The sequence below is a fragment of the Rhodoplanes sp. SY1 genome (assembly GCF_046000175.1).
Lineage (GTDB): Bacteria > Pseudomonadota > Alphaproteobacteria > Rhizobiales > Xanthobacteraceae > Rhodoplanes.
Window position 1 is genome coordinate 1 of sequence record NZ_JBEOMB010000047.1, and the last position, 103,486, is coordinate 103,486.

General features: G+C 70.5%; 93 protein-coding genes, 2 tRNA genes and 1 pseudogene. 40 read left to right on the top strand and 56 right to left on the bottom strand.

Features of this window, described 5'->3' with window-relative positions; genetic code table 11:
• The first annotated feature begins 79 nt into the window (after positions 1-79).
• Complete coding sequence (gene hisA / locus ABTU92_RS13130; RefSeq protein WP_408091281.1) at positions 80-820, top strand: 1-(5-phosphoribosyl)-5-[(5-phosphoribosylamino)methylideneamino]imidazole-4-carboxamide isomerase; 741 nt, start codon at positions 80-82, stop codon at positions 818-820.
• A 224-nt stretch (positions 821-1,044) separates the two neighbouring features.
• On the opposite strand, the gene ABTU92_RS13135 is transcribed toward hisA, so the two are convergent.
• Positions 1,045-1,788 (bottom strand): DUF3800 domain-containing protein, encoded by a 744-nt coding sequence (locus ABTU92_RS13135; protein ID WP_408091283.1) that lies wholly within the window; start codon positions 1,786-1,788, stop codon positions 1,045-1,047.
• 30 nt (positions 1,789-1,818) lie between these two features.
• On the opposite strand from ABTU92_RS13135, the gene hisF reads away from it, so the two are divergent.
• Genes hisF through coaA form a run of 3 tightly spaced genes read left to right on the top strand, consistent with a single transcriptional unit; the run spans position 1,819 to position 3,945 of the window.
• Positions 1,819-2,610, top strand: coding sequence for an imidazole glycerol phosphate synthase subunit HisF (gene hisF, locus ABTU92_RS13140; RefSeq protein ID WP_408091285.1), 792 nt, complete (start codon positions 1,819-1,821; stop codon positions 2,608-2,610).
• Positions 2,611-2,651: 41 nt separating this feature from the next.
• A complete protein-coding gene (locus tag ABTU92_RS13145; RefSeq protein ID WP_408091287.1) occupies positions 2,652-2,975 on the top strand; it encodes a phosphoribosyl-ATP diphosphatase in 324 nt (107 codons plus the stop codon).
• Between the two features lie 4 nt (positions 2,976-2,979).
• A complete protein-coding gene (gene coaA / locus ABTU92_RS13150) occupies positions 2,980-3,945 on the top strand; it encodes a type I pantothenate kinase (RefSeq protein WP_408091289.1) in 966 nt (321 codons plus the stop codon).
• A gap of 145 nt (positions 3,946-4,090) precedes the next feature.
• Here the strand turns inward: coaA and ABTU92_RS13155 are convergent, their stop codons facing one another.
• The 11 genes from ABTU92_RS13155 to ABTU92_RS13205 all read right to left on the bottom strand — a co-directional run bounded on the left by ABTU92_RS13155 (position 4,091) and on the right by ABTU92_RS13205 (position 18,956).
• Positions 4,091-5,035, bottom strand: coding sequence for a GNAT family N-acetyltransferase (locus ABTU92_RS13155; RefSeq protein WP_408091291.1), 945 nt, complete (start codon positions 5,033-5,035; stop codon positions 4,091-4,093).
• 241 nt (positions 5,036-5,276) lie between these two features.
• A complete protein-coding gene (locus ABTU92_RS13160; RefSeq protein WP_408091293.1) occupies positions 5,277-7,148 on the bottom strand; it encodes an ATP-binding protein in 1,872 nt (623 codons plus the stop codon).
• Between the two features lie 179 nt (positions 7,149-7,327).
• Positions 7,328-10,063 carry an ATP-binding protein gene (locus ABTU92_RS13165; RefSeq protein WP_408091295.1) on the bottom strand — a complete coding sequence of 912 codons (2,736 nt, stop codon included), beginning with the start codon at positions 10,061-10,063 and terminating at the stop codon, positions 7,328-7,330.
• Entirely contained in the window at positions 10,060-10,539 is a 480-nt protein-coding gene (locus ABTU92_RS13170) for a response regulator (RefSeq protein ID WP_170145722.1), read from the bottom strand. Before ABTU92_RS13170 ends, ABTU92_RS13165 begins: the two co-directional genes overlap by 4 nt.
• Positions 10,540-10,784: 245 nt before the next feature.
• Positions 10,785-12,323, bottom strand: a complete 1,539-nt coding sequence (locus ABTU92_RS13175; RefSeq protein WP_408091297.1) for a YifB family Mg chelatase-like AAA ATPase — start codon at positions 12,321-12,323, stop codon at positions 10,785-10,787.
• Positions 12,324-12,417: 94 nt separating this feature from the next.
• Positions 12,418-12,543, bottom strand: coding sequence for a hypothetical protein (locus ABTU92_RS13180; RefSeq protein ID WP_274611490.1), 126 nt, complete (start codon positions 12,541-12,543; stop codon positions 12,418-12,420).
• A gap of 320 nt (positions 12,544-12,863) precedes the next feature.
• Positions 12,864-14,321: a glycogen synthase GlgA gene (gene glgA, locus ABTU92_RS13185; RefSeq protein WP_408091436.1), complete on the bottom strand. Its 1,458-nt coding sequence runs from the start codon at positions 14,319-14,321 to the stop codon at positions 12,864-12,866.
• Complete coding sequence (gene glgC / locus ABTU92_RS13190; RefSeq protein ID WP_408091438.1) at positions 14,321-15,538, bottom strand: glucose-1-phosphate adenylyltransferase; 1,218 nt, start codon at positions 15,536-15,538, stop codon at positions 14,321-14,323. Before glgC ends, glgA begins: the two co-directional genes overlap by 1 nt.
• Before the next feature lie 180 nt (positions 15,539-15,718).
• Positions 15,719-17,419 carry an alpha-glucan family phosphorylase gene (glgP, locus tag ABTU92_RS13195; RefSeq protein ID WP_408091299.1) on the bottom strand — a complete coding sequence of 567 codons (1,701 nt, stop codon included), beginning with the start codon at positions 17,417-17,419 and terminating at the stop codon, positions 15,719-15,721.
• Positions 17,420-17,887: 468 nt separating this feature from the next.
• The gene (locus tag ABTU92_RS13200) at positions 17,888-18,250 is read right to left on the bottom strand and encodes a septal ring lytic transglycosylase RlpA family protein (RefSeq protein ID WP_408091301.1); all 363 of its coding nucleotides are present in this window, start codon (positions 18,248-18,250) and stop codon (positions 17,888-17,890) included.
• Positions 18,251-18,569: 319 nt separating this feature from the next.
• Positions 18,570-18,956, bottom strand: a complete 387-nt coding sequence (locus tag ABTU92_RS13205) for a cytochrome c family protein (protein ID WP_111359406.1) — start codon at positions 18,954-18,956, stop codon at positions 18,570-18,572.
• A 228-nt stretch (positions 18,957-19,184) separates the two neighbouring features.
• Here ABTU92_RS13205 and ABTU92_RS13210 point away from each other — a divergent pair, with 228 nt between their 5' ends.
• On the top strand, positions 19,185-20,372 hold the full coding sequence (locus ABTU92_RS13210) for an NnrS family protein (protein WP_408091303.1): 1,188 nt from the start codon (positions 19,185-19,187) through the stop codon (positions 20,370-20,372).
• On the opposite strand, the gene ABTU92_RS13215 is transcribed toward ABTU92_RS13210, so the two are convergent.
• Complete coding sequence (locus tag ABTU92_RS13215) at positions 20,373-21,704, bottom strand: glycosyltransferase (RefSeq protein WP_408091305.1); 1,332 nt, start codon at positions 21,702-21,704, stop codon at positions 20,373-20,375. It lies immediately after the preceding gene.
• Between the two features lie 365 nt (positions 21,705-22,069).
• Here ABTU92_RS13215 and ABTU92_RS13220 point away from each other — a divergent pair, with 365 nt between their 5' ends.
• The 7 genes from ABTU92_RS13220 (at position 22,070) to ABTU92_RS13250 (ending at position 28,681) form a co-directional block, all read left to right on the top strand.
• Positions 22,070-22,630: a F0F1 ATP synthase subunit delta gene (locus tag ABTU92_RS13220; protein ID WP_408091307.1), complete on the top strand. Its 561-nt coding sequence runs from the start codon at positions 22,070-22,072 to the stop codon at positions 22,628-22,630.
• Positions 22,630-24,159: a F0F1 ATP synthase subunit alpha gene (gene atpA, locus ABTU92_RS13225; protein ID WP_378478923.1), complete on the top strand. Its 1,530-nt coding sequence runs from the start codon at positions 22,630-22,632 to the stop codon at positions 24,157-24,159. Before ABTU92_RS13220 ends, atpA begins: the two co-directional genes overlap by 1 nt.
• A 133-nt stretch (positions 24,160-24,292) precedes the next feature.
• Positions 24,293-25,168, top strand: a complete 876-nt coding sequence (locus ABTU92_RS13230; protein WP_408091310.1) for a F0F1 ATP synthase subunit gamma — start codon at positions 24,293-24,295, stop codon at positions 25,166-25,168.
• 43 nt (positions 25,169-25,211) lie between these two features.
• The gene (locus tag ABTU92_RS13235; protein ID WP_408091312.1) at positions 25,212-25,616 is read left to right on the top strand and encodes an organic hydroperoxide resistance protein; all 405 of its coding nucleotides are present in this window, start codon (positions 25,212-25,214) and stop codon (positions 25,614-25,616) included.
• Between the two features lie 61 nt (positions 25,617-25,677).
• A complete protein-coding gene (gene atpD, locus ABTU92_RS13240; protein ID WP_408091314.1) occupies positions 25,678-27,123 on the top strand; it encodes a F0F1 ATP synthase subunit beta in 1,446 nt (481 codons plus the stop codon).
• A gap of 126 nt (positions 27,124-27,249) precedes the next feature.
• On the top strand, positions 27,250-27,648 hold the full coding sequence (locus ABTU92_RS13245) for a F0F1 ATP synthase subunit epsilon (RefSeq protein WP_408091316.1): 399 nt from the start codon (positions 27,250-27,252) through the stop codon (positions 27,646-27,648).
• Between the two features lie 133 nt (positions 27,649-27,781).
• Positions 27,782-28,681, top strand: coding sequence for a radical SAM protein (locus ABTU92_RS13250; protein ID WP_408091318.1), 900 nt, complete (start codon positions 27,782-27,784; stop codon positions 28,679-28,681).
• Positions 28,682-28,873: 192 nt separating this feature from the next.
• Here ABTU92_RS13250 and ABTU92_RS13255 read toward each other — a convergent pair whose 3' ends face one another.
• From ABTU92_RS13255 to ABTU92_RS13265, 3 genes are all read right to left on the bottom strand, one after another.
• Positions 28,874-29,617 carry a TSUP family transporter gene (locus ABTU92_RS13255; RefSeq protein WP_408091320.1) on the bottom strand — a complete coding sequence of 248 codons (744 nt, stop codon included), beginning with the start codon at positions 29,615-29,617 and terminating at the stop codon, positions 28,874-28,876.
• Between the two features lie 156 nt (positions 29,618-29,773).
• Positions 29,774-31,414, bottom strand: a complete 1,641-nt coding sequence (locus tag ABTU92_RS13260) for a lysine--tRNA ligase (protein ID WP_408091322.1) — start codon at positions 31,412-31,414, stop codon at positions 29,774-29,776.
• Positions 31,415-31,573: 159 nt separating this feature from the next.
• Entirely contained in the window at positions 31,574-32,434 is an 861-nt protein-coding gene (locus ABTU92_RS13265; RefSeq protein ID WP_408091324.1) for a transporter substrate-binding domain-containing protein, read from the bottom strand.
• Positions 32,435-32,654: 220 nt separating this feature from the next.
• On the opposite strand from ABTU92_RS13265, the gene ABTU92_RS13270 reads away from it, so the two are divergent.
• Positions 32,655-34,781, top strand: a complete 2,127-nt coding sequence (locus tag ABTU92_RS13270; RefSeq protein ID WP_408091326.1) for a glycosyltransferase — start codon at positions 32,655-32,657, stop codon at positions 34,779-34,781.
• On the opposite strand, the gene ABTU92_RS13275 is transcribed toward ABTU92_RS13270, so the two are convergent.
• The 3 genes from ABTU92_RS13275 to ABTU92_RS13285 all read right to left on the bottom strand — a co-directional run bounded on the left by ABTU92_RS13275 (position 34,673) and on the right by ABTU92_RS13285 (position 37,968).
• Entirely contained in the window at positions 34,673-35,185 is a 513-nt protein-coding gene (locus tag ABTU92_RS13275) for a hypothetical protein (protein ID WP_408091328.1), read from the bottom strand. The two genes, ABTU92_RS13270 and ABTU92_RS13275, sit on opposite strands and share 109 nt — an antisense overlap.
• Positions 35,186-35,332: 147 nt before the next feature.
• The gene (rlmN, locus tag ABTU92_RS13280) at positions 35,333-36,550 is read right to left on the bottom strand and encodes a 23S rRNA (adenine(2503)-C(2))-methyltransferase RlmN (protein ID WP_408091330.1); all 1,218 of its coding nucleotides are present in this window, start codon (positions 36,548-36,550) and stop codon (positions 35,333-35,335) included.
• Positions 36,551-36,741: 191 nt separating this feature from the next.
• The gene (locus ABTU92_RS13285; protein ID WP_408091332.1) at positions 36,742-37,968 is read right to left on the bottom strand and encodes a penicillin-binding protein activator; all 1,227 of its coding nucleotides are present in this window, start codon (positions 37,966-37,968) and stop codon (positions 36,742-36,744) included.
• Positions 37,969-38,150: 182 nt separating this feature from the next.
• On the opposite strand from ABTU92_RS13285, the gene rsmI reads away from it, so the two are divergent.
• Both rsmI and ABTU92_RS13295 read left to right on the top strand, forming a co-directional pair.
• A complete protein-coding gene (gene rsmI, locus ABTU92_RS13290; protein ID WP_408091334.1) occupies positions 38,151-39,146 on the top strand; it encodes a 16S rRNA (cytidine(1402)-2'-O)-methyltransferase in 996 nt (331 codons plus the stop codon).
• 193 nt (positions 39,147-39,339) lie between these two features.
• Complete coding sequence (locus tag ABTU92_RS13295; protein WP_408091440.1) at positions 39,340-39,756, top strand: YraN family protein; 417 nt, start codon at positions 39,340-39,342, stop codon at positions 39,754-39,756.
• 130 nt (positions 39,757-39,886) lie between these two features.
• Here the strand turns inward: ABTU92_RS13295 and ABTU92_RS13300 are convergent, their stop codons facing one another.
• Both ABTU92_RS13300 and ABTU92_RS13305 read right to left on the bottom strand, forming a co-directional pair.
• Positions 39,887-40,180: a hypothetical protein gene (locus ABTU92_RS13300; protein WP_408091448.1), complete on the bottom strand. Its 294-nt coding sequence runs from the start codon at positions 40,178-40,180 to the stop codon at positions 39,887-39,889.
• Positions 40,181-40,883: 703 nt separating this feature from the next.
• Positions 40,884-41,459 (bottom strand): annotated as a pseudogene (locus ABTU92_RS13305) (methyl-accepting chemotaxis protein); the annotation flags it as partial.
• Positions 41,460-41,690: 231 nt separating this feature from the next.
• Here ABTU92_RS13305 and gshB point away from each other — a divergent pair.
• Positions 41,691-42,635, top strand: coding sequence for a glutathione synthase (gene gshB / locus ABTU92_RS13310; protein WP_408091336.1), 945 nt, complete (start codon positions 41,691-41,693; stop codon positions 42,633-42,635).
• A gap of 177 nt (positions 42,636-42,812) precedes the next feature.
• Here gshB and ABTU92_RS13315 read toward each other — a convergent pair whose 3' ends face one another.
• From ABTU92_RS13315 to ABTU92_RS13325, 3 genes are all read right to left on the bottom strand, one after another.
• Positions 42,813-42,995, bottom strand: coding sequence for a hypothetical protein (locus ABTU92_RS13315; RefSeq protein ID WP_408091338.1), 183 nt, complete (start codon positions 42,993-42,995; stop codon positions 42,813-42,815).
• A gap of 138 nt (positions 42,996-43,133) precedes the next feature.
• Positions 43,134-44,141 carry a c-type cytochrome gene (locus ABTU92_RS13320; RefSeq protein WP_408091340.1) on the bottom strand — a complete coding sequence of 336 codons (1,008 nt, stop codon included), beginning with the start codon at positions 44,139-44,141 and terminating at the stop codon, positions 43,134-43,136.
• Between the two features lie 213 nt (positions 44,142-44,354).
• On the bottom strand, positions 44,355-45,971 hold the full coding sequence (locus tag ABTU92_RS13325) for a Na+/H+ antiporter (protein ID WP_408091342.1): 1,617 nt from the start codon (positions 45,969-45,971) through the stop codon (positions 44,355-44,357).
• A gap of 217 nt (positions 45,972-46,188) precedes the next feature.
• On the opposite strand from ABTU92_RS13325, the gene ABTU92_RS13330 reads away from it, so the two are divergent.
• Positions 46,189-46,905, top strand: a complete 717-nt coding sequence (locus ABTU92_RS13330) for a transglycosylase domain-containing protein (RefSeq protein ID WP_408091344.1) — start codon at positions 46,189-46,191, stop codon at positions 46,903-46,905.
• Between the two features lie 200 nt (positions 46,906-47,105).
• Here the strand turns inward: ABTU92_RS13330 and ABTU92_RS13335 are convergent, their stop codons facing one another.
• Complete coding sequence (locus ABTU92_RS13335) at positions 47,106-47,789, bottom strand: TetR/AcrR family transcriptional regulator (RefSeq protein ID WP_408091346.1); 684 nt, start codon at positions 47,787-47,789, stop codon at positions 47,106-47,108.
• Between the two features lie 171 nt (positions 47,790-47,960).
• On the opposite strand from ABTU92_RS13335, the gene ABTU92_RS13340 reads away from it, so the two are divergent.
• The 5 genes from ABTU92_RS13340 to ABTU92_RS13360 all read left to right on the top strand — a co-directional run bounded on the left by ABTU92_RS13340 (position 47,961) and on the right by ABTU92_RS13360 (position 51,879).
• Positions 47,961-48,752, top strand: a complete 792-nt coding sequence (locus ABTU92_RS13340) for a cyclase family protein (RefSeq protein ID WP_408091348.1) — start codon at positions 47,961-47,963, stop codon at positions 48,750-48,752.
• Between the two features lie 86 nt (positions 48,753-48,838).
• Positions 48,839-49,822, top strand: a complete 984-nt coding sequence (locus tag ABTU92_RS13345; protein WP_408091350.1) for a tripartite tricarboxylate transporter substrate binding protein — start codon at positions 48,839-48,841, stop codon at positions 49,820-49,822.
• Positions 49,823-49,825: 3 nt separating this feature from the next.
• A complete protein-coding gene (locus ABTU92_RS13350; RefSeq protein ID WP_408091352.1) occupies positions 49,826-50,773 on the top strand; it encodes a 3-keto-5-aminohexanoate cleavage protein in 948 nt (315 codons plus the stop codon).
• A gap of 310 nt (positions 50,774-51,083) precedes the next feature.
• The gene (rpmF, locus tag ABTU92_RS13355; RefSeq protein WP_111359959.1) at positions 51,084-51,269 is read left to right on the top strand and encodes a 50S ribosomal protein L32; all 186 of its coding nucleotides are present in this window, start codon (positions 51,084-51,086) and stop codon (positions 51,267-51,269) included.
• Between the two features lie 199 nt (positions 51,270-51,468).
• Positions 51,469-51,879: a hypothetical protein gene (locus ABTU92_RS13360; RefSeq protein WP_408091355.1), complete on the top strand. Its 411-nt coding sequence runs from the start codon at positions 51,469-51,471 to the stop codon at positions 51,877-51,879.
• Positions 51,880-51,886: 7 nt separating this feature from the next.
• Here the strand turns inward: ABTU92_RS13360 and ABTU92_RS13365 are convergent, their stop codons facing one another.
• Positions 51,887-52,222 carry a SemiSWEET family sugar transporter gene (locus ABTU92_RS13365; RefSeq protein ID WP_408091357.1) on the bottom strand — a complete coding sequence of 112 codons (336 nt, stop codon included), beginning with the start codon at positions 52,220-52,222 and terminating at the stop codon, positions 51,887-51,889.
• 102 nt (positions 52,223-52,324) lie between these two features.
• On the opposite strand from ABTU92_RS13365, the gene ABTU92_RS13370 reads away from it, so the two are divergent.
• Complete coding sequence (locus ABTU92_RS13370; protein WP_408091359.1) at positions 52,325-52,837, top strand: nucleoside 2-deoxyribosyltransferase; 513 nt, start codon at positions 52,325-52,327, stop codon at positions 52,835-52,837.
• Positions 52,838-53,052: 215 nt separating this feature from the next.
• Here the strand turns inward: ABTU92_RS13370 and ABTU92_RS13375 are convergent, their stop codons facing one another.
• The 4 genes from ABTU92_RS13375 to tesB form a co-directional block, all read right to left on the bottom strand.
• The gene (locus ABTU92_RS13375) at positions 53,053-54,498 is read right to left on the bottom strand and encodes an ammonium transporter (protein ID WP_111359963.1); all 1,446 of its coding nucleotides are present in this window, start codon (positions 54,496-54,498) and stop codon (positions 53,053-53,055) included.
• Between the two features lie 28 nt (positions 54,499-54,526).
• Complete coding sequence (locus ABTU92_RS13380) at positions 54,527-54,865, bottom strand: P-II family nitrogen regulator (RefSeq protein WP_111359962.1); 339 nt, start codon at positions 54,863-54,865, stop codon at positions 54,527-54,529.
• Between the two features lie 572 nt (positions 54,866-55,437).
• Positions 55,438-55,776 (bottom strand): P-II family nitrogen regulator, encoded by a 339-nt coding sequence (locus tag ABTU92_RS13385; RefSeq protein WP_408091361.1) that lies wholly within the window; start codon positions 55,774-55,776, stop codon positions 55,438-55,440.
• Between the two features lie 213 nt (positions 55,777-55,989).
• Positions 55,990-56,859, bottom strand: coding sequence for an acyl-CoA thioesterase II (tesB, locus tag ABTU92_RS13390; RefSeq protein WP_408091363.1), 870 nt, complete (start codon positions 56,857-56,859; stop codon positions 55,990-55,992).
• A gap of 296 nt (positions 56,860-57,155) precedes the next feature.
• Between tesB and ABTU92_RS13395 the strand changes: the two genes are divergently transcribed.
• The gene (locus ABTU92_RS13395) at positions 57,156-58,376 is read left to right on the top strand and encodes a ubiquinone biosynthesis hydroxylase (RefSeq protein ID WP_408091365.1); all 1,221 of its coding nucleotides are present in this window, start codon (positions 57,156-57,158) and stop codon (positions 58,374-58,376) included.
• A gap of 139 nt (positions 58,377-58,515) precedes the next feature.
• Here the strand turns inward: ABTU92_RS13395 and ABTU92_RS13400 are convergent, their stop codons facing one another.
• The 5 genes from ABTU92_RS13400 to ABTU92_RS13420 form a co-directional block, all read right to left on the bottom strand.
• Positions 58,516-59,142 (bottom strand): glutathione S-transferase family protein, encoded by a 627-nt coding sequence (locus ABTU92_RS13400; protein ID WP_408091367.1) that lies wholly within the window; start codon positions 59,140-59,142, stop codon positions 58,516-58,518.
• Between the two features lie 93 nt (positions 59,143-59,235).
• Positions 59,236-59,436, bottom strand: coding sequence for a Trm112 family protein (locus ABTU92_RS13405; RefSeq protein WP_408091369.1), 201 nt, complete (start codon positions 59,434-59,436; stop codon positions 59,236-59,238).
• Positions 59,437-59,587: 151 nt separating this feature from the next.
• Positions 59,588-60,262, bottom strand: a complete 675-nt coding sequence (locus tag ABTU92_RS13410) for an LON peptidase substrate-binding domain-containing protein (RefSeq protein WP_408091371.1) — start codon at positions 60,260-60,262, stop codon at positions 59,588-59,590.
• A 62-nt stretch (positions 60,263-60,324) separates the two neighbouring features.
• Entirely contained in the window at positions 60,325-61,248 is a 924-nt protein-coding gene (locus ABTU92_RS13415) for a tetratricopeptide repeat protein (protein WP_408091373.1), read from the bottom strand.
• A gap of 114 nt (positions 61,249-61,362) precedes the next feature.
• Positions 61,363-61,905, bottom strand: coding sequence for a prolyl-tRNA synthetase associated domain-containing protein (locus tag ABTU92_RS13420; RefSeq protein ID WP_408091375.1), 543 nt, complete (start codon positions 61,903-61,905; stop codon positions 61,363-61,365).
• A gap of 192 nt (positions 61,906-62,097) precedes the next feature.
• Here ABTU92_RS13420 and ABTU92_RS13425 point away from each other — a divergent pair.
• A tRNA-Gly gene (locus tag ABTU92_RS13425) sits at positions 62,098-62,172 on the top strand.
• 450 nt (positions 62,173-62,622) lie between these two features.
• On the opposite strand, the gene ggt is transcribed toward ABTU92_RS13425, so the two are convergent.
• Positions 62,623-64,353, bottom strand: coding sequence for a gamma-glutamyltransferase (gene ggt, locus ABTU92_RS13430; protein ID WP_408091377.1), 1,731 nt, complete (start codon positions 64,351-64,353; stop codon positions 62,623-62,625).
• 251 nt (positions 64,354-64,604) lie between these two features.
• On the opposite strand from ggt, the gene ABTU92_RS13435 reads away from it, so the two are divergent.
• The gene (locus ABTU92_RS13435) at positions 64,605-69,494 is read left to right on the top strand and encodes an NAD-glutamate dehydrogenase (protein ID WP_408091379.1); all 4,890 of its coding nucleotides are present in this window, start codon (positions 64,605-64,607) and stop codon (positions 69,492-69,494) included.
• A gap of 214 nt (positions 69,495-69,708) precedes the next feature.
• Here ABTU92_RS13435 and ABTU92_RS13440 read toward each other — a convergent pair whose 3' ends face one another.
• Complete coding sequence (locus ABTU92_RS13440; RefSeq protein WP_408091381.1) at positions 69,709-70,914, bottom strand: PAS-domain containing protein; 1,206 nt, start codon at positions 70,912-70,914, stop codon at positions 69,709-69,711.
• A gap of 220 nt (positions 70,915-71,134) precedes the next feature.
• On the opposite strand from ABTU92_RS13440, the gene ABTU92_RS13445 reads away from it, so the two are divergent.
• A complete protein-coding gene (locus tag ABTU92_RS13445) occupies positions 71,135-71,485 on the top strand; it encodes a hypothetical protein (RefSeq protein WP_408091383.1) in 351 nt (116 codons plus the stop codon).
• Here the strand turns inward: ABTU92_RS13445 and ABTU92_RS13450 are convergent.
• The 9 genes from ABTU92_RS13450 to ABTU92_RS13490 all read right to left on the bottom strand — a co-directional run bounded on the left by ABTU92_RS13450 (position 71,430) and on the right by ABTU92_RS13490 (position 80,780).
• Positions 71,430-71,933, bottom strand: coding sequence for an RNA pyrophosphohydrolase (locus ABTU92_RS13450; protein WP_408091384.1), 504 nt, complete (start codon positions 71,931-71,933; stop codon positions 71,430-71,432). The genes ABTU92_RS13445 and ABTU92_RS13450 overlap by 56 nt on opposite strands.
• Positions 71,934-72,110: 177 nt before the next feature.
• Positions 72,111-73,073, bottom strand: a complete 963-nt coding sequence (locus ABTU92_RS13455) for a tripartite tricarboxylate transporter substrate-binding protein (protein ID WP_408091386.1) — start codon at positions 73,071-73,073, stop codon at positions 72,111-72,113.
• 139 nt (positions 73,074-73,212) lie between these two features.
• The gene (locus ABTU92_RS13460) at positions 73,213-74,535 is read right to left on the bottom strand and encodes a divergent polysaccharide deacetylase family protein (RefSeq protein ID WP_408091388.1); all 1,323 of its coding nucleotides are present in this window, start codon (positions 74,533-74,535) and stop codon (positions 73,213-73,215) included.
• A gap of 224 nt (positions 74,536-74,759) precedes the next feature.
• A complete protein-coding gene (locus tag ABTU92_RS13465; protein WP_408091390.1) occupies positions 74,760-76,109 on the bottom strand; it encodes a S41 family peptidase in 1,350 nt (449 codons plus the stop codon).
• A complete protein-coding gene (locus tag ABTU92_RS13470) occupies positions 76,106-77,434 on the bottom strand; it encodes a murein hydrolase activator EnvC family protein (RefSeq protein WP_408091392.1) in 1,329 nt (442 codons plus the stop codon). Before ABTU92_RS13470 ends, ABTU92_RS13465 begins: the two co-directional genes overlap by 4 nt.
• Before the next feature lie 156 nt (positions 77,435-77,590).
• Positions 77,591-78,073 (bottom strand): 23S rRNA (pseudouridine(1915)-N(3))-methyltransferase RlmH, encoded by a 483-nt coding sequence (gene rlmH / locus ABTU92_RS13475; protein ID WP_408091394.1) that lies wholly within the window; start codon positions 78,071-78,073, stop codon positions 77,591-77,593.
• A 16-nt stretch (positions 78,074-78,089) separates the two neighbouring features.
• Positions 78,090-78,389, bottom strand: a complete 300-nt coding sequence (gene rsfS / locus ABTU92_RS13480; protein WP_408091442.1) for a ribosome silencing factor — start codon at positions 78,387-78,389, stop codon at positions 78,090-78,092.
• 290 nt (positions 78,390-78,679) lie between these two features.
• Positions 78,680-79,477 carry a nicotinate-nucleotide adenylyltransferase gene (locus tag ABTU92_RS13485; RefSeq protein ID WP_408091396.1) on the bottom strand — a complete coding sequence of 266 codons (798 nt, stop codon included), beginning with the start codon at positions 79,475-79,477 and terminating at the stop codon, positions 78,680-78,682.
• A gap of 61 nt (positions 79,478-79,538) precedes the next feature.
• Complete coding sequence (locus ABTU92_RS13490) at positions 79,539-80,780, bottom strand: glutamate-5-semialdehyde dehydrogenase (protein ID WP_408091444.1); 1,242 nt, start codon at positions 80,778-80,780, stop codon at positions 79,539-79,541.
• Positions 80,781-81,111: 331 nt separating this feature from the next.
• On the opposite strand from ABTU92_RS13490, the gene ABTU92_RS13495 reads away from it, so the two are divergent.
• Positions 81,112-81,342: a hypothetical protein gene (locus ABTU92_RS13495; protein WP_408091398.1), complete on the top strand. Its 231-nt coding sequence runs from the start codon at positions 81,112-81,114 to the stop codon at positions 81,340-81,342.
• Positions 81,343-81,455: 113 nt separating this feature from the next.
• Positions 81,456-82,490: a hypothetical protein gene (locus ABTU92_RS13500; protein ID WP_408091400.1), complete on the top strand. Its 1,035-nt coding sequence runs from the start codon at positions 81,456-81,458 to the stop codon at positions 82,488-82,490.
• 75 nt (positions 82,491-82,565) lie between these two features.
• Here ABTU92_RS13500 and grpE read toward each other — a convergent pair whose 3' ends face one another.
• The gene (gene grpE / locus ABTU92_RS13505) at positions 82,566-83,321 is read right to left on the bottom strand and encodes a nucleotide exchange factor GrpE (RefSeq protein WP_408091402.1); all 756 of its coding nucleotides are present in this window, start codon (positions 83,319-83,321) and stop codon (positions 82,566-82,568) included.
• A 125-nt stretch (positions 83,322-83,446) separates the two neighbouring features.
• On the bottom strand, positions 83,447-84,520 hold the full coding sequence (hrcA, locus tag ABTU92_RS13510; RefSeq protein WP_408091404.1) for a heat-inducible transcriptional repressor HrcA: 1,074 nt from the start codon (positions 84,518-84,520) through the stop codon (positions 83,447-83,449).
• 261 nt (positions 84,521-84,781) lie between these two features.
• On the opposite strand from hrcA, the gene rph reads away from it, so the two are divergent.
• From rph to ABTU92_RS13550, 8 genes are all read left to right on the top strand, one after another.
• The gene (rph, locus tag ABTU92_RS13515) at positions 84,782-85,495 is read left to right on the top strand and encodes a ribonuclease PH (protein WP_408091406.1); all 714 of its coding nucleotides are present in this window, start codon (positions 84,782-84,784) and stop codon (positions 85,493-85,495) included.
• A gap of 154 nt (positions 85,496-85,649) precedes the next feature.
• The gene (rdgB, locus tag ABTU92_RS13520; protein WP_408091408.1) at positions 85,650-86,297 is read left to right on the top strand and encodes an RdgB/HAM1 family non-canonical purine NTP pyrophosphatase; all 648 of its coding nucleotides are present in this window, start codon (positions 85,650-85,652) and stop codon (positions 86,295-86,297) included.
• Between the two features lie 4 nt (positions 86,298-86,301).
• Positions 86,302-87,489: a radical SAM family heme chaperone HemW gene (hemW, locus tag ABTU92_RS13525; RefSeq protein WP_408091446.1), complete on the top strand. Its 1,188-nt coding sequence runs from the start codon at positions 86,302-86,304 to the stop codon at positions 87,487-87,489.
• Between the two features lie 173 nt (positions 87,490-87,662).
• Complete coding sequence (locus ABTU92_RS13530; RefSeq protein WP_408091410.1) at positions 87,663-88,892, top strand: aminotransferase class I/II-fold pyridoxal phosphate-dependent enzyme; 1,230 nt, start codon at positions 87,663-87,665, stop codon at positions 88,890-88,892.
• Between the two features lie 62 nt (positions 88,893-88,954).
• Positions 88,955-91,489: a DNA translocase FtsK gene (locus tag ABTU92_RS13535; RefSeq protein WP_408091412.1), complete on the top strand. Its 2,535-nt coding sequence runs from the start codon at positions 88,955-88,957 to the stop codon at positions 91,487-91,489.
• A gap of 213 nt (positions 91,490-91,702) precedes the next feature.
• Entirely contained in the window at positions 91,703-92,494 is a 792-nt protein-coding gene (locus tag ABTU92_RS13540) for an outer-membrane lipoprotein carrier protein LolA (RefSeq protein WP_408091414.1), read from the top strand.
• A 125-nt stretch (positions 92,495-92,619) separates the two neighbouring features.
• Positions 92,620-93,657, top strand: a complete 1,038-nt coding sequence (locus ABTU92_RS13545; protein ID WP_408091416.1) for an alpha/beta fold hydrolase — start codon at positions 92,620-92,622, stop codon at positions 93,655-93,657.
• An 85-nt stretch (positions 93,658-93,742) separates the two neighbouring features.
• Positions 93,743-94,558: an exodeoxyribonuclease III gene (locus ABTU92_RS13550; RefSeq protein WP_408091418.1), complete on the top strand. Its 816-nt coding sequence runs from the start codon at positions 93,743-93,745 to the stop codon at positions 94,556-94,558.
• A gap of 225 nt (positions 94,559-94,783) precedes the next feature.
• Here the strand turns inward: ABTU92_RS13550 and ABTU92_RS13555 are convergent, their stop codons facing one another.
• Positions 94,784-95,239 (bottom strand): Crp/Fnr family transcriptional regulator, encoded by a 456-nt coding sequence (locus tag ABTU92_RS13555; RefSeq protein WP_408091420.1) that lies wholly within the window; start codon positions 95,237-95,239, stop codon positions 94,784-94,786.
• A gap of 254 nt (positions 95,240-95,493) precedes the next feature.
• Positions 95,494-96,180, bottom strand: coding sequence for a response regulator transcription factor (locus tag ABTU92_RS13560; protein ID WP_111358883.1), 687 nt, complete (start codon positions 96,178-96,180; stop codon positions 95,494-95,496).
• Positions 96,181-96,324: 144 nt separating this feature from the next.
• Here ABTU92_RS13560 and ABTU92_RS13565 point away from each other — a divergent pair, with 144 nt between their 5' ends.
• A complete protein-coding gene (locus ABTU92_RS13565; protein ID WP_408091422.1) occupies positions 96,325-96,879 on the top strand; it encodes a L,D-transpeptidase in 555 nt (184 codons plus the stop codon).
• A gap of 197 nt (positions 96,880-97,076) precedes the next feature.
• Here ABTU92_RS13565 and obgE read toward each other — a convergent pair whose 3' ends face one another.
• The 6 genes from obgE to rplU form a co-directional block, all read right to left on the bottom strand.
• Positions 97,077-98,117, bottom strand: a complete 1,041-nt coding sequence (gene obgE, locus ABTU92_RS13570; protein WP_408091424.1) for a GTPase ObgE — start codon at positions 98,115-98,117, stop codon at positions 97,077-97,079.
• Between the two features lie 7 nt (positions 98,118-98,124).
• Positions 98,125-98,565, bottom strand: coding sequence for a type II toxin-antitoxin system VapC family toxin (locus tag ABTU92_RS13575; protein ID WP_408091426.1), 441 nt, complete (start codon positions 98,563-98,565; stop codon positions 98,125-98,127).
• Positions 98,562-98,888, bottom strand: a complete 327-nt coding sequence (locus ABTU92_RS13580; RefSeq protein ID WP_408091428.1) for a type II toxin-antitoxin system Phd/YefM family antitoxin — start codon at positions 98,886-98,888, stop codon at positions 98,562-98,564. The genes ABTU92_RS13575 and ABTU92_RS13580 overlap by 4 nt, the downstream gene beginning before the upstream one ends.
• Positions 98,889-98,892: 4 nt before the next feature.
• Positions 98,893-99,507 carry a GNAT family N-acetyltransferase gene (locus tag ABTU92_RS13585; protein WP_408091430.1) on the bottom strand — a complete coding sequence of 205 codons (615 nt, stop codon included), beginning with the start codon at positions 99,505-99,507 and terminating at the stop codon, positions 98,893-98,895.
• Between the two features lie 154 nt (positions 99,508-99,661).
• Complete coding sequence (gene rpmA, locus ABTU92_RS13590; RefSeq protein ID WP_378477765.1) at positions 99,662-99,937, bottom strand: 50S ribosomal protein L27; 276 nt, start codon at positions 99,935-99,937, stop codon at positions 99,662-99,664.
• A gap of 100 nt (positions 99,938-100,037) precedes the next feature.
• Positions 100,038-100,370, bottom strand: a complete 333-nt coding sequence (gene rplU, locus ABTU92_RS13595) for a 50S ribosomal protein L21 (RefSeq protein WP_408091432.1) — start codon at positions 100,368-100,370, stop codon at positions 100,038-100,040.
• A 381-nt stretch (positions 100,371-100,751) separates the two neighbouring features.
• Here rplU and ABTU92_RS13600 point away from each other — a divergent pair.
• Positions 100,752-100,841: transfer RNA gene (locus ABTU92_RS13600), tRNA-Ser, on the top strand.
• Positions 100,842-100,921: 80 nt separating this feature from the next.
• Complete coding sequence (locus ABTU92_RS13605; RefSeq protein ID WP_408091434.1) at positions 100,922-103,300, top strand: glycosyltransferase; 2,379 nt, start codon at positions 100,922-100,924, stop codon at positions 103,298-103,300.
• Positions 103,301-103,486: the final 186 nt, after the last annotated feature.

Sequence of the window (103,486 nt, forward strand, 5' to 3'; positions counted from 1 at the left end):
CCGACGTCCGCGCTGATCGCGCGAACGTCGACCTCTCCCCGCGCGCGGGGAGAGGTGAAGACCGCAGCGGAGTCCGCCCGTGATCCTGTTTCCCGCCATCGATTTGAAGGACGGCCTCGCCGTGCGCCTGGAGCAGGGCGACATGGCGCGCGCCACCATCTTCAACCGCGATCCCGCCGAGCAGGCGCGCCAGTTCGAGGAGATCGGGTTCCCGTATCTGCACATTGTCGATCTCGACGGCGCCTTCGCGGGCAAGCCCGTGAACGCCGCGGCGGTCGAGCGGATCCTCGAGCTGGTGTCGATCCCGGTGCAGCTCGGCGGCGGCATCCGCAATCTCGCGACCGTCGAGGGCTGGCTGGAGAAGGGCATCACCCGGGTGATCATCGGCACCGCGGCGGTGCGCGACCCCGAGCTGGTGAAGACCGCGGCCAGGGCGTTCCCGGGCCGTGTCGCGGTCGGGCTCGATGCGCGCGGCGGCCGCGTCGCGGTCGAGGGCTGGGCCGAGGTTTCGGACCTGCCGGCGCTCGATCTCGCCCGTCGCTTCGAGGACGCCGGCGTCGCGGCAATCGTCTACACCGAGATCAGCCGCGACGGCATGCTGACCGGCCTCGATCTCGACGGCACCATCGCGCTCGCCGAGGCGATCTCGATTCCGGTCATCGCCTCGGGCGGCCTCGCCTCGATCGGCGACATCGAGAAGCTGATCGAGCCGCGCGCAAAAAAGCTCGCCGGCGCGATCGCCGGCCGCGCCCTCTACGACGGCCGCCTCGACGCCCGCAAGGCGCTGGCGCTTTTGAAGAGCGCGGGGGCGGTGTCGTGACTCCGGGGCGGATCGGCGATAGCTCCGAAGCGTTCTCGCGTGCGGGACGCAAGCGATTGATTCTGAACAAGGTTCGTGATGCCGCCATTGATTCGAGCGGGAACCTCGCTTATATTCGAAGCAAATGGATTGGGGGTTCCCGGTCGGCGCTTGGCCTCGGAGTGATCCGGGGCCATTCGCTTTTCGAGCGCCCGCCGATCGAAAGGCCGACCGCAGTGGAGGCGTCACGGAAAGATTCGGATGCGGCCCAGCCCCGGCCGATCCCCGCGGCCACGGACCAGCTTTTTCGCGATGATGTCGAAGGCGCGGTTGGGCTGGGTGGGGCGCAGGACCTTCAGGCCGATCGGCCGGGCCGTGAGATCGGCGATCTGCATGCCGGCCGCGTTGGCCTTCTTGTCGAGGAAGACGATCTCGAAGTTCGGCAGCTTTCGCTGGAAGACGTTCTCGCCGCCGCCGATCCGCCGAAACTCCAGCTCGAGCGCCTTGTCCTCCCGATCACCGCGGCGCTCGAAGACGAAGTGGAGCGTCTTGGTCGCCGAGTCGTGCCGGCTCACGAACTCGAAGGCCCGCTCGATGCAGAACGACAAGGCGAGGTGATACGGGTTCTCCGCGAACAGATCCTCGTGCTTGAGCCGGCGCTTGTCGACGACGGTCGCGATCATCCAGACTCGTGCGCCGGCCAGGAGCGTGTTGAGATCGGCCAGGAAGGCTTGGTTCCGCTCCGGCACGTTCAGGAACGCGAAGGGCGGGAGCTTCTTGCGGATCTCCCGCTCGTGCAGGATCACGGTGTCGTGCCCGAACCACTTGAATTTCAGGGCATGCACGGCCGGCACGATCCGGCGAAGGTACGTGGTCTTCTCGAACACGCACAGGCACAGAACAAACACCGGATAGGCTTCGTCGATCTTGACGAGGCTGTGGTCGCCGCTCTCGTCGGCGTAGATCACGAAATCGCTGAACTCTGACATCGCGCGCCCAACGAACGGCCACATCGTATCATGTTCAAGGTCCGCGTCATTCCCTGCCTCGACGTCAAGGACGGCCGTGTCGTCAAGGGCGTCAACTTCGTCGATCTGGTCGATGCCGGCGATCCCGTGCAGGCGGCGATCGCCTACGACGCCGCGGGCGCCGACGAGCTGTGCTTCCTCGACATCACGGCGAGCCACGAGAACCGCGGCACCATCCTCGACGTGGTGCGGCGCACGGCGGAAGCGTGCTTCATGCCGCTGACGGTGGGCGGCGGCGTGCGCACCGTCGACGACATCCGGGCGCTCCTGCAGTCGGGCGCCGACAAGGTGTCGATCAACACGGCCGCGGTGAACAATCGCCAGTTCGTCGCCGAGGCGGCCGAGAAGTTCGGCAACCAGTGCATCGTGGTGGCGATCGACGCCAAGCGCGTCGCGGGGCCGGGCACGGCGCTGCCTGACGCGCCGGACGCTTGGGAGATCTTCACCCATGGCGGCCGCAAGCCGACCGGGATCGACGCGGTCCTGTATGCGAAAGAGGTCGTCGCGCTCGGCGCAGGAGAAATCCTGCTCACCTCGATGGACCGTGACGGCACCAAGTCGGGCTTCGACATCGCGCTGACCCGCGCCATCGCCGACGCCGTGCCGGTGCCGGTGATCGCCTCGGGCGGCGTCGGCACCCTCGATCACCTGGTCGAGGGCATCCGCGACGGCCACGCGACCGCGGTGCTGGCCGCCTCGATCTTCCATTTCGGCACGTTCACGATTCGGGAGGCCAAGGCCCACATGGCCGCGGCCGGCCTGCCGATGCGCCTCGATCCCTGAAAAAACTCGCGAATTTACCCCTTCCGACGGACCCGACGACCATGAGCGCCTTCACGCTGCACGACCTCGAGGCGATCATCGCGTCGCGCGCCTCGGCGACTGCCGAGACCTCCTACACCAAGACGCTGCTCGACAAGGGCGCCGCCCACTGCGCCAAGAAGATGGGCGAGGAGGCGATCGAGGTGGTGCTGGCCGGCGCAGGGGAGACCCGCGATCGCGTCGTCGCCGAGGCGGCCGATCTCCTGTACCATCTGCTGGTCCTGTTGAAGGCGCGTGACATTTCGATTGCCGAAGTCGAGGCCCTGCTGAAATCCCGTACGGCGCAATCCGGACTCGACGAAAAGGCCTCACGGAAGGATGCCTGACCCGATGGATCAGCTCGTCGTTCCCCGCTCCGGTACCCAGCTCTCGCCCTACCGGGTGTTCTCCCGCGACGAGTGGGCGGCGCTGCGCGAGGACACGCCGATGACGCTGGAGCCGGCCGAGGTGATCAGGCTGCGCTCGGTGCACGACCGGCTCGACATCGCCGAGATCGAGGAGATCTATCTCCCGCTCTCGCGCCTCCTGTCCCTCTATGTCGCCGCGACCCAGAAGCTGTTCCGGGCGCAGCAGCGCTTCCTTAACACGGGCGACGCCAAGGTGCCCTACGTGATCGGCGTCGCCGGGTCGGTGGCGGCCGGCAAGTCGACGACGGCGCGCGTCCTGCAGGCGCTGCTGGCGCGCTGGACCAACGTGCCGAAGGTCGATCTCGTCACCACCGACGGCTTCCTGTTCCCCAACGCGGTGCTGCAGCAGGAAGGCCTGATGGACAAGAAGGGCTTTCCGGAGAGCTACGACCTGCCGGCGCTCCTGCGCTTCCTCTCCCACATCAAGGCGGGCCGCCGACCGGTGCGGGCGCCCGTCTACTCGCATCTCGTCTACGACGTGGTGCCCAACGAGTGGATCGAGATCGACCGCCCCGACATCCTGATCGTCGAGGGCGTCAACGTGCTGCAGACCGGCCGCCCGCCCAAGGACGGCAAGGCGATCCCGTTCGTGTCGGACTTCTTCGACTTCTCGGTCTATATCGACGCCGACGAGGACGTGCTGCACCACTGGTACGTGAAGCGGTTTTTGGCGCTGCGCGGCACCGCGTTCCGCGACCCGAAGTCCTATTTCCGGCGCTACTCGCAGCTGACCGACGACGAGGCGGTCGCCATGGCGACCGACATCTGGACGCGCATCAATCTGGTGAACCTGCAGGAGAACATCCTGCCGACCCGCCAGCGCGCCGACCTGATCCTGAAGAAGAGCGAGACGCACCGCATCGCCGAGGTCGCGCTGCGGCGGTTGTGATTCTGCGGCGTCATTCCGGGACGGCGCGAAGCGCCGGACCCGGAATCCAGCCACAAGCGCTGGTCGTCGGTGCTGGATTCCGGGCTCGCGGCTTTGCCGCGCCCCGGAATGACCGAGTTGTGATCGAATCAGCTCACGCCTGAACTCACGCCGCGTGGCGTTCGGCGCTGGCGCCGAAATGGCCGATGTAGCGGGTGTTGATCAGGCTCACCGGCAGGATCACGAGAATGTCCGTCGTGCCGAACTGGCGGTCGATCACGGCGCCGTCGCCGATCACGGCGCCGATTCTCAGATAGCCCTTCACCAGCGGCGGCAGCGCGTGCAGGGCGGCCTTGGGGTCGACGCTCTCCTTCGCCATCCGGTCGAGCGGCACGTAGCGGCGCGCCAGCGCGCGGGCTCGCCACGCCTCCGGGGCCGGGGCGTAGTGGTGCAGGAACGACAGCGGCAGCGCCAGCGCGTCCGGGTCGGTGCCCTCCAGGCTGGCGCAACCGAGCATCACGTCGACCTTGTGCCGCAGCACATAGGTCCAGATGCCGTGCCACAGCAGCTCGACGGTGCGCTTGTTGCGATACGGCGGCAGCACGCAGGAGCGGCCGAGCTCGAGGAACTTCAGGCCGCGGTGCCGCGCGATCAGCGGCGCGATGTCGAACTCGCCGGCCGTGTAGAAGCCGCCGCGGCGCTCGGCGATCTCCTGACGCAGCAGCCGATAGGTGCCGACGACGGCCGGGCCGTGGCGGGTCGGCTTGTCGTGATCGAGCACCAGGAGATGATCACACAGCGCGTCGTAAGGGTCGACGTCGCGCCGCGCCAGCATCGTCGTGGCGTCGGCGACCGCCGACATCTCCTGATAGAACACGTCGAAGCGCAGGCGCTGGGCGCGGCGGATCTCGGCGGCCCGGTGGGCGAGCCGGACCTCGAGCGCGCCGATGCGGCCGAGCGTCTCGTCGCTGCGGGTGAGCCGGGGATCGGAGACGCGCAGGCCGCCATAGGCCTTCAGCGCGGCGAGCTTGGGGACGCCGGCGCCGGGGCGCGGCAGGCCGGCCAGGCCGAACAGGCGTTTCGGAGGAGTCTCGCGCAACGACGCGGGCATCGACGGCTCCCGAAATCAATCAGTCGGACTCGGGCGAACGACGCGATTCGCGGCACCCGGCCGATCATCGTCACATAAGCCGCGGCGACCACGGATTTATGACGCGGCCGCGTTTCGATGTCGCGAGTCTACACGGTCGCATCGCGCCGCGGCAGGGCTGCGGTCCAAGCACCGGTCCGACGATCGGAGCGGGCGGGCGAGAGCCGTCTCGCCGTCTCGGGCGACCAGCGTCGGCGGCGTTTCAGGCCGCCAGCACGGCGCCGGTTCGGCCGTGGGCGAGGACCGCCTCCAGCCGATCGCGGTCGAGCGGCTTGACCAGCACGGCGTCGAGCCCGGCGGCCGTGTAGGCCGCGGGATCGGCCGGCGAGGCGTCGGCCGTGAGCGCCGCGATCAGGGCTGCGGGACGGCCTTGCTCGGCTTCGTGCGCGCGGATCTGCCGCGTCGCCGAGAGGCCGTCGAGGCCGGGCATGTGCAGGTCCATCAGAATCACGTCGTAGGGACTGCCGTCGGTGGCCGCCTGCTGCCACGCCGCCACGGCCGCGAGGCCGTCGGACGTGACGGTGACGCGATGGCCGAGCCGCTCCAACAGGGCCCGCACCAGGAGCGCGTTGATCGGATTGTCCTCGGCGACCAGCACGGCCCGTGATGATCCATGAGCGTCGGCCTCGGCCGACGGGGCGTCGGGCGTCGGCACAGGTGCGGCGCCTTGGGCCGGCTCGGCGGCGGCGCCGAGCCGCACGGCCAGCGAGGCGGCCCGCACCGGCTTGATCAGATAATCTGTGAAGCCGGCGGCCTCGAAGCCCGGCAGCTCGCCGCGCTCCGAGGGACGCAGCATCACGAGGCGCCGTGACGCCGCGCGCAGCTCCGGGACCAGCGCGGCGGCGGCCGTCGTCCCGATGCTGCGGTCGACCAGCACGGTGTCGCAGGCCTCGCGGGCCAGGGCGTCGGCGGCCGCGTCCGGCGTGGCCACGGCGGTGCGGGCGCCCCAGGCGTCGAGCTGGCGCACCAGGGCCGCGACGCCGCAGGGGTCAGTGGCGACGACCAGCACGCCGCGTCCGGACAGGTCGGGCGCCGCGGTGGTCGGTGCGGCGCCGTCGGCCGCCGGCAGCGGCAGCGTGACGCGAAACGTCGCGCCGGCGCCGGGCGCGCTGTCGACCGTGATGGTGCCGTCGAGCCGCGCCACGATTCGGCGCGTGATGGCGAGGCCGAGCCCGGTGCCGCCGAAGCGGCGGTCGGCGCCGTCCTCGGCCTGCTCGAACTCCCCGAAAATGCGCTCCTGCGCGTCCGGGGCGATGCCGATGCCGGTGTCCTGCACGGCGATGATCACGGTCCCGGCCCGCGGTCCCGGCGCGGCCGTCACCGTGACGCTGCCGGCCGGCGTGAACTTCACGGCGTTGCCGACGAGGTTGAGCAGCACCTGGCGCAGCCGCGCGTCGTCGCCGACCACCTCGGCCGCCAACGCCGGATCCACGAAGGCGGCGATCTCGATGTTCTTCTCGTGGGCGCGCGGGGCGAGCAGCTCGACCACCGACTCGACCATGGCGGCAAGACCGAACGGCCGCGCCGTCACGGTGATGCGGCCCGACTCGATCTTGGCGAAGTCGAGAATGTCCTCGATCAGGGTCAGGAGGGCGCGGCCGGAGGTGCGCACCGCCTCCGCATAGGTGGCTTGAGCCGGCGTGAGCGGCGTGTCGAGCAACAGCTCGGACATCCCCAGAATGCCGTTCAGCGGCGTGCGGATCTCGTGCGAGACGGTGGCGAGAAAGCGGTTCTTGGCGCGGCCGGCGGCCTCGGCTTCTTGGCGCACGGCGATCAGCTCGGCACGCGCCTGCTCCTCGGCGTCGGTCAGCTCCCATTCGCGGTCGGCAAGCGCCTCGATCCGTGCGTCGCGCCGGTCGAGGTCGCGGCGCAGCCGCCGATTGTCGTGCAGAAGCAGGGCCAGGGCCGCGGCGGCGATGATCGCCGCTGCGATGGCGATGCCGACGAAGAGGCGCGCCGTCGCGGCCGCCTCGGTCCGCATCAGAAGGACGCCGAGCAGAAGGCCGAGCAGGATCGACATCGCGCCGAGCATCACGGCGGCGGGGCGGGCGGATCGTTCGAGCCAGTCGTTCATCCGCGCCTTCGCTCCTGGCGCGCCTGCGCGCCTTTCGCCCCTGGCGCGCCTCGCGCCGTCACGGCGGCGCGCGGCGGGCCGAATCCCGGCTGCGGCCGTCCTTCGGGATAGCACCGGAATGTTGCCTAACTCTTGTCGCGGCCGACCGGCCCCGGCGACCCCGGCGAAACGGCGCGCCGTCAGGCCGCCGCGGCGAGGGCGACCAGATGCGTACGGGCGTGCGCGAGCGCGGCGTCGAGCCGGGCGACCTGGACCCGGTAGTCCTCCGTCGTGATGGTCGCGGCGGCCGCCTCGAGCTCGGCCGCCAGCGCCGCCAGCACCACGGCGCCCAGGGTGGCGGCCGCACCCTTGAGCGTGTGCGCCTCGACCCCGATGGTGTCGCGGGCGAGCTCGGGGCACAGGTCGCTCATCCGCGCGAGCCGGGCATCCGACTCGCGCAGAAACACCTGGACGGCAAGTGAAAGGCCATCCTCGCCGATCTCCTCGGCCAGCATGGCGAGCATGTCGCGGTCGATCGCCTGCTCGGGATCGTGGCCGCGCATCGCGCCGGCCGTCGCGCGGGCCGGGCCGCCGCCCGGACCGGCGACCGTCGAGGGCGCCGTCGGCAGCGGAACCGCGGCGCCGGCCCCCCGCGGCTCGGTCCGTCCTCGAGGCTCGGCCTCCAGATGGTCGACGACGGCGAGCAGCTCCTCGATCAAGGCCTGCTTGCGCAGCGGCTTGGCGACGAAGCCCGTCATGCCGGTGGCGCGACAGATCTTGATGTCCTCGGGATAGGCGTTGGCCGTGATGGCGACGATCGGCACGGCGTCGTTCGGGCCGCCCCGCGCCCTGATCGTCCGCGTCGCCTCGAGACCGTCCATCTGCGGCATTCGCACGTCCATCAGCACGACGTCGAAGCGGGTCTCCGCCACAGCCGCCACCGCCTCGGCGCCGTCGGCGACGAGCCGCGGCACGATGCCGAACTCCTTGAGCATCTTCACGGCGACGAGCTGGTTGGTCGGGTTGTCCTCGGCGATCAGCAGGCGCAGCGGCCGCCCGAGCCCGGCGAGGCGGGTCCGGAAGGCGTCGACCACGCCGGCATCGTCGCCGCGCGGCTCGCCGACGAAGGTGTCGGACCAGGCGAGCGCCAGGCGGACCCGGAACGTGGTGCCGACACCCTCGGTCGACTCGACCCCGATGGTTCCGCCCATCTGGTCGACGATGTGCTTGCAGATCGCGAGCCCGAGCCCGGTGCCGCCGAAGCGGCGGTTGATCGACGGATCGGCCTGGGTGAACTTGTTGAACAGGATCGGGATGCGGTCGGCCGCGATGCCCATGCCGGTGTCGGCGACGATCCACTCGACCTCGCACCGGTCGGCGTCGCAGGCGAGGCGGCGCACGGCGACGCGGATCTCGCCCCGGCACGTGAACTTCACGGCATTGGACAACAGGTTCAGCAGAACCTGGCGGAGACGCCCGGCGTCGCCGATCAGCGCCGCCGGCAGGTCGGGCGCGATCGCGGTGTGAATCACGAGCCCGCGGTCGGCGGCGCGCTTGCCGACGATGCTGACCGCGTTGTCGACCAGGGCGGCCGGCGAGAACGGAATCGCCTCGAACTCCAGCTTGCCGGCCTCGAGCTTGGAGAAGTCGAGGATGTCGTTGAGGATGCGCAGGAGATTGTCGCCGGCGTCGTGCAGCGCGGTGACGCAGACGCGCTGCTCGGCGTCGAGGTCGCTCTCCATGAGGGTCGTGGCGAGCCCCAGCAGGGCGTTCATGGGCGTGCGGATCTCGTGGCTCATGGTGGCCAGGAATTCCGACTTCGCCCGGTTCGCCGCCTCGGCCGTTTTCTCGCGCTCGCGCATCAGCTCGGCCTCGGCGCGAGCGCGGGCATTCTCGGCCGCCATGTGGTCGGTGCGGGCCTTCACGGCGCGCGTCTGCTCGCTCCACCACAGCGCGATCGACAGCGCCGCGACGACGACGATCACGGCGCCGATCACCGAGAGGAACACCGACAGCCGCACCACGGCGTGCCAGGCGGCGAGCGCGTGGGCCTTGGTGGTGGTCGCGACCATCACCAGCGGATAGCTCTTCAGCGGCCGCACCGCGACGACCCGCTCCTGTCCGTCGAGCGGACTGACGAGCCGCTCCGTGTAGGCCCGCTCGCCGCCGTCGCGGATCGCGAAGGTCTTGCCGATCAGCGGCACGCGCGGATGCCGCATCAGCAGCACGCCCTCGCGAGTCATCAACGACATCGAGTCGTGCTCCGAGAGCGACACGGCGCGATAGAGCGACTCGAAATGGTCGAGCGACAGGGACGCCGACATGATGCCCATGAAGCTGCCGTCGTAGGCGTCGAGCCGGCGGTGCAGGCCGACCAGCCAATCGCCGGTGACGCGGCTCCGCACCGGGGCGCCGACGATCGAGTGCGAGAGGCGCTCGGTCTGCAGACGCAGGAAGTGCGCGCGGTCGGCGATCGACACGGCCGGAGTCGGCCAGAAGCGCGAGAAGCTCACCAGGGTTCCGCCGCTGTCGAACAGCGACAGCGCCTCGAGCTGCGGCACCACCGTCGCCTTGTCGCGCAGCACCGCGTGGGTCTGCAGGCCGGACAGGCGCCGGACGAACTCGGCCCGGTCGTTCGACACCGCGTCGGGGACGTGCTCGAGCAGCGCGCTGAGGATCAGGTCGACCGACTGCAGCGCGCGGTCGGCCTGCTCGGCCATGATGGCGCTGCGCTGGGCGAGCGACTGCTCGGCGGCGGCCAGCGCGCTCTCGCGCAGATTGCCGAGCACCAGCGCGTTCATGCCGGCGATGGTCGCGATCATGAACACGGCGCCGGCGATCAGGCCGGCATAGGGACGCGAGATCCTGATCGGGCCGCCGCCGCGCGTCGCGGCCCGGCCGCTCCGATCGCTCGAGCTCTGGTTCGGCGCGCTCACGCCGACCAGCCGGCCGGCCCGAGGCCGACGGCGTCGCGCTGGCGGATCTCCACGAGGAGCGCACGGAGCTGGGCCAGATCGACGGGCTTCGGCAGCGTGCGGCAGACGTTGAGGCTGAGCAGGTTCGCCATCGCGGCGGTCTCGCGCCGGATCGTCTCGTTGGAGCTCGACACGATGACGATCGGGGTCTTCAGGTCCATGGCGGCGACGGCGTGCAGCACCTCGGCGCCGCCGTGGCCGCCGAGCGTCAGGTCGAGGCTGATCAGCGTGTAGGCGCGCTGCTCCAGCAGCGCGACGGCCTGCTCGTAGGACGCCGCCTCGACCACCTCGTAGCCGGCCCGCTGCGCCACCCGGCCGATGATCATGCGATGGACGGTGTCGTCGTCGATCACCAGCAGCGACGGTATGGGCGGTCCGGCGGCGGCGTTCGGCTCGGCCTCGGCCTGCGATGAGTTCGGCTCGCTGCGGTCCAGCATTCTGCGTCCCCGACGTCCCTGCCCCGATCGATCATTCTGGCAGGGAAGCGAAAAGATTCGATTAAACCAGGGATGGCGGTCAATACGCCTGTTGCAGCCCGAACGGGTGAGGAGTCGACCTAGTCGAATCGGGCGATTAGTGCGCCGGGCCGAGCGACGTCTCCGTCGCAGGCCGCTCGGCCGCAGTCGCGCGCGCAGCCCCGCGCGGGGGCGGTGATCACCCCACGGTCGCGTCATCCCGCGCGTCAGGCGGCGCGGCGCACCTCGTCGAGGCGGGTCCGGTAGGCGAGCGCCTCGGCGACATGGACGCGGCCGACCCGCTCGGCTCCGGCGAGGTCGGCGAGCGTGCGGGCGACCCGCAGCACCCGGTGATAGCCGCGGGCCGAGAGCCGCATCGCGTCGGCGGCCTCGCGGATCAGGGCGAGCCCGGCCTTGTCGGGGGTCGCGACCTCCTCCAGGAGGCCGCCCTGCGCCTGCGCATTGGTGCGCACATGCGGGAAGCCGAGCGCCTCGTAGCGGCGCGCCTGCAGGTCGCGCGCCTGCGCCACCCGGGCCGCGACCGCGGCGCTGCCCTCGGCGGCCGGCGGCAGCACGAGGTCGGCGGCGCTCACCGCGGCGATGTCGACATGCAGGTCGATGCGGTCGAGCAGCGGCCCGGAGAGGCGGCCCTGATACTCGGCCGTGCAGCGGGCGATCGGGCCGCGCCGGCAGGCGAAGCCGGGCTCGCTGGCGCGGCCGCACTTGCACGGGTTCATGGCGGCGACCAGCATGAAGCGGGCCGGGTAGGTGACCCGGTGGTTGACCCGGGCGATCGCCACCTCGCCGGTCTCCAGCGGCTGGCGCAGCGACTCGAGCACCCGCGGCTCGAATTCCGGCAGCTCGTCGAGGAACAGGACGCCGTTGTGGGCGAGCGAGATCTCGCCGGGCCGCGCCTTCAGGCCGCCGCCGACCAGGGCCGGCATCGAGGCGGAGTGGTGCGGGCTGCGGAACGGCCGCCGGTCGCTCAACGCCCCGTCGCGGATCTCGCCCGCGACGGACGCGATCATCGACACCTCCAGGAGCTCGACCGGCGACAGCGGCGGCAGGATCGACGGCAGCCGCGCCGCCAGCATCGACTTGCCGGCGCCCGGCGGGCCGATCATCAGCATGTTGTGGCCGCCGGCCGCAGCGATCTCCAGGGCCCGCTTGGCGCTCTCCTGGCCCTTGATGTCGGCGAGGTCGGGCAGCGCGCCCGACGCCGCGCGGATCCGCGGCTGCGGCCGCGACAGCACCTGCGTGCCCTTGAAGTGATTGGCCAATTGGATCAGCGAGCCGGCCGCGACGATCGCCATGTCGGGGCTCGCCCAGGCGGCCTCCGGGCCGCAGGCGGCCGGGCAGATCAGCGCGTCGCCGCGCGCGTTGGCGGCGATCGCGGTCGGCAGCACGCCGGCGACCGGGGCGATCGAGCCGTCGAGCCCGAGCTCGCCCAAGACCGTGCAGCCGTCGAGCGCGTCCGGGGGGATCGCCCCGATGGCGCCCATCAGGCCGAGCGCGATGGGAAGATCGTAATGGCTGCCCTCCTTGGGCAGGTCGGCCGGGGCGAGGTTGACGGTGATGCGCCGCGCCGGCAGCGCCAGCCCGGACGCGACCAGCGCCGCCCGCACCCTTTCACGCGCCTCGGAGACGGCCTTGTCGGGCAGGCCCACGACGTTGAAGGCCGGCAAGCCGGGCGCGACCTGGACCTGGACGTCGACGGCGCGCGCCTCGATGCCCTCGAACGCCACGGTCGTCACCCGCTGCACCATGCCGCCGCCCCAGAACCCGGATTGCGCGCCAGGGTAGCAGGGGCAAGGTCGTGCGGCAAGAACAATAAGAGAACAGCGGCGACGAGCGGCGCCCTCAGTTCAGTCCCGACCGCGGATAGACGAAGGCGAGCAGCGTCAGCAGGGAGGAGCCGAGGACCGCGCCGGCGGGCAGCGGGTTGGAGGCGACGACATTGAAGAGGGTGAGGCCGAGGTCTTGCATCGGACGGGATCCCGTGGCGCGCCTGTCGGCATCGGCCCCCATGGCCGACCTCTTCGAGCGCGTGCGGGGATCGGATCGCGAAAACCAGTCGACGTCGTGTGCTCAGTCCAGGCTGTCCGCTTATACGCCAGAACCATTGCCCGAGTGTGAAGCGTCTGCGCATGGCCGCTCCGGCACGGCGCCCATGCGCTCCCGGCGGGGCAAGGCGCCTACCGTCGCCGCTCGGCCATCAGGCCCCGGTAGAGGGTGGCGGAACGGCGGGCAGCCGCCGTCGACCTCGCGACCCGAGGCGGCTGTAGGTCCAGCGGATGTCGTGCGGCCTACTTTCGCCGCTCGGCCATCAGGGTGCGGTAGAGGGTGGCGTAGCGGCGGGCGGAGCGACGCCAGGAGACGTCGGCCCGCATGGCGTTGCGCTGGACGCGGCGCCAGACCTTGCCGTTGCGCCAGAGCGCGGTGGCGCGCAGGACCGCCGCCTCCAGCATGCCGATGGTCGGACGGAACTGGATGCCGGTGCCGACGCCTTCGGCGATCGCCATGTCGTTGCAGTCGATCACCGTGTCGGCGAGCCCGCCGACATGGCTGACCACCGGCACGGTGCCGTAGCGCAGCGCGCACATCTGCGACAGGCCGCACGGCTCGTAGCGCGACGGCATCAGGAGGGCGTCCGCGCCGGCCTGGATCAGATGGGCGAGCTCCTCGTCGTAGCCGATCACGCAGGCGACGCGGCCGGGATGGATGCGGGCGGCGTCGAGGAACGCCTGCTGCAGGTTGCGCTCGCCGGAGCCGAGCACGACGAGCTGCGAGCCGGTGGCGAGCAGGGTCGGCAGCACCTCGACCAGCATGTCGAGGCCCTTCTGCCAGGTCAGCCGGCTGACCACGCCGAACAAGAGCGCGTCGTCGGTGGCGAGCCCCATGCGCTTCTTCAGCACCGCCTTGTTGGCGATGCGCGGGGCGATGCGGCGGGCGTCGAAATTGGCGGCGATCAGCGGATCGCGGGCCGGGTTCCACACCGTGTCGTCGATGCCGTTGAGGATGCCGGAGAGCCGCTCGGTGCGGCCGCGCAGGAGCCCGTCGAGACCCATGCCGAACTCGCGGGTGCGGATCTCGGCCGCGTAGGTCGGCGACACCGTGGTGATCCAGTCGGAGAGCGCCAGCCCGGCTTTCAGGAATCCGATCTCGCCGTGGAACTCGACCCCGTTGATCGAGAACGCCGCCGGCGGCAGCGCCAGGGCGGACAGGAGCGAGGCCGGGAACAGGCCCTGGAAGGCGAGGTTGTGCACCGTCATCACGGTGCGGGGCCGGCGCTCGAACCGGTAGCGCAGATAGGCGGCCGAGAGCCCGGCCTGCCAGTCGTGGGCGTGCAGCACGTCGGGCCGGAAGGCCGGCACCTCGCCGGCGCCGAGCCGCGCCGCCATCAGGCCGAGCGCCCCGAACCGGATCGCGTTGTCGGGCCAGTCGCGGCCGTCCGCCGAGACGTAGGGGTTGCCGGGCCGGTCGTAGAGATGCGGCGCGTCGATGACGATCAGCTCGAGGTGCTTGGCGCGGCCGTGGAGGAGGCGGGCCGGGCCGCCGAACAGGTCGTCGACGGCGAGGATCGGGCTCGCGTCGCGCAGCGCCGCCATCACGTCCGGATAGCCGGGGATCAGCGTGACGGTGCGGACGCTCTCGGGGGCGAGCGCCGCCGGCAGCGCGCCGGCGACGTCCGCGAGACCCCCGGTCTTCACGAAAGGGAAAATCTCGGAGACGACGGACAGGACGTGGATCGGCGTCGCTGCGATCACAACCGATCGATCATCTGCTGGGTGATCAGACAGATCCCGTCCTCGGTGCGGCGGAACCTGTCGGCGTCGACGTCCGGATCCTCGCCGACCACGAGCTTCGGCGGGATCACGGTGCCCTTGTCGATCACCACGTTGCGCAGCCGCGCGCCGCGTCCGATGTCGACCTGCGGCAGGATCACCGAGTTCTCGACGAAGGCGTAGGAGTGCACGCGCGCCCCGGTGCCGACCAACGAGCGGCGGATCGAGGCGCCGGAGACGATGCAGCCGCCGGCGACCAGCGAGGCGATCGCGGTGCCGCGGCGGCCCTGCTCGTCGTGGACGAACTTGGCGGGCGGGGTGATCTCGGCATAGGTCCAGATCGGCCAGTTGTGGTCGAACAGGTCGAGCTGCGGCACCACGGCGGTGAGGTCGATATTGGCCTCCCAGTAGGCCCCGATGGTGCCGACGTCGCGCCAGTAGACGGCGGCCTCCTCGCGCGAGCGCACGCAGGAGCGCGAGAACGGATGCGCCACCGCCTTCCCGTACTTGACCAGATACGGGACAATGTCCTTGCCGAAGTCGTGCGTCGAGTGCGGGTCCTGGGCGTCGCGGCGCACCTGGTCGATCAGGAACTTGGTGTTGAAGACGTAGATGCCCATGCTGGCGAGCGCCAGATCCGGGTTGCCCGGCATGTGCGGCGGCTTCGGCGGTTTCTCGACGAAGTCGACGACGACGTCGTTCTCGTCGACATGCACGACGCCGAAATGGATCGCCTGTTTGAGCGGCACCTCGATGGTCGCGATGGTGATGTCGGCCTTCTGCTCCACGTGCTGCTGGAGCATCGGCTCGTAGTCCATCTTGTAGATGTGGTCGCCGGCGAGTAGGACGATGAACTCGGGATTGTAGCTCTCGATGATGTCGAGGTTCTGGTAGACGGCATCGGCCGTGCCGGCATACCAGCTCGCGCCGGCGATGCGCTGGCTCGCCGGCAGGATGTCGAAGCTCTCGTTCCGCTCGGGGCGGAAGAAGTTCCAGCCGCGCTGCATGTGGCGGATCAGGCTGTGCGCCTTGTACTGGGTCGCCACCGCGATGCGGCGGATGCCCGAGTTGAGGGCGTTGGACAGCGTGAAGTCGATGATCCGGGACTTGCCGCCGAAATAGACCGCCGGCTTGGCGCGGTTGTCGCACAGCTCGTGCAGCCGGCTGCCGCGGCCGCCGGCCAGCACATAGGCCATGGCGGAACGGGCGAGCGGCCCCGGCGTGGAATGTACAATCGGCACGGAATTGCCTCGTTCAGGTTGCGAAACGCATCGTCGAAATCTCCCGGCCGGGTCGCCCGCGCAGGTCCGGCCTGCGCGGCGCCTCCGGTGTCGCGTCGCCGGCGCCGGCAGGGCCGGCGACGGCGCATCCGTCGACTAGGAGCGCAGATAGGCCTCCGTCGCGTAGCGCCGCATCATGCGGGCCGAGTTGAACACCGCGCCGATCTTGGCGATGGTCTGCTGCATCATCCAGATCCACCGCGCCCGATCGTCGTGATAGAGCGGCAGCACGGTCGACTCGAGCTTGTCGTACATGGCGGCGGCGTGCGCCTCGGGCGACGGGTCGCTGCCGTCGCTGCCGATCGCCCAGCCGGTCACGCCTTCCTCCCAGCCCTCGAGCCACCATCCGTCCAGCACGCTGAAGTTCAGGACGCCGTTGAACGCCGCCTTCATGCCGCTCGTCCCCGAAGCCTCGAGCGGGGGCACCGGATTGTTCAGCCATACGTCGCAGCCGGAGACGAGCTTCATGGCGATGGCGATGCTGTAGTTTGGCAGAAACGCCATCGGGATGTCTTTGATCGATCTCATGTGCTGGTGGATCGCCCGGATGCGCGCCTTGCCCTCGAAGTCGCGCGGATGGGCCTTGCCGGCCATCACCACCTGGAACCGGCGCCCGCCCGCGATCGCCTGGAGCCGTTCCACGTCGTGGAACAGGAGGTCGGGTCGCTTGTAGCCGGTCATCCGGCGGGCGAAGCCGATCAGCGGCACGTCGGGATCCATCTCGACCCCGGTGGTCGCCTTCACATAGGCGATCAGCTCGCGCTTGGCGCGCTGGTGGGCGTCCCACAGGGCATCGGGCGGCACCTGGTCCGCTTTCAGCAGATCCTCGAGCTCGTAGGCCCAGTGCGGCGCGATCGTCTTGAACAGGTCGGCGATCGCCGGATGCATCCACATCGGCACGTGCGCGCCGTTGGTGACGGTGCGGATCTTGTAGGCCGGGAACATCTTCTGCGCCGTCTCGGCGTGCCGCCGGGCGACGCCGTTGGCGTAGCGCGACAGGTTGAGCGCGAGCTGCGACATGTTGAGATGGTCCGGACCGGCGAGCAGCTTGAGCTGGTCGAACTCGATCAGGTCGCCGACGATCGACCGCACGTCCTCGTAGGAGAAACGGTCGTGCCCCGCCTCGACCGGCGTGTGGGTGGTGAACACGCACTTCTCGCGCACCGCGTGGACGTCGTAGCTGAACGGCTCCGGGATCCCGGGGATGCGGTTGATGCGGTGCTGGTCGAGCAAAGCGAGCGACAGGAACGCCGCGTGGCCCTCGTTGAGATGATAGGTGTCGATGGTGAAGCCGAGCGCGCGCAACACCCGCACGCCGCCGATGCCGAGCACCACCTCCTGCTTGATGCGGTCCTTCTCGTCGCCGAAATACAGCCGGTTGGTGATGATGCGGTCGCGCGGCTCGTTCTCCGGCACGTTGGTGTCGAGGAGCAGCACCGGGATCTGGAAGCCGCGCGGCGACTTCAGGTCGTAGAGCCAGGGCCGGATCCACACCTGCCGGCCCTCGATCTCGACCGCCACCATGGCGCCGATCGGGGTCGCCCAGTCCTCCGGGTTCCACGGATCGGGGCCGTCGATCTGGTGGCCCTCGGCGTCGATCTCCTGCTTGATCGAGCCCTCGCGCGAGGCCAGTGTCACGAACACCATCGGCAGGTCGAGGTCGGCGGCGGAGCGCGCCGCGTCGCCGGCGAGCAGCCCGAGGCCGCCCGAGTAGGTGTGCATCTCCTGCCGGATCCCGACCTCCATCGAGAAGTAGGCGATGCGGTTGACGGACAGATAGCGCGCGACCTCGATCATTGCAGCTCCGCGAGGAATGGGCTTGGGAAACGGTCGATCCGGCCGTCGGCGACCGTCACGCGGGGCGCGACGGCAGCAGGCGCGGTCGGACGAGGGCGTGAGCGGGGCTCCGGCAGGGGCCGGGCGAGGGGCCGGGCGCGGGCGGCCGCGACTCTCTGGACGATCGAAGCATCGCGGATCGAAGCATCGGGTCGGCCCCCTCTCGCGCAGTCGCCATGGATGCGCTGCACCCGAGAGTCGGCGGCGCGTGCACCCGGACTCCTTTGTCGCACACTATCGGTCCGCGGCGCAAAGGTCTCTTCGCGGCTGCGCGGCCGTGTCGCCGCAGCGCGGTCGGCGCCCCGCCCGACGATCGTGCCGATCCGATCCCCGCCTGCGGGTGCGGCGCAGCGACGCGATGCCGCGGGCGCAACAAAAAAGGGGCGCCGCGGCGCGGCGCCCCTCGATGCGGATCGGCCCGGCGACGTATCAGTTGCGGCCGAGCACCGCGATCGACACCGGCGCGAGGCCGTAACCCAGGCCGATCGATCGCGCCGCGGCGGGCGTCAGGTCGATCACTCGGCCGCGCACGAACGGGCCGCGGTCGTTGATGCGGACGACCACCGACTTGCCGGTCCGGCGGTGGGTGACCAGCACCCGCGTCCCGAAGGGGAGATGCTTGTGGGCGGCCGTCATGCCTCCGGCATGCGCGCGCTCGCCATTGGCGGTCCTGCCGCCCGAATAGACCGAAGCAATGCCCGATTGGGTGAAGGCCTCGGCGCGAGTCGAAAAATTCACGACAGCGAATAGTGCGATCAATACTGCGAGACACCGTACAAAGTTCATCGCCATGCGCTGTATAGTCCCCATGTTGTTGCGTGAAGACTCGCCTTTAATCGGGAAAATGTGCGCACAAGATGGCAGCGATCCCGCGCTGCATCACGAAGTATTTCTTAAAATTACAGCGGAAGATTCGGACGATCCTGTCGAGCTCGGCGCTCTGCGTGCCGCACGGCCCCTCGCCGTCGGACCGGTCCGGGGGGATCATCCGACCGGGTGGGTCGGCCCGTCCGGGCTGCCTGACAAAAATAAAGCGCGCCGGGGCGGAGCCACGGCGCGCGATGACACGATTCAATCGGGACGATTGACCGAAGCAGGCGTGGTCGATCGACTACTTCTTCTTTCCGTCCGGGCCGTACTGGATCAGGAACGCCCAGAGATCGTCCTGCTCCTTGTCGTTCTTGATGCCGGCGAAGACCATCTTGGTGCCCGGGATCTTGGCGCGCGGATCGGCGATGTAGGACTTGAACGTCGCCTTGTCCCAGGTGAGACCCGAGTTCTTGTTGGCCTCGGAGTAGTTGAAGCCCGGGATCTGCCCGCTCTTGCGGCCCTCGAGGCCGTTGAGCACCGGGCCGACCTTGTTGGTCGCGCCTTCGCCGATGTTGTGGCAGGGCGTGCACTTGCGGAACGACACGGCGCCGGCCGCGACGTCCTGGGCGGCGGCGATCCCGGTGGTGGCCGCCAAGGCGAATGCGATAACGAACGCTTTGGTGATCATCGTGCCTTCTTCCCTCTTGGTTCCAAACGGACGATCCGACGAGCCGGCCGGCTGCGGGATCCGGCCACAAGACGAGGGGCCGACCAGCAAAAGACCAGAAGCTTGACGAAAATCAAGCGGCTCTAAAGACGCTGGTTCCGCCGCGGTCGCGGACGGCGCATGGGTGAACGAGGAACCGGGCGGGGTTCGCCCGGTTCCGATCGTGATCCCCTCCTGCCTGGAGGTCGCATGACCCCCGTCCCGCGCGTCGCTCCCTATTCCGGCCCGGCCCTGCTGAGCTACGGCTTTCGTCCGTTCTTCCTCGCCGGCGCGCTGTTCGCCGGCCTCGCCGTGCTCGTGTGGATGCCGGTCTACGAGGGCCGCATCGCCATCGACACGGTGTTCGCGCCGGTCGACTGGCACGCCCACGAGCTGCTGTTCGGCTATGTCGCCGCGGTGGTGACGGGGTTCCTGCTGACCGCCATCCCCAACTGGACCGGCCGGCTGCCGCTCGCCGGGACGCCGCTGCTGGTGCTGGTGCTGGCTTGGCTCGCCGGCCGGGTCGCCGTCTCGTTCGGCGGGGCGCTCGGCTGGGTGGCCGTAGCCGTGATCGACGTCGCGTTCCTGCTGCTGGTGCTCGCCGCGGCCGGCCGCGAGGTGATCGCCGGCAGGAACTGGCGCAACCTCCGCGTCCTCGTCATCGTCGGCGTGTTCGCCGCCGCCGACGTCGTCGTCCATGTCGAGGCGCATGTCCGCGGCGAGGCCGTGCTCGGCCGGCGGCTGGCGCTCGCCGCGATCGTCATGCTGATCGTGCTGATCGGCGGCCGCATCGTCCCGAGCTTCACCCGCAACTGGCTGGTCAAGGCCAATCCGGGCCGGCTGCCGGCGCCGTTCGGGCGGCTCGACGCGGCGGCGATCGGCGTGTCGGTGCCGGCGCTGGCCGCCTGGCTGGTGGCGCCCACCGGATGGCTCACGGCGGCGCTGCTCGGGCTCGCCGGGGCCGTCCAGGCGCTTCGGCTCGCGCGCTGGGCCGGCGATCGCACCGGGCGCGACGCCCTGGTGCTGATCCTGCACCTCGGCTACGCCTTCATCCCGCTCGGCTTCCTGCTGCTGGCCGCGGCCGCGCTGTGGCCCGTCGTGCCGGAGGCCGCCGGCATCCATGCCTGGTCGGTCGGCGCCGTCGGGGTGATGACGCTCGCCGTGATGACGCGGGCGACGCGTGGCCACACCGGCCGCGCCCTCGAGGCGCCGCCGTCGACCCGCGCCGTCTATGGCGCGGTCGTCGTCGCGGCCGGCCTGCGTCTCCTCGCCGCGCTGGTTCCCGAGCTGGCGACTCCGCTCCTGTGGGCCGCGGCGCTCGCCTGGGTCGTGGCGTTCTGGGGCTTCTGCGCGGTCTACGGCCCGATGCTGCTCCGTCCGCGCCTCGGGAAGGCGTGATCAGGGCGGCGGGTGGTTCGCCGACCGTGCCGCGTCAGTGGCGGCGAGGACGTCGGCGGCGGTGTCGTCCCAGCCGACCAGGCGGAATTTTTCCGTGATCGCCGCTTCGGCCCGCGCCCGCGCCGCGTCGTCGTCGAGCAGCGTCTCGATCGCATGCCGCCAGGCCGTCGTATCGGCCGGGTCGAGATGCAGGGCGGCGCCTTGGCTCGCCTCCGGAATCGCCGTCCTCGTCGAGGCGATGCAGGCCTTGCCGAGCGCCAGGCTCTCGACCACCGGCAGGCCGAAGCCCTCGGACAAGGACGGGAACACCGTGAACCGGCAGTTGGCGTAGAGCCAGCGGAGCTGGCCGTCGTCGACATTGCTGAGGAAGCGGACCACCGGCGCGGCGTCGCGATCGGCCGTCACGGCGGCGACGAGGGGCGCGCCGTCGTGGCCGATCCGGCCGGCGATCACCAGCGGCGGCACCCGCCCGCCGCGCGCCCGCGCCAGGTCGCCCCAGATGTCGGTGAGCAGGCGCTGGTTCTTGCGCCCCGTCACGTCGCCGACGGTGAGGACGAAGCCGCCCGGGGGCAGGCCGTCGACCGACGGCAGGTCGGGCGCGGCCGGGGCGAGGCGGTGGCCGAGCCGGATCACCGATAGGGGCGGCAGCGCGGTGCCGCGCGCGCCCGCGTGCGCGACCAGCGCGTCGGCGCTGAACCGCGAGATCGACAGGACGAGCGCGGCATGGCGCAGGATGAACTCGCTCGACGGAATGTCGGCGGCGTCCGGGTCGGCGGCGCGCGGATCGCCCGGCGGCAGGGTGCCGAGCAGGTCGTAGAACAGCATGGCGAGCCGCAACCCGCGCCGGCGGCGCAGGTCGATCAGGTGGGCGAAGTCGTGCCGCTGCAGCTCGCCGGGCAGCAGCAGCCAGGCGCCCTCCGGAAAAATCTCAGCCGCCCCGCCGATCGGGGCCACCACGGCCTCGACCACGGCGCGGCGTCGGCGGCGGAAGCGGTCGCGGATCGCGGTCCGCACGAACCGCTCGAGCCGCCGGCCGAGCTGCATCAGCGGATGCGACCGCCAGGCCGGGCGCGGCGCCCGGCGGCGCTCCGGCTCGGTCGGGGCGCGGACCGCGGCGAGCGCCTCGGCGGCGGTCAGCGCGACGAAGCGGTGGGCGGCCCGATCGAAGCGGCAGAAGCGGAGATCGTCGCGGCCGGCGATCGCCCGCTCGGCGAGCGCGCCGACCAGCTCGCGCTCGACCCGCACGGTGCCGTGGGCGATGCGGCCGCGCTCTTGGAAGGCCGTGGTGAGATCGACGAACAGCGGAGGCGGGGAGGACGGGACCGGTGACATGATCAGCAGGGACGCGCGGGCGGCGCTCGCGGCGTCGCGCCGCCTCCATATAGGATAAGGTGCGGGCAGGGAACCGGGGCGGCGTCTCGCCGGCCCGGTCGCTGCCGCGCCGGCGGTGTCGCGACGGAGTCCGCGACCGCCGTCGCGGCGGTCGTTCGGGCGCGCGGTTCGGCCGGTCTCGCGGGCCGTTCGCCGTATTGCACCGCCCCCAGGCCTGTGTTAGCAAACCGGCGGTTTTTCAACGGGGCGTGGGCCGCTCCGGACGCCCCAATCAATCCTGGTCCCGCTGACATTCCAGGGGCTTGCGCGCTTTCCGCGGAGGGCGCGGCGGGATCCTGGATGCCTGAACGCCGAAAGAGAGCGCCGTGGCAGCAGACGATCCGATCGTGGCCGGAATGGCAGGGCGTTACGCGACCGCCCTGTTCGACCTCGCCTCCGAGACGGGCACGCTCGATGCGGTGAGCCGCGATCTCGACAGCTTCGAGCGGCTGCTCGACGGCAGCCCCGATCTCCTGCGTCTGGTCCGCAGCCCGGCCTTCACGGCCGAGGAGCAGACCCGGGCCGTGACGGCGGTGCTCGCCAAGGCCAAGATCGGCGGCACGGCGGCGAACTTCCTGCGCCTCGTCGCCCACAATCGTCGCCTGTTCGGCGTGCGCGACATGATCCGCGACTTCCGCGAGCTGCTCGCCCGCCACCGCGGCGAGGTGACGGCGACCGTGACGGTCGCCGAGCCGCTCGCCGACGCTCACAAGGCGGAGATCAAGAAGGCGCTCGACGCCGTCACGGGCAAGAACGTCAAGATTGAAGTGCAGGTCGATCCCGCCATCATCGGCGGGCTCGTGGTGAAGGTCGGCAGCCGGATGGTCGACGGCTCGCTCCGGACCAAGCTGAATGCAATCAAGCACGCGATGAAAGAGGTCGGCTGATGGACATCCGCGCCGCAGAGATTTCTGCGATCCTCAAGGAGCAGATCAAGACCTTCGGCCAGGAAGCCGAGGTCTCCGAAGTCGGCCAGGTCCTCTCCGTCGGCGACGGCATCGCCCGCGTCTACGGCCTCGACAACGTCCAGGCCGGCGAGATGGTCGAGTTCGAGAACGGCGTGCGGGGCATGGCCCTGAACCTCGAGATCGACAATGTCGGCATCGTGATCTTCGGCAACGACCGCGAGATCAAGGAAGGCCAGACCGTCAAGCGCACCCGCGCCATCGTGGACGTGCCGGTCGGCAAGGGCCTGCTCGGCCGCGTCGTCGACGCGCTCGGCAACCCGATCGACGGCAAGGGCCCGATCGAGGCGACCGAGCGCCGCCGCGTCGACGTGAAGGCGCCCGGCATCATTCCGCGCAAGTCCGTGCACGAGCCGATGGCGACCGGCCTCAAGGCCATCGACGCGCTGATCCCGATCGGCCGCGGCCAGCGCGAGCTGGTCATCGGCGACCGCCAGACCGGCAAGACCGCGATCGTCCTCGACACCATCCTGAACCAGAAGCCGCTCAACGCGACCGGCGACGAGAAGATCAAGCTCTACTGCGTCTATGTCGCGGTGGGCCAGAAGCGCTCGACCGTCGCGCAGTTCGTGAAGGCGCTGGAAGAGAACGGCGCGCTCGAATACTCGATCGTCGTCGCCGCCACGGCCTCCGATCCGGCCCCGATGCAGTACCTGGCGCCGTTCGCCGGCTGCACCATGGGCGAGTACTTCCGCGACAACGGCATGCACGCCGTGATCTTCTACGACGACCTGTCCAAGCAGGCGGTCGCCTATCGCCAGATGTCGCTGCTGCTGCGCCGTCCGCCCGGTCGCGAGGCGTATCCGGGCGACGTGTTCTATCTCCACTCGCGCCTGCTCGAGCGCGCCGCGAAGATGAACGACGAGAACGGCTCGGGCTCGCTCACCGCGCTCCCGGTCATCGAGACGCAGGCCAACGACGTGTCGGCCTACATCCCGACCAACGTCATCTCGATCACGGACGGCCAGATCTTCCTGGAGACCGACCTGTTCTACCAGGGCATTCGTCCCGCCGTGAACGTCGGCCTGTCGGTGTCGCGCGTCGGCTCCTCGGCCCAGACCAAGGCGATGAAGAAGGTCGCCGGCAAGATCAAGGGCGAGCTCGCTCAGTATCGCGAGATGGCGGCTTTCGCGCAGTTCGGCTCCGACCTCGACGCGACGACGCAGCGCCTGCTCAATCGCGGCTCGCGGCTCACCGAGCTCCTCAAGCAGGCGCAGTTCTCGCCGCTGAAGATGGAGGAGCAGGTCGTCGTCATCTATGCCGGCGTCAACGGCTATCTCGACCCGCTGCCGGTGGCGAGCGTGAAGTCCTTCGAGCAGGGCCTCCTGTCGCTGTTCCGGACCAAGTACGAGGACGTGCTCAACACGATCCGCGACAAGCGCGATCTCGACGACGCGACCGCCGCCAAGGTGAAGTCGATCATCGACGAGTACGCCAAGACCTTCGCGTGATCTTGAGCGTCGTGGCCGGGCTCGTCCCGGCCATCCACGTCTCGGGACGTGAGAGAGCGACGCGCGTGGATGCCCGGCACGAGGCCGGGCATGACGAGACCGAAGCCGGACCGGGCGCAAAGGTGACCACGGAATGCCGAGCCTGAAAGACCTGCGAAACCGGATCGCCGCGACCAAGGCGACGCAGAAGATCACCAAGGCCATGCAGATGGTCGCCGCCTCCAAGCTGCGGCGCGCCCAGGCGGCCGCCGAGGCCGCGCGGCCCTATTCGGAGCGCATGCAGCGCACGCTCGGCAACATCGCCGCCTCGGTGCAGAACAATCCCGAGGGGCCGCGCCTGCTCGCCGGCACCGGCCGCGACCAGGTGCATCTGCTGCTCGTCTGCACGGGCGAGCGCGGCCTGTGCGGCCCGTTCAACTCGGCGATCGTGCGGCTCGCGCGTGACCGCGCCAACCAGCTCCTCGCCGAAGGCAAGACGATCAAGATCCTGTGCGTCGGCCGCAAGGGCTACGACCAGCTCAAGCGGCTGTTCGAGGACGAGATCATCGACGTGATCGATCTGCGCGCCGTGCGCCAGATCCGCTTCGAGAACGCCCACGAGATCGGCCAGCGGGTGATCTCGCTCTACGAGCAGGGCGCCTTCGACGTCTGCACGCTGTTCTACTCGCGCTTCAAGTCGGTGATCGCGCAGATCCCGACCGCGCAGCAGATCGTGCCGGCCGTGTTCGAGGGCGCGGCCGCCAACGGCCCGGCGCCCGTCTACGAGTACGAGCCCGACGAGGAGCAGATCCTCGCCGAGCTGCTGCCGCTCAACATCTCGGTGCAGGTCTTCAAGGCGCTGCTGGAGAACGCCGCCTCGTTCTACGGCGCCCAGATGACCGCGATGGACAACGCCACGCGCAACGCCGGCGAGATGATCCGCAAGCAGACGCTGAAATACAACCGCACCCGCCAGGCGATGATCACCAAGGAGCTGATCGAGATCATCTCCGGCGCCGAGGCGCTCTGAGGCGCTCCGACGCAACACCGCACAGTCGAACGGGAGACCCCCCATGGCCTACAAGACGACGGCGACGACGAGCGGCGGCCGCAACGGCCGCGCGGTGCTGGAGAACGGCGGCCTCGGGCTCGCCATGGCGTTCCCCAAGGAGCTGGGCGGCAACGGCGACGGCCACAATCCGGAGCAGCTCTTCGCGCTCGGCTGGTCGTCCTGCTTCGGCCAGGCGATCCTGGCGCTCGCCAAGAACCACGGCGTCGACGGCCAGGCCGCCAAGGTCACGGTGTCGATCGGCATCGACAAGGACGACACGAGCTTCGCGCTGACCGCCGACATCAAGGTGTCGATCCCGGGCGCCGACAAGGACAAGGTCCGGGCGCTGGTCGAGGACGCCCACCGCATCTGCCCGTATTCCCGCGCCACCCGCAACAACGTGCCGGTCACGCTGACCGTCGTCTGAGCATCATTCGCGTCTTGCTCGGACCGGGTCGTGCCGCGGTTCGAGTCGCAAGGAGACATCCATGGCCACCCAAGCCCACTCGGTCGGTAAAGTCACCCAGGTCATCGGTGCCGTCGTCGACGTGCAGTTCGAGGATCACCTGCCGGCGATCCTGAACGCGCTCGAGACCGACAACCAGGGCAACCGGCTGGTGCTCGAGGTCGCGCAGCATCTCGGCGAGTCGACGGTGCGCACCATCGCCATGGACACGACCGAGGGCCTGGTCCGCGGCCAGACCGTCACCGACACCGGCCTGCCGATCGCCGTGCCGGTCGGCGAGGGTACGCTCGGCCGCATCATCAACGTGGTGGGCGAGCCGGTCGACGAGGCCGGCCCGATCGCCTCGACGGAGCGCCGCCCGATCCACGCCGACGCGCCGCCCTACACCGAGCAGTCGACCGAGTCGCAGATCCTGGTCACCGGCATCAAGGTGGTCGATCTCCTCGCGCCCTACGCCAAGGGCGGCAAGGTCGGCCTGTTCGGCGGCGCCGGCGTCGGCAAGACCGTGATCATCCAGGAGCTGATCAACAACATCGCCAAGGCGCACGGCGGCTACTCGGTGTTCGCCGGCGTCGGCGAGCGCACCCGCGAGGGCAACGACCTCTATCACGAGTTCATCGAGTCGGGCGTCAACAAGGACCCGCACGAGACCAAGGGCGACACCAAGGGCTCCAAGTGCGCCCTGGTGTTCGGCCAGATGAACGAGCCGCCCGGCGCCCGCGCCCGCGTCGGCCTCACCGGCCTGACGCTCGCCGAGTACTTCCGCGACCAGGGCCAGGACGTGCTGTTCTTCGTCGACAACATCTTCCGCTTCACGCAGGCGGGCTCGGAGGTGTCGGCGCTGCTCGGCCGCATCCCGTCGGCGGTGGGCTATCAGCCGACGCTGGCGACCGACATGGGCGCCCTGCAGGAGCGCATCACGACGACGACCAAGGGCTCGGTCACCTCGGTGCAGGCCATCTACGTGCCGGCCGACGATCTGACCGATCCGGCGCCGGCGACCTCGTTCGCGCATCTGGACGCCACGACCGTGCTGTCGCGCTCGATCGCCGAGAAGGGCATCTACCCGGCCGTCGATCCGCTCGACTCGACCTCGCGCATGCTCGACCCGCGGGTCGTCGGCGAGGAACACTACGCGGTCGCCCGCCAGGTGCAGCAGGTGCTGCAGCGCTACAAGGCGCTCCAGGACATCATCGCGATCCTGGGCATGGACGAGCTCTCCGAAGAGGACAAGCTCACCGTGGCGCGCGCCCGCAAGATCGAGCGCTTCCTGTCGCAGCCGTTCCACGTCGCCGAGGTGTTCACCGGCTCGCCGGGCGTGTTCGTCGATCTCGCCGACACGATCCGCGGCTTCAAGGGCCTGTGCGAGGGCAAGTACGACCACCTGCCGGAGGCCGCCTTCTACATGGTCGGCACCATCGAGGCGGCGGTCGAGAAGGGCAAGCGGCTGGCGGCGGAAGCCGCGTAAGCCGCCTTCGGCGAGCGAATAGCGAGTGGCGAATAGCGAATAGGGAGTAGCGAAGCGGGAAGAGCAGCAGCGGATGGTCTCCGACCCTATTCGCTACTCGCCATTCGCCATTCGCTAAGGTCAACCATGTCCACGTTCCATTTCGAGCTCGTGTCGCCCGAGAAGCTGATGTTCTCCGGCGAGGTCACCCAGGTGGATGTGCCGGGCGAGGAGGGCGACTTCGGCGTGATGGCCGGCCACGCGCCCTTCGTCGCGACGCTGCGGCCTGGCGTGCTCACCGTCTACGGCGAGAACGCGCCGAAGATGATCGTGGTGCGCGGCGGCTTCGCCGAGGTCGGGCCGAACGGCCTCACCGTGCTGGCCCAGGAGGTCATCCCGGTCGACGAGATCCAGCCCGACGTGATCCGCCAGGCGATCGACGACGCCAAGGAAGACGTCGCCGACGCCAAGGACGACCGCACCCGCGACAAGGCGACCGAGCGCCTCGCCCAGCTGGAAGTTCTGAAGGACGCGCTCGGGCACTGAGCCGCCCACGTCCGGCACAAGCGCTTCCCGATCCGCGGCCGGCCCAGTGCCGGCCGCGTGCGTTTCGGATACGCTCGCGCTATGATGGCGGCGTGCATTCCCGCACCGAACGCCGCGCCAAGGCGACTGCACGATGAGCTTCGCGCCCCTGCAGTACGACGAGCCGCTGTACCGGCCCCCGAGCGAGGGCCGCAACCTGATCATCCAGGCGACGATCGGCTGCTCGTTCAATCGCTGCACCTTCTGCGCGATGTACAAGACCAAGCACTTCCACGCGCGCCCGCTCGCCGACGTGTTCGACGACATCGCCGCGGCGGCGCGCTGGTGGCCGGACGCCGACCGCATCTTCCTCGCTGACGGCGACGCGCTGGTGCTGCCGACCGAGACGTTGGTCGGGATTCTCGATCGTCTCGCAGCCACGTTTCCGCGGCTGCAGCGGGTGTCGTCCTATGCGACGCCCATCAACCTGACGCAGAAAACGCCGGACGAGTTGCGCCTCTTACGCGAGAAGGGCCTGTCGCTCGTCTATGTCGGGGTCGAGTCCGGGGCTCCCGCGATCCTCTCGCGGATCAGAAAGGGCGCGACACCGGAACGCATCGCCGAGGCCATGAACCGGGCGCGGGACGCCGGCCTCGCCGTGTCGGCGACCGTCATCCTCGGGGTCGGCGGCAAGCATCTCTGGCGCGAGCATGTGGAGGGGACCGCGGCCGTGATCAACGCGGCGCCGCCCGCCTATCTCTCGACGCTTCAGCTCCGCCTCGGCGCGGACGAGATCGAAGAGTTCGTCACCCGCTTCCAGCGCGACGGCACGCCGTTCGAGTGGCAGGACGATGCCGGTGTGCTGGAAGAGCAGGAGGCGCTGCTCGCCGCCCTCGATCCGCCGCACCCGGTGACGTTTCGCTCCAACCACGCCTCGAACTGTCTGCCCCTCGCCGGCACGCTGCCCGACGATCGTGATCAGCTGCTGCAGATCGTCGCGGCGGCCCGCAAAGGCGCGCCGATGCTGCGCCCGGAGTTCCTGCGGGGGCTGTGAGCGTCCACGCACTCCGACCCGTCATGCCCGGCCTTGTGCTCCGGCATCCACGTCCTCGCAGCGATGCGACGTCGAAGATCGTGGATGGCCGGGCTCATCCCGCGGCTGAAACAAGCCTGCAGGACGTGGCGGCCCGTGACGCGCGCCGCCATGACGGAGCGAGGGGCGTGGGCCGGGCTCGCGGAAAAAGAGTCAGCCGCCGATCACCAGGGCGGTGCCCCGGGCCAGATAGACGACGCCGATGGCGAGAATGATCCAGCGGGTCCAGGCGCGAAAACCGTGGTCGGTCATCCGCTCGAGCACCGCGACGGCGAGCGACGTGCCGGCGATGCTGAGCAGGAAGGCCGGCGCCAGCGCCCACCACGGGTCGATCTGGGCGGCGCCCGCGAAGGAGGCGAAGTAGGTCGCCCGCAGCACGTGGCTGAAGGTCTGGCTCACCGCCTTGGTGGCGACCGTGGTCTTGCGGTCGATCATGCTCTTCTGGAAGAACATGTCGAGAAACAGCCCGCCGACGCCCGAGAGGAGCTGCACCACCGTCGTGATCAGGCCGGCCAGGAACGGCATGCCGCGCCACTCGATGTTGGGCCGCGCGTTCTTCGGCAGCAGCTCGACCAGGAACGGCATGGCGCCGAGCGCCAGATAGACGGTCGCCTTGTCGGGGATGAAGGCGACGAGCCGCATCGCCCCGAAGGCAGCGAGCGCGCCGCCCGCGTACCACCAGAAGATCGGCCAGCGCACATGCGCCCGCCACATCACGGCGCGCCAGCCGTTCGCCGCGAACTGGATGATCGAGAACAGCACCATGGCGGTGGCGACGTCGTAGAGCGTCAGCAGCACGCCGAGCAGGATCATGCCGCCCGCCATCCCGAAGATGCCGGAGACGAAGGACGAGCCGACGATGGTGGCGCCGATCAGGGCGTAGGCGGCGAGAGTCATGCGATCAGCTTTGTATATCAGCTGCATCGGCCCGTCATTCCGGGATCGGCTGCAGAGCAGCCGAGACCCGGAATCCAGTCGCGATCTCGGAGCCTGCCGCTGGATTCCGGGTTCGTGAGCCTTCGGCTCACGCCCCGGAACGACCAAGCGCGCTGATCAAGCCGAGCGCGCCAGCGCGCCGTCGATCATGTCGACCGTGTTCTTGAGCCCGTAGATGGCGACGAACGAGCCGAAGCGCGGGCCCTTCTCCTGGCCGAGCAGCACCTGATAGAGCAGGTTGAACCAGTCGAGCGAGACGCCCGGCTTGCCGTCCTTGCCCTTCTTCTTCTCGTCCAGGAACGGCGGCCTTCGGCCGACCTCGTAGACGACCTCCTGGATCGCCTCGGCGGTGGCGTCGTCGGCGAGCTGCGAGAGCGCGTCGCGCAGATCCATCAGCGCGGCGCGCTCGCCGTCGGTCGGCTCGCGGAACCGCTTCGAGGGAAGCACGAAATCGCGGAAATAGTGGATCGCGTACTCGACCTCGCGCTGCAGCCGCGGGTGCGACTGCGCCGTCACGCCGGGCCAGTAGCGGCCGATGAAGCCCCACAGCGTCTCGGCATTCTCGGCGTTCGACGCCGAGACGAGGTTGAGCAGCATCGTGAACGAGATCGGCACGCTGGTGTCGGGCGGCGTTCCCGCATGGATGTGCCACACCGGGTTGGTCAGGCGCTGCTTGCCGTCCTGCCGCTTGTAGCCGTCGAGGAACTGGGCGTACTCGTCGACATTGCGCGGGATCACGTCGAAGTACAGCCGCTTCGCCGCCTTCGGTTCGCGATACATGAACAGCGACAGGCTCTCCGGGCTCGCATAGCGCAGCCACTCGTCGATGGTGAGCCCGTTGCCCTTCGACTTCGAGATCTTCTGGCCCTTGTCGTCGAGGAACAATTCGTAGGTGAAGCCCTCGGGCGGGCGGCCGCCGAGCACCCGGCAGATCTCGCCGGAGAGCTTGACCGAGTCGATCAGATCCTTGCCGGCCATCTCGTAGTCGATGCCGAGCGCCGTCCAGCGCATCGCCCAGTCGGCCTTCCACTGGCACTTGACCATGCCGCGGGTGACCGAGGTGGTGACGCGCTCGCCGGTCTCGGGATGCTCGTACGTGATGGTGCCGCGGTTGGCGTCGCGGGCGACCATCGGCACCTGGAGGACGACACCGGTGCGGATGTCCACCGGGAGGAACGGCGAGTAGGTGGCGCGCCGCTCCGGCCCGAGCGTCGGCAGGATGATCTCCATCACGGCGTCGTAGTGCTCGAGCATCGCGAGCAGCGTCGCGTCGAAGCGGCCCGACTTGTAGTACTCGGTCGACGAGGCGAACTCGTAGTCGAAGCCGAAGGCGTCGAGGAACGCGCGCAGCCGCGCATTGTTGTGCTCGCCGAAGCTCGGATGCGTGCCGAACGGGTCGGGCACCCGGGTCAGCGGCTTGCCGAGATGGGCCGCCACCAGCTCCTTGTTGGGGATGTTGTCGGGCACCTTGCGCAGCCCGTCCATGTCGTCCGAGAAGGCGATCAGGCGGGTCTTGATCCTGTCGTCGGTCAGCACCCTGAAGGCATGGCGCACCATGGTGGTGCGCGCCACCTCGCCGAAGGTGCCGATATGCGGCAGGCCGGAGGGGCCGTAGCCGGTCTCGAACAGCACCTCGTCCTTCGGATGCTTCTTCAGCCGCGCGACGATCTTTCTCGCCTCCTCGAACGGCCAGGCCGTGGAGGTTTCGGCGAGCGCCCGCAGGGCGGCGGGATCGAGGGCGGCGGCGGGATCGGACATGCGTGGTCTCCGGCAGGGCCGGGGCGCGCAAGCCGCGTCGGGGCGGCGCAGCGGAAAGCCCGGCCCGCCTCGTCTAAGGACCGGGGCGCCCGGGGTCAATTTCTTTGCCCGGTTTCGTCGTCCGGCATGGGCCGCACCGCGGCGCGGCGGCGCGGTGCCTCAGAACGGATTGACCGGAAAGTATTTCAGCCAGAGGTCGGCGAACTTGCCCTTCTCCCACAGCCGGAACAGCGCCCAGTTCATCGCCATGCGGAGCGGGTCGTTGCCCTTCTTCACCGCGATGCCGACGCCCTCGCCGAAATAGCGGCTCTCGACGAACGGCCCGCCGACGAAGGTGCAGCAGCCGCCCGCGTCGGCGCCGTTGAGCCAGAAGGCGAGGCCGTAACCGTCGCCGAACAGCAGGTCGACCTCGCCCTTCTGCAGGGCGGCCCGGGCGTCCTCCGCGGTCGGGTAGGGCTTCAGCTCGGCCTCGGTGAACAAAGCCTTCAGATACGCCTCGTGCGCCGTGCCGGCGACGACCGCGATCGTCTTGCCCTCCACCCGCTCGGGCAGCACCGTGTCGAGCCCGGCGCCGCGCCGCGCCGCGAAGCGCGCCAGCGGCCGGTAATAGGGGTCGGAGAAGTCGATCTTCTTGCGGGTCTCCGGCGTCACCGCGATCGACGCGATGGCGGCGTCGCCGCGGTTCTCGGCGAGCGACTCGACCAGCGTGTCGAAGCGGCGCATCTGGATCGTGCAGGCGATCTTCAGCTCGTCGCAGATGGCGCGGGCGAGATCGATGTTGAAGCCCGCCGGGTTGCCGTCCGGCCCCGCATAGTTGAACGGCGGGTAGTCCACCTCGCTCATGAAGCGGATCAGGGTGAGACGCAGGTCGGGCCGCTCGGGGCGGCGCTTCGGGTCCCAGAAGCCGGGGATCGGCAGGCCGGGCGACGCCGTCTGGGCGTGCGCCGGGGCCGGCGCGAGCGGGCCAGAGCCGGCGACACCGACCAGTCCGGCCACGACGCCGGCGATCAGCGCAATCATGACGCGCTTTTGAACGGGCGTGCGCGCAACCTGTCGCAACTTCGGCGTGCTTGGGCTAATCTGTCGTCGCATCCGGCCGTCCGGTGAATTGGCGCCGCGAGGATCGCGGGCCGCCCTTATAGACGAAGTTCCGGGCCGGAGCAGCGTCGAAGTCGCGGTCGATGTCGAACGCGACGTCTCGGTCCAAGTGGCGTGCCGGACCGGCCGGCCCGGAGGCGTGATGCTCTATCGCGGCGAGGACACGCGACCGCGGGAGGGGTTTCTTGGACGGGCCGGGGCCGTCGTGCCGCGGACCGTGGCGGTCGAGTCTTCAGTCGACGAACCCCCGTTCGACGACTCCCTGGTCGCCGCCGGCTTGCGGCGGCTGGCGACCGGCGCGCCGCGGCCGATGCCGCGCCGGGCCCGCGGCGCCTGTCCCGAGCTCGACTGCGTCCGCGACCGGCTGTCGCCCGGCGATCTCGCCTTCGCCGAGCGGCGCGCCCGCGCCATCGGCACCACGGCCGACCGCGTGCTGGTCGCCACCGGCCTGATGAGCGACGACGATTATGTCCGGGCGCTGGCGCGCCATCTCCGCGTGCCGTTCGAGCCGCTGGACGAGATCCCGCGCGATGCCGTGCCGGTCGACGACGACGCCCTGATCGACGCCGCGGCGGCCGGGATGCTGCCGCTCGACACCGGGCTGCGCCGCGAGACCGTGGTGGCGCCGCAGGGCGCCGCGGCCCGGCGCCTCGCCGAGCTCGCCGGCTCGGCCGACGCGCCGCGCGCGATCCGGCTGACCACCGAGGCCCGCCTGCGGCGCTTCGTGGCCCGGACGGCCGACACGGCGCTCGGCCGGCGCGCCGCCTTCGGGCTCGCGACCACGCATCCGGATCTCTCCGCGGCGCCGCGCCCGCTGGCGCCGGCCTGTATCGCGCTGGCGATAGCGGCCGCCGGCGGCGTCGGCATCGTGTGGCCCGGCGCCACGGCGATCGCGCTCGGCATCGTGCTGGCCGTGCTGTTCCTCGCTTGGACCGCCTTGCGGCTCCTCGCCGTGGCGACGCCGCCGGCACGCCGCCCGCCCGCCCTGCGGCGGGACGCGGACGAGACGCTGCCCGTCACCACGATCGTCGTCGCGCTCTATCGCGAGGCCGCGACCGTGCCGCAGCTCGTCGCCGCCCTCGACGCGCTCGACTGGCCGCCCGAGAAGCTGCAGATCATCGTCGCGCTGGAGGCCGACGACGCCGCGACGCGCCGCGCCTTCGCGGCCGAGCGCCTCCGGCCGCACTGGGAGCTGTTGACGGTTCCGGAAACAGGGCCGCGCACAAAACCGAAGGCGCTCAACGCCGCGCTGCCGTTCGTCCGCGGCGAATATGTCGCCGTGTTCGATGCCGAGGACCGGCCTGAGCCCGACCAGCTCCGTCGCGCCGCCGCGGCGTTCGCGCGCGGTCCCGCCCGACTCGCCTGCGTGCAGGCCCGCCTCGCCATCGACAACACGCGGGACAGCCTGCTCACCGCGCTGTTCACGGCCGAGTATGCCGGGCTGTTCGACGTCTTCCTGCCCGTGCTGGCGACGCTGCGGCTGCCGCTGCCGCTCGGCGGCTCGTCGAATCACTTCCGCACCGCGGCGCTGCGGGCGGTCGGCGGCTGGGACGCTTTCAACCTGACCGAGGACGCCGATCTCGGCGTGCGGCTCGCCCGCTTCGGCTTCTCGACCGACGTGATCACGTCGACCACGCTGGAGGAGGCGCCGGCGCGGCTCGGGCCGTGGCTGCGGCAGCGCCGGCGCTGGTTCCAGGGCTGGATCCAGACCGTCGTCGTCCACATGCGCGCGCCGCGGGCGGCGCTGCGCGATCTCGGGCCGGCCGGTTTCGCGACCCTGCATCTCGTGGTCGGCGGCACCGTGCTGGCGGCGCTCGTCCATCCGGTGTTCACGGCGACGCTCGTGGTGAAGCTGGTGCGCGAGGGCGGGCTCGCTCTCGACGATCCTGTCGCGATCGCGCTCGCCGGGCTGTTCGGCCTCACCGCCGTGGCGGGCTGGGCGGCGTCGCTGCTGCTCGGTCTCGTCGGCCTGAAGCGGCGCGGCCTGCTCCGATTCGCCTGGGTGCTGGCCCTGGTGCCGCTGCACTGGATCCTGCTGTCGGTCGCGGCCTGGCTGGCGCTGATCAAGATCTTTCGCGACCCGTATCGCTGGGACAAGACCGAGCACGGTCTGGCGAAGACGTCGCGCAGCGGGGCGCGGACCGCCGTGCGTGCGGTTCTTCAGCGCGGCGCGCTCTCCGCCGGAGGCGGATCGGCAGCGGGCGGGAGGGGCTGGCGACTGCGCCACGGCTTGAAGAAGCCCGAGGTCGCGCCGGCGACCAGCCAGTAGGCGAGGCCGGCCGCGATCCCGGCGGCGACCAGGCTGACGGGCGTGGAGAGCATGCGCATGCCGCCCTCGGTCGCCGCCAGCGACCAGCCGATCGCCGCGGCGAGCCCGCCATTGGCGGCATGGAAGACGAACGAGCGCACCGCGAACACCTCGGCGATCAGCACGCCGACCGTGGCGACGGCGAGCGCATAGGTCGCGGTCGCGGCCAGCATCATCATCAGCTCGGGAGCGGCGCTCACGAAGGCGACGAAGAAGTCGCCCTGCTGCTCCGGCGCGGCCGCGGCGAGCGTCTGCACGGCGCCCCAGTTCGCCGCGACCACCACGACGATCGCAATCAGAAGCGCGATCAGGGCGCCGAGCGGGACCAGGAGAAAGCGCAGCAGCAGGCGGCCGACATCGTCCATGGGATGATCACGAGGCTGTCGAGAAAATCCGATTGTCCATCCTCGTCATGGCCGGGCTCGTCCCGGCCATCCACGTCTTTTGCGGCGCGGCCCTGTCTCGTGGATGCCCGGCACGAGGCCGGGCATGACGGGCGCGGAGACTGTCGCTCACTCCGTCATCGCCATGGCGCGCAGTGCCATTCTTTCGCGCGCCGAGAGCTTCTCGGTCGCGCTCTTGAGCTGGCCGCAGGCGGCAAAAATGTCGCGGCCGCGCGGCGTGCGCACCGGCGACGAGTAGCCGGCGTCGAACACGAACTCGGAGAATTTCTCGATCTGATCCCAGTCCGAGCACTCGTACTTGGTGCCGGGCCACGGGTTGAACGGGATCAGGTTGATCTTGGCCGGGATGCCCTTCAGGAGCTTCACCAGGGCGCGGGCGTCGGCGAGCGAGTCGTTGACGCCCTTCAGCATCACGTATTCGAACGTGATGCGGCGCGCGTTGTTGAGACCCGGATAGTTGCGGCAGGCCTCCATCAGCTGCGCGATCGGATACTTGCGGTTCAGCGGCACCAGCTCGTCGCGGATGTCGTCGCGCACGGCGTGCAGCGACACCGCCAGCATCACGCCGATCTCGTCGCCGGCCCGCACGATGTTCGGCACCACGCCCGAGGTGGAGAGCGTGATGCGGCGCTTGGAGATGCCGATCCCCTCGCCGTCGGCGACAACGAGCAGCGCGTCGCGCACCGCCTCGAAATTGTAGAGCGGCTCGCCCATACCCATCATCACGATGTTGCTGATGAAGCGGCCGCCGTCGGTCGGCACGAGGCCGTCGGCCGGCGGCGTTCCCTCCGGCCAGTCGCCGAGCCGGTCCTTCGCCAGCAGCACCTGGCCGACGATCTCGCCGGCCGTGAGGTTGCGCACCAGGCGCTGCGTGCCGGTGTGGCAGAACGCGCAGGTGAGCGTGCAGCCGACCTGGCTGGAGACGCACAGCGTGCCGCGGTCGGTCTCCGGGATGTAGACGCACTCGACCTCGTGCGGGCGGCTCTCGGCGCCGGCGGCGCCGTCGCCGGGCAGGCGCAGGAGCCACTTGCGGGTGCCGTCGGTCGACACCTGCTCGGCCACCACCTCGGGCCGCGCCAGGGTGAAATGCGTCGAAAGCCGCGTGCGCAGATCCTTCGACACGTTGGTCATCACGTCGAAGTCGCGGGCGCCGTGCACGTAGATCCACTGCCAGAGCTGCTGGACCCGCATCTTGGCCTGGCCGGCCGGCACCCCGATGCCGACCAGCGCGTCGCGCAAGGCTGTCCGCGACATCCCGACCAGCGACGGCCGGGCCGGCGCCACATAGGTCTCGAGCGCGGTTTTCTCCAGCGCCTCCAAAGGCATGGCAGTCTCAGCGGCGGACGGGGCGGGGGTCGGGTCGAGCGAAATTGTCATGATCTCGTCGGGCGGTTCTGGCGGGCGTCGCCCGGATTTTTCGGAGGTCCGTCCGCGGCGCGACGCCCCGGAACGCCCCGTTATGTAGGCGTTCGCGCGCCAGATGTCCAAACCGCCCCCTTGTCGGGACGCTTCGTCACCTACCCGAACGTCCGCGGCGCGGCCGAGACCACCTCGCCGCCGGCCGTGGTGACCTTGAGCACGGCGAGCCCGCGCTGGTTGGTGCCGTCCTGGCGGAACCGGAACACGCCGTCGATGCCGGCGAAGCCGGACGGGTTCAGGAGCATCTCGTCGGTGATGCGGCCGCCCCCTTGCGACTTCAACAACGCGGCGACGAGCGCGACGGCGTCGTAGGCGAGCGTCGCGGTGCGCACCGGGTCCTGGCCGTAGCGGATGCGGTAGCGTCCGGCAAAGCCGCGGAAGCCGGCCGAGTCGGGCGCCGCGAACCAGCCGCCGTCGAGCGCCGGGTCCGAGAACACCCGCTGGTCGTCCCACAGGCCGGTGCCGAGGAGCTGCAGGCGCTTGGGGTCGACGCCGGCGCCCTGCAGGGCCTGCACGACGCGCGGCAGCGCTTCGCCCGAGTCGGCGAGAAACAGCGCGTCGGAGCGGCTGGCGACATCCGCCACCTGGCGGGCCGGCCCCTGCGCGGCCTCGCCCGGCTTGTAGCGCTCGATCGCCGTGACCCGGCCGCCCTTGCGGGAGACCGCCTGCTTGAACGCCGCCTCGACGACGCTGCCATAGGGGTTGTCGGGCAGGAAGGCCGCCATCGAGCGCTTGCCCTGCGAGACCGCGTACTCGACGATCCGGTCGACGTCGGACTCGGGCAGGAAGCTCAGGAGATAGACGCCGCGCGACGCGACATTGGCGTCGGTCGAGAAGGCGATCACGGGCACCTTTCCGCGCGCCACCTGGGCCGTCGCGCCGACCGCGTGGGCGAACAACGGCCCGAGGATCACCACGGCGCCCTCGTCCAAAGCCTGACGGGCAGCGGCCTGGGCGCCCTGCGCCGTGCCGGCGTCGTCCTTCACGTCGAGCAGCACGTCGGGATTGTTGAACTCGGCGAGCGCCAGCTCGGCGGCGTTCTTCATCGATTGCGCGGCGGCGCCGGCATTGCCGCCGGCCGACAGCGGCAGGATCAGGGTGACGCGGGTCTGTCCCGGCGCACCGGGGGCACCGCCCGGACCGGCGCCGGGCGGCGGCAGCGGCTCGGCCGAGACGCCGGGCGTCGGGGACGGTGCCGGCGGCGCGTCGGGCGAGCGACCGCCGCCGCCGAGATCGAGGCCGGCGCAGCCGGCGACCAGCGCCGTGCCGCCGAGCCCGAGCACCCGCACCACGCCACGCCGTGTCGGAGCCTTCGCGACTGTCATCTGCCCAACTCCCCCACGCCCGTCGCAGATCCGAAGAGCCCGGCGCGGGCCAGGCGGCCCGGCGCGACGACGACATGGCGGCAACAGCGCCACAGCGCAACCGCCTGGTCAATCCTCGGGCACGCGACGCGGCGTCTCCGCCGGGGCTTCCGGCGCCGGTCGCGGGGGGATAGAACCGCCGCATGACCGCCGCGCAGAACCACGATCAGCAGGACGACGACCTTCGGGACGACGACGGTCCGGGTGGGCTCGAGCACCTCGATCCCGCGGAGGCCGCCGACGGCGAGCGCAGCGTCGTGCTGTTCGGCGCGCCGCGCCGGGCGCCGCCGCTCACCGGTGGCCTCTACGTGGTGGCGACGCCGATCGGTCATCTGGAGGACTTGTCGCTGCGCGCCCTGTTCACGCTGGCGGCCGCCGACCTGATTGCCTGCGAGGACACGCGGGTGACCCGCAAGCTGCTCTCCCGCTACGGCATCGCCCGGCCGCTGACCGCCTATCACGAGCACAACGCCGCCCAGGCGCGACCGAAGATTTTTTCCCGGCTCGCCGCCGGCGAGGTGGTCGCGCTGGTGTCGGATGCCGGCACGCCGCTGGTCTCCGATCCGGGCTTCCGGCTGGTGCGCGAGGCGCGCGAGGCGGGATTCCCGGTCACCGCCGTGCCGGGGCCGTCGGCGGTGCTGACCGCGCTCGCCATCGCGGGCCTGCCGACCGACCGCTTCTTTTTCGAGGGTTTTCTCCCGGCCCGCGGTGGCCCGCGCCGCAGCCGGATCGCCGAGATCGAGAAAATTCCTGCGACCCTGGTGCTGTTCGAGACCGGCCCGCGGCTCGCCGAGGCGCTCGCCGATCTCGCCGAGAGGCTCGGACCCCGCGAGGCGGCGGTGTGCCGCGAGCTGACCAAGCTGCACGAGGAGGTGCGCCGTGGCGATCTCGCGATGCTGGCGCAGGCCTACGCGGAGGGGGCCGAGACCCGCGGCGAGGTTGTTCTGGTGATCGGTCCGCCTGCGGCCGACGCGCCTGTCTCGGGCGCGGAGATCGACGAGAAGCTCGCCGCGGCGATGCGCACCGCCTCGCTCAAGGACGCGGTCGCGGCCGTCGCGACGGCGACCGGCGAGCCGCGCCGCACCGTCTATCAGCGCGCGCTGGCGCTCGGCCGGGAGACACACGATGACGACGCGTGACGATGATGGTCCGCCCGACGTTCCACCGAAGCGCAAGCCGGTCCGCGCCGTGCCCAGCAGCGTCGGGCCGGCCGGCGGCCGCACCCTGAAGCGTCCCGGCGAGATCGGCCCCGGCGCGGCGCCGGTGCGGGCCGACGTCCCGTCGCGCTCGCCCTCGCCGCTGTCGCCGTCCGCGACGCGGCGGCCCGCCGTCGTGATCAGGACCGGGTCGTTCGACGAGCCGCCCGACGAGGCCCAAAAATCCCCGGCGCCGAAGCGTCAGGCGGCCCAGAAGCTCGGGCTGTCGGCGGAGAGCAAGGCGGCCGCGTTCCTGTGGGCCAAGGGCTACCGGATCATCGACCGGCGCTACAAGACGCCGGTCGGCGAGATCGACATCGTGGCGCAGCGGAAGGGCACCGTGGTGTTCGTCGAGGTGAAGGCGCGTGCCTCGCTCGACGCCGCCGCCGAGTCGGTGTCGGTGCGCCAGCGCGGCCGTATCCTCGATGCGGCGAAGCATTGGCTCGCCGGCCACCCGCAAGTGAGCGGCCTGCCGCTGCGCTTCGACGTGATCCTGATCGCGCCGGGCCACCTGCCGCAGCACCTCCCGGGCGCCTTCGACGCGAGCGAGTGAGGGCGGCGGCAGGGAGGGGTGTCATTCCGGGGCGCAGCGAAGCTGCGAACCCGGAATCCAGCGGCAGCCTCGGTGGTCGGGGCTGGATTCCGGGTTCGCGGGCTGCGCCCGCGCCCCGGAATGACGGGGCTCACGCCGCGCGCGACTGGCCGCCGGACGACGGCTGACCCGACAGCTGCTCCTGCCCGAGGCGCTCGAAGAAGTCCTGGATCGAGCCGGCGAGCGATTCGGTGTCGCGGGTGAGGCCGCCGATCTTGTCGAGCACGCCGGCGGCGGAGCGGCTGGTCTCGTCGATCGCCCCGGTGACGCCGGAGATGTTGCCGACCAGGCACGCGTTGCCGTGCGCCGCCATCTGGGCGCTCTGCGAGATCTCGCGCGAGGCGATGTCCTGCTGCTCGACCGCCGTGGCGATGGTGCTGGTCACCTCCGAGATCCGGCGCATGGCGGTGCCGATCTCGGCGACCGCGGTCGCGGCGCTGCGGGTCGAGGCCTGGATGGCGCCGACCTGCTCGGAGATCTCGGTCGTCGCCTTGGCGGTCTGGCCGGCGAGCGTCTTCACCTCCTGGGCGACGACGGCGAAGCCCCGCCTCGATGGTGGCGTTCAGCGCCAGCAGGTTGGTCTGCGCCGCGATCGCCTGGATCAGCTGGACGACGTCGCCGATCCGCACGCTCGCCGTGGCGAGCCCCTGGATCTCGCCGACCGACCGCTCGGTCCGCTCCGACGCATCGGCCACGATGGCGGTCGCCTGACCGACCTGGCGGCCGATCTCGCCGACCGAGCTGGACAGCTCCTCGGCGGCGGCCGCGACGGTCTGGATGCTGCCCGACGCCTGCTCGGTCGCCTGCGATGCCGCGGCGGCCTCGCGGGCGGCGTCGCCCGCCATGCCCGTGATGGTCTCGGCGGCGGTGCGCATCTGCGTGGCGTCGTTGGTCACCGACCTCAGGATGTGCTCGACCGACCCGCGGAACGCCTCGATCGCCTCCTGGATGCGCCGGTTGCGGCCGGCCACCGCCTCGCCCTGCGCCTTGACCGCGATGCCGAGCTCCTTGTTGCGGAGCATCGCCTTCTGGAACACGGCGACGGCGCGCGCGAGGGCGCCGATCTCGTCGCCACGCGCCAGATACGGAACCTCGTCCTTGTAGCGATCCTCGGCGACGGCCTCGATGGTGCGGGTCATGGTCGACAGCGGTCGCGCCACGGCGCGCCAGATCACCACCACGCCGGCGATGGCGCAGACGAGAGCGAGCACGGCGATCACGTCCTGAAGGATCTGGCTCGTCTTGGTGCTGGCCTCCAGCTCGCGGGCCTTGTCGGCACGGGCCGCATAGACCTTGGCGATCTCCTCGAGGTCCTTGTTGAGCGCCTGGCGGACCGACCGGTTGGCGTCGTTGTCGCCCCATTCGCGGCCCGCCGCCGGGGAGATCTCGTTGGCGCGCCGCACCAGCTCGGCGCGGAACTCGCGGAACTGCTGGACCCGCTTGGCGAGCGTCTCGAACTGCGCCCGATCGTCCGCCCGGACGATGTCGCGCCACTCCTTCATCACGCCGTCGATGCGGTTGTTGAAGGCGAGCAGCCCGTCGCCGTAGCGTTTCACCACCTTGGGATCGGTCGACATGTAGATGCCGCGCGATTCCATCACCACGGCGTAGACGAGGCTGTTGACCCGCTCGATGTTGCGGGCGCCGCGGGCGGCGGCGTCCATCTCGGCGGCGAGCTCGGCCTGCAGCGAGGCGCTGCGGTTGCCGACGACCGCGAGCGCCAGAAGGGCGACACCGAGGATGGCGAAGATGGCGTAGAGCTTCGCTGCGATGGACACTCGCGAGAACGCGTGCAACACGGACCTGGCCTCCGGGAAGATTTAGGCGAACTGTCGCCATCCTCGCCACGGGCCGTTAAGTAACCGTTGTGCCACCTCCAGAATTGGTGCCTCGTCATGAAATATCGCGTGGCCGTGCAGATGGATCCGATCGATCGGATCAATATTCGAGGCGACTCGACATTCGCCCTGCTGCTCGAAGCCCAGGCTCGCGGCCACGAGCTCGCCTACTACACACCAGAAAGACTTATACTTCGAGAGGGTGACGTTTTCGCTCGGACTAATCCATTGTCCGTAAGGGACGAGCCCGGCAACCACTTCACGCTCGGCGAGGAGCGCCGCGAGGCGCTGGCGTCCTACGACGTGATCCTGATGCGGCAGGATCCGCCCTTCGACCTCGGCTACATCACGGCGACCCATCTACTCGAGCGGCTGCATCCGAAGACCTTCGTGGTCAACGACCCGGCGCATGTGCGCAACGCCCCCGAGAAGGTGTTCGTCACCGAATTCCCGGACCTGATGCCGCCGACGCTGGTCACCCGCGACCGCGCCGAGATCCAGTCCTTCCGCGCCGAGCACGGCGACATCGTGATGAAGCCGCTCTACGGCCACGGCGGCGGCGCGGTGTTCCGGGTGACCACCGACGACCTCAATTTCGGCTCGCTCTACGACATGTTCTCGGTCACCTATCGCGAGCCGTGGGTGATCCAGAAGTTCCTCCCCGCGGTCGCCAAGGGCGACAAGCGCATCATCCTGGTCGACGGGGTGTTCGCCGGTGCCGTCAACCGGGTGCCGGCGGCCGACGACCTGCGCTCCAACATGGTGCGGGGCGGCGCCGCCCAGGCCACGGAACAGACCCCGCGCGAGCGGGAAATCTGCGAGCGCATCGGCCCGGCGCTGCGGGCGCGCGGCCTCCTGTTCGTCGGCATCGACGTGATCGACGGCTACCTCACCGAGATCAACGTCACCTCGCCGACCGGCATCCGCGCCATCAAGAATCTCGGCGGCCCCGACATCGCCGCCCTGATCTGGGACACGATCGGAAAGAAGCGGGGCGGGTAGGGAGCGGCACCGTCGGGGCCTCGTGTCCCGGGCGCGGCGCGACGCGCGGTGACCCGGGACCCAGGGGCGACCATGTGAGGCCGTTACCGGGACGCCCGTCGTGTCGCGCCTTGTCCGGGGCACGCGGCCGAGCGCCGGTCGAGCGGTTGTGTGCCCCGGGCACGCCGCCGCCGTCCCTCACCCCAGCGAGAACAGGTCCGGCTTGGCGGCGTCGCGGCCGTAGGGGAGGCGGTACCAGGCGCGCTCCGAGCCCTTCACGCTGTCGAGCAGGGTTTCGATGTCGCAGGCCGAGGCCTGCGCCTCCAGGCGGGCCTTGCGGGCCTGCTGCAATTCGAGCTGAAGCGTGCCGATGTCCACCATGTCCGGGCTCCGGGAGATGCGATCCCCGTCATCATAATGTGCCCGATCTGTTCCGTAAATGTTCTTTCTGCTCGATTTCGGGTTGTGTCGGGTTGTAGTCGGACTGGAATCGTTCTCGTCGGAGGGCGGCCGCCCCCTCTACCGGGGCGTCGGCGCTGCCTTCTCGGCCTTCAGCTTGTCGATCGCGGCGCGGATCGGGGCGAACGGGCCGTACTTGTGCTGCTCGGCCGTGAAGCCGTCGGCATAGGGGCCGTAGGGCGTGTCGACCGGCTTCGACAGGAGATCGGGGAAATCCTTGTCGAGCCCGGCGCGCTGCGGCCTCGGCTGCGAGATCACGTAAGCGGCGATGTCCCAGGCGTCGGCGACCGCGAGCTGCGGGTCGAGATAGTCGGTGCCGTGCGGCATGTTGAAGTGCAAGAAGTTGGCCGCCGTGATCAGGCGCGCCATGCCGGCGCCGTCGTTGAAGCTGTCCGGCCCCCACAGCGGCGGGATCATGTAGCCGAGATCGGTGGTCGGCAGGCTGCGGCGGATGCCCTGGCCGTCGGTGCCGTGGCAGTCGAGGCAGGTCTTGGCGTAGAGCGCCTTGCCGCGCACCGGGTCGGCGGCGCGGTCGAGCTCCGGCATGGCGCCGGCGCCGAGCCCGGTCACCGGCTGGCCGGGCCGGTAGCCTTCCGACAGGAACTTCACATAGGCCACGAAGGCCGTCATCTCGGGAGAGTCCTTCGGCAGCGATCGGCCGTTCATGCTGCGGGTCATGCAGCCGTCGATGCGGTCCTCGATCGTCACCTCGGCACCGGCCCGGGCGCTGTATTGCGGGAATTTTTCGAACAGGCCGTAGATCGGCAGGCCGAACTTCTTGGTGCCGGCGTGCAGGTGGCAGTTGCCGCAGGCGAGGTTGTTGCCGGCGAAGCGCTTCGCCGGGTCGGCCACCTCCGGCCCGATATGCGCATAGGTGGCGGTGAAGAGGTCGCGACCGCGGCGCACCAGCCGGGCCGGCGAATCGTCGGGCAGGGCGCCGATCTCGGGCGCCGCGAGGATGCGGTCCGGCCCGGCCGGAGGTGCGGAGGGGGCAGCGGACTGGGCGAAGGCGAGCCCGGCCGCCGTGACGGCGACGAGCGGCAGCGACAGCACGGCGAGACGGCGCATCGGGGGCTCCGGGGTCGACCGGCAGGGCCGGCGGTGCGCCAGTGTGGCCGATCCCGCCGACGAATGCACCAGGTCCGGCGGCATTCGAGGATGACCCAGCGCCGTCATTCCGGGCCGCGTGCCGGAGGCGCGCGGACCCGGAATCCAGCCCGGGCTTCCGCACGTGTCGCTGGATTCCGGGTTCGCGCTTTCAGCGCGCCCCGGAATGACGGGTCACAGCGGCGGCTCGTAGGCCTCCGACTTGCAAGCGATGCTCGCCTCCTCGAGGTCGAGCTCGCGCTCGATGCGGCGGCGCGACTCGTCGGTGATCTGGCCGTCGCGCTCCAGCTTGTGGAGATGCACGCGCTCCGCCTCGATCAGCTCCAGCCGCAGCTTCGCGCCGAGCTTGGCGGTGGCGAAGTCCTCGTCGTCGAGGCTGCGCGGCACCACCCGGGTGCGCTGCGCGTTGCGCGCCTCGAGCAGGGCCGAGACGTCCCCGTCGATCGTCAGCCCGTCGCGCCCGGCGATCGTCTCCAGCCGCGCATGGGCGGCGGCCGCGGCGGAGTGGCGGGCGCGCAGCTCCTGCTCGCGGATGACGCGGGCCTCGGCCGTGCCGACCGCGGCCAGCCCGAGCCAGCGCATGACGAGCGGCATCATCAGGCCCTGGCCGACCAGCGTGATGACGATGACACCGAACGTCACCACCACGATGAAGTCGCGATACGGAAAGGGCGCACCGGACTGCAGGGTGAAGGGGAGCGCCAGCGCGGCGGCGAGCGAGACGACGCCGCGCACGCCGACGAAGGCGATCATGAACGGGCGCTGCCATTCCGGCGACGGGTCGCGGGTGCGCAACGAGGGGATCAGCCAGCGCGGCAGATAGACGGCCGGGAACACCCAGACGAAGCGGGCGACGATGCAGATCGCCGTGGTGACCAGAATGCCCGCGGCGATCTCCGACAGCGAATGCGACTGGATGCGCTCGATCAGGGCGCGCGCCTGCATGCCGGTGATCAGGAAGATGAAGCCTTCCAGCAGATAGACGAACAGGTCCCAGAAGAAGACGCCCTGCAGGCGCGTCGCGGAGGAGATCAGGAGCGGCCCGTTCCAGCTCACATAGAGGCCGGCCGCGACGGTCGCGAGCACGCCGGAGCCGCCGAGATGCTCGGGAACCCAGTAGCAGAGATACGGCGTCATGATCGACAGCGTGATCTCGACCCGCGGGTCGCGCGCCCAGTGGCGCAGCCGCAGGCTGATCCAGCCGACCGCGATGCCCCAGAAAATCTCGCCGACCACGATGGCGCCGAAGGTGCCGGCGGCCTGCGGAAACGAGAACACGCCGGTGCTCACCGCGGCGACGGCGAACCGGTAGAGGATCAGCGCGGTGGCGTCGTTGGCGAGGCCCTCGCCCTCCAGCACGACGAGCACGCGCCGCGGCAGGCCGAGCCGGCGCGCGACGGCGAGTGGCGCCACCACGTCGGGCGGCGACACGATCGCGCCGAGCACGAAGGCGACCGGCCAGGGCAGGCCGATGATGTAGTGCGCGCCGGCCGCCACGGCGACCGTGGTGAAGACGACGCAGCCGAAGGCGAGCAGCGAGATCGAGCGCAGGTTGAAGCGGAACTCGCGCCAGCTCATGGCGACGCCGGCCAGGTAGATCAGCGGCGGCAGCACGACGAGCAGCACGAATTCGGGGGCGAGCTCGATGACCGGCAGGCCCGGCACGAAGGCGAGCGCGACGCCGGCGATCACCAGGATGATCGAGGGCGCGACGTTCAGCCGGCGGGCCAGCACGGCGACCGCGACGAGGACGGCGAGGAGGAGCAGGAAGGTCTGGATGATCGCGGTCATGGCGCGGGAAACTGATCGAGAATGTCGGCCCGTGCAAGGACGCGGCTGCGATCGGGCCCGAGCGCAAACCTGTGACGAGGCATAGGTCCCGGTTTCCGCTCGTCCCCGCGAAGGCGGGGACCCAGGGGCCGCCCGACATGTGGCGCTTGATCCCCGCTTGCGCGGGGATGAGCGGAGGGTGGGTCGAGTTCGGTGGAAATGACGCTAAGATGAGTCGATGAGCCTTACGATCGCACCGAGGCGCTGGCTCGCCCGTCCCGCCGGCTGGCGCGGCTGGCTGAAAGCCGCCGTCGTGGTCGTGCTGGTGCTTCTGCTGCTGCCCTATGTGCTGACGCCGCTCCTGCATGTCGGCCGGCCGGTGTCGACCCTGATGCTCGGGCGCTGGCTGACCGGGCAGCGGGTCGAGCGGGTGTGGATGCCGCTCGCCGACATCGCGCCCGTGTTGCCCCGGACCGTGATCGTCGCCGAGGACGCGCGCTTCTGCGGGCATCGCGGCGTCGACCTCGCCGAGATCCGCGACGCCATCGAGGACGACGGACTCCTGGGGGCGCGCGGCGCCTCGACCTTGTCGCAGCAGCTCGCCAAGAACATCTTCCTGTGGCCGGGGCGCAGCTTCGTGCGCAAGATCCTGGAGGCGCCGCTGGCCGTGTGGATGGACCTGGTGCTGGGCAAGCGGCGCGTGATGGAGCTCTACCTCAACGTCGCCGAATGGGGACCGGACGGCGAGTTCGGCGCCGAGGCCGGGGCGCGGCGCGCCTTCGGCCGCTCCGCCCGCGACCTCACGCCCGGCCAGGCCGCCCTGATGGCCGCGATGCTGCCCGACCCGCACCGGCGCAACGCCGGCAAGCCCGGCCCCGGCCTGCGCCGCCTCGCCGGCATCCACGAGCGCCGCGCCGCCAAGGCACGGGCGAGCTGCGTAGCGGCGCGGAGGTGAGGCGCGAGGCGTCGGCGGCGCATCGGCAGGGATGACGACGCTCGCCCGGTATCCGGTCGCGTGCCCCGGACAAGGGGCGGCAGGCTGCAGGCCTGACGCGCCGCAGAGCCGGGGCCCAGGGCGGCACGACGGGCGCTCCTCCTGATCGCCCCTGGGTCCCGGTTCGCGGCGCGATGCGCCGCGCCCGGGACACGAGGCCTTCACCCCTTCGCGTCGACCGGCGGCGCCGCCATCCCGGCGACGAGGAACGGCATGGCGTAGCGCAGGGCGGCCTCGCCGTCGGAGAGGCTGAAGCCGGGGCCGAACAGGTGCTCCAGGCGGCCGTTGTCGGCCCGGATGTACATCATGGCGCCGTAGACGCAGGCGATCCGCCAGAACAGCTCCTCCCGCGACAGACCCGGGCAGGCGGCGGCCGCGGCATCGACGAAGCGGCGGCCGACCTCGTCGTAGACGGCGAACACGATGCGCCGCACCTCCGGGCTCGGATCGGTCGACGATCGCCCGGCCAAGAGGTTGAAGCGATGGCCTTCCTCGGTCGCGCCCATGCGCAGCGTCGGCGCCACGAAGGCCTCCAGCACGGCGGCGACCGCGGGGGGCCGGTGGGCCGCCGCGGCTTCCGTCAGGCAGGCGTCGAGCAGGCGGGTACGCTCGGCGTTGATGGCGTCGAGCCGGCGCCGGAACACCGCCTCCAGCAGCGCCTCCTTGGAGCCGAAGTGATAATGCGCGGCCGCCGGGTTGGCGCGGGCGGCCTCGGCGATGTCGCGGGTCGAGACGTTGCTGTAGCCGTGCGCGGCGAACAGCGTCTCGGCGGCGTCGAGCAGGCGCTCGCGCGTCTCGTCGCCCGGGACGGTGGCACGGCGGCGGCGGGGGGCAGGGCTGGTCAACGGTTCTCTCGGTTCTTCAGGGCGTTGAATTAAAACTCAAGCAGGTGCTTGAAGCAACTGCTTGACGGGCCGCGGAGGCCGTGGTGTCGTAGGGCTCCCCCTCGTCGCGGCGGCCGCGCTCCGCGCCGCTGCCGAGCCCCGCTCGCCCCTCTCGGTCGCTCCCCCCGCACCATGGCCCAGCGCATCATCGATCTGTCCATCAGCATCGACGCCGACGTGCCGAGCGATCCCCCGATGGCGCGTCCGAAGGTCACCTATCTGGATCACGGACAGACCTTCGGGCGCCTGCAGGCGTTCTTCCCCGGCCTCACCCCCGACCGGCTGCCGGACGGCGCCACCTGGGCGATCGAGAAGGTCGAGCTGACCACCCACAACGGCACCCATCTCGACGCGCCCTGGCATTTCCACCCGACCATGAACCACGCCCTGGTCGCCGGCGGCGAGCGGGCCGCGACCATCGACGAGATCCCGCTGGACTGGTGCTTCAGGCCCGGCGTGAAGCTCGACTTCCGCCATCTCCCCGACGGCCACGTGGCGACGGCGACCGAGGTCGAGGCCGAGCTCGCCCGCATCGGCCATGTGTTGAAGCCGCTCGACATCGTGCTGGTCAACACCGCGGCCGGCGGCCGCTACGGCGCGCCCGACTATCTCGACGCCGGCTGCGGCATGGGCCGCGAGGCGACGCTGTGGCTCACCTCGCGCGGCGTCCGCGTGGTCGGCACCGATGCGTGGTCGTGGGACGCGCCGTTCGCGGCGACGGCGAAGCGCTTCGCCGAGACCGACGACGCATCGCTGATCTGGGAGGGCCACAAGGCCGGCCGCGAGATCGGCTACTGCCATCTGGAGAAGCTCCACAATCTCGAGCTCCTGCCGGCGACCGGATTCACGGTCGCCTGCTTCCCGGTGAAGATCCGCGCCGCCTCGGCCGGCTGGACCCGCGCCGTCGCGATCCTGGACGACTGACGGCGCGCTCGACGGGTCGGGCGCCCGTGCGCCCGATCAGGCCTGGTTTCACAAGGACTCGTTTCACAAAGACAAGAAGGATGATCATGGGACGAACGCAAGCCACCCTTCTCGCCACCGCCGCCCTCGCCCTCGGGGCCGCCGCCGCCCTGCCGGCGCAGGCCCAGACGCAGGCGCCGGGCGAAAAATGGGCCAACCGCCCGGTCGAGCTGATCGTGCCGTGGACGGCCGGCGGCGGTGTCGACATCGTCGCCCGCGCCATGGCGCAGGCGATGTCCGGCGACCTCGGCCAGAACGTCTTCGTCACCAATCGCGAGGGCGCCGGCGGCACGCTCGGCTTCCGCGCCCTGGTCGCCGCGACGCCGGACGGGCACGTGCTGGCCGGCGGCCCGGCGACGCCGGTCACCAACGCGCCCTATCTGGTCAAGGGCGTCAGCTACGATCCGGAGTCGTTCGAGTACATCTGCCAGTATTTCGAGAACGTCTTCGCGCTCGTGGTGCGGGCCGACTCGCCCTACGCGACCGCCAAGGACCTGATCGCGGCGGCCAAGAGCGCGCCGTCACCGCTCACCTATGGCAGCCCGGGCGTCGGCTCGATCGGCCACCTGTCGGCCGAGAACGCCGCCGCGGCGCTCGCCATGAAGGTGCAGCACGTGCCGTTCCGCGGCGACGCCGCCGGCCTGCCGGTGCTGCTCAAGGGCGACATCGACTTCCTGGTGCCGGCGATCTCCTCGGTGCGCGGCCAGAACGTCCGGGTGCTCGCGGTGTTCTCGGAGGAGCGCCATCCGAGCCTGCCCGACGTGCCGACCGCCAAGGAGCTCGGCGTCGCCCGCTCGCTGTCGCAGGGCCTCAACGGGCTGTTCGCCCCGAAGGGCATCCCGGCGCCCGTCAAGGCGTCGCTGGAGAAGGCCTGCGCGGCGGCCGTGAAGTCGGAGCCGGTCGCGGCGGCGCTGAAGAACACCGGCCAGACCGCGGCCTATCTCGACAGCGCCGCGTTCCGGGCCCGCATCCTCGACGACTACAAGCTGAAGGGCGAGCTGATCCGGCGGCTCGGCCTCGAAGGCAAGTGAGCGATGGCCGACAGTAAGGCTTCCGGCGGCCCCGCCGCCGGCGCGACCTCGGGCACCACGTCCGGCAAGCGGCCCGTGATCGTCACCTGTGCGCTCACGGGCGGCGGCGACACGGTCGGCAAGAACCCGGCCGTGCCGGTGACGCCCGAACAGATCGCCACCTCGGCGCTCGACGCCGCCAAGGCCGGCGCCGCGATCGTCCATATCCATGTGCGCGATCCGGCGACCGGGAAGCCGTCGACCGATCTCGCGCTCTATCGCGAGACGGTCGAGCGCATCCGGGCCGTCGACACCGACGTGATCGTCAACCTGACGACCGGCGCCGGCGCCCGCTTCATCCCGTCCGACGCCGACCCCAAGGTCGGCGCGCCGGGCTCGACCCTCGCCTCGCCCGAGGCGCGGGTGCGCCATGTCGAGGCGCTGCGTCCGGAGATCTGCACGCTCGACATCACCACGATGAACTTCGGCGAGTTCGTCTTCGTCAACACGCCGGCGCATCTGCGCGTGATGGGCCGCGCCGTGGCGGCGGCCGGCGTGCTGCCCGAGCTCGAGTGCTTCGACAGCGGCAATGTCCGGCTCGCCCTGCGGCTGATCGAGGAGGGCGTGCTGCACGAGCCCGCCATGTTCCAGCTCTGCCTCGGCGTGCCGTGGGGGGCGCCGGCGACCCCCGAGGCGATGATGTTCATGCGCGACATGCTGCCCAAGGGGGCGTTCTGGACCGGCTTCGGCATCGGCCCGGCCCAGTTCCCGATGGTCGCCCAGGCGGTCCTGCTCGGCGGCCATGTCCGGGTCGGGCTGGAGGACAACCTCCACATCGAGAAGGGCGTGTTGGCGCCGAGCAACGTCGCGCTGGTGGAGAAGGCGGTGCGGATTCTTCGCGCGCTGGACACCGAGCCGGCGAACCCGGCACAGGCCCGCCACATCCTCGGGTTGCCACGTAAGCCGGTATGATGCTCCGGGCGCGGCCTCGTGTCCCGGGCGCTCCCTCGATCCGAGGTCTCGTGTCCCGGGCCGGCGCGTTGCGCCGTGACCCGGGACCCAGGGCCGGAGGACGAGGCCGTCCGAGGATCCTTTCCCGTGCCGCCCCTGGATCCCGGCTCTGCGGCGCGTCAGGCCTCCGGCCGGACGCGCCTCGTCCGGGACACGGATCCCCGAAAACCGCTCTAGCCAGCCCGGGGCGCTTGCTCTATAAGCCCCACTTTCCGGAAAACCGGGCTTCGGCGCGTCCTCGCTGCCGGCCCCTGTCGAGGAGACCGCGCCCATGGCCGTGCCGAAACGAAAGACCTCGCCCTCCCGCCGCGGTATGCGCCGCTCGGCCGACGCCATCAAGGCGCCGACCTATGTGGAGGACAAGGACTCGGGCGAGCTGCGCCGCCCCCACCACGTCGATCTGAAGACCGGCATGTATCGCGGCCGGCAGATCTTCACCAAGAAGTCCGAGGACTGAGCGGCCGGGTCCGGCCTAGCCGGACCCGCGTCGTCGCCCGCATGCCGCGACCGAACGGTCGCGGACCACGCCCGTGTGCGCCGCGCCCGGGCGCTTTCGGCGTTTACGGCACGGCAGGACGCCGCGTCACTGGACGGACACGGCCGGCGCGTCTAAGAGGCGGGCCATTCCGCCGCCCGCCGTTTCGAGGACCTGTTCCATGTTCATGCTCGGCTTTCCGCTGCTCCTCGTCCCGTTCGCGATCTACAACATCGTCGCCTTCCTGCTGCGCGGCTTCGTGTGGACCGACCCGGTGTTCCAGGTCCGGATGATCTCGCAGGCCGAGTTCGCCTTGAGCTGGGGCGACGCTCTGGTCGTGGTGGGGCTGGTGTTCCTGTTCCTGGAGATCGCCAAGGCGACCCGGATGTCGCGCCGCAGCGTGGTCGACCACGTGCTGTCGCTGCTCCTCTTCATCGCCATGCTGATCGAGTTCCTGGTGGTGCCGGAGACCGCCACGGCCACCTTCTTCCTTCTGCTCGTCATCGCCTTCGTCGACGTGATCGCCGGCTTCACGGTGTCGCTGCGCACGGCCCAGCGCGACGTGTCGCTGGAGACGGTGCGAGCGGAGTAGGGCGCCGTTATTCGGCTGCGGCGGCGCCGGCACGGTCGGACGCGCCGGACCGCGCTGCGGTCCGGTCGGCGGCGATCTCGCGCAGCTTGAACACCAGGATGATCGCCAGCATCGCCAGGCTGACGCTGTTGGCGAGCACGATCACCGGGTCGCCCTGCAGCAGGCCGTAGACCACCCACAGGGCGATGCCGGCCGACAGGATGGAGAACATCTTCAGCGACAGGTCGCCGGTGCGGCCGGTCTGCCAGCACTTCCTCACCTGCGGCACGTAGGACACGGTGGTACAGAACGCCGCGACGAGGCCGACCGCGGTGGCGAGGTGTTGCGAGAGGAGGCCGGTCATGCCGGCTCAAGTGCCTCGCCGCGATGCGGGTTCCACGACGACGCGCGAGAGCCGTCCGCCGCGTGATAACGTCGGGCGACACGCGTCCGAACGGCTCGATCCATGATCTATCTCGCCGGCCCCGACGTCTTCCTGCCCGACGCCGCCGCGATCGGGCGGCGCAAGGTCGCGCTGTGCGCCCGCTACGGCCTCGCGGCCCTGCATCCGCTCGACGAGGCGCTCGGGCCGGACCCGGCGTCGGACGCGATCTTCGCCGGCAATCTCGCCAGGATGGACCGGGCCGCGGCCGTGATCGCCGACCTGACGCCGTTCCGCGGGCCGAGCGCCGATGCCGGCACGGTGTTCGAGCTCGGCTACATGGCGGGGCGCGGAAAGCTCTGTCTCGGCTACTCCAACGACCCGCGTCCCTATGCGGGCCGCGTGGTCGCGGACGGCCACCTGATCGAGGACTTCGGCCTCGCCGACAATCTGATGATCGCCCACGCGCTGGACCGTTTCGGCGCCCCGATCGTGGTGCCGAAGAGCGCCCCGGCCGACCTGTTCCGCGATCTCACCGCCTTCGAGACCTGCGTGCGGCTGGTGGCGGCGCGTCTCGTTCCGCCTCGCTCCGTGTGAGCGCGGCCTCTCGGCGCGATCCCGTTCACGTCGGTTTCGTCGAGGCCCGTCGCACGCGACCGTCGCGGCGGCGCGCTTGCGGCCGGGACCAAAAAAGAGGCCCCGACACGAGGTCGGGGCCTCCCAGCGGGAGGAGCGGTGCCGGGTCTCCGCTCCTCCCGTATCGGGCCGCGATGCGCGCCTTCAGAGGGCGCGCATCGCGCGTGAGACGGGTCTCACATGTTGTAGGCGCGCTCGCCGTGGTCGGCGAGGTCGAGGCCCTCGCGCTCCTGCTCGGCGGTCGGCCGCAGGCCGACGACGAGGTCGACGATCTTGTAGAGGATCGCCGAGCCGACACCCGACCACACGATGGTCAGGCCGACGGCCTTGAGCTGCGAGATGAGCTGCGCCATCTGGTCGAAGTCGGCGACCTTGGCGGCGACGTAGTCGTAGACGCCGGTGCCGCCGAGCGCGGGGTTGACCAGGATGCCGGTGCCTATGGCGCCGATGATGCCGCCGACGCAGTGGATGCCGAACACGTCGAGCGCGTCGTCGTAGCCGAAGGCGTTCTTCACGACCGAGCAGAAGAACAGGCAGACGATGCCGACGATCAGGCCGAGCACGATGGCGCCCATCGGGCCCGCGAAGCCGGCCGCCGGGGTGACGGCGACGAGACCGGCGATGCAGCCCGACAGCGCGCCGAGGAGCGACGGCTTGCCCTTCACGATCCACTCCGCGAACATCCACGACAGCGCGGCGGCGGCGGTGGCGACGAAGGTGTTGACCATCGCGAGCGCGGCCGAGCCCGAGGCCTCCAGCGCCGAGCCGGCGTTGAAGCCGAACCAGCCCACCCACAGCAGGGCGGCGCCGATCATCGTCTGAGTCAGCGAGTGGGGAGGCATCAGCTCCTTGCCGAAGCCGATGCGACGGCCGACGATCAGGGCGCCGACGATGCCGGCGATGCCCGCATTGATGTGCACCACGGTGCCGCCGGCGAAGTCGAGCGCGCCCCACGAGAAGATCTGACCGGCGTCGGCCATCACCTCGTCGAGCTTGGCCTGGGCGGCCGCCTTGGCGGCGGCGTCAGTGGCCGCGGCGACGGCGGCGGCGGCGTCGGCGATCGCGTCCGGGCCGGCCCAGTACCAGACCATGTGGGCGATCGGGAAGTAGATCAGCGTGACCCACAGCGGGATGAACAGGGCGAGCGCCGAGAACTTCATGCGCTCCGCGAAGGCGCCGACGATCAGGGCGGGCGTGATCGCTGCGAAGGTCATCTGGAAGCAGACGTAGATCAGTTCGGAGATGTTGGCGCCGACCGAGAAGGTCGCGGCCTTCGTCTCCGGCGTCACGCCGGCCAGGAACAGCTTGGAGAAGCCGCCGATGAAGGGCGAGCCGCCCGTGAAGGTGACGCTGTAGCCGTAGATGGCCCACAGCACGACGCAGATGCAGACCGTGTAGAAGACGTGCGCCAGCACCGACAGCATGTTCTTGGAGCGCACCAGGCCGCCGTAGAACAGCGCGAGGCCCGGGATCGTCATCAGCAGAACGAGCACGGCCGACGTCATCATCCAGGCGTTGTCGCCCTTGTTGACGGTCGGCTCGGCCGCGAAGGCCGTGCTCGCCGCCAGCATCGCGACCGCGAAGGCCGCGATGCCCGCACGATACGGATTCTTTGTTGTCATCATGTCACTCCTGTCCGTTGGGTGCGGATCACAGCGCCGCATTGTCGGTTTCGCCGGTCCGGATGCGGACCGCCTGATCGATGCCGACGACGAAGATCTTGCCGTCGCCGATCTGGCCGGTCTTGGCGGCGCCCGAGATCGTCTCGATCACCTTCTCGACCTGATTGCTCGGCACCGCGATCTCCACCTTCACCTTCGGCAGGAAGCTCACCGCGTATTCGGTGCCACGATAGATTTCGGTATGGCCCTTCTGACGCCCGTAGCCTTTCACCTCGGTCACGGTCATGCCGTAGACGCCGATGGAGGTGAGCGCATCGCGGACCTCGTCGAGCTTGAATGGCTTGATGATGGCCATGACGATTTTCATAGAATCGATCCCCGCTGGAGCCCCCTCTGGCCGAGGACTGGCCGAGGATGGGCTGAAATAACGGCTCGGCGCGCGAGATCGCCCCCCGCAAGCTTAGCCGGGAGGAGCCGAATCAAACCGCGTGCCAACCCGGGTTCCTTTCGGCGGCCCCATGATTCCGCGGTGCTTTGTCGCGTGGCCGTCGAAGCCGGGCGGCGCCGGGTACGGCGGAGCGGGTGAAAAGGCGGGCAGTCGCGGCGCGACGGCGCGTCGCTGCGCAATCGGCAGGCGTTTTCTGCCTAATCCGTGATCAGGGAGGTCTCGGATCTTACCGGGACATAAACGGCGGGCTACGAAAGTATGAGACCCGGGGCGGGGCGTCGGCGAGCCGCCGCCGGCTCAGGGCGCGCGGATGCGGAGCCGCCTACGACCCGTCATCCCGGGGCGCGGACCACAGGTCCGCGAGCCCGGGATCCATACTCCCGGTATCGGTGGCTCACGACAGGCAGGGTGTATGGGTCCCGGGCTCGGCCGTTGCGGGCCGCCCCGGGACGACGACGCACCTCTGCAAAGCCTCGCGCGGGCGCGCGGGGCTACAGCGCGTCGGCGTCGGACTCGCCGGTGCGGATGCGCATCGCCCGGTCGACCTTGGTGACGAAGATCTTGCCGTCGCCGATCTGGCCGGTGCGGGCGGCGGCGCTGATCGCCTCGATCACGGCGTCGACCCGGTCGGCCGGGACCACCACGTCGATGCGCACCTTGGGCAGGAAGCTGACGGCGTATTCGGCACCCCGATAGATCTCGGTGTGGCCCTTCTGGCGGCCGTAGCCCTTCACCTCGGCGACCGTCATGCCGGTGACCCCGATGCGGGTCAGCGCCTGGTGGACGTCGTCGAGCTTGAACGGCTTGATCACCGCGATCACGAGCTTCATGGCGGCCCCCTCTGTCGTGTTCGGCGACCGAGCGGCCGCCGGGCGGTGCCGTGCCCGGCTCGGCCGACGGCACCGCGATGGACGAAGCGTGAAAAAGGCGTCCGTGCGCCGAAAAACCGCGCCGACGCCGGAAGAGCGAGCCCTCACACTACGCCAAGGAAACGCCGCCGTCAGCCGCCCTGTGGGCGGCCGGCCGGGCGGGCCGGCGCCGGCTCAGCCGTGGCGCGGCCGCACCACGCCCTCCTGCGCCACCGAGGCGACCAGCGTGCCATCCCGCGCGAAGATCAGGCCGCGGCCGAGCCCGCGCGCGCCGTGCGCGTTGGGGCTGTCCTGGCAGTAGAGCAGCCACTCGTCGGCCCGGAACGGCCGGTGGAACCACATCGCGTGGTCGAGGCTCGCCGCCATGATGTCCTTCTCGAACAGGGTGCGGCCGTGCGGGATCATCGAGGCGTCGAGCAGCAGCATGTCGGACGCATAGGCGAGCACGCAGCGGTGGATCGCCGGCTCGTCGGGCAGCCGCCCGGTGGTGCGGATCCACACATGGAAGCGGCCTTCCGGATGCGCCTTGCCGAGATAGCGCTCGAACTCGACCGGGCGCAGCTCGATCGGCCGCTCGCGCTCGTAATAGCCGCGCACCGGATCCGGCATCAGCGGCAGGATGCGCTCCTTCAGCTCGAGCTCGCTCGGCAGGTTCTCGGGGCCGGCCACGTCGGGCATCGCGAACTGATGCTCGAAGCCCTCCTCGGGGCGATGGAACGACACCATGGCGGAGTAGATCGGGCGGCCGTGCTGGATCGCGGTGACGCGCCGGGTCGTGTAGCTCTTGCCGTCGCGCAGCCGCTCGACCTCGTAGATGATCGGCACCTTGGGATCGCCGGCGAGCAGGAAGTAGGCGTGCAGCGAGTGCGGCGGCCGCTCGGCGATCTCGTCCACGGTGCGGCAGGCGGCGACCAGCGCCTGGCCGATCACCTGGCCGCCGAACACGCGCTGCCAGCCCGACTGCGGCGAGCGTCCGCGAAAGAGATTCACCTCGAGCGGCTCGAGATCGATGACGGACAGAAGGTGCTGGACGGCGGACGCCATGAGTTCACGACCTGTCGTTTCGCTGGGATGTCGCAGTGACGCCGGCGCACCGCACAAAGTCAAGGCGCGGGTGTCGCGCCCGCTCGTGATCGCCGGCCCGCGAGAACAGTCGTTCTCTCGTCATCCCGGGGCGCGAACCGCAGGTTCGCGAGCCCGGGATCCATACCCCCGGTGGCGGTGGCTCACGAGAAACCGGGCGGGGCACAGGTCGCATGGCCGCCGCCGCACCGGCGGTGCTATAGCTCGCGGCGGGATCGCGCCGGGGTGCCGGCGCGGCCGAAGCATGCGGTGACGAGATGACGGTCGAACGAACCAATGTGGTGATCGCCGGCGGCGGCTTCGCCGGGCTGGCGCTGGCGCTGGCGCTGCGCCAGTCGCTCGGGCCGCGCTTCGGGGTGGTGGTCGCCGATCCGGCGGTGGCGCGGCCCGCCGTCGACGCGCGCGCCTCGGCGATCGCGGCGGCGACCCGGCGCATGCTGGAGACGCTCGGCGTGTGGCCCGCCGTGGCGGCGAGCGCCCAGGACATCCTCGACATGGTGATCACCGACAGCCGGCTCGACGACGCCGTGCGGCCGGTCTTCCTCACCTTCGCGGGCGAGGTGGCGCCCGGCGAGCCCTTCGCCCAGATGGTCGAGAACGGCGTGCTGCTGAAGGCGCTGCTCGACCGCGCCAAGGTCGACGGCCTCGATCTGCGCGCCACCACCGTGACCGGCTACGAGACGACGGCGCAAGGCGTGACCGTCACGCTCGGCGACGGCGCCGTCGTGCAGGCGAGCCTGCTGGTCGCCGCCGATGGCGTGCGCTCGCGGCTGCGCGACCTCGCCGGCATCACGGTGGTCGGCTGGGAGTACGGCCAGTCGGCGATCGTCACCACGGTGAAGCACGAGCGCGACCATGGCGGCCGCGCCACCGAGCATTTTCTTCCGGCCGGCCCCTTCGCGATTCTCCCGCTCACCGACAACCGCTCGTCGCTGGTCTGGGTCGAGGCGACCGAGGAGGCGAAGCGCATCGTCGCGCTGCCCGACGCCGACTTCCACGACGAGCTGGAGAAGCGCTTCGGCCTGCATCTCGGCGCGCTCGAAGCGGTCGGCCCGCGCCAGCACTATCCGCTCGGCCTCGGCGTCGCCCGCGCCTTCGTCGCCGATCGCCTCGCGCTGATTGGCGACGCCGCGCATCGCGTCCATCCGATCGCCGGGCAGGGGCTCAATCTGGGACTGCGCGATTCGGCGGCGCTCGCCGAGGCCGTGGCCGACGCGGCGCGGCTCGGCCTCGACATCGGCGGTCCCGACGTGCTGGAGCGCTACCAGCGCTGGCGGCGTTTCGACACGATGACCATGGGCCTCGCCACCGACGGCCTCAACCGGCTGTTCTCCAACCGCTCCGACGTGCTGCGCCTGGTCCGCGACCTCGGCCTCGGCCTGGTCGACCGCGCCCCGGTCCTCAAGCGCGTCTTCGTCCGCGAGGCCGCCGGCCTCTCCGGCGAGGTCCCGAAGCTCCTCAAGGGCGAGGCGCTGTAGGGACGGCGCGACGTCCTCGGACTGGGTCATGGCCGGGCTCGTCCCGGCCATCCACGGCTTTGGACGTCACGCCGCAGGAAGGGCGTGGATGGCCGGCACAAGGCCGGCCATGACGGAGGTGGGGGACGGACCGCCCCTGTCACACCATCGGAATCGAGGCGACGTGCTGCTGGAAGGCGGGGCGCAGGTCGATGGCGCCGTACCAGCGCTCGAGATTCGGCATCGCCGGCCGCTCGGGCACCAGCTCCAGGAAGCGCCGCGCCATGATGGCGAGCGGGATGTCGCCGTAGGAAAACGAGTCGCCGGCCAGATAGGCCGACCGTCCCAGCGCCGCGTCGGCGATGCCGAAGGCCGCGATGCTCTTCTCCTTGCCGGCCGCGATCGCCGCCGCGTCGCGCTTCTCCTGCGGGGTGCGGACGAGCTGCCAGAACACAGGAAAGAGCGCCGGCCCGGCGACGCAGAGCTGCCAGTCCATCCATTGCCCGGCGCGGGCGCGGCCGCGCGCGTCGGCGGGCTCCAGCGGCTCCGGCCCGTGGATCGCGGCGAGGTGGCGGACGATGGCGTTCGACTCCCACAGCACGAAGCCGTCGTCGTCGCGCATCGTCGGGATCAGGCCGTTGGGGTTGAGGGCCAGATAGTCCGGCTCCTTGTTGCCGCCGAACGGCCCGCCGAGATCGATGCGCTCGTGCGCGAGCCCGAGCTCGCCGATCGCCCACATCACCTTCTGCACGTTGGACGAGGTCGTGCGTCCCCAGATCGTCAGCATTCTTGTCCCCCGGCGGCCGCGTAAGGCGATGGTCGGAGCCGCGCGACAGGGCGCGCCCCGGAATGATGGATTGGGGTCGCGGCGGGCCGCGACTCAATCGAGGCGGCGGGCCTCGTCCACCAGCATGATCGGGATGCCGTCGCGGATCGGATAGGCGAGCCGGGCGGCCCGCGACACCAGCTCCTGGCGCTCGGCGTCGTATTCGAGCGGCCCCTTGGTCAGCGGGCAGACGAGGATTTCGAGGAGCTTCGGGTCGACGGCGCCGGCGGCGCGGTCGGAAGTCGTCGAGGTCATGCGGTCAATCCGTTCGTGAACGTCCGTCGCCGACCGAGATGGTCCGGAGCGACCGGACGGGCGGGGCACCATACTCTCGGGCTCGTGGAGCGCCAACGCCTCGGGGAGGTGCCGGGTTCCGTCGTGTGCCGTCGTCGGCGTCAGGCCCGGCTCACTGCAGCGGTGCGTCGCCCGAGTTGCGGCCCTTGGCCAGCTCGATCTCGGTGACGGCGACCAGGATCTCGGCCCGCGTCTTCAGGTCGGGCGCCTCCAGCAGGGCCTGCTTCTCGGCCGGCCCGTAGGGCGACATCATCGCCAGCGCGTTGACCAGCGCCTCGTTGGGGGCGCTCTCGATGCCGTCCCAGTCGGCCTTCAGCTTGTTGGCCTCGAGGAAGTCGCGCAGCGCCCGCAGGAGCGCGGCGCGGTCGACCGCCTTCTCGCCCTTGCGGGCGACGAAATCGTCGGCGAACGGCGCGTAGCTCACCAGGCACTGGCGGTAGGGCGTGTCGACGGCGAGCTCGTGCTCCAGCCGGAAGCGCGACACCCCGGTGAGCTGCAGCAGATAGCGGCCGTCGCCGCTCTCGGCGAACTGGGTGATGCGGCCGACGCAGCCGACCCGGAACAGGGTCGGCTTGTCCTCCGGACCCGGATGGGCGCTGTCCGGCTGGATCATGCCGATCAGCCGGTGGCCGCTCCTGAGCGCGTCGTCGACCATCGCCAGATAGCGCGGCTCGAAGATGTTGAGCGGCATCTGGCCGCGCGGCAGCAGGAGCGCGCCCGGCAGCGGAAACACCGGCAGGGTCGAGGGCAGGTCCGCCGGGCCCCGATACGATGCGTTCATGGGCATGGCCGATCTCCGGGTCCGGTCCGGCGCGCCGGATCGACCGGCGGCGGACCGGGCGTGAACACTCAGGCGAACAGGATCGAGGACAGGCGGCGGCGGCCCGAGACGGTCGACTCGTCGGTCGGACCCCAGGCCTCGAACAGCTGGACGAGCTGCTTGCGGGCGCCGTCGTCGTTCCACTTGCGGTCGCGCCGGACGATCTCCAGGAGATGGTCGACCGTCTCGGCCTTGCGGCCCTTGGCGGCGAGCGCGAGAGCCAGGTCGTAGCGCGCCTGATGGTCGAGCGGATCGGCCGCGACCTTCTTCTCCAGCTCGACCAGCGGCCCGAGGGCGGCGGCCTGCTCGGCGACCTCGAGGGCGGCCGCGGCGGCGGCGACCGGCGGCTGGGCGCGCTTGCCCTCCGGCACCATGGCCAGCGTCTGCCGGGCCTGGTCGAGCGCGCCGGTCTCGACATAGCAGCGCACCAGGCCGGCCATGGCGTGCAGGTTCTCGGGATCGTGCTGCAGCACCTGGGCGTAGATCTGCGCGGCCGAGCCGGCGTCGCCGTCGACCAGGGCGGCGTCGGCCGCCTCCAGGGCCTCGGCGACCGGGTCGCCCTCGGGCGCCGCGCGGCCGCGGGTCAGCCGGTCCAGGAAGGCGACGATCTGGCTCTCGGGAAGCGCGCCCATGAAGCCGTCGGCGATGCGGCCGTCGGCGAAGGCCAGCACGGCCGGGATCGACTGGATGCCGAGCTGCTGCTGGAGCTGCTGGAACACGGCGCGATGCTGCTCGATGTTCAGCTTGACCAGCTTCACCTTGCCGCGGGCCGCCTTGACCAGCTTCTCCAGCACCGGCGTGAGCTGCTTGCAGGGCTGGCACCAGTCGGCCCAGAGGTCGAGGAGCACGGGCTGCCGGCGCGACTCCTCGATCACGTCCTTGGCGAATTCTTGCGTGGTCGTGTCCTTGATGAGCCCGTCCGCGGCCACCGCCGCCCCGCCGTCCTGAAGCATCTGGAGTGTCCTTGTATCCGGGTGCCGCCGCCCCCATCGAGCGACTAGATGGGGAAGCACGGAACTCATTGCAATCGCGTCGTCAACGGGGCGCGTCGTCGATGTGGCGCGGCGTCAATCCGGCGAGGCGCCGCCCGAGACCGTGAGGCGGCGTGGCTCGTGACCCGTGTGGCGCAGGAAGCGCAGGAGGTCGGCGGGCGCGATCGCCGTCGTCATGGTGTTGACCAGCGGATGATAGTTGAGCGGATCGTGCGCCAGCATGGGCTCGTCCAGCACGACGGTGACCCGCAGGGCGGTGTCGTTGATGACGGCGAACGGGGTCACCGAGCCGGGCGTCACCCCGAGGACCTCCTGCATGAGCTCGGCCGAGCCGAACGAGAGCCGGCCGGCCGACGATTCACCGGACGAGAGCCGCCGGTGCAGGCCCTTGAGGTCGATCACGGCGTCTTCGAGCGCCACCACCAAGTACAGCGTGCCCCGCTTGTCCTTGAGAAACAAGTTTTTCGTGTGCCCGCCCGGGATCGTGCCGCGCAGCGCCTGCGATTCCTCGACCGTGAACAGGGGCGGGTGCGACACGGTGCGGTGGGCGACGCCGAGCCGGTCGAGGCAGGCGAACAGGTCGTCGGGGGTGGCGGGGCGGGGGAGGGCGAGCGTCATGGCGGGCGAACGGGGTCCAGGTCGGGCGGCGGCACTGGACCTGCCGGACGCTCCGGCGTCAACCCTGCAGGCCATGCGGGGCGGCTCCGCGGACCGCACGACGCGGATCTGGAATTCCGGAGCGTCGGGACGGTTGCCAAGCGATCCGAGTTTGGGTAGAGAAGCGCTCCGGCGGCGCTGCCGCCCACGGATGCGGGTGTAGCTCAGGGGTAGAGCACAACCTTGCCAAGGTTGGGGTCGAGGGTTCGAATCCCTTCGCCCGCTCCAGTTCTCCCGGGTGCGATTCACCCGGTTCTTTCGGAAAAGCCGATTTAAAGACATCCATTGCACCGGGACGACCGCAATGTTTCGTGTGTTGTTGCGATCCTTGAAGTCTCCCGCCGGCTCCTCCGATCCTGTCGCCGGCCGCTGCAAGACCGCCCCGCTCTTCGTCCCGTCCTATCGCAGCAGCGGTTCGATCCGCATCAACGCGCGCCCCTCCCGGCCGGCGCTCGCGCGCCGCCGTCTCGGCCGCCTGATCGAGATCCGCCGCCGGGCGAGCTGAGCGGCCGTTCCCCATCGCCAACGCCCGTCGTTCCGGGTCGGCGCGTCAGCGCCGAGCCCGGAACCCATAGCCCCTGTCTGCCGTGAGCCGCCGGCACCGAGGAGTATGGATCCCGGGTTCGCGAACCTCCGGTTCGCGCCCCGGGATGACCGGCGTTTGGACTGGCGATCGACTCACTCCGCCGCCGCCCCGGCCCCCCGTGCCCGCCGGTCGGCGACGCCGACGACGCCCTCCGGCGTGACCACGATGGTGTGGGCCGAGCCCGAGGTGGCCCCGACCTCGATCCTGTGGCCCAGGGCGGCGAGCGCCTGGGCGGTCGCGGGCGGAATCGCCCGCTCGAGCAGGAGCACGTCAGGCCGCCACTGGTGATGGACGCGCGGCGCCGCGACGGCGGCGGCCGGCGACAGGCCGAAGTCGACCCGTCCGAGAATCACCTGCAGCACGGCCGAGATGATCCGGCTTCCGCCAGGCGCGCCGGTGACCAGCACGGTCTTTCCGTCCTTCAGGACAATAGCCGGCGTCATCGAGGACAGCGGCCGCTTGCCCGGGGCGGGCGCATTGGCGGCGCTGCCGATCAGCCCGAATGCGTTCGGCGCGCCCGGCTTGGCGGAAAAATCGTCCATGGTGTTGTTGAGCAGCACGCCGGTGCCGTCGGCGACCAGACCCATGCCGTAGTTGAAGTTGAGCGACGTGGTGAGCGCCACGGCGTTGCCGTCGCGGTCGACGACCGAAAGATGCGTCGTGTTGGCGCCGCCGCCGCCGAGCGCCGGGCTGTCCGGCCGGATCGTCGCGGCGGGCCGCGCCTTGCCCGGATCGATGCCGCGGCGCAGCTCGGCCGCGTAGTCCTTGGACAGGAGCTGGCCCAGCGGCACGTCGACCTGGTCGGCGTCGCCCAGGAACGCCGCGCGGTCCGCATAGGCGAGCTTCATGGCCTCGACGACGAGATGCAGGGCGGCCGGGGAGCCGGCGCCGAGCGCCTTCAGGTCGTAGCCTTCCAGGATGTTGAGCATCTCGATCAGATGCACGCCTCCCGAGGACGGCGGCGGCATCGAGAGCACCTCGTAGCCCCGATAGGTGCCGCGCACCGGCGGCCGCACCACGGCGCGGTAGCCGGCGAGATCCTCGGCCGTCAGGATTCCGCCCGCGGCCTTCACGGTGGCGGCGATCTTGTCCGCGACCGGGCCGCGATAGAAGCCGTCCGGCCCCTCGGCGGCGATTCGCCCGAGCGTGTCGGCGAGGTCCGGCTGCTTCAACAGTGCGCCCTCGGCCGGCGCCTTGCCGCCGGGAAGAAAGACCTTGGCCGACGACGGCCACTGGCCGAGCCGCCGCTCGGCGAGCGTCAGCGTCTCGAACAGGTCGCCCGTCACCGGCACGCCGTCGCGCGCCAGCCGCACGGCCGGCTCGATCAGCGCGGCGAGCGACAGCTTGCCCGACCCGTACGTCTCGTGCGCCAGCGCCAGGCCGGCGACGCTGCCCGGCACCGCGATGGCGCTGGCGCTGAACCGCGCCTTCAGCGGGTCGGCATTGCCGGCCGCGTCCAGGAACATGGTTGCCGTCGCCGCCGCCGGCGCTGTCTCGCGGAAATCGATCGTGACGGCCTCGCCGCCGGCCCGGTGCAGCACCAGGAACCCGCCGCCGCCGAGATTGCCGGCGCGCGGCAGCGTCACGGCGAGCGCGAAGGCGGTGGCGACGGCGGCATCGACGGCGTTGCCGCCGCGCGCCAGCACGGCGGCGCCGATGCGGCTCGCCTGCGCCTCCTGGCTGGCCACCATGCCGTGCCGGCCCGTGACGGCGCTGGCATCGATCTCGCCGGTGCTGGGCGAGACGTCGGTCGCCTGCTGGGCGGCGGCGGGTGGGGCAGCCGCGAGGACGAGCGACACGAGGAGCACGAGCAGGAGACGCATGGGATGGATCGGCCTTTTCGGACGGGCGTTGGAGGCAGGACAATGCCCGATATGGGTCGCCGAGGGGCGAAATGCCCGACCGGCATGGCCCCGTTCCCGACTTGGCCGGGGATCGCGTCGCGCGCGTGAGGCCGACCCCCGGCCGGCGCAAGTCCGATCTGCATACGTAATCGGCACTCTGCCGTCATCGTGTGCAGAGGATTATGTGGGAACCGGCTCGACATGCGGGCCGATGTCGCGAGGAGCACGCCATGGATGCGGACACGGCGGGAGCCGGAGCGGGCTTCGGGTCAGGGCTCGGAGCGGGAGCAGGCTCCGACGAGTCGCGGGCGAACAGCGTGATCGCCGCGGCCGAGGCGATCCTGACGGCCCGCCACGGGGACGCGGCCGCCGGGCTGGCCGGCGCCCTGTTCGGGGCGGTCGCGGCCGAGGACCTCGCCGAGTACGACGGCGACGAGCTGGCGACGCTCGCGGACGGCGCCCTCGCCTTTCTCGCCGAGCGCACCCCCGGCACGCCGAAGATCCGGATCGCGACGCCCGATGCCGTCGCCGCGCCGGCGCCCGTGTCGGTGATCGAGATCGTCAACGACGACATGCCGTTCCTGGTCGATTCGGTGCTCGGCGCGTTGCGCGAGCACGGGCTCGATCCGCTGCTCGTCGCCCATCCGGTTCTCGCCGTGACGCGCGACGCCGAGGCCCGCCTGCAGGCGTGGGCGCCGGCCGTCGGACCGGCCGTCCCGAGCACGGCTCGCGAAAGCCTGATCCACATCCATGTCGAGCGCATCGCCGACGCCGCCCGCCGCGACGAGATCGTCGCCGCCCTCGTGGCGACGCTCGCCGACGTGCGGCTCGCCGTGACCGACTGGCGGGCGATGCGGACCCGGCTCGAGGACGTGATCGCGACGCTCGAGCGCGATCCGCCGCCGCTGCCCGACGGCGAGGTCGCCGAGGCGACCGCCTTCCTGCGCTGGCTGCTCGACGACAACTTCACGTTCCTTGGCATGCGGGCTCACGCGATCGACGACGACGCGGTGCCGACCGAGCCGGGAGGAGCCGCGCCCGCCGACGCGCTCGGCATCCTGCGCCAGGGCGACGTGCGGGTGCTGCGCCGCGGCCGCGAGATGGTCGCGGTGACGCCCGAGGTGATGGAGTTCCTGCAGGAGCCGAAGGCCCTGATCATCACCAAGGCGAACGCGCGCTCGCGCGTGCATCGCCGCGTCCACATGGACTATGTCGGCATCAAGCGCTTCGACGCGAGCGGCCGCGTCGTCGGCGAGCTGCGCCTCGTCGGCCTGTTCACGGCGACCGCCTACACCCGCTCGGCCCGCGGCATCCCGTATCTGCGCCGCAAGGTCGAGGCCGTGCTGGCGCGCGCCGGCTTCGCGCCGGCGAGCCACTCGGCCCGCGTCCTCGCCAACGTGCTGGAGACCTATCCGCGCGACGAGCTGTTCCAGGTCGACGAGGCGACGCTGCTGCGCTTCTCGCTGATCGTGATGCATCTCGGCGAGCGGCCGCGGGTGCGCGTGCTGCCGCGGCTCGACCGCTTCGATCGCTTCGTCTCGGTGATCGTCTACGTGCCGCGCGACCGCTACGACTCGACCATCCGCGAGGCGATCGGGGCGCATCTCGCCGCCGTCTACACGGGCCGCATCGTCGCCTTCTATCCGTGGTTCCCGGACGGGCCGCTGGTGCGGGTCCACTACATCGTCGGCCGCTTCGCCGGCGAGACGCCGCGACCGAGCCGCGCCGCCCTGGAGGAGGCCGTCTCCGGCATCGTGCTGACCTGGCAGGACCGGCTCGCCGCGGCGCTCGCCGCCAGCCACGAGCCGGTCCGTGCCGCCGCCCTCAAGGAGAGATACGCCGAGGCGTTCTCGCGCGCCTATCGCACCGCCTTTACGCCGTCGACCGCGGTCGACGACATCAAGATCCTGGAGCGCCTGACGCCGGAGCGGCCGCTCGGCGTCGACTTCTACCGCAACGCCACCGACGCCCCCGCCTGCGCCCGCCTGAAGGTGTGGAGCCAGGGCCGGCCCATCCCGCTCTCCGAGCGCGTGCCGGTGCTGGAGCACATGGGCTTCCGCGTCGTCGAGGAGAGCACGTTCAGGGTGGCGACGCCGACCGGGGACGCTTCGAGCGCGCCCGTGTGGCTGCACGACATGCAGCTGGAGCGGCTCGGCGGCGGCGCCGTCGATCTCGATCTGCTCGGTCGCCGGCTCGAGGCCGTGTTCCTGATGGCGATGCGCGGGCTCGCGGAGGACGACGGCTACAACGCGCTGGCGCTGGTCGCCGCCATGCCGTGGCGCGACATCGCGCTGGTGCGCATGCTGTCGCGGGCGCTGCGCCAGTTCGGCGTGAGCTGGTCGCAGGACTACATGTGGGCGACCCTGACCCGCCACCCGGCCATCGCCGAGCGGATCGTCGCGCTGTTCCACGCCCGCTTCGCGCCGCGCCAGGGCCTGTCGGTCGACGACCGCGCCGACCACGAGACCGAGATCCTGCACGAGATCGACACGGCACTCGACGCCGTCGAGAGTCTCGACGAGGACCGCATCCTGCGCCGCTTCGTCAATCTGGTGCTCGCGGCGGTGCGCACCACCTATTATCAGCTCGATCGCGACGGCCTGCCCAAGCCCGTGATGGCGATCAAGTTCGACAGCCGGCGCATCGACGACCTGCCGCTGCCGCGGCCGCTCTACGAGGTGTTCGTCTACTCGCCGCGGCTGGAGGCCGTGCATCTGCGCTTCGGCAAGGTGGCGCGCGGCGGCATCCGATGGTCGGACCGGCCGCAGGACTTCCGCACCGAGGTGCTCGGCCTCGTGAAGGCCCAGCAGGTGAAGAACGCCGTCATCGTGCCGGTCGGCGCCAAGGGCGGCTTCGTGCCCAAGCAGCTCCCCGTCGGCGGCAGCCGCGAGGCCGTGCAGGCCGAGGCGATCGCCAGCTACGAGCTCTTCATGGGCGCGCTGCTCGACCTCACCGACACGATCGCGCCCGACGGCCGCGTGATCGCGGCCGACACGGTGCGGCACGACGGCGACGATCCCTATCTGGTCGTCGCCGCCGACAAGGGCACGGCGACCTTCTCGGACATCGCCAACGGCATCGCCCAGGCGCACGGCTTCTGGCTCGACGACGCCTTCGCGTCGGGCGGCTCGGCCGGCTACGACCACAAGGTCATGGGCATCACGGCGCGCGGCGCCTGGGAGGCGGTGAAGCGCCACTTCCGCGAGATGAACGTCGACATCGGCAAGGTGCCGTTCACGGCGGTCGGCGTCGGCGACATGTCGGGCGACGTGTTCGGCAACGGCATGCTGCGCGAGCGCACCACGAAGCTGATCGCGGCGTTCGACCATCGCGACATCTTCATCGATCCGACGCCGGATCCGGAGCGCAGCTTCGCGGAGCGGGCGCGGCTGTTCGCCCTGCCGCGGTCGAGCTGGCAGGACTACGACACGTCGCTGATCTCTTCCGGCGGCGGGGTGTTCCCGCGCAGCGCCAAGGAGATCACGTTGTCGCCGCAGGCCCAGGCGGCGATCGGGCTGAAGAAGGAGCGCGTCACGCCGACCGAGCTGATGAGCGCCATCCTGAAGGCGCCCGTCGACCTGTTGTTCTTCGGCGGCATCGGCACCTATGTGCGCGCGCCGGAAGAGACCAACGATCAGGCCGGCGACCGCGCCAACGACGCGATCCGCATCACCGGCCCGGAGCTGCGCTGCAAGGTGGTCGGCGAGGGCGCCAATCTCGGCCTCACCCAGCGCGGTCGCATCAGCGCGGCGCTGGCCGGCGTGCGGCTCAACACCGATGCGATCGACAACTCGGCCGGCGTCAACACGTCCGACGTCGAGGTGAATCTGAAGATCGCGCTCGGCCGGCCGCTGCGCGACGGCCGGCTCGACCGGCCGGGGCGCGATACGCTGCTCGCCTCGCTGACCGACGACGTCGGCCGCGTCGTGCTGCGCAACAACTACCAGCAGACCCAGGCGCTCTCGCTGGCGCAGCGCCGCGGGCTCGAGGATCTCGGTTTCCAGCAGCGGCTGATGCAGACGCTGGAGCGCCGCGGCCTCCTCGACCGCGCCGTCGAGATGCTGCCCGACGACGTCGAGATCGCCGAGCGGCGCAGTCGCGGCGTGCCGCTGACAAGGCCCGAGCTCGCCGTGCTGCTCGCCTATGCCAAGCTGTCGCTCTCGCACGACCTCCTGGAGTCGTCGATTCCCGACGACGCCTATCTGTCGCGCGAGCTCGGCCGCTACTTCCCGCCGGTCGTCGGCGAACGCTTCCCCGACGCGCTGACCGAGCACCGGCTGCGCCGCGACATCATCGTGACGCAGCTCGCCAATTCGATGATCAACCGCGGCGGCCCGACCCTGATCGTGCGCATCGCCGATCAGACCGGCGCGGCACCGGACCGCATCGCCGCCGCCTTCGCGGCGGTGCGCGACTCCTTCGACATGGTGGCGCTCAACACGGCGATCGAGGCGCTCGACAACCGCATCTCCGGCGACCTGCAGCTCGCGCTCTTGGAGCAGGTGCAGAACCTGCTGCTCGACCGCATGGTGTGGGTGCTGCGCCGGCTCGATCTCTCGGGCGGCCTCGCCGGCATCGTCGACCGTCACCGGGCCGGCATCGCCGCCATCGAGGCGGCGCTCGATCACGTGCTGCCGAAGCCCGCCCAGGTGGCGCGCGCTGCCCGCACCTCCGAGCTCGCCGCCGCCGGCGTGCCGGAGGCGCTGGCGCAGCGGCTCGCCGACATGCCGCAGATCGGCGGCGCGCTCGACGCGATCCGGGTCGCCGACCGGGTCGGCCGTCCGGTCGAGGAGGCCGCGGCGACGTGGTTCGCGGTGGCGGCGCATTTCGACATCGACCGGCTGTCGATCGCGGCCAGAAAAATCGTCGTCGCCGACTATTTCGACCGCCTCGCGCTCGACCGAGCGCTCGATCAGATCGGCGACGCGGCGCGCCGCATCACGGCCGAGACGATGGCGGACGGGTTGTCCGGTCCCGCCGCCGTGGAGGCCTGGACGAAAGCGCGTGGTGGCGCCGTCGACCGGGTGCGGGTCGCCGTGCAGGAGATCGCCGCGTCCGGCCTGACGCTGTCGCGCCTCTCGGTCGCGGCCAGCTTCCTGGGCGACCTCGCGCCGGGGTGATGCGACGAGGCACCGCGTGCCCCGGACAAGGCGCGTCGGGCCAGCGGCCCGATGCGCCGCAGAGCCGGGGCCCAGGGGCGGCTGGGTGAGCGTCTCGTTCCTTGGCGCTGGGTCCCGGTTCGCGGCGCGTGGCGCCGCGCCCGGGACACGAAGCTCTTCTTCGGTGCGAAGCAGCGTGAACCGATCCACTTCGACCGCATTCGCCGCGACCTGATCAGCTCGCCAGCCGCAGCTTCGCCAGCGGTCCGGACAGGGCCGGCACCGGCAGCGGGTGGCGCACCCGGCCGGTACGGTCCTGCAGCATCGTGATCAGCATCTGCGGCTCGCCGTCGGGAGCGCAGACCGGCAGGCAGCGTGCCGAGACGATGCGCGCTCCGGCGGCCGGCGTCTCGATCGCCCGCTCCGCGATCAGCACCGGCATGCGCGTGTCGAGCACGGCGCGCTCGTCGCCGGTGATCAGCTCGGCGGTGAGGCGCGGGAAGATCTCGCGCGCCGTACGGCCGAGCACCGCATGGCGGGAGACGCCGAGCAGGGCTTCGGCGGCGCGGTTCATCAGCACGTAGCGGCGGTCGCCGGCGTCCTTGGCGAGGATCGCGTCCGGCACGGCGTCGAGCACGGTGACGAGCAGCGCCTCGGAGCGCACGAGGGCCGCCTCGGCGCGGCGTCGCACCGTCACGTCCTCGTGGGTCGACACCCAGCCGCCGAGCGCGAGCGGCCGGTGCGTGATGCTGATCACGCGCCCGTCGGCGAGCACGAACTCCTCGGCGCCGTCCCGCCGCTCGGCGATCCAGCGCACGAAGGCCTGCGCGTCGCCGAGGCCGGCGCCGGCGCGCGCCAGGCGGCGCAGCAGCGCCTCCAGCGGCAGGCCGGGCTCGGCCGCCTCGCGGGCGAGGCCGTACATCGCGAGGAAGCCGTCGTTGCACATGACCAGCCGCATCGAGGCGTCGATGCCGACGACGCCGAGCGGCAGGTTGTTCAGCGTGGTCGCGAGCGTCTCGCGCTCGGCCCGGATCGCGTCCTGGGCCTGCTCGCGCGCCGCCGCGGCGGTCGCGGCGTCGAGCGTCGCGGCGCGTTGCGCGGCGTCGCCGCCGATGCCCGCGCGCGGCGCGGCGCCGGAGAGCGCGGCCGCGGCTGCGACGATCGCGGCGATCGTCACCACGCCGAGCCCGGCGGCGATCCAGGCGGCGGCCGGGGGTGCGCCCTGCGCCAGAGTCGCCGTCACGGCGAGGGCCGACACGCTCGTGATCAGGAGCACGAGGCCAATCAGGACGCGCGCCACCCCGGCGTGGCGCGACGGCGCCGCGTGCGGGGGCGTATCGACCGCCTCGCCGGCGACCGTGGCCGCGGACACGGGCGTCGAGAACGGTCGCGTCGAGAACGGGCGCGTCGAAGAGTGGCTCGTGCGATGGGGGTTCGTCATGGACTCGGCGTCCTCCGCGTTTCGGGTCGCGGAGACTTCGATTAAACTCCTAACGGAACTTTGCTCGCATTCGCGACGTCGAGCGGCGCGCGGCCCGCGCGCGACGGCGCCGCGAGCCGGAAAAGGTGCCGTGATTCAGAGGCCCGGGGCGGTTAACGGCGGCGTTTACCACGGCGACGATCGACCGCCCTGCAGTCCCTCGCACCCGGAGGAGCTTCGTATGACGACCCCCGCCGCCCATCTCACGCTGCAGTTTCTCGGCTGGCTGGCCGAGGCGCCGCGCAGCTACGCCGCCGTGATGGAGGCGTGGCGGACGAGCTGTCCGCGCCTGTCGATCTGGGAGGATGCGCTGATCGACGGCCTGGTCGCGATCGGCGCCGGCGCGCCGAGCCGCGACACCGCCCCGGTGCGGCTCACGGCGCGTGGTCGCGCGCGGCTCGCCGCCGCCGGCGCGATGCCGGCCGCGACGACGCCAGAGACGCCAGCACCCGAGGCGGCTTCGCAGAGCGCGACCGTCACCGCGCGTATTTCGAGAACTCCGCGACGACGCGCTCGTAGACGGGCCGCTTGAACGGGATGATCAGGCCGGGGAGATTCTCCACCGGCTCCCAGCGCCACTCGGCGAACTCGGCCTCGTGGGCGCCGCCGCCCGGCGCGAGTATATCGATCTCGCGCTCGTCGCCGGTGAAGCGCAGCGCGTACCATTTCTGCGTCTGGCCGCGATACTTGCCCTTCCAGGCCTGGCCGACGATCTCGCGCGGGATATCGTAGGCGAGCCACTCCGCGACCTCGCCGAGCTTCTCTACCGAGCGGATCGAGGTCTCCTCGTACAGCTCGCGTAGCGCCGCCGGCCACGGATCCTCGCCGGGGTCGACGCCGCCCTGCGGCATCTGCCAGGCATGGACATTGTCGACGTGCTCGGGCCCCTCGGTGCGCCGCCCGATGAAGGCGAGCCCGTCGCGGTTGAGCACCATCACGCCGACGCAGGGACGGTAGGGGAGATCTTCGAAGCGGGTCATCCGGATCCAACCAAATCAGTTCGTCGTCATTCCGGGGCGCGGACCGAAGGTCCGCGCCCCGGAATCCAAAGGCGAATTCGGTCTGTTCCGCTGGATTCCGGGTTCGCGGCTGCGCCGCGCCCCGGAATGACCAGCCGTATCGGGTTCGGCGCGTTCATCGGCCGCCCGTGCCGGCGCTCACTGCGCCGGGCCCAGAACCTTGCGGTACTTCTCGATCTCGGAGACGACCAGGCGGCCGGCGGCGGCCGGGTCCATCTCCTCCTCGGTCGCCGGGATCGAGCCGAGATCGTCCATGCGCTTCTGCAGCGCGTCGCTCGCCACCGCCTTGCGCAGCGCGGCGTTGAGCCTGTCGATCGCGGCCTTCGGTGTGCCCTTCGGCGCGAACAGGGCGTTCCAGCCCTGCTGCTGCCACTCGGGCAGGCCGGCCTCGGCGGAGGTCGGCACGTCGGGAATCGTGCGCATGCGATGCGGCGCCGAGACGACGAGGCCGCGCACCAGCCCGTTCTGGATCGCGCCGGACACCGAGGCGGCGGCGTCGCAGACGCCGTCGACCTGGCCGCCCATCAGGTCGTTGAGGGCGGGCGCCGCGCCCCGATAGCTGACCAGCGTCACGTCGATTCCGGCCGCCGCCATGAAGGTCTTGCAGATGAGATAGTTCGACGACCCGACGCCGGCATGGCCGAGATTGACCTTGCCCGGATTGGCCTTCGCGTGGGCGATGAAGCTCTTCAGGTCGGTCGCCGGGAAGTCCTTGCGGATGGCGATCACCGGCACGGTCTTGGCGGCGAGCCCGATCGGGACGAAGTCGTCGTTGCTGTACTTGATCTCCGGATAGATGGCGTAGGCGGCCGCGTTGGTGCCGACATTGCCGATCGCGATCATGTAGCCGTCGGCCGGCGCGCGGGCGACGCGGGCGAGCGCGGTCGAGCCGCCGGCGCCGGGGACGTTCTCGTTGATGATGCGCTGGCCCAGCGCCTGCCCCATCTGCTCGGAGACGACGCGGGCGATCACGTCCGAGGTGCCGCCGGCGGCGAACGGCACGACCATGGTGACGGGGCGGGTGGGGAAGTCGTCGGCGGCGAGGGCGGGCAGGGGGGTGGCCAGCATCGCGGCGGCGGCGAGGCGGACGACGGCGTTCATGGCAGGGCTCCGGGGCATCCGGGGATCGGTTCGGCGGGAGACGGGTGCGCGAAAAGCGCGCCACCATAGCGGGTTTGGGGGTGCCGCGGCAGCCGGTCGCAGCACAAATTCCCGCTCGCCCGGAACGCCCCGCTCGCGCTCAGCTCGCCTTGGCGCGGGTCGTGATGGCGGTGATCGGCACCAGCACGATGCCGCGGCCCTCGGCCTGCTTGATCCACTGCGTCAGGCGCTCGATCGACAGCGGCAGGGCGCGGGCGATGCCGACCGCGCTGCCGGTCTCGCGCGCCGTCGTCTCCAGCCGGGCGAGCGCCCGGTCGATCTCGGCGTTGGACGGCACCGCGTCGATCACCACGGCGGCCTTGGCGAAGGGCAGGTTGTTGGCGCCGGCGAACTGGCTCGCGAGGCTGCGCGGCGAGGTGCCGTCGTCGACATAGACGAGGCCGCGCTTGGCGACCTCGCGCAGCACCGGGCCGATCGCCGTCTCGGTCGAGGTGAAGCGGCCGCCCATGTAGTTGACCACGCCGACATAGCCCTGCATGCGGCTCATCGCCCACTGCATGCGGTCGACGTTCTGCTCCGGTGTGAGCGAGGTGAGCAGCGTCTGCGGCCCCGGATCGTTGTCAGGATAGTCGAACGGCTCCATCGGCAGCTGCAGCAGGATCTCGTGGCCCTGGCCGCGCGCCTTGGCGGCGAGCGGCCCGACCTCGTTTCCGTAGGGCACGAAGGCGAGCGAGACGACGGGCGGCAGCTTCTCCAGCGCCCGCGCGCTGCCGCTGCTGCCGACTCCCAGCCCTTCGACGACCAGGGCGACCTTGATGCTCGCCTCGCTGGCCGGCGGCGCCTTGCGGGCATAGACGACCGACGGGCGGGTGCCGTCGAGGGCGATGCGCGGCACGTGGCCGTGGCGGGTCGCCTCGAGCAGCGACTGCTCGATCGCCGCGACCTTGACGTCCGGCTTCTGGCCGGACGGCTTGCCGTCGGCCTTCGGGTCGGCCTTGCCGTCGGCGGTCTCGGGCTTGCCCTCGCCGGCGCCGACCGACACCTGCTGCCGCTTGCCGGTCGAGCCGTCGATGATGGTCACGGTCTGGCCGCCCGCCGGGGCGCCGGGCGCGGCGCCCTTCTGGCCGGTGCCCGGCTGGCCGGTGCCCTGCTTGTCGGCGCCCGACCGGTCGGCGGGTGCCGCCGCGCCACCGGGCTCGCTCGCCGGGGCGGCGGCGTTCGGGGTGGCCGGGATGGTGCCGGGCGGCAGCGCGACGATGGCGGTCGGCTCGCCGCCGGTCGGATCGTCGACCACGACGGCCCAGCCGACGAAGCCGAGGAGGCACAGAGCGAGCAGCGCCGCGATCGGCATCTCGACCGGGACGTGTCGACGCTTGCGCCGATGCTCCGGCTCGGCCGCGAGCCCGTTCGCCGCGTCCGGCTCGGGCACGCCGAGCGGCTTCTCCAGATCGTCGCCGGCCACCGTTGACTCCCTGCGAATCACGGTCGCGAGTGTAGCACGCACGATTCGCCCCGGTGCGGCACCAACGCGCTGATCCGGCAGGCGCAAACGGCAATCGCCCGGCCCGCGTCAGCGGCGGGCGGTACGGAATGCCTCCCGAACCCGGCGCGCATGCGAAAAGGGCGGCCTCGCGGCCGCCCTTTCTAGCTTCGAAGCCTGTCGGCTCGTGAACCGGCGATGGCGCCTCAGTTCGGCACGGCGGCGGCCTTGCCGCTCGGCGGGAAGGCGGCGTTGACCTGGGTGCCGCGCATCAGGTCGAGGGCCATGCCCAGCGCCTTGTCGTCCTTGGCCTCCGGCGGGACGTAGGACTGCGACCCGGCCTGCTCCTCGCCATCCGCCTTGAGGTGGCCGCGCAGCGAGGACTCGCCGCGCATCTCGGCGCGCGACTTCACCTCGTCCGGCACGTCCTGCAGGACCTCGATGTCCGGCACGATGCCCTTGGCCTGGATCGAGCGGCCGGCCGGCGTGTAGTAGCGCGCCGTGGTCAGCCGCAGCGCGCCGTTGCCGGCGCCGAGCGGGATGATGGTCTGCACCGAGCCCTTGCCGAACGAGCGGGTGCCGATCAGGGTCGCGCGCTTGTGATCCTGCAGGGCGCCGGCGACGATCTCGGAGGCCGAGGCGGAGCCGCCGTTGACCAGGATGATGACCGGCTTGCCCTTGGTCAGGTCGCCCGGGCGGGCGTTGAAGCGCTGGGTCTCGTCGGGATCGCGGCCGCGGGTGGAGACGATCTCGCCGCGGTCGAGGAACGCGTCCGACACCGAGATGGCCTGGTCGAGCAGGCCGCCCGGATTGTTGCGCAGGTCGATGACGAAGCCGCGCAGCTTGTCGGCCGGGATCTGGTTTGCGAGGTCGCCGAGCGCCTTCTTGAGGCCCTCGGTGGTCTGCTCGTTGAACTGGGTGATGCGGATGTAGCCGACGTCGGTGCCCTCGATGCGGCTCCTCACCGAGCGGACCCGGATGATGTCGCGCGTGATGGCGATCTCGAGCGGCTTCTCGGCGCCCTTGCGCATCACCTTGAGGTTGATCTTGGTGTTGACCGGGCCGCGCATCTTCTCGACTGCCTGGTTCAGGGTCATGCCCTGCACGGCCTCGCCGTCGAGATGCGTGATCACGTCGTTGGCGCGGATGCCCGCCTTGGCGGCCGGGGTATCGTCGATCGGGGCGACGACCTTGACGAGGCCGTCCTCCATGGTGACCTCGATGCCGAGCCCGCCGAACTCGCCGCGGGTCTGCACCTGCATGTCGCGGAAGCTCTTCGGGTCCATGTAGCTCGAATGCGGGTCGAGCCCGGACAGCATGCCGTTGATCGCCGACTCGACCAGCTTGGAGTCGTCCGGCTTCTCGACATAGTGCGAGCGCACCCGCTCGAAGATGTCGCCGAACAGGTTGAGCTGGCGATAGGTGTCGGTGGAGGCGGCCTTGGCGCTCGACCACAGGAGGTTGGTGGCGAGGCCGGTCGGGATCTGGGTCGCGAGGCCGGTCAGGGCGGCGCCGGCGGCGGCCCCGAGCAGAACCAGTGAAGTCTTTCGCATCATCCGCGGACCTTCTCGCTCTCGTTGGTTGCCCACCAGGGGGACGGATCGACCGGGAGCCCGTCCTTGCGGAACTCCACGTAAAGCACGGGTGGCGACGGTCCGCCGGCGGCGGCGCTCGCCATCGCCGGACCGCTGCTTCCCATCGTCCCGACGGGCTCTCCGGTCAGGACGAATTGGCCGAGATCGACCGTGATCCGTTCCATGCCTGCCAGCAGGACATGATATCCACCGCCGGCATTCAGGATCAAGAGTTGGCCATAGGAACGGTACGGGGCGGCATAGACCACCCAGCCGTCGCACGGCGCCGTCACCTGGGCGCCGGCCCGGGCGGTAATCGAAAGCCCCTTCTCGGTGCCGCCGTGCATGTCGGCGGCGCCGAACTCGCGCAGCCGCATGCCGTTCACGGGCAGCGGCAGCGTCCCCTTGGCCGACGCGAAGGCGATCGCCGGGGCGAGCCGGCCGGGGTCCTTGAGGGCGGCGAGGTCAGGCCGGGCGCCGACCGCCGCCTGGTGCTCCGCCTGGGCGCGGGCGGCGCGCGCGGCGGCGTCGAGATTGTGCTCGAGCCGCGCGATCAGGTCCTTCAGGTTGTCGGCCTGGAGGGCGAGCTGCAGGGCGCGGCGGCGCGCCGTGTCGAGCTCCTTCTCGACCTCGCCGAGGCGCTTCTGGCGCTCCTCGATCAGCAGGCCGAGCCGGGTGCGCTCCTCGGCCAGCACGGCGAGGTCGTTGGCCCGCTTGGCTCGCTCGGCGGCGCTGTCGCGGCGCACCCGCACGAGATCGGCGAGATCGGTGGCGAGCGCCTCGGCCTCGCTCTTCAGCTCGGGCAGCACGGCGCCGAGCAGGATCGCGGTGCGCACCGACTTGAGCGCGTCCTCGGCGCTCACCAGGAAGGCCGGCGGCGGCCGCCGGCCGAGCCGCTGCAGGGCGGCCAGCACCTGGGCGATGGTGGCGCGGCGCGATTCCAGCGAGCCGTTGATGCCGTGCTCGGTCGATTCGAGCAGGTCGAGCCGGGCCTCGATGGCGGCGATCGCCTGCTCGGCGCCGCGCACCCGCCCGGCCGTGTCGATCATCGTCTGGTTCAGCTTGCGGCGATCCTCGCCGAGCCGGTCGATCTCGACCCGCAGCTGTTTCTCGGTGTCGGCGGCGCGCTTCTGCTCGGCCCGGATCGTCTCGAGCTCCTTGTCGCGCTGCCGGATGGTGTCGAGCACCGCAGGCGAGCGGCCACGCTCCTGCGCGACGACCGGACCGGCCGGCGCGGCCGCACAGGCGAAGGCCAGCGCCAGCGACAACGCGGCGCGCGCGGGGCGGGAGGACGGGCTCGGCGTCATCGGTTGCAGCGGCGATCCGGAATCGCGAGGCACGGGAATGGGAGGCACTTACCGACGGATTGGGGCGGCTTCGCGTCGCCCTGCCGGGCCAGCAGATGAATTCGCGTCCATGCTTTCGCCGACCGGCCATTTCTGGGCGGCACGCCGGGGACCGGCTCACCCCCGGTGGTACGGATGTCCGGACAGGATCGTCACTGCGCGATAGAGTTGCTCGAGCAGCATCACCCGGACGAGCTGGTGCGGCCAGGTGGCGGCGCCGAACGACAGGACGAGGTCGGCGCGCCGCCGGATCTCGTCGTCGAGGCCGTCCGCCCCACCGATGACGAACACGGCGGCCTCGCGGCCGGTGTCGCGCCAGGCGCGGATCTCGCCGGCGAAGGCCGGGCTGTCGAGGTTGCGGCCGCGCTCGTCGAGCGCCACCGTGACGGCGCCGTCCGGGATCACGTTGGCGAGCGCGATCGCCTCCTCCAGGCGGCGGCGGTCGATCTCCTGGGCCTTGCTCTCGCGGATCTCGACGACCTCGACGTCGCGCAGGCCGATCGCCCGGCCGCTCTTCGCCAACCGGTCGAGATAGCGCTCGCCGAGCTCGCGCTCGGCGCCCGCCTTCATCCGTCCGACCGCGGCGACCAGGAGCCGCATGGCGTCACCCGCGGGTTCAGCTCGCGGCGCGGCGCGCGCCGGCGTCGCGCGGCGCCCACATCTTCTCCAGCGCGTAGAAGGCGCGGACCTCGGGCCGGAACACGTGGATGATCACGTCGCCGGCGTCGATCAGCACCCAGTCGCAGTGCGGCATGCCCTCGACCTTGGTCCGCACGCCGGCCTTGCGCAGGTCCTCGATCACCCGATCGGCGATCGAGCCGACATGGCGGTTCGAGCGCCCGGTGGTGACCACCATAGCGTCGGCCAGCGCGGACTTGTCGCGGAGATCGATGGTCGTCGTCTCCTCTGCCTTCATGTCGTCGAGGCGGGCGAGGACGAGTCGAAGCGTCTCGTCGGCGTCGGGACGCGGCGGCCGCGGCTGCAACGGAGCGGCGTCGGTGTCGACCGTGGCCGGCAAGGCCGGTTTCGACGGGTTCGACTTGGCCGGGCCCGAACGGGCGGCGGAGGCGGCGGGCTTTCGGGAGGCGCTCGCCCGCGAGCGCGCAGATGTCGTCAGGGGACCTTCCTTTTGAGCAAGACCCATTGCGCTGAGCCGAGCCTGTGCGGTCGGCCGACTCTCAAGATAAGGGGCCGGGGTAAATGGTTTCAACCACCCGCGGTGCCGCGCCGGAGGTTTCTTTCGGGCTCTTGCGTCCGGGCAACGCTCGCGCCGAAGCCCGCGTCGTCGTCCGCTGCTTCGGCGGCGTCGCCCGTCCCGTCGCCGGCGTGCCCGCTCCCGGCCGGCAGCCGCCGCTGGGCGCGGAGCTGGGTCGAGGAGAGCGGCGACTTCAGGCCGTGCAGGAACGCCCAGGCGGGCGGCTTCAGATAGGGCAGCCGGACCGCCCGGTCCTCGTTGACGCGGGCGAAGGCGAGCGCCCGCCCGGCGACGCCGGAGCTCGCATAGAGGCTCGGCCCGAGCCGGTCGACCACCACGATCGGCACCAGGTCGGCGATGCCGCGCCAGTTGTTCCAGCGGTGGAAGCTGCGCAGGTTGTCGGCCCCCATGATCCAGACGAAACGCACGCCGGGGCAGCGCTTCACCAGATACTGGACGGTGTCGAACGTGTAGCGCACCCCGACCGCGGCCTCGAGCCCGGTGACGGCGATGCGCGGATGGCGGGCGAGCGCGCGGGCCGCCTCGATCCGCTCGGCCAAGGGTGCGAGGCCCGAGGTGTTCTTCAGCGGGTTGCCGGGCGTGACCAGCCACCACACGCGGTCGAGCCGCAGCCGCCGCATGGCGAGCAGGCAGGCGGCGAGATGGGCCTCGTGCGGCGGATCGAAGGTGCCGCCGAACAGGCCGATCCGCATTCCCGGCGCATAGGGCGGCACGCGATAGTCGCGGCCGCGAAGCGCCGCCTCGTCCCCCGCCGAGACGGGCCGGAGCGAATGGTACGCCATGGGCATGGAAGTCTCGGGATCCTCCGGCTCCGCGCGCTGCCTCCCGGGCCGGGAGGATCGGTCGACCCTATGGACGGGTCTGACCCGAGCCGCGGATGCGGTACTTGAAGGTGGTGAGCTGCTCGACGCCGACCGGGCCGCGGGCATGCAGCCGGCCGGTGGCGATTCCGATCTCGGCCCCGAACCCGAACTCGCCGCCGTCGGCGAACTGGGTCGAGGCGTTGTGCAGGACGATGGCCGAGTCCACCTCGGCCAGGAAGCGCTCGGCCGCGGCCTGATCGGCCGTGACGATCGCGTCGGTGTGGTGGGAGCCCCAGCGGTTGACGTGGCGGATCGCCTCGTCGATGCCGTCGACCACCTTGGCGGCGATGATGGCGTCGAGATACTCGGTCGCCCAGTCGGCCTCGCTCGCCGCCTTTACACGCGCATCGACGGCCTGCGCCGCGGCGTCCCCGCGCACCTCGCAGCCGGCGTCGAGCAGCATGGTCACGAGCGGCGCCAGATGGGTCGCCGCGACGGCGCGGTCGACCAGCAGGGTCTCGGCCGCCCCGCACACGCCGGTGCGCCGCAGCTTGGCGTTCATCAGGATCGATTTCGCCATCGCCAGATCGGCGCCGGCGTCGACATAGACGTGGCAGTTGCCGTCGAGATGCGAGAACACCGGGACGCGGGCCTCGGCCTGCACCCGGGCGACCAGATCCTTGCCGCCGCGCGGCACGATCACGTCGATGGTGCCGTCGAGCCCGCCGAGCATCAGCCCGACCGCGGCGCGGTCGCGGGTCGGCACCAGCTGGATCGCGTCCTCGGGCATGTCGGCGGCGCGCAGCCCTTCGACCAGGGCCGCATGAATGGCGCGCGAGGAGCGGAAGCTGTCGGAGCCGCCGCGCAGGATCACGGCGTTGCCGGCCTTCAGGCACAGCGCGCCGGCGTCGGCCGTGACGTTCGGCCGGCTCTCGTAGATGACGCCGATGACGCCGAGCGGCACCCGCACGCGCTCGATCGTCATGCCGTTCGGCCGCGTCCAGGCGTCCATGACGGCGCCGACCGGGTCGGCCAGCGCGGCGACCACCTCGATCCCCTCGGCCATCGCGGCGACGCGCTTCTCGTCGAGCTTGAGGCGGTCGATCAGCGCCGCCGTGGCGCCGCGGCTGCGCGCCTCGCTGACGTCCTCGGCATTGGCGGCCAGGATCTCCGGCGCCGCGGCGCGCAGCGCCTCGGCCATGGCGATCAGCGCCTCGGACTTGTCGATCGCGCTCGCCAGGGCGACGGCCCCGGCGGCCGCACGCGCGCGCCGCCCGATGTCCGCCATCACGGCGGTCAGGTCCGGGGTCCGGCCCTCCGGCCCGCGGGACTCGGTCACGCGGGATCCGGGCGTCGTCAGGGTGGCGCTCATCGGCGACATGCCTTTGTCATGACACCTTCCTAGCATGCCGGAAGGTCCGCTGCGAAGCGGGCCATCGCGTCGTCGTCGCGGGGCAGACTGGCGTTTCGGTCGGATCGGCCCCGCACGATCCGATCGGACCGGCTCGGTCGGACCGCCTCGATCGGACCGCTTCGGTCGAGCCGTCCCCGCCGAGCCGACCCGTCGTCCGCTCTCCAGTCCAGCCACCCGGCCACATTCGTCGGTCCCGGAGGTCGCCATGACGCCGAAGCAGCGCCTGCCCCGCCGGTTTCCGGTCGGCACCCGCCTGGTCGTCGAAGGCGAGCCGGATCGGCACGGCACGCTGCGGGTGGTGTCACGTTATCTGGTGATGCCGAACGGCCGGCGCTACGACCTCGGGTCGAACGCCGCGTCGCCGGACGGTCCGATGCCGAACACGCCGGTGGCCGGCGGGCCGCGCCGCCGCCGCGCCCCGACCGCCCCGGCCTGAGGCGCGCACCCGCGGCGCCGCGACGCATCTCGGCCTGCCCGAACCGCGCCGCATTGCGCTGACATCTGTTCCCGACCCGGGCGGCGGCCGCCGCGCCGGACGAGGGAAGCGCCATGATCCGAGAGCGTCGTCTGCGTGCGCAAGGTCCGTGCGAGCATCGGGCGCGAGAGCGTGGCTCGCGCACCGCCCGCGCCGCCGCGCTGGGCCTCGCGCTGGCCTCGCTGGTCGTGCTCGCCGGCCCGCTGACGACGACGGCCCGGGCCGCCGATCCGGTCTATCCGCCCGGCCTCAAGCTCGGCCTCGTCCCCACCGGCAGCCTCAAGGCGAGCGAGAAGTTTCCAGGCTTCGAGGACGACGACACCGGCGCCTCGGTGCTGATGCTGGAGGTGACGGGCCAGAGCCTCGCCGACACGGCCAAGCAGATCTCCCGCGACCGCATCAAGAAGCAGGGCATCGTCGAGGAGACGCGCGAGAGCTTCCCGGCCGGCGGCGAGGGCACCCTGGTGGCCGGTCGCCAGGAGGCGGACGGCAAGAAGGTCCGCAAGTGGATCCTGGTGGCGCCGGCCGGCGAGGCCGCCGCCCTGGTCGTCGTCCAGGTGCCGGAGGACGCCGCCAAGACCTATCCGGACGCGGCGGTGCGCAGCATGCTGGCGTCGGTCGCGCGGCGCGACGCGGTGCCGATCGAGGAGCAGCTGAGCCTGCTGCCGATCCGGATCGACGAGCTCTCCGGCATGCGGCCGGTGCGGGTCATCGGCGGCGCCGGCGCGGTGCTGACCGAGGGGCCGAAGGACACGCTGGACGCCACCGAGCAGCCCATGATGCTGGTCTCGGTCGGCCGCGGCGGGCCGGAGGAGACGGCGGCGCGCGACACCTTCGCCCGCAACCTGCTGGCCGGCTTCGGCGGCTACAAGGATCTGCGGGTGGTCAACGCCGAGATGCTGCGGCTCGGCGGCGGCAGCGCCAACACCCACCAGGTGATGGCGGAGGGCAAGGATCCGAAGACCGACGCGACGATCAAGCTCGTTCAGTGGATCCGTTTCGGCTCCGGCGCCTATCTGCGCATCCTCGGGGTCGCCCGCGACGACGCCTGGTCGAACGCCTTCCCGCGCTTCCGTGCCGTGCGCGACGGGGTCAATCCGCGCGGCTGAGGCCGGGCCAGCCGCGCCGGCGCGCGGCGCCGAGCCGAGCGACGTTCGGCGCCGTGGGGCGAAACGTCCGTCCGATCAGGTCGTGGTGCCGCCGGGCGGGAGACCCTCGCCGGCGGCCGGGGCCGTCGCTTCGCCGGCCGCCCCGCCGGGGGCGACCTTCGGGCCGCCCTTCGACACGCCGACCAAGGCGGGGCGCAGCACCCGCTCGCCGATCATGTAGCCGGCCTGGACGACCTGGACGACGGTGCCGTTCGGGGTCGTCTGATCCGGAATCTCGAACATCGCCTGGTGAACGTTGGGGTCGAACTTCTGGCCCTGCGGGTCGAACTTCTTCACCCCGTTGCGCTCGAAAGCCTTCAGGAGCTCGCGCTCGGTCAGCTCGACGCCTTCGAGGAAGCTCTTCACCGGCGCCGGCAGCGTGTCGCGGCTCTCGGCGCTCACCGCCTCCAGGGCGCGGCGGAGATTGTCGGCGACGGCGAGCATGTCGCGGGCGAAGCCCGAGATGCCGTAGGTGCGGGCGTCGGCGACCTCGCGCTCGGTGCGCCGGCGCAGATTCTCCATCTCGGCCAGCGTGCGCAGCAGCCGGTCCTTGTGCTCGGCGGCCTCCTTGGCGAGCGCCGCGACGTCCACGCCCGGGTTTTGCCCGGCGGCGGGATCCTGACCCGAGGGGTTTTGCCCCGAAGGATTTTGCCCGGCAGGATTTTGCGGGCCGGCCGCGGCCTCGGCCTTCGCCGCCGTCGCGGCATAGGCGGCACTGGCCGCAGCGGTCTCCGGGGCGCTCGCGCTCGTCGCCTCGTGGGCGGGCGCGGCGCCGGCCTTGTCGTCGGTCATGGCGATCCGTCCGTCTGTACGTTGATCCGGTTTCGCCCCCGCATATCGGGCCGCCGCGCGGGGAAATCAAGGATTTCGGCCGCGGGCCGGGCCGGCCGCGCGGGAGGCGCACCGCCGGCGGGGGCTCACCCCCCGAGCATCCGGCCGATCACGCGGGCCGTGTAGTCGACCATCGGGACGACGCGGGCGTAGTTGAGGCGGGTCGGGCCGATCACGCCGATGACGCCGACGATGCGGCCGGTGCTGTCGCGGTAGGGCGCGATGATGGTCGACGAGCCCGACAGCGAGAACAGCTTGTTCTCCGAGCCGATGAAGATGCGCACGCCCTCCGCCGATTCGGCCCGGCCGAGCAGGTCGACGAGGCCGCGCTGGGTCTCCAGCTCGTCGAACAGCTGGCGCACCCGCTCGAGGTCCTCCAGCGCGTGCAGGTCCTCCAGGAGATGCGCGTGGCCGCGCACGATCAGCTTGCGGTCGTCGCCGTCGCCGCCCGACCAGCTGGCGAGCCCGGCCGCGACGATCTTTTGCGTGAGCGCGTCGAGCTCGGCCTTGCCGGCGGCGAGCGCCTGCTCGAGCGCCGTGCGGGCGTCCAGAAGCGTCTGGCCGCGGATGTGGCGGTTGAGAAAGTTGGTCGCCTCGACCAGGGCGGAGCTCGGCAGGCCGGGCGGCAGGTCGAGGATGCGGTTCTCCACCTGGCCGTCCTCGGCGACCAGCACCACCAGCGCCCGGGTCGGCTCCAGCCGGACGAACTCGATGTGCTTGAGGCGGGCGTTCGCCTTGGTGGTGAGCACCACGCCGGCGGCCCGGGTGAGGCCCGACAGCATGGTCGAGGCCTCGGTGAGCACGCCCTCCATGGAGCGGCCGGCGCCCGCCACCTGGGCCTCGATCGAGCGGCGCTCGTCCTCCGGCAGGTCGCCGACCTGCATCAGCGCGTCGACGAAGAAGCGCAGCCCGAACTCGGTCGGCAGCCGGCCGGCCGAGGTGTGCGGGGCGTAGATGAGGCCCGCCTGCTCCAGGTCCTGCATGACGTTGCGCACCGAGGCGGGCGACAGCGTCATCGGGATCAGCCGCGCGAGGTTGCGCGATCCCACCGGCTCGCCGGTGGCGAGATAGCTGTCGACGATCCCGCGAAAGATCTCGCGGGAGCGCTCGTTGAGCTGGACGAGGCTGGGGCTGGCGCCGATCGGAAGGTCCTGGGACACGGGGCTTGGCTCGGGCTCGCGCGGGACTGACGGGTTCGGCCTCCAGATTTGTCCCTCGGCCCGGGGGAGCGCAAGCCGCCGGGCGATCGCGACCGGGGACCGCGGACAGCCGGCCCTTGCCGCCCGGGGTCCGGCGACCTAAAAGCGAGCCGCGATCGTTTCGCCCGCGGCGCCGCCGCGCGGCCGATCGCGCCATGCCCACAGCGACCCGTCCCCGGCGACCTCGCCGTCCGTTCCGTCGCTTCGCCCGAGGAGCCGTCCATGCGTCCGAGCCACCGCCAGCCCGACGAGCTGCGTGCCGTCTCGCTCGAACGCGCCGTGGTGAAGTATGCCGAGGGCTCCTGCTTCGTGAAGTTCGGCGACACCCATGTGCTGGTCACCGCCACCCTGGAGGACCGCCTGCCGCCGTGGCTCAAGGGCCAGGCGCGCGGCTGGGTGACGGCCGAGTACGGCATGCTGCCGCGCGCCACCTCGGAGCGCACCCGGCGCGAATCCGCGGCCGGCAAGCAGTCGGGCCGCACCGTCGAGATCCAGCGGCTGATCGGCCGCTCGCTGCGCGCCGTCCTCGACCTCGAGGCGCTCGGCGAGCGCCAGATCACGGTCGACTGCGACGTCATCCAGGCCGACGGCGGCACCCGCACGGCCTCGATCACGGGCGCCTGGGTGGCCCTGCACGACTGCCTCGCCTGGATGAAGGCGCGCGACATGCTGCGCGGCGAGGTCTTGCGCGATCACGTCGCGGCGGTGTCGTGCGGCGTCCACAACGGCCTCGCCGTGCTCGACCTCGACTATGCCGAGGACTCGCAGGCCGACACCGACGCCAACTTCGTGCTGACCGGCAACGGCGGCATCGTCGAGATCCAGGGCACGGCAGAGCGCGAGCCGTTCAGCGAGGCCCAGTTCCTCAGCCTGCTGGCGCTCGCCCGCAAGGGCGTCGGCCGGCTGGTCGAGCTGCAGAAAATGGCGGTGATGTGAGATCGGATCGGGCGGATATCCGGGTCGGTCATTCCGGGGCGGCGCACCGCGCCGAACCCGGAATCCAGCCGCGGATTCGGTGCTCCTGGCTGGATTCCGGGTTCGCACCTTCGGTGCGCCCCGGAATGACGCCGAACAGATCGCCGGGCGTCCGATGAGCGAGACGGCGCATCGTGTGCTGACCGGCCGGCTGGTCGTCGCGACCCATAATGCCGGCAAGCTGCGCGAGATGCGCGAGCTCTTGGCACCCTACGGCATCGAGGCCGTGTCGGCCGGCGAGCTCGGCCTGCCGGAGCCCGACGAGACCGGCACGACCTTCGTCGAGAACGCCCACATCAAGGCGGCGGCGGCAGCCCACGCGACCGGCCTGCCGGCCTTCTCGGACGACTCCGGACTCGTGGTCGACGCGCTCGACGGGGCGCCCGGCATCCACTCGGCCCGCTGGGCCGGCCCGGACAAGGACTTTCCCCGGGCGATGGCCGACATCCACGCGAAGCTCGTCGAGCGCGGCGCGACGGCGCCCGCGCAGCGCCGCGCCCATTTCGTCTCCGCCCTGTGCCTCGCCTGGCCGGACGGCCACCGCGAGGATTTTCTCGCGCGTGTCGACGGCGTGCTGGTGTGGCCGCCGCGCGGAACCCTCGGCTTCGGCTACGATCCGATGTTCCTGCCCAACGGCCACGATCGAACCTTCGGCGAGATGCCGGCCGAGGAGAAGCATGGCCTGCCGCCCATCGGAAAAGGCCTCTCGCATCGGGCCCGCGCCTTCGTGATGCTGGCGGAGGCGTGCCTTGAGCGACGCTGACCTCATGGAGCGCGCCGTGCTGGATCGCGTGACCGAGCCCCGCGAGGACGTGCCCTTCGGGGTCTACGTCCATTGGCCGTTCTGCCTGTCGAAGTGCCCGTATTGCGACTTCAACAGCCATGTCCGCCATGTCGCCGTGGAGCAGGACCGCTTCGCCCGCGCCTTCGCGACCGAGATCGCCACCACGGCGGAGCGGATCGGGCGCCGCACCGTGTCGACCATCTTCTTCGGCGGCGGCACGCCCTCGCTGATGAAGCCGGAGACGGTCGGCGCCGTGCTCGACGCCATCGCGAGGCACTGGACCGTGGCGCCGAACGCCGAGATCTCGCTCGAGGCCAACCCGACCTCGGTCGAGGCGGAGCGGTTCCGCGGGTTTCGCACGGCGGGAGTGAACCGGGTTTCACTTGGCGTCCAAGCATTGGACGATGATTCGCTAAAGGCGCTGGGCCGGCTTCACACGGCCGCAGAAGCCATGGCGGCGGTCGGCACGGCGCGAAAAATCTTCGACCGCTACTCGTTCGATCTGATCTATGCCCGCCCGGGCCAGGGCGTGGCGGCGTGGGCGTCCGAGCTGCGCCGCGCCATCGCCGAGGCGGCCGAGCATCTGTCGCTCTACCAGCTCACCATCGAGCCCGACACGCCGTTCGAGGCGCTGGAGCGGGCCGGCAAGCTCGCCGTGCCGGGCGACACGGTGGCGCGGCATCTGTTCGACATCACCCAGGAGGTCTGTGCCGCGGCCGGCCTGCCGGCCTACGAGGTGTCGAACCACGCCCGCCCGGGGGCCGAGTGCCGGCACAACCTCGTCTACTGGCGCTACGGCGAATATGCCGGCATCGGCCCGGGCGCCCATGGCCGCCTGCTCGACGCCGCCGGCGGCCGCTTCGCCACGGCGACCGAGAAGCGCCCCGAGGCGTGGCTGGCCAATGTCGAGGACCACGGGCACGGCTTGGTGGTCGACGAGGCGGTGACGCGGCCCGAGCAGGCCGACGAGTTCCTGCTGATGGGGCTGCGGCTCACCGAAGGCATCGACCCGAAGCGGTTCGAAAAGATCGCCGGCCGCCCGCTCGACCCGGCCCGCATCGCCGACCTCATGTCCTACGGCTTCGTCGAGACGATGCCGAACGGCCGGCTGCGCGTCACCCGCTCCGGCTTCCCGGTGCTCGACGCCGTGGTGGCGGATCTCGCGGCCTAGACGCGCGCCGGCGCCGGCTGCCGCGCCTCCTATGGCGACTTTCCGACCCTATCCCCCGCTGCGTCCGGCCCTTGACGGTCGATGGTTAATCGCGCCTTAACCTCGCCCCCTCTAAGCTTCACCCCGACGTGGCTGCGCCGTCCGGCGCGCCCGCCCACGAGCCGCACGATCCGATGTCCATGACCTCCGCCGCCAGTGCGCCCTCGGCCTCGCCCGCGAGGCCGCCCGAAACCCGCTCGCCCTTCGTGCGGCTCACCGAGCTGCTCGCGGGCGTCGTGCCGGCGCAGGCGCCCATCAACCTGTCGATCGGCGAGCCGCAGCATCCGATCCCGCCCTTCGTGAAGGACGCGCTCGTCGCCGATCTCGCCTCGCTCGGCCGCTACCCGGCCGGCAAGGGCACGGATTCTTTCCGCGAGGCCGCCGCCGGCTGGCTGACGCGCCGCTACGGCCTGCCGCGCGCCGTCGACGCGGCGAGCGAGGTGCTGGTCCTGTGCGGCACGCGGGAGGGCCTGTTTCTCGGCGCCATCGCGGCGAAGCGCTGGGTCGAGGCGCGGCGCGGCCCGCTGCCCGGCAAGCCCGCCATCCTGGTGCCGAACCCGTTCTACGCCGCCTATCCGGCCGGCGGCACGGCGGCCGACTGCGACGTCGTCTACATGCCGGCCTGGAAGCAGAACGGCTTCCTGCCCGACCTCGACGCGCTCGACGACGCGCTGCTCGCCCGCACCGTGGCACTCTACATCGCCTCGCCGGCCAACCCGCAGGGCGCCGTCGCCGATCTCGACTACCTGGCCCGCCTGCTGGCGCTCGCCCGCAAGCACGGTTTTCTCGTCTTCGCCGACGAGTGCTACTCGGAGATATATACGCGCGACGCACCGCCCGGGATTCTCCAGGCGGCCGGTGCCGACTTCTCCAACGCGGTGGTGTTCCAGTCGCTGTCGAAGCGCTCGAACCTGCCCGGCCTGCGCGTCGGCTTCGCGGCCGGCGACGCGGCGTTCCTGCAAAAGTTCCTCGATCTGCGCAACGTCGCGGCCCCGCAGGTGCCGGGCGTCGCCCAGGCCGTGGCCGCCGCTGCCTACGCGGACGAGGACCATGTGGAAGAGAACCGCCGGCTCTACGCGCGAAAATTCGACCTCGCCGACCAGATCGTCGGCGATCGCTGGGGCTATGTGCGCCCCGCCGGCGGCTTCTATCTGTGGCTCGACGTCGCCGCGCTCGGCGGCAGCGAGGCCGTGACGCTGAAGCTGTGGCGGGACGCCGGCGTGCGCGTGCTGCCGGGCCGCTACATCGCGCGCGACCAGGCCGACGGGTCCAATCCGGGGGCCGACTACATCCGGCTCGCGATGGTTCAGAACGAGGAGACCACGGCCGAGGCGCTGCACCGCCTCGTCGCCGTGCTGGGCTGAGCTCGGGATTTTGAGACACGGCGGCCGCATTCCGCGGCCGCCCGGGCAGACACGGGGACGCAATGCCCGCACTGCAGCGCCGAGTCGGAGCGGCGACCCTGCTGCCGGACGAGCTCCGGGTGGGGCTGGAGCGGCGCGTCCGCCAGCTCGTCGGGCTCGTGCTGGTCGGCCTCGCCATGCTGTGCACGGCGGCGCTCGTCACCTGGTCGGTGAAGGATCCGAGCCTCAGCCACGCCACAGCGGCGCCGGTGCGGAATCTGCTCGGCGCCCCCGGCGCCATCGCGGCCGACCTGTTCATGCAGCTGTTCGGCCTCGCCACCCTGGCGCTGGTCGGCCCCGTCGCCGCCTGGGGCTGGCGGCTCGCCCATCTGCGCCGGTTCGATCGCGAGCGGTGGCGGGTGCTCGCCTGGGCGCTCGGCGCGCCGCTCGCCGCCGGCTTCATCGCCTGCCTGCCGCGCAGCGCCGCCTGGCCGCTGCCGAGCGGGCTCGGCGGCGTCATCGGCGATTTTCTGGTGCGCGGCCCGGCGTCGCTGCTGCCGTCCGGCACCGGCACCACGGTCCTGGCCGCGCTCTACGGCACGCTCGCGATCGCGGCGCTGCTGTTCGCCAGCGGCGTCGGTTTCGCCGAGGCCGATCCCGACGCGCCGGTCGCCAAGGCCAAGCCGGCCCCGAAGAAGGCCGCCCCGCCGCCGCCGCCGGCCGCCGACCCCGAGACGGACGATGACGACGACTCCGGGCGCGACCGCGCCTCGATCTCGCTCGGCTTCGTGGTCCATTCGCTGCTCAGCCTGAAGGCGCGGGCGCTGCGGCTCGCCCGCCACGGCGTCCTGGCCGGCATCGCGCTGGCGAAGACGACGCGCGCGCCCGACATCGACCACCGCACCTTCGAGCGCCGCGAGCCGCGTTTCGACGGCGACACCGGCGAGGTCGCCGAGCGGCGCGCCTACGACGAGACGCCGCCCTTCGACGCGGCCGACGCGCCGGAGGCCGAGGACGAGATCGAGGAGGAGCCGGCGCCCAAGCGCGCGGCCAAGAAGCTGCCGCCGCCCAAGAAGCCGCCCGCCAAGGCGAAGGCGAGCGAGTACGAGCTGCCCTCCGTCAACCTGCTCGCCGCCCCGAAGGCGTCGGACCGCCACGCCCCGTCGATGGACCTGATCAAGGCCAATGAGGCGTCGCTGCAGACCGTGCTGGGCGATTTCGGCGTGCGCGGCGAGATTCTCGACGCGCATCCAGGCCCGGTGGTGACGCTGTACGAGCTGGAGCCGGCGCCCGGCATCAAATCGTCGCGGGTGATCGGGCTCGCCGACGACATCGCCCGCTCGATGAGCGCCGTGTCGGCGCGCGTCGCCGTGGTGCCGGGCCGCAACGTGATCGGCATCGAGCTGCCCAACGCGACGCGCGAGAAGATCTATCTGCGCGAGATGCTGGCCGCCGAGCAGTATCACGACTCCTCGGCCAAGCTGCCGCTCTGCCTCGGCAAGACGATCGGCGGCGATCCCGTCATCGTCGACCTCGCCCGCATGCCGCATCTGCTGATCGCCGGCACCACCGGCTCGGGCAAGTCGGTCGCCGTCAACACCATGATTCTCAGCCTCCTGTACCGGCTGCGGCCGGACCAGTGCCGGCTGATCATGGTCGATCCCAAGATGCTCGAATTGTCCGTCTACGACGGCATTCCGCATCTCCTCACGCCCGTCGTCACCGACCCGAAGAAGGCCGTGGTCGCGCTGAAATGGGCGGTGCGCGAGATGGAGAGCCGCTACAAGAAGCTCTCCAAGGTGGGCGTGCGCAACATCGACGGCTACAACGCCCGCCTCCAGGAGGCGAAGGCCAAGGGCGAGCGCCTGTCGCGCACCGTGCACACCGGCTACGACAAGGAGACCGGCACGGCCATCTACGAGACCGAGGAGCTCGATCTCGAGCCGCTGCCCTACATCGTCGTCGTGGTCGACGAGATGGCCGACCTGATGATGGTCGCCGGCAAGGACATCGAGGGCGCCGTGCAGCGCCTCGCCCAGATGGCGCGCGCCGCCGGCATCCACGTCATCATCGCGACGCAGCGTCCCTCGGTCGACGTCATCACCGGCACCATCAAGGCGAACTTCCCGACCCGCATCTCCTTCCAGGTGACGTCCAAGATCGACAGCCGCACCATCCTGGGCGAGCAGGGCGCCGAGCAGCTGCTCGGCCAAGGCGACATGCTCTACATGGCGGGCGGCGGCCGCATCAGCCGCGTCCACGGCCCGTTCGTGTCGGACGAGGAGGTGGAGAAGATCGTCCGCCACCTGCAGGCGCAGGGCACCCCGCAATATGTCGAGGAGGTCACGGCCGAGGAGCCGGAGGGCGACGGCGAGGCCGTGTTCGACGGCACCGCCATGGGCCAGGAGGGCGGCGACCTCTACCAGCAGGCCGTCCAGGTGGTCCTGCGCGACCGCAAGGCCTCGACCAGCTACATCCAGCGCCGCCTCCAGGTCGGCTACAACAAGGCCGCCTCGCTGATGGAGCGGATGGAGCAGGAGGGCATCGTCGGCCAAGCCAACCACGCCGGAAAGCGCGAGATTCTGGTGGGCGGGGAGGGCGGCGAGGACAGCTTCTGAGCGACCCGCTATGCTGGTCGAAGGCGGCGCCCGAGTCGCGCCGGAGCATCTTGGTCGGAGCACCTTGGGGAGACGGTCGGGCCGCGACACCGCGGCCCCCGGGCCGTTGGACTGTCGCCCCGGGGCCGCCGCCGGCGTCTCCCGGGTCGCGAAATCGCCATAGACCTGGACGACAGGTCTTGTCTCTGAGGATGGGGTGAATCGGAGATGAACATGCGGACTTCGGGGGCGGCCGCGCGGATCGGCAGCTTGACGCTCGGGACCTGCCTGCTCGCGGCCTGCCTGGTCGGCACCACCGCTGTCGCGGCTGCCGAAACGGTTCCGCTGCCGGTGCCCTCGCCCAAGAAGCGGGTCGCCCAGGCGACGCCGCCGGCCCGCGCGCCACTGTCGGCGCCGGGCCTCACCGGCACTCCGACCACCGGCTCGATCGTCCCGGTCGCGGCGCCCGCCCAGGGTCGCGGCCTCGACGGCTCGCAGAAGGTGCTGGCCGACAAGGTCAGCGGCTACCTGTCGGGCGTCCATGCGCTCACCGGCAACTTCATCCAGGTCGGCCCCGACGGCGGCCGCACCGAGGGCCAGTTCTACATCCAGAAGCCCGGCAAGGTGCGCTTCGAGTACAACCCGCCGAGCCCGATCGACGTCGTCGCCGACGGCAACTCGGTGGTGGTGCGCGACCGCAAGCTCGCCACCCAGGACCTCTACCCGCTGTCGCAGACGCCGCTGCGCTATCTCCTGGTCGACAAGATCGACCTCACCAAGGACACCAACGTCGTCTCGGTCTCGGCCGACGACGTGTTCGTCACCATCGTGATCGAGGAGAAGCAGGCGCTCACCGGCACCCACAAGCTGATGATGATGTTCGGCGCCAAGGACATGCAGCTCAAGCAGTGGACCGTGACCGACCCCCAGGGCTACGACACCACGGTGGCGGTCTACAATCTCGACCCGACCGCCAAGCCCGATCCCGGCCTGTTCAGGATCAACTACGAGCGCATGCTGCAGTAACGCGGCGCCGCGGGCGCACCGCCTGCCGCGCGGGCGGAACAGAAGCATCGTCACGGATTTGTTCGAAGGGCGCGCCGGCCGGTGCGCCCTTTGCCGTTGCGGGCTGCCGACCGCGGGACATCTCCATGAAGCCGATGACGAAAACCCGCGTGCGCACGCTCGGCGTGATGGCCGGCCTGCTCGCCGTCAATGCCGCCGTGGTGGCCATCGCGACCCGCCGGGCGGAACGCAGAAATCCGCCGCGCGGCCGCTTCGTGCGGGTGATGGGGCTGCGACTGCACGTCGTCGAGGCCGGCCCGCCGGACGCGCCCGCCGTCCTGCTCCTGCACGGCAACGGGGCGATGACCCAGGACATGGCGGCGAGCGGCCTGATCGCCCGGCTCGCCCGCACCCACCGCGTCATCTGCCTCGACCGGCCGGGCTTCGGCTGGAGCGACCGGCCGCGCCGCCCACTGCCGCCGGAGGCACAGGCCGAGCTCGCCGGCGACCTCCTGCGCCTTCTCGGCATCGATCGCGCCGTCGTGGTCGGCCATTCGTGGGGCACGCTGGTCGCGCTCGCCCTCGCCGTGCAGGCGCCGACGCTCGTCGCCGGCCTGGTGCTGGTGGGCGGATACTATGTGCCGACCCGGCGGCTCGACGTCTGGCTGGTGTCCGGCCCGGCCTGGCCGGTGCTCGGGGCGCTGATGCGGCACACGATCTCGCCCGTGATCGGGGCGCTGATCGCGCGGCCCTTCGTGCGCCGCCTGTTCGCGCCGCGGCCGGTCGCGCCGGCTTTCCGGGCCGGCTTCCCGATCGGCATGGCGCTGCGGCCCGAGCAGCTTCGTGCCGTCGCCGAGGAGTCGGTCGCCATGATCCCGGCGGCGCGGCGCCTGCGCCGGCGTTACGGGGAGATCGCCTGCCCGGTGACCGTGCTGGCGGCCGGCGGCGACCGGCTGGTCGAGCACTTCCAGGGCACCCGCCTGGTCGAGGCGCTGCCGAACGCGACGCTGCGGATCGTCCCGGGCGTCGGCCACATGATGCATTACGAGCCGCAAGTCGCAGATGCGATCGCGGCCGCTGCCGCCGCGCTCGCCCCGCCCATTCCGCCCCTCGTCGTCAAGGCCCCCGAGGCGCCGGATCTCGAGACGGCGCCGCCCACCCGGGCCGGAGCGGCGGCGGAATAAGGCGTATTCTGCAGGTGGATTGGCGGGCCTGGGCCTTGCTCCGGCCCGCATCCCGGCTATCAAGGGGACCGAAGCGAAGGTCCCGATGCCCCTCACCATCTCCACCTGGAACATCAACTCGGTCCGGCTGCGGATCGAGCTCGTGGCGAAATTCCTCAAGGCGACCCGGCCGGACGTCCTGTGCCTGCAGGAGACCAAGTGCCCGGACGACGCCTTCCCGCTGAAACGGCTGGCGAAGCTCGGCTACACGCATGTCGCGCTGAGCGGCCAGAAGGGCTATCACGGCGTCGCCATCGTCTCCCGCCTGCCGTTCGAGGCGACCGCCACGCGCTCGTTCTGCGACAAGCAGGACTGCCGCCACGTCGCCGTGACGTTCGGCGAGCAGGCGGGCCTGAAGGACCCCGCGACCCTGCACAACTTCTACGTCCCGGCCGGAGGCGACGAGCCCGATCCGGCCGTGAACCCGAAGTTCGCCCACAAGCTCCAGTTCCTCGACGAGATGCGGGCCGCCGACGGGCTGCATCCGGCGAACGGCGCCCGTTCGATCCTGGTCGGCGACCTCAACGTCGCGCCGCTCGAGCACGACGTGTGGAGCCACAAGCAGATGCTCAAGGTGGTCTCGCACACGCCGGTCGAGTGCGAGAAGCTCGTCGCCGTGCAGCAGGCGGGAGCCTGGGTCGACGCCATGCGGACGCACGTGCCCCCGAGCGAGAAGCTCTACACGTGGTGGAGCTACCGGGCGACCGACTGGGCCGCCTCCGACCGCGGCCGAAGGCTCGACCACGTCTGGGTGAGCCCGGCGCTCGGCGACCGGGTCTCCTCCATGACCGTCACCCGCGCGGCGCGTGGCTGGACCCAGCCCTCCGACCACGTGCCCGTGACGGTGAAGCTGGAGATGTGAGTGCGGCCGGCATTCCCGCTTCGCGACACGGGTTCCGACTCGTCATGCCCGGCCTTGTGCCGGGCATCCACGCCTTGAAGTCTCGGTCGCGACGAAGACGTGGATGGCCGGGACGAGCCCGGCCATGACGAAGGTCTCGAATCCGCGGGTTCGGTCGCCCGTCGGGCGCGTCTGGTCGTGGTGTCTGGTGCATCAGATCGCCGACTGATGCATCACTGGCGGGGGTCACCGCCCCAGATCGAGATTCGCCCGCACCTGGGCGATGTCCTCGGCCGTCTCCATGGCGCGCGTCGCGAGGTGGTCGCGCAGCCGGAAGGCGGCGTCGGGGAAGCCTTCCAGCATCTTGAGGAAGAGCTGGCGTGGGATGCGCATCACGGTCGACGGCTCGGTCGCCGTGGCGCTGACGGGGCGAATCGTGTCGATCAGGAGCGCGATCTCGCCGAGCAGCACGCCGGGACCGACCGACACCAGCGGCCCGTCCGGGCGGTCCGAGTCGAGCCGGAAGGCCCCTTCCTGCACCACGTAGCCGCAGTCGGCCGGCTCGCCGGCCCGGAACAGCATGTCGCCCACATCGAGCGACCGGCTCTCGCAGCCGATGGCGAGAATCCGCAGCGCATTCGGCCCGAGCAGGCGGAACGTCGGCACGCTCGCCAGGAAGCCGATATCGTCCTCGATGCTCATTGGGGCGAAGCGACGCTGCCGGACTCTTGGGGGCGCCTTCCGGGACGGCCGGTTCCGTGATGGCAGGACCGGCCGCACCCCCCGCGACCGGTTCGCTCGAATTTACCGCGAGTTCGGCGAAAGTGGATTCCGAACTTCCCCGCAGCCGAATCGTAATCCGATAACCTTAAATAGAAATTCCCGTCGCGCCCGGCCCGTGGGTCGGCCGGCGAACGGTTCGGGCCGGGCCGACGGCGGCCCCGGGCCGGCGTCCCTCACGGGACCAGCTTGTACCCGCCCGCCTCGGTGACCAGGATGGCCGGGTTGGCGGCGTCGCGCTCGACCTTCTGACGGAGCCGGTAGATGTGGGTCTCGAGCGTGTGGGTGGTGACCCCCGAGTTGTAGCCCCAGACCTCCTGGAGCAGCACGTCGCGCGACACCGGCTTCTGCCCGGCCCGGTAGAGGAAGCGCAGGATCGCCGTCTCCTTCTCGGTCAGCCGCACCTTGTTGCCCTTCGGGCTGACCAGGAGCTTGGAGCTCGGCCGGAACGTGTAGGGGCCGATGGCGAAGACCGCGTCCTCGCTCGCCTCGTGCTGGCGCAGCTGGGCGCGGATGCGGGCGAGCAGGACGGCGAAACGAAAGGGCTTCGGCACATAGTCGTTGGCGCCCGACTCGAGCCCGAGGATCGTGTCGGAGTCGGTGTCGTGGCCGGTCAGCATGATGATCGGCGCCTTGAAGCCGTTCTTGCGCAGGATGCGCACCGCCTCGCGGCCGTCGATGTCCGGCAGCCCGACATCCATCAGCACCAGATCGAACGGCCCGGCCTTGGCGGCCTGCACGGCCTTGGCGCCGGTGTCGACGGCTTCGGGCTCGAACTCGTCATGGAGCGAGAGCTGCTCCACCAGGGCCTCGCGCAGCTCGGCCTCGTCGTCGACGATCAGGATCTTCCGGGCATTCGGCATCGGTGGCCTCTGGCGCACGCGCACGCAGGGGACGCGCACAAAACACGCGAGTATGGGCGAAGTAGAGCATTCGGGCATAAAAGAGCAAGCGTCCCGACGCACCGGAAGGCGGCCATACCCTTGATTCCTCAGACCCATGGACGAATGGCGGGGGGCCCGGGCCGGCACCTCTCCCGCATCGTGGTGGCGGCGCGTCCCGGCGCCCCGACCCGCGGCTGGCTGATCGCCGGACCGTTGCGCCTGCCGGTCGCGCTCGGCCGGACCGGCCTGAAGGCCGACAAGCGAGAGGGGGATGGGGCAACACCGCGCGGAATCTTCCGCCCGGTGCGGCTGTGGTGGCGGCCCGATCGCGGCCCGTTTGCGTGCTCCGGGCTGCCGGCGACGCGGATCACGTCGGACCTCGCCTGGTGCGAGGATCCGTCCGACCGCCGCTACAACCGGCCGTTCCGCCGCGCCTTGCGGGCCGACGGCTCGGGCGAGCCCGGCGACCTCCTGTGGCGCGACGATCGGCTCTACGACCTGGTGATCGAGATCGACCACAACCGCCGCCCGCGCGTCGCCGGCCGCGGCAGCGCCGTGTTCATCCACGTCGCCCGCGAGGGATTTGCGCCGACCGCCGGCTGCGTCGCGCTCGCGCCGGGCGATCTGCGGCGGCTGCTCGCACGCATCGGGCCGCGGACCCGGATCGTCGTCGGGTGACGTCGTGTCGGCCGCGTGCAGCCGCGTGCCCCGGACAAGGCGCGTCAGGCTGCAGGCCTGATGCGCCGCAGAGCCGGGGCCCAGGGGCGACTCGGCAAGATCGAAGCGGGCGGCGCTGGGTCCTGTCGCTCTGGGTCCCGGGTCACGGCGCGTTGCGCCGCGCCCGGGACACGGAGCCTGTGCTTGGAGGAGACGACTCAGGGCCGCCAGCCGGCGGCCTCGGCCTCCTGGTCGCCGGTCTCGGCGGCGCGGGCGCCGTCGACCACGCCCAGCACGGCGCGGAGCACCTCGGACACGCCCTTGCCGGTGGCGCCGGATAGGAGCAGCGGCGTCGTCTTGGCGGCGCGCTTGAGGCGGGCGACCTGCTGCTTGAGATCTTCGGGCGACAGCGCGTCGATCTTGTTGAGCGCGACGATCTCGGGCTTCTGGTCGAGATCGTGCTCGTAGGCCGAGAGCTCGCCCCGCACCGTCTTGTAGGCCTTGCCGGCGTGCTCGCAGGTGCCGTCGACGAGGTGCAGCAGCACGCGACAGCGCTCGACGTGACCGAGGAAGCGGGTGCCGAGGCCGGCGCCCTCGCTGGCGCCCTCGATCAGGCCCGGGATGTCGGCGAGCACGAACTCGCGCCCGTCGACCGAGGCGACGCCGAGCTGCGGATGCAGCGTCGTGAACGGATAGTCGGCGATCTTCGGCTTCGCCGCGCTCACCGCGGCCAGGAAGGTCGACTTGCCGGCGTTCGGCAGGCCGACGAGGCCGGCGTCGGCGATCAGCTTGAGGCGCAGCCAGATGGTGCGCTCCTCGCCCGGCTGGCCCGGATTGGCACGGCGCGGCGCCTGATTGGTGGACGACTTGAAATGGGCGTTGCCGAAGCCGCCATTGCCGCCCTTGGCGATGACGACGCGCTGGCCGACCGCGGTGAGGTCGGCGAGCAGCGTCTCGTTGTCCTCGTCGAAGATCTGGGTGCCGACCGGCACCCGCAGCACGACGTCGGCGCCGCGCCCGCCGGCGCGGTTCTTGCCCATCCCATGGGTGCCGGTCTTGGCCTTGAAGTGCTGCTGATAACGATAGTCGATCAGCGTGTTGAGACCGTCGACGCACTCCGCCACGACGTCGCCACCGCGGCCGCCGTCGCCGCCGTTCGGGCCGCCGAACTCGATGAACTTTTCGCGGCGGAACGAGACGCAGCCCGCCCCGCCGTCGCCGGAGCGGATGTAGATCTTGGCCTGGTCGAGGAATTTCATGCGCTCATCACGGCGGGTTGGTCGCGCCGTGCTCCAGGACTGGAACGCCGAGTTTTCGCGCGACCGCCTCCATACCGATATCGAAGGTCAGGAGTCGAGCCCCGATTCGCTGGGCGATCGCGGTGTTGATCGCGTCCGGAGCCCGCAGGTTCAGGTCGAGGCGGCGGACGAAGGTGGTGGCGACCGCAATATCGGCGGCGATCGTCTCGACACGGCGCGCGACCCGCGCCGTCCAGGCATCGAAGTTCACAAAGACCTCCTGGGCTTCTTGGGAGGTCAATCCGCTCGTCCGAACCCTGCGTGCGATCGCTGCCGAGAACTCGGCAGCCGCGAAGTCGCTGATGACGACCACCGGAACAGTGTCGCGGAGGACCGTGCTCGCCCGGGCGGAGTTGCTGTCGCGAACGAATAGAGAGACCAGCACACTCGCATCCAGGTAGGCCGTCAATGCTCTCCCTCGTCGCGCATCCGCGACACCAGCGTGCCGGAGTCCTCGCTCGGCTCGTGACCGCCGACACGGTGCGCCGTCAGCCAATCGAGCGCTTCCGGCGTGATCGGCTTCACCTCGGCATGCAGCGGCGTCAGACGCGCCACCGGCCGGCCCTGACGCGTCAGGACGACCTCGTCGCCCCGTTCGGCGCGGTCGATCAGATCGGCGAGTTGGTCGGTCGCTTCGACGCTGTGGGTGCCCATGGTTGAAAAATAAGCTCGAATCTCGCCATCTCCAACCGGATTCGGGCGTCGGCAACCGGTCGACGCCCGAATGGGCATGGTCTTACGCCGAGCAGCGCACCTTGGTGGCGGTGCGGCCCCAGCCTTTCAGCGACGCCCAGATGGCGCGCTCCAGGCGGAAGCGGTCGAACGGCGCCGACGAGCGGATGGCGCGGATGCGGTGCAGCTCGACCCCGGTCCACTGGAAGCCGCACTTCTCCAGCACCCGGCGCGACCCCGGGTTCGAGGTGCGGGCGCCGGCGACGATCGCCTCGACGCCATGCTCGCCGAAGGCGTGGTCGATGAGGGCGCGGGCCGCCTCGGTGGCGTAGCCGCGGCCCCAATGCGGGGCGCCGAGCCAGTAGCCGATCTCCGGCGTCTCGTCGGTCGTCCAGCGCAGCGCGCAGGAGCCGAGCACGGCGCCGTCGTCGGCCCGGGTGATCAGGAACGTGTCCTCGCCGCCGTCCATGTTGCTGACGGCGATCCAGTCCTCGGCGTCGCCGAGACCGTAGGGATGCGGAATACGCAACGTGTTCTCGGCGATCCGGCGGTCGTCGGCGAGCGTCGCTACGGCTTTTGCGTCCTCGAGGCGCGGCGCTCGCAGAATCAGCCGGTCGGTCTCGAGGACGAGGCTACACGCCTCGTGCAGGCCGCCCCTGGGTCGTTCGAGGATGGTCATGGCGGGCTCCGTTTTCCAACTGGAAGGCCTCCGACTGGAAGGCCAAAAGAGAAGGGGAGGCCGGCGCTCTCCGGTCTCCCCTTCTCGGAACCCGCTTGTCCTTCGCGGATCCGCCGGGAGACTTGCGCCGGCGGACCCCGAAGTGATCCACCGTCTACTCGGCCGCAGCCTGCGTCGTCGCCGGTACCACCGACACGTAGGTGCGGCCCTTGGCTTTCGTACGGTACGCGATCGTGCCGTCGACGAGCGCGAAGAGAGTGTGGTCCTTGCCGAGGCCGACGTTCACGCCCGGATGCCACTTGGTGCCGCGTTGACGCACGATGATGTTCCCGGCCCGGCAGCGCTCGCCACCGAACATCTTCACGCCCAGGCGCTGACCAGCCGAATCGCGGCCGTTGCGCGAGGAGCCGCCTGCTTTTTTGTGAGCCATCGCTCGAATCCGTTTCGATCTAGGGGTCTACCGACGAACTGTGACCAAATCATCACCGGGCCGGACACGAAGAGTTAACCGCGCCGGCCCCGCTCCCGCCTCACTCCGCCGCGGCCGCCTGCCCGTCGGTGAGGATGGAGGTGATGCGGACCAGCGTGAAGTCCTGGCGATGCCCGCGCTTGCGCCGCGAGTTCTTGCGGCGGCGCTTCTTGAAGGCGATCACCTTGGGGCCACGGCCCTGGCGGACGATCGTGCCGGCCACCGAGGCGCCCGCCACGGTCGGCACGCCGAGCAGGGTCTCGTCCCCGCCGACCACCAGCACCTCGCCGAACGTCACGGCGTCGCCGGCCTCGCCCGCGACGGTGTCGACCTGCAGCAGGTCGTTCTCGACCACGCGGTACTGCTTCCCGCCGGTCTTGATGACTGCGAACATCTTTCTGTCCTCGTGTTCGGATCCGACCTTTGAGGGGCCGGCTTCTTTCAGTCGGTTCACAGGATCGGCCGCGCGAGCGACCGGATTCGGAAGCCTTGCCAGAGGCTTGCGCTCGGGGAGCGCGAGCCGGCGCGGCCATGTGGGAAGGCGCGGGCCCATCGGGACCCGCGCCGCACGACGGGTTTATGGCGACGGCTCCCGGCCGAGTCAAGGAAGGCGCGGCGATTTGGCCGAGGGTTGTCGCGCCCGAACCCATTGTCCGGCCTGGCATCGCGGCGCGCGACGCGGCTCGCGATCACCGATCGCATGGCCCTTGTGTCGGCGCGGCCGGTTCTGTAGAAGTCCGTCCCGCCGGGCGGCGACGCCCGCACTCGGCCCCGCGGAGAGGTGGCAGAGTGGTTGAATGCACCGCACTCGAAATGCGGCATACGGGTAACCGTATCGGGAGTTCGAATCTCCCCCTCTCCGCCAATTTTTCGGGCTTCTCCGCCCGGTGAGCCGCTCCAGATTTCCCTTGTGGATCAAAGCTTCCGGCATGCGCGAGCAGGCCGATGGCAGAGCGTCCGTTACCCGATGTAGTCCGCCACGTAGTCCACCGTCGCCGACGCGGGCCGACCTATCTGGTCAGACGGAGATCTGTGTATTTCTTCCAGATCCGCCTGCCTCGCCCCGACGTGGACTACATATGCTTTACTGATCACGAATACCTTACTTCAAGCACGTTTGAGATTATTCACGTCCCGCCGATTTATCCCAACAGCACCAGAAATGCGCGTATGGTGAAAACACTATCGCACATTTTCTTGCAAGGTTATGAAGCAAGCTTATGGATCGATGGGAGCACGAAGATTCGTGGGAATGACTTTAAACACCTTTTCGAAGAGGCGCTGACTGAGCACGCAATAGCCGTACATAGTCATTTTCAACGGGCCTGCATCTACGATGAAGCGAGGGAATGCATCGCCCAAAAGAAGGACCGAAGCGAGGTCATCGAGCGTCAAATTCGCTTTTATCGCGATCAGCGATACCCTGAGGGGGCCGGGCTTGTGGAAACGGCGCAGGTTTTCCGACGCCATACCGAAGAGATCGCGCGCTTTAATGAAGCTTGGTGGAGCCTCGTTCGGGATTATTCTGTTCGCGACCAGCTTAGCTTTAATTTCGTTTCTTGGCAATTGGACGTAAAGTACCAGCGCCTCCAAGGGTGTCAGTGGCTCGATCCGTATTTCAAAAATCATTTCCATGTGAAGCGAGACTGGGCGACACTCAAATGTATTTCTAGCGTTTCCATAATCATGCTTGTTCGCGATTCTCTTGATGTAACCAAGAAGTCGATTTCGAGTATCTTGAAGGAAACGCGTTATGATAATTTTCAATTAATCGTTGTCGACAACGCTTCCGGCGACGAGACGAAGCGCTATCTCGCGAGTGTCGTAAGCAGCGACCCTCGAGTCAGAGTGATGACTAATAAGGAAAATGAATCATTCTCTCGTGCGAACAACGATGCTGCGAAGACTTGCGATTCGACGTTTTTCCTATTTATTAATAATGATGTAGAAATCATCGATAAGAATTGGCTATTGATCCTTGTTTCTTCACTTGAGAACGACAGCCTCATCGGAGCAGCGGGTCCGATTTTGCTTTATGGAGATTATACCGTTCAATCTGCCGGAATTGAAGTCACAGCTATCGGCGATACTGTTCAGGCTCCCGCAAAAGAAAATAAGAAATATACGCATTCGTATTTTGCAGACGCAATCACGGGTGCATGTCTCCTTGTTCGCGCTGATCTGCACCGTGCCGTTGGTGGATTTGACGAACGTTTTTTCTACGGTCAAGAAGATATTGACTATTGCCTGAAGTTGCGTGAACTCGGATTTAAACTGAAGGTGATCGTCGACTGCGAGGTTATCCATCACGAGTCCAAGACGCGGGCGTTCAACTTCACCACGCTGCGCAATCGCGAAGTGTTGCGGCTGAAATGGCGCGGTCGTTTTGCTTCGTTACCCCCAAGCAAATCTCCTGTGAGCCGAGTTCCTAAAGCACATTTAGTGCGTTCTTATGCGGATTTATTAAGGGAACGAAAGATCAGCTATCGGAGTCTTCAAGATCTCTCCGTCGATTTAAGGCGTCTAGTTGCACTAATTCCGGAGAAAGTAGATCTGGTAGTGGGGGTGCCCAGGTCGGGAATGGTGCCTGCAATTTTGATAGGTCAGATGAAGAATTGTGCCGTTATCTCTCTTGATGAATTTGTTGCTGGCATCGAACCAGTTCGCGGCGATCGTCCACAAAACTTCGTAAACAAAGGCTGTCTTGAGGTTTTGGTTGTGGACGATAGCATTAATAATGGGAATGCATATCGGCGCGCGAGACAGATGTTAAAGTCAGAGTATCGCGGCCGAGCGTGCAGATTCACTTTTTTAGCTGTCTACGGTTCAGACCTGTGGCGAAACGATGATGTTCTTACCCTAGTCTCGCTGCCAATACCGCGGCTTTTCCAATGGAACTACACAAATCACGGCATAGCGGGCCACGCGTGCTATGACCTGGACGGTGTGCTGTGTGTTGATCCGACGGATGAAGAGAATGATGACGGGAAATTGTACCGACAGTTCATTCTGAATGCCCAACCTCTTTACATTCCAAAATATCGGATTAAAGCGATCGTTACTTCGCGGCTAGAGAAGTATCGCAAGGAAACAGAGGCGTGGTTGGAAGCTAATGACGTAAAGTATGAAAAGCTTTACATGCTAGACCTTCCGTCTAAGGAAGACAGAATGCGCTCCAAGGCGCATGGTTCCTTTAAGAGCGAAGTGTACAAATCGTTATCAAGCACGTACCTTTTCCTAGAAAGCAATGACTCTCAGGCGCAGGAGATCGCTAAGAAAGTCGGGAAACCAGTGATATGCACGGAGAACGACAAGCTCTACTGACGCGCAGCAAGTAGGCTGCAATGTGGCAATTCCAGATCGTGCTGCCTTCTCTGATTTCTGGCACGGGCTGCGACAGAGCCCTGGGTGGGTAGCGGCACCGGACTGATGCTCGACACGGCGGCGATCTTGAGAGTCATGCTGCGACAGACACGGCGTCAAGACAGTTTGTAAGAGCCGATCCAAGAA

Bases quoted from the DNA above. Each gene is read 5' to 3' on its own strand.
- ABTU92_RS13135 (WP_408091283.1), bottom strand. From the start codon at position 1,788: ATGTCAGAGTTCAGCGATTTCGTGATCTACGCCGACGAGAGCGGCGAC.
- hisF (WP_408091285.1), top strand. From the start codon at position 1,819: ATGTTCAAGGTCCGCGTCATTCCCTGCCTCGACGTCAAGGACGGCCGT.
- ABTU92_RS13145 (WP_408091287.1), top strand. From the start codon at position 2,652: ATGAGCGCCTTCACGCTGCACGACCTCGAGGCGATCATCGCGTCGCGC.
- coaA (WP_408091289.1), top strand. From the start codon at position 2,980: ATGGATCAGCTCGTCGTTCCCCGCTCCGGTACCCAGCTCTCGCCCTAC.
- ABTU92_RS13155 (WP_408091291.1), bottom strand. From the start codon at position 5,035: ATGCCCGCGTCGTTGCGCGAGACTCCTCCGAAACGCCTGTTCGGCCTG.
- ABTU92_RS13160 (WP_408091293.1), bottom strand. From the start codon at position 7,148: ATGAACGACTGGCTCGAACGATCCGCCCGCCCCGCCGCCGTGATGCTC.
- ABTU92_RS13170 (WP_170145722.1), bottom strand. From the start codon at position 10,539: ATGCTGGACCGCAGCGAGCCGAACTCATCGCAGGCCGAGGCCGAGCCG.
- ABTU92_RS13175 (WP_408091297.1), bottom strand. From the start codon at position 12,323: ATGGTGCAGCGGGTGACGACCGTGGCGTTCGAGGGCATCGAGGCGCGC.
- ABTU92_RS13180 (WP_274611490.1), bottom strand. From the start codon at position 12,543: ATGCAAGACCTCGGCCTCACCCTCTTCAATGTCGTCGCCTCCAACCCG.
- glgC (WP_408091438.1), bottom strand. From the start codon at position 15,538: ATGGCCTATGTGCTGGCCGGCGGCCGCGGCAGCCGGCTGCACGAGCTG.
- glgP (WP_408091299.1), bottom strand. From the start codon at position 17,419: ATGATCGAGGTCGCGCGCTATCTGTCCGTCAACCGCATCGCCTACTTC.
- ABTU92_RS13200 (WP_408091301.1), bottom strand. From the start codon at position 18,250: ATGGCGATGAACTTTGTACGGTGTCTCGCAGTATTGATCGCACTATTC.
- ABTU92_RS13205 (WP_111359406.1), bottom strand. From the start codon at position 18,956: ATGATCACCAAAGCGTTCGTTATCGCATTCGCCTTGGCGGCCACCACC.
- ABTU92_RS13210 (WP_408091303.1), top strand. From the start codon at position 19,185: ATGACCCCCGTCCCGCGCGTCGCTCCCTATTCCGGCCCGGCCCTGCTG.
- ABTU92_RS13215 (WP_408091305.1), bottom strand. From the start codon at position 21,704: ATGTCACCGGTCCCGTCCTCCCCGCCTCCGCTGTTCGTCGATCTCACC.
- atpA (WP_378478923.1), top strand. From the start codon at position 22,630: ATGGACATCCGCGCCGCAGAGATTTCTGCGATCCTCAAGGAGCAGATC.
- ABTU92_RS13230 (WP_408091310.1), top strand. From the start codon at position 24,293: ATGCCGAGCCTGAAAGACCTGCGAAACCGGATCGCCGCGACCAAGGCG.
- ABTU92_RS13235 (WP_408091312.1), top strand. From the start codon at position 25,212: ATGGCCTACAAGACGACGGCGACGACGAGCGGCGGCCGCAACGGCCGC.
- atpD (WP_408091314.1), top strand. From the start codon at position 25,678: ATGGCCACCCAAGCCCACTCGGTCGGTAAAGTCACCCAGGTCATCGGT.
- ABTU92_RS13245 (WP_408091316.1), top strand. From the start codon at position 27,250: ATGTCCACGTTCCATTTCGAGCTCGTGTCGCCCGAGAAGCTGATGTTC.
- ABTU92_RS13250 (WP_408091318.1), top strand. From the start codon at position 27,782: ATGAGCTTCGCGCCCCTGCAGTACGACGAGCCGCTGTACCGGCCCCCG.
- ABTU92_RS13255 (WP_408091320.1), bottom strand. From the start codon at position 29,617: ATGACTCTCGCCGCCTACGCCCTGATCGGCGCCACCATCGTCGGCTCG.
- ABTU92_RS13260 (WP_408091322.1), bottom strand. From the start codon at position 31,414: ATGTCCGATCCCGCCGCCGCCCTCGATCCCGCCGCCCTGCGGGCGCTC.
- ABTU92_RS13265 (WP_408091324.1), bottom strand. From the start codon at position 32,434: ATGATTGCGCTGATCGCCGGCGTCGTGGCCGGACTGGTCGGTGTCGCC.
- ABTU92_RS13270 (WP_408091326.1), top strand. From the start codon at position 32,655: ATGCTCTATCGCGGCGAGGACACGCGACCGCGGGAGGGGTTTCTTGGA.
- ABTU92_RS13275 (WP_408091328.1), bottom strand. From the start codon at position 35,185: ATGGACGATGTCGGCCGCCTGCTGCTGCGCTTTCTCCTGGTCCCGCTC.
- rlmN (WP_408091330.1), bottom strand. From the start codon at position 36,550: ATGCCTTTGGAGGCGCTGGAGAAAACCGCGCTCGAGACCTATGTGGCG.
- ABTU92_RS13285 (WP_408091332.1), bottom strand. From the start codon at position 37,968: ATGACAGTCGCGAAGGCTCCGACACGGCGTGGCGTGGTGCGGGTGCTC.
- rsmI (WP_408091334.1), top strand. From the start codon at position 38,151: ATGACCGCCGCGCAGAACCACGATCAGCAGGACGACGACCTTCGGGAC.
- gshB (WP_408091336.1), top strand. From the start codon at position 41,691: ATGAAATATCGCGTGGCCGTGCAGATGGATCCGATCGATCGGATCAAT.
- ABTU92_RS13315 (WP_408091338.1), bottom strand. From the start codon at position 42,995: ATGGTGGACATCGGCACGCTTCAGCTCGAATTGCAGCAGGCCCGCAAG.
- ABTU92_RS13320 (WP_408091340.1), bottom strand. From the start codon at position 44,141: ATGCGCCGTCTCGCCGTGCTGTCGCTGCCGCTCGTCGCCGTCACGGCG.
- ABTU92_RS13325 (WP_408091342.1), bottom strand. From the start codon at position 45,971: ATGACCGCGATCATCCAGACCTTCCTGCTCCTCCTCGCCGTCCTCGTC.
- ABTU92_RS13330 (WP_408091344.1), top strand. From the start codon at position 46,189: ATGAGCCTTACGATCGCACCGAGGCGCTGGCTCGCCCGTCCCGCCGGC.
- ABTU92_RS13340 (WP_408091348.1), top strand. From the start codon at position 47,961: ATGGCCCAGCGCATCATCGATCTGTCCATCAGCATCGACGCCGACGTG.
- ABTU92_RS13345 (WP_408091350.1), top strand. From the start codon at position 48,839: ATGGGACGAACGCAAGCCACCCTTCTCGCCACCGCCGCCCTCGCCCTC.
- ABTU92_RS13350 (WP_408091352.1), top strand. From the start codon at position 49,826: ATGGCCGACAGTAAGGCTTCCGGCGGCCCCGCCGCCGGCGCGACCTCG.
- rpmF (WP_111359959.1), top strand. From the start codon at position 51,084: ATGGCCGTGCCGAAACGAAAGACCTCGCCCTCCCGCCGCGGTATGCGC.
- ABTU92_RS13360 (WP_408091355.1), top strand. From the start codon at position 51,469: ATGTTCATGCTCGGCTTTCCGCTGCTCCTCGTCCCGTTCGCGATCTAC.
- ABTU92_RS13365 (WP_408091357.1), bottom strand. From the start codon at position 52,222: ATGACCGGCCTCCTCTCGCAACACCTCGCCACCGCGGTCGGCCTCGTC.
- ABTU92_RS13370 (WP_408091359.1), top strand. From the start codon at position 52,325: ATGATCTATCTCGCCGGCCCCGACGTCTTCCTGCCCGACGCCGCCGCG.
- ABTU92_RS13375 (WP_111359963.1), bottom strand. From the start codon at position 54,498: ATGACAACAAAGAATCCGTATCGTGCGGGCATCGCGGCCTTCGCGGTC.
- ABTU92_RS13380 (WP_111359962.1), bottom strand. From the start codon at position 54,865: ATGAAAATCGTCATGGCCATCATCAAGCCATTCAAGCTCGACGAGGTC.
- ABTU92_RS13385 (WP_408091361.1), bottom strand. From the start codon at position 55,776: ATGAAGCTCGTGATCGCGGTGATCAAGCCGTTCAAGCTCGACGACGTC.
- tesB (WP_408091363.1), bottom strand. From the start codon at position 56,859: ATGGCGTCCGCCGTCCAGCACCTTCTGTCCGTCATCGATCTCGAGCCG.
- ABTU92_RS13395 (WP_408091365.1), top strand. From the start codon at position 57,156: ATGACGGTCGAACGAACCAATGTGGTGATCGCCGGCGGCGGCTTCGCC.
- ABTU92_RS13400 (WP_408091367.1), bottom strand. From the start codon at position 59,142: ATGCTGACGATCTGGGGACGCACGACCTCGTCCAACGTGCAGAAGGTG.
- ABTU92_RS13405 (WP_408091369.1), bottom strand. From the start codon at position 59,436: ATGACCTCGACGACTTCCGACCGCGCCGCCGGCGCCGTCGACCCGAAG.
- ABTU92_RS13410 (WP_408091371.1), bottom strand. From the start codon at position 60,262: ATGCCCATGAACGCATCGTATCGGGGCCCGGCGGACCTGCCCTCGACC.
- ABTU92_RS13415 (WP_408091373.1), bottom strand. From the start codon at position 61,248: ATGCTTCAGGACGGCGGGGCGGCGGTGGCCGCGGACGGGCTCATCAAG.
- ABTU92_RS13420 (WP_408091375.1), bottom strand. From the start codon at position 61,905: ATGACGCTCGCCCTCCCCCGCCCCGCCACCCCCGACGACCTGTTCGCC.
- ggt (WP_408091377.1), bottom strand. From the start codon at position 64,353: ATGCGTCTCCTGCTCGTGCTCCTCGTGTCGCTCGTCCTCGCGGCTGCC.
- ABTU92_RS13435 (WP_408091379.1), top strand. From the start codon at position 64,605: ATGGATGCGGACACGGCGGGAGCCGGAGCGGGCTTCGGGTCAGGGCTC.
- ABTU92_RS13440 (WP_408091381.1), bottom strand. From the start codon at position 70,914: ATGACGAACCCCCATCGCACGAGCCACTCTTCGACGCGCCCGTTCTCG.
- ABTU92_RS13445 (WP_408091383.1), top strand. From the start codon at position 71,135: ATGACGACCCCCGCCGCCCATCTCACGCTGCAGTTTCTCGGCTGGCTG.
- ABTU92_RS13450 (WP_408091384.1), bottom strand. From the start codon at position 71,933: ATGACCCGCTTCGAAGATCTCCCCTACCGTCCCTGCGTCGGCGTGATG.
- ABTU92_RS13455 (WP_408091386.1), bottom strand. From the start codon at position 73,073: ATGAACGCCGTCGTCCGCCTCGCCGCCGCCGCGATGCTGGCCACCCCC.
- ABTU92_RS13465 (WP_408091390.1), bottom strand. From the start codon at position 76,109: ATGATGCGAAAGACTTCACTGGTTCTGCTCGGGGCCGCCGCCGGCGCC.
- ABTU92_RS13470 (WP_408091392.1), bottom strand. From the start codon at position 77,434: ATGACGCCGAGCCCGTCCTCCCGCCCCGCGCGCGCCGCGTTGTCGCTG.
- rlmH (WP_408091394.1), bottom strand. From the start codon at position 78,073: ATGCGGCTCCTGGTCGCCGCGGTCGGACGGATGAAGGCGGGCGCCGAG.
- rsfS (WP_408091442.1), bottom strand. From the start codon at position 78,389: ATGAAGGCAGAGGAGACGACGACCATCGATCTCCGCGACAAGTCCGCG.
- ABTU92_RS13485 (WP_408091396.1), bottom strand. From the start codon at position 79,477: ATGCCCATGGCGTACCATTCGCTCCGGCCCGTCTCGGCGGGGGACGAG.
- ABTU92_RS13490 (WP_408091444.1), bottom strand. From the start codon at position 80,780: ATGGCGGACATCGGGCGGCGCGCGCGTGCGGCCGCCGGGGCCGTCGCC.
- ABTU92_RS13495 (WP_408091398.1), top strand. From the start codon at position 81,112: ATGACGCCGAAGCAGCGCCTGCCCCGCCGGTTTCCGGTCGGCACCCGC.
- ABTU92_RS13500 (WP_408091400.1), top strand. From the start codon at position 81,456: ATGATCCGAGAGCGTCGTCTGCGTGCGCAAGGTCCGTGCGAGCATCGG.
- grpE (WP_408091402.1), bottom strand. From the start codon at position 83,321: ATGACCGACGACAAGGCCGGCGCCGCGCCCGCCCACGAGGCGACGAGC.
- rph (WP_408091406.1), top strand. From the start codon at position 84,782: ATGCGTCCGAGCCACCGCCAGCCCGACGAGCTGCGTGCCGTCTCGCTC.
- rdgB (WP_408091408.1), top strand. From the start codon at position 85,650: ATGAGCGAGACGGCGCATCGTGTGCTGACCGGCCGGCTGGTCGTCGCG.
- hemW (WP_408091446.1), top strand. From the start codon at position 86,302: ATGGAGCGCGCCGTGCTGGATCGCGTGACCGAGCCCCGCGAGGACGTG.
- ABTU92_RS13530 (WP_408091410.1), top strand. From the start codon at position 87,663: ATGTCCATGACCTCCGCCGCCAGTGCGCCCTCGGCCTCGCCCGCGAGG.
- ABTU92_RS13535 (WP_408091412.1), top strand. From the start codon at position 88,955: ATGCCCGCACTGCAGCGCCGAGTCGGAGCGGCGACCCTGCTGCCGGAC.
- ABTU92_RS13540 (WP_408091414.1), top strand. From the start codon at position 91,703: ATGCGGACTTCGGGGGCGGCCGCGCGGATCGGCAGCTTGACGCTCGGG.
- ABTU92_RS13545 (WP_408091416.1), top strand. From the start codon at position 92,620: ATGAAGCCGATGACGAAAACCCGCGTGCGCACGCTCGGCGTGATGGCC.
- ABTU92_RS13550 (WP_408091418.1), top strand. From the start codon at position 93,743: ATGCCCCTCACCATCTCCACCTGGAACATCAACTCGGTCCGGCTGCGG.
- ABTU92_RS13555 (WP_408091420.1), bottom strand. From the start codon at position 95,239: ATGAGCATCGAGGACGATATCGGCTTCCTGGCGAGCGTGCCGACGTTC.
- ABTU92_RS13560 (WP_111358883.1), bottom strand. From the start codon at position 96,180: ATGCCGAATGCCCGGAAGATCCTGATCGTCGACGACGAGGCCGAGCTG.
- ABTU92_RS13565 (WP_408091422.1), top strand. From the start codon at position 96,325: ATGGCGGGGGGCCCGGGCCGGCACCTCTCCCGCATCGTGGTGGCGGCG.
- obgE (WP_408091424.1), bottom strand. From the start codon at position 98,117: ATGAAATTCCTCGACCAGGCCAAGATCTACATCCGCTCCGGCGACGGC.
- ABTU92_RS13580 (WP_408091428.1), bottom strand. From the start codon at position 98,888: ATGCCCATTCGGGCGTCGACCGGTTGCCGACGCCCGAATCCGGTTGGA.
- ABTU92_RS13585 (WP_408091430.1), bottom strand. From the start codon at position 99,507: ATGACCATCCTCGAACGACCCAGGGGCGGCCTGCACGAGGCGTGTAGC.
- rpmA (WP_378477765.1), bottom strand. From the start codon at position 99,937: ATGGCTCACAAAAAAGCAGGCGGCTCCTCGCGCAACGGCCGCGATTCG.
- rplU (WP_408091432.1), bottom strand. From the start codon at position 100,370: ATGTTCGCAGTCATCAAGACCGGCGGGAAGCAGTACCGCGTGGTCGAG.
- ABTU92_RS13605 (WP_408091434.1), top strand. From the start codon at position 100,922: ATGGCAGAGCGTCCGTTACCCGATGTAGTCCGCCACGTAGTCCACCGT.